This is a genomic window from Colwellia psychrerythraea (assembly GCF_000764185.1).
GTDB lineage: Bacteria > Pseudomonadota > Gammaproteobacteria > Enterobacterales > Alteromonadaceae > Colwellia > Colwellia psychrerythraea_B.
Genome location: NZ_JQEC01000011.1, coordinates 1 through 115,343 on the forward strand (window position 1 = coordinate 1; position 115,343 = coordinate 115,343).

Consider the following 115,343-nt stretch of genomic DNA (forward strand, 5'->3'; position numbering starts at 1 on the left):
GTTGTATACATTATATTAGCATCTTATATGATGCAATACTTATTTATCTAGCATACCTATTAGAAGGTTTTGCATTTAAATTTCAAAATCCAATATGGTTGAGTGATATTCATCACCAACCCTACTATTTTTTTAATATTTATATTAACTATTTTGTTTCATCTAAATTGAACAAGGCCTTAGTTATTTTTTCATTACATTAAAAACCGATGGTCTTTATTTTGTAATAAACGTGATATGCTTTTCAAGCACTACTTTCGATAATCTATAGCTAACTATACTTTATCAATTAAAGCTGGTGGTTGCTTCATGATTCAAAAAGCCCATTCCTAAGCTATTATCGTTATATTATTTGTAAGTTCATTACTGTATAAATGAATATTTAATTACCATAACCTTATGAATTTTAATTAGTAATTCGATATTTCATCGATTATCAGCAAGAAAATATAACTATATTCTCTATATTTAATAAAAATGATATTTTATCAAAAAAAGGATAACTTACTAGCTATCATTCATTGTAATAACTGTATTGCTTATCAATAGGCCTAGTAATAATAGGGACTCATAAACATGGTTTATTATTAAGCCATCAGGACAATAAATATTAATATTAATACATAACTTATGATTCCGATAAGTTTGAAAAATCAGATTTATTTTTAACTGAATGAAATAAAAATTCGATGCTCAGTCAGCATCGATTTTATTATGCCTTTAAATTACTATTTTTCACTCACTTTCTTATTTTTATCCAAAGCATTTTAATCCCTTATCAAAAATGTTATTACTCGAGTTAATCAATGGATATCATAAATAATCAGACATTGTCACCCTCTAAAAACACAGGTCACCATCAATATCAACAACTTACACTAAACTCACCCCTTTACATTATGATATACAACTACTCTGAAACAATAGAGTGGTGTGACGAACACCAGATACAAAAGAGAATAATTTATTTTTCATAATGACAAGCATGAAGCTGCTTACCCAAGACCCCCCATGGTATTCCAAATGGAATTGTGCATCAATTAACTGCCTCTTTGTTTGAGGGGATATCCTAGTCGATGCTACCTCAATGACAGACCCACTTTCCTATCATTTTATCAGCATTAAAGTGACTTAAATGGCGCATAATATTAATCCTGCATCGCCTTATATCAATCAAAAACTAACAGACTCCAGTTTATCTTGCCCAAACGAACATAAAGGGATTTTCAAGGGTGGTTAAGGCTATGACAAAACGAGATGTATAAAATATAATAACGCCAATTAGTTGTTAACTGATTGGCGTTATAGTTAATTATTAGTATTTTCTAAAAATTCAATAACAGAGGAAAATATCATTGAAACTGCAGCATGATCGTCCCAATCAATGTTATCCCAATCGATACCTGTCTCTAGCTCCATAATGTTTGCCATTAACAAGGCTTTTATTGTATTAGCCGATTTTATATTTTCAACTTTGTAGGTTTTAGGTATCGGCCTTAGTGGGATTTTATTTAATAATTTAGATTGAATTTCATTATCGATATTTTTTTTATCTGTTAAATTAAGCACCGATTTTTTATATTGTATTTTATACTCTGTTTCAACTGTTAAAACCATTTTTTTAACTTTAATAAAGGGAGTGCTTAATCCTGACTCATAAGCTGTTATTACACATTTATATCGGCTTAGAACATTATAATTATCAAATGTCCCCATAGAAATCCCTAAATTAGTAGCAATTTCTTTTACGGTCAACTTTTTTAACCCTAACTTGATCCGAGCGGTGTTGAGTGTCGTTATTTCACTCATTGCACTTTCGAAAGCCATCAATTTTCCATATTGTGGCAGCTCTTCTCTACTGGCATTTTCTTGAAATTGTTTAACTTTAACTAACAGAGGCTTAGTGTTATAAAGCTTAAACTGTGCTGTTGAGTCATAGCCATTAGCATAAATTAAAGCAAAGAAACGCCTGTGCCCTGTTAAAATCTGATACTTTCCATCCTCAACTGGGTAGAGTGTTGGAGCCTGAATGAGCTCAGAAACAGAAATATTATCCCCTAGCTCTAGAATAGACTCTATAGTCTGATTAGCTTTTTTCCAGTCAGAAGAACCGTATTTAAGACAATTGATCATGCAAGACTGACCTATTAGAACATGATCCTCTGCGTTATACATATGGACTAATTCTTTTTTTGTAATTTTTCTTTTTACAAATAGCTTTGCGTCATTATCTTTAATAAAAATAGCAGGTAAAAAACGAGCATTGGTACTATCTGGAATCACGGAACTTAAAAATATTGACTGATAATAAAAGGTGTCATCAGTCAGTCCTCCGATAGTATTAAGGCTACTCAAAAGTAACTGCTCGTGTGTTAGACCATTCATTATTATTTGGCACCTAAATTTAAAATGTATAAAATAGATTATACCATGAAAGCCTAGGTAGATATTGTCTAATGTGAATTCATAGATTAAATCTTAAGAAATAATACAACAGAAGCATGTTCTTAATTTTCATTTCCGCATTCTAGGCGTAACTATTCAATTTTTGAAAGGAATGCATGCTAATACTTTTCAATACCTTAACAAGATAGGGATTGATTTATTGCAAGTGGCAAGTGGCAAGTAATCCAAAATATTGTAAAAAACCTAACAACTCTACGCCGAGTTCATTCCAGAAATCCCCCCCCCCTTAAGAAGAACACCTAAAGTTCTCTAGGCATTTGGTATCGATGGCAACACAGGGCTACATGATATTTTTTTATTCAACTTGCCGTTCATTCGAATAATTTAACGCTTCAGTTAGTTTTTCTGGGTGTTAAATGGGCTCGTTGTTATTGCTCGAAAACCCAGTTACAAAATTTGTAAAATGGCTCACGGTCTTTTTCGCTAAGCTAACGCATCGCAAGCTCGGTGATGTATTCTTTGATGTACTCCTCAACTTTATAAAGCTGCGCTATTTCATCAATAGTCTCGATTACTGCTGTCGGCTCTAAGAGTGACGCTCTGTCGAAATAGCGCCTGGAGTGTACCAAAAACTAGCATGCTATAGTGTCCTTTTTTTCCTTAAGTTTTGCAGTAAACAGCCTAACCATCGGTCAATAATTTACATGTAAATCCTTCGAGCAAATTTGGGCATGCAAAAACCATCGGCTGTTAGACCAAGTGAAGGGTACTTCATCCATGGTAAGGGGTTGACTGTTGATAATGGATGTAGGTTAGCTTGGTAGTTCTCTAACCTTATTACGTCTACGATAGAGCTAGAAAAATCTCTCATTACAAGCTCAATTACATAGAACAAAAGCAACAAACTGATAATAATTAACCTGAGTTCTGTTTAAGAATACTATTTTTCTAGATCGACTTTAATCCAAATTGACTCGGTGATAGCTTAATACGTGGTTTTTGTTTTTTTAAGCAACAAGCCACTATGCCTGAAATGACATTCAACATAAAGCCGGCCTCACTACGATGTCGACTATGTTCTATTTGTGAGATGTTTTTGAGTTGACCATTTATCGTTTCAATAATGTATCTCTTTGATAACACTGTCCTATAAAATACAGACATTGCCTTAGCTTTCATATTTTTACGAACAATAGTGACTAAACCAACGTCATTCGCCGCTAGCTTATCATTAGCTTTTTACCGAGATATCCTTTGTCCGCATAATGCTTTCCGTAGAGGTTTTTACATAACTTTGGAATAGGCGTTCTATCGTTTGTATTATCTGGTGTTATCTTCAGAGAAATAATTTCCCCTACATGGTTAATCAATAAATGAAGCTTGAAACCGTAAAACCAGCCCACTGTTCCCTTCCCACGTTTGGCAACACCATCAAAGACCCTATTGCGTGGAATACGGATATTGTGGCAAACTTTTCGACAAACTCAATACCTTTGAGCTTTCCTTTTATCGTTTGAAAGTAAGCGTACGTACATAGGTACAATTAAAGAAGACATTTTGTGTAAAAAACGCATGTAATTTAGTAGGCTTGGGAAATCACGTTGCCAATACCCCGAACAAAACCAACAGGTAGGTATTGAAATACATACATTATCCTACCAATAAAAAGCAATATCGATAGTCATTCACTCAATATCATCTTTGACTAGCGTTTTCTTTTTTTGGTTCCGTTAGCGATTAATTCTGCCTCCTATGCAGGGATAAATTTATGTCAAAAATCATCGATATCGAAAAATATATATTTTAAGTTATTAATTTTACTACCTTTGTTGCATTAAAATCGTTTTTAGTCGAAAGATCTGATCGTAAGCTGGACAGTTAGTTCAATCCTTATCCAGTTTTCAGGTTAATTATCAATGCCAAGTACACTATGTTGAATATGCGGATATCAAACAACGATGAATAGTTTTTTATTCTAAATCTGCTGATCATCGAGCATAAAGTTATCGCGGCAAAGGTAGCTGAAAGTAAACCTTTATAGCGGCAAGCAATAGAATAAATTGAAGATAACAAAACAGAAATAACTCAAGTAATACCATTTTTAGTAAATTTTTGATCTAATTGATGATATTTTTTTATGTAAATATCACAGCTTATGGACTTATAACCATGAGCGACCTAACATGGGAATTGGTGGTATAACCCCAATTAAAAAACGTAGACTAACACAGAGAAAAACGTCTACTTCTGATCTCCATTAAAAATGGGGAGATTACCACAAAGCGGTCATGAGTCACTCAGTTGATATCGATACTTTGGATTAGATTTTGTATTAACTAACAGAATAAAACTAAAAATCATTTTTCACTTGATCAACAGTCAGCACTCTTAATCTTAAATGATTGGCGTCTTCCTCAGAGATACTATTTTATTTTTTATCAAATCAAAAAATTCGGATACACACGAATCGATACCGTGCGCGCACAAAGTGATCTTTACATCCCAACAAATAAATATCGATTAAATCATTTGTTCAAAAGGTCTCGTTCTACCACAAACACGACATTAAGCAGTAATGTAAAAACACTAATTCAGATTAGATTTTCTATTCATAACACCTTTAGAATAGGCAAGCGTCATGCAAAAAAACCAAGACAAACTATCTGCCAAAATGAATTGTATTGATGAACACCTCCCGCCTAGGCTCAAATTCGCTACTCGAAGAGGGGGAACCTTTTATTCGATTTTATCAAATTTAAATCTTTTTGCTACCCGTAAACCTCTGACTTTACCGGTATCATCCTTGCGAAAAACTAACGGTTTCATTCCAGATTCAACATTAATAAAGGTTATCTTTTTGGTTGGTACTAAGCGCGAAAACTGAGTTTCGTTTTGCGCCTTAATCTTCAGCTGTCCATCAAAAACTTTAAGTTTCACAATGAAACCACCACCAGTTTTCATTTTATACTGTCCGGTATAAGCCTTGAGTTCATCCAGAGATAAAGTTAACGCATCTATGGTTTGTCTTGAGTGATACCCGTATCATAATATTTTGAGATATACCTCATAATATCTTGATAAATTGAACGGCCATTATCACCATTACTCATCACTATCATGCCCTCACCTTTATTTACGAAGGCTTTAAACTTATTGGTAAAACCAAGATTTTTGCCACCATGCCCAAAGACAAGTTGATTATTAACTTCACTCATAGCGGGCCCTAGCCCCCAATTTTTTTGGTGCTTAGTGAACATAGATTCTACTGTGGTTTTCTTTATTATTCCGTCTTTCTTTCCGGCCATTATTGCTTGCATGTGCATGATGTAAATAGCTAGTTCTGAAGGAGTAGTCCATAAGCCGGCCGCGGCCTTCTCAGGGTAATCATTATAAATTGCGGAGTGCACTTTTCCATTACGGTCATACGCTGCACTGGCACGCTGTTTTAACGTTTTGGGTAAAGCATGTTGAAAGGTTCTATTGACCATCCCCATTGGCTTAAGAGTTTGATTGTCAGCATATTCAGAAAATGATACCCCAGTGACATCTTCTACTATTTTTTGCATGACTGTATAGCCACCTATCGCCATTTACTTCCTGGAATCTGATTAACTATAACTTCATGGGTATTTCCTTTGCCGCTTAGCACATCCGTTGTACTTGGTATTTCACTACCTGTTGCATACCCAGGAAATCCGTGACCACTAAGGCCGCCGGTATGCGTAAGAAGCTGACGTAAAGTAACTGGTTTTTCTTTAGTTAATAAGTCTCCCTCAACCTTCCAGTCTTTTAGGTATTGATCAACATCAAGCTGCAACTTACCTTGTTCAACCAATTTTAGTGCGGCAAGGGCGGCAACTGGCTTACTAATTGAGCCAGCTTGAAAAAGAGTATTTGTGTCTACCTTACTTGTACCATTAGCAATACCATAACCTTTTGCCCAATCAATTTTTCCGTTATGAATTAGTGCAATACTAAGGCCTGGCACATTTAATTGCTTCATACGATTTACTATTGAAGTACTTGAGTCGTTAACCCTTATGTTACTTTTTAAATTATTATCAATTACCTTAACGGCATCGGTGTTCGCATAAACTGCACTTGTGAATGTTAATAGAGATAGTGAAATAAGCGAAGAATAGAGAAAGCCGGTGATTTAAATTGAATATTTCAATGATAGTTCCTTTATTAAATAGTTTTGTGTATCGGAAAATAATTTCCTTTTAGTCATTCGTCATGAAATAGGTGACTTACATCCCTTAATTTTCCTGAGAGCACCATCCTGCTTACAGCACTCAAAGAAAGTTCAATTGTCGATACTATTATTATCAGATAATAAACACAGACTTTGTCATATCACCTATGTTCAACGCTGCATATAACAATTATTAGAAGGGTAAATTTCATGTTTTTTACATTGAATAAACAATACACTTAATTACTATCTAGATCAACGACTTAGAATAAACCACCTAAACTGGTCAATAAGTGAAAGATTAAGTTACCCCTTTTATTACGCAAATAATTAAATTCACATATGAACTGTATATAAAAACACTATCAGTTAGTTGTTACAATTTTATTGTTTTTTGCTGAATCCCCTGAGACTCAACAGGAATATGACTTTGAAAAGGATTATAAAATATATGGCAATAGAATAAATGCTAATGACTTCAATGCCCACAACAATGTCATTAACTTAAAGTTAATTTACGTACTTACAATAAGTTAGCTAGTTGATAACCTAACTATGAATTAAAAATAGAGAGAAATCACCAATGAGCTGTTCAGTATTTAATTCAAATAGTACAAAAGTCAACCAATAAGATTCACTCAACTGAATTTTTAGAAAGTCACCGTAAAAAACTTACTGATTTCACTCGAAGTCGCCCCCTTACCTCTCCTTGTTTAATGAGTTTTATGTTGAATGCTCTCAATGGGTCAATTCAGGCTGAACTCGTTCGGTTTTTCAATGTTATCTTTGATAGCCACTTGTCAACAACATCAGTTAGCACTGCTGCTTTTTGTAAAGCCAGAATGAAACTGTCCCATCAGGCTTTTATGAGTTAAACGATGAACTAGTTCAAGCGTTCTATGAAGCTGCAACCATTGATACATGGCAAGCCCATAGACTATTAGCTGTTGATGGGTCAGTCACACAATTACCTATCTCTGACGAACTACTTGAGCATTTTGGTAAAGATCGCCCACATGCTGCTATGCCTCATGTTCGTCTTTCACAACTTTATGATGTTAAGAATAATATTACCCTAGATTTACAGGTAGAAAGCCATTCAACAGGAGACCGTGAAATGGCGCTAAAACATTTAAATAAAACCCAAACAGGCGACTTAGTCGTTTATGACAGAGGTTATCCTGCCGTTTGGTTTTATAAATATCATAGGCTAAAAAATGTTGATTTCCCTTCTATTGAGAAGTCTCTCCGTCGATGTAGAAAAGACAAAATATCAACCGAATCTCTTTGTTTAAGATTAGTGCGAGTTGAGCTGCCATCAGGAGAGCCAGAGATTTTAGTTTCATCATTAACAGACTTGAAAGCTTATCCTACTTCTATTTTCGATAATTTATATCACCAACGCTGAGGAGTTGAAGAAGATTACAAAGTATTGAAAAGAGCCTCAATATTGAGAATTATTCTCGTATTTCTGTTGAAGGTATTTTACAAGACTTACACGCTAAGCTATTGACTAAAAACCTTGCTGCTTCTGCAATCCATGATGCAAAACGAAAAATAAAGTAGCCTAAAAACAAGAGACTCTATGAATATAAAATCAATTTCACCTTTGCGATAAACCAGCTTAAAGACAATATTGTTCGGTTCACAATGAGGCTAGCTGAACTTGAGCTTTATGAATTACTGATAAGTAAAATATCAAAGAATTAAAGTGTAATTCGACCTGATTGTAAGTTTGTTCGACAAGACCCTAGAAACAAGACAAATAAGTTCCCAATGAATTATAAACGTATGCGTTAAATCCTTAAGTTAATGACATTGATGCGCACAAAGTAATCATTTATAAAAATACAAACAGCTAACTTAGCCCTCCCCATCAAAACACTCTAAACAACAATTTTTAGATACTCCCCCGACCATTCATAACCAGAATATATTATTCAGATTAAGTGTATTGATTTGGTGGGTATTTGAAAGTCGACAATTGGGAGACATATCAGATTGAAGAAAAGATTTTATCGAGCTGCAATACAAACATAAGATCGATGTCAGGTAAATAACTACCGAGATAGCCAACCTGTCAGGAATAATTAGCAACCAAACGAAAAAGGCCGATTCATCACGAATCGGCCTTTAAATGTCTTTTTGTATAAGTTTAGTGGTGCGGATGGGGGGACTTGAACCCCCACGACCTAAGTCACCAGCCCCTCAAGCTGACGCGTCTACCAATTCCGCCACATCCGCGCAATACTAAACTATATTATCTGTTTTACTAAGTTAACTTGCTTATTATGAGGCAAAATAAGAGCACTTAACTTTTAGACCCGCAATCCACGCAAGACTAGATTTAAAAACTTTGTACTTTTAACTAAGTTGAAGTTTAGTTAATTTAATCAGAACAATTTAGTCTGGAACGTTGCTGTTTTCTTCTTTCTTAGCAGGTTCATCAGAAGCTGGTACATCGCTGTTTTGAGCAGCTGGTAATGTGGTAGCTTCAAGGCTTTCACCTGGAATGGCATCAACTGCTTGTTCAGCGGGAACTGCTAGGTTATTCCACTCATCAACAGCTTTAGTGCGGTTGGCAGTTAAGTTACCTAGAATTAAGCTAATAGCAAAAAAGGCTACGGCTAGGTAAGTTGTTGCAGAAGTTAAGAAGTTACCTGAACCACCTGAACCAAAAACAGTTGCAGAAGATCCAGCACCAAAAGATGCGCCCATATCTGCGCCTTTACCTTGTTGAATTAACACTAAACCGATTAGGGCTAAAGCAATAAGTACGTAAGCGATAATTAATATTTGATACAACATTTCTATTTTCCTTTTGCTGCTAAACAAATCACTTTGAATTGTTCAGCTTTTAAACTAGCACCACCAATAAGACCACCGTCTATATCAGTTTGTGCGAATAATTCTTCACAGTTAGCTGCGTTAACGCTGCCACCGTAGAGTAATGGTACTTTAGCCGCCACTTGCTCGTTTTGCTGAGCTAAGAATTGGCGAATAAACTGATGTGTTTCTTGTGCCATCGCACTTGATGCTGTTTTACCCGTTCCTATGGCCCAAACGGGTTCATAAGCGATAACAACATCGTTAAATTTCTCTATACCAACTTCATCGATAACTGGCTGAACCTGTGCCGACAACACAGTTTCGGTTTCTCCTGTTACTCGTTCTGCTTCGCTTTCTCCAATACATAATATTGGTGTTAAACCTGCGTTTAATACAGCATGAACTTTTTTTGCAACTTGGGTAGATGTTTCTTTATAGATACTTCTACGCTCAGAATGACCAACTATTACATAGTTAATCGCTAAGTTTTTCAACATAGCTGTAGATACTTCACCTGTATAAGCTCCACTTTCATGTTCACTCACATTTTGCGAGCCAACATGAATTGCTTCATTTAAGTTAGCTGTTTTTATTTTCTGATTAAGCTCAGATAAATAGGGGAAGCTAGGACATATAACAACATCAACATGTGATGATAGTTTAACATCTTTTAACCCTGAAACCATAGCATCAACTAGGGCTGAGTCACCGTTCATCTTCCAATTTGCGGCTACAATTGCTTGTCTAGTCATTTTTATCTCTTAGCCTAGGTTATTATTTTATGACTTCAGTTAAGTATTAAATGGAGTCATTGCTAAAATGAAGCCGCGAGATAGTAACTAACCTACGCAAAAGATACAAGTATTTAACACATATCTTTTACTAGTTGCAGTTTTTTTATACTTATCGCGGCATTTAGCACAATATAGCTATTACTAGCTGTTATTATTTAACGAGTTTCACTAAATCGGCAATTTTGTTCGCTAATAGTGTAACTTCATCCATCTCTGGGCCCTCAACCATAACGCGAATTAATGGCTCAGTACCTGATTTACGCAACAATACTCGGCCGCGACCTGTCAATACTTCATTAACTTCATCAACAGAAGCTAATACCGCAGCGTCGTTCAATGGATTATTTTCACCGGAAAAACGAACATTAACCAGCAGTTGTGGCAACATGGTAATATCTTGGCGTAACTCAAATAACGATTTCTCTTGTTTGGTTACTGCGGTAAGTACATTAAGTGCAGCAATGATACCATCACCGGTAGAGGTGTGATTGAGGTTAATAACATGACCTGAGTTTTCAGCGCCTAGTTGCCAGCCTTTTTCTTTTAATAATTCCATTACATGGCGGTCACCAACATTACTACGGGCAAATTCAATACCTAATTCTTTTAAGGCTAATTCTAAGCCCATATTACTCATTAGGGTACCAACTACCCCCCCCTCTTTTCGGCCGGTTTTTAAATCGTTACACGCGATAATATAGATAATTTCATCGCCATCAATAACATAACCTGTATGGTCTACCATCATAATACGGTCGCCATCACCATCAAGGGCAATACCTAAATCGGCTTTGTGCTCAACAACCGCTTTGCTGATTGCGTCCATTGATGTTGCGCCACAACCATCATTGATATTGGTACCATTTGGGGCAGTACCAATTTCAATAACAGTTGCGCCTAGTTCACGAAATACGTTAGGCGCAATGTGATAGGTAGCACCATGGGCACAATCAACCACTATGGTTAGATCTTTTAATGAAATTCGACTTGGGAAATTACTTTTACAAAATTCGATATAACGCCCTGCAGCATCATTGATACGAGTTGCTTTACCTAATTTTGCAGACTCAACACAGCCCATTTCTTTATCTAACTCGGCTTCAATGGCAAGCTCTACTGCATCAGGAAGTTTTTCTCCTGATTGTGAGAAAAACTTAATACCGTTGTCGTAAAATGGGTTGTGCGAGGCACTAATAACGATGCCAGCTTCGGCTCTGAATGTTTTAGTTAAATACGCAATACCTGGTGTTGGCATAGGACCAAGAAGACCTACGTCGATACCTGCCGCTGAAAAACCCGCTTCGAGTGCTGATTCAAGCATGTAACCTGAGATACGGGTATCCTTACCAATAAGTACTTTTTTAGTGCCTTGTCCGGCTAAAACTTTACCTGCGGCATAACCTAACTTCATTACAAAATTTGGTGTGATTGGGTGCTGCCCCACTAAACCGCGGATACCGTCAGTGCCGAAATATTTACGATCAGACATATATTTTCCTTATATATTTTGTTCTATAGCCGCTTTACTTAGCTGCTATGTTTATATTTTCAAGACCGCTTACTGGTACTTAGCGGTCATGGATAAGATTTTTAGGGCATCGACTGTTTCTTTAATGTCATGTACCCGAATTATGCTAGCGTTATGCTGTGTGGCTATTATAGCGGTAGTAATACTGCCTGCAAGGCGTTCATCGACATTACGTGCTAATAAATTGCCTATCATTGATTTTCTCGAGGTTCCTGACAATATGGGTAAACCTAAATCTTTAAATTGTGATAACTGCGCAAGTAATTGATAATTTTGTTCTAACGTTTTACCAAAACCAAAACCTGGATCTAAAATCAATCTTTCTCGCTTAATACCAGCCTGCTCACAAACCTTAATGCGCTCAATAAAAAACTGCTTAATATCATCAATAACATCGTCATACTGTGGGTTTTCTTGCATTGAACGTGGTAAACCCTGCATATGCATTAAACACACTGGTACATTACTATTAGCCAGTACAGCTAAACAACCGTCATTTTGTAACGCGCGAACATCATTAATAATGTCTGCGCCATGAATAATGGCTTGTGACATAACCTCGGCTTTGCTGGTATCGATAGATACCCGGATAGTAAATTTTTTTTTAATCGCTTTAAGTAAGGGAATAACCCGTGCTAACTCATCTTTTTCGCTAACATCAACAGCGCCAGGACGAGTCGATTCTCCGCCAATATCGATAATATCAGCACCATCACTGATCATTTGTGCAACTTGTGTCAATGCTTTATCAAAGGTGGCAAACTTACCACCATCAGAAAATGAGTCAGGAGTAACATTAAGAATCCCCATCACTTGTGGCTTCTTTAAGTTCTCTGATAAAAATTTATTATGTGTCATTCTATTTTAATCTTTATTAATATTTTTCGAACAAGGGAAAGTCTGCATATGAAAAAGCCTCGATATTTAATGTAAATATCGAGGCTTTACTATTTTCTGAAAGCGCGTATTAGCTTGAAGGCGTATCACCGCTTGGTTTACTAGTATCAGGCTCTACTGAACTAACTTGCTCAGTGTCCTTAGTTGGCTCAGCATCTTTACTCGCTGCATCTACTTTTGCAGTAGTATCACCGTTGCCATTGTTTTTTGTTGAGTTAGAACTATCTTTATCATCCCAGCCTGCAGGAGCACGAACAGGTGTTCTCGCCATCAAATCATCAATTTGTAGCGCATCAATAGTTTCATATTTCATCAAACAATCTTTCATGGCATGAAGAATATCGAGATTGTCTTTAATTAATGTTTCCGCACGTTGATAGTTACGATTAATCAACACTTTAATCTCTTCATCAATTAATTTAGCTGTTTCATCAGACATATGTAGCGATTTAGCTGAACTGCGACCTAAGAAAACTTCACCCTCTTCTTCAGCAAATAACATAGGACCCATTTTTTCAGACAAACCCCATTGTGTTACCATCTTACGAGCAATGTTAGTGGCACGCTCAATGTCGTTTGAAGCGCCGGTAGACACTTTATCACTACCGTAAATAACCTCTTCAGCAATACGACCACCGTACAAAGAAGAGATATTACTTTCTAAATGCTGCTTTGAGTGACTGAATCTGTCTTGCTCTGGTAAGTACATTGTTACACCAAGGGCGCGACCACGAGGAATAATACTCACTTTATAAACAGGATCATGATCCGGCACTAAACGACCAATTAGGGCATGACCCGCTTCATGGTAAGCAGTCATTTCTTTTTCTGACTCGCTCATTACCATAGACTTACGTTCTGAGCCCATCATGATTTTATCTTTAGCGGCATCAAATTCTTTCATACTTACTAAACGACGTTCAGTACGTGCTGCACATAAAGCAGCTTCGTTTACTAAGTTTGCTAAATCAGCGCCTGAGAATCCTGGTGTGCCACGTGCAATAACTTCAGCATTTACATCATCACCTAATGGTACTTTACGCATATGAACTTTAAGAATTTGTTCACGACCACGAATATCAGGTAAACCAACAGTCACTTGACGATCAAAACGACCTGGACGAAGTAACGCTGGATCTAGTACGTCAGGACGGTTAGTTGCGGCAATAACGATTACACCTTCATTACCCTCAAAACCATCCATTTCAACTAACATTTGGTTTAGCGTTTGTTCACGTTCATCGTGTCCACCACCCATGCCTGCGCCACGTTGGCGACCTACCGCATCGATTTCATCAATAAAGATAATACATGGTGCAGCTTTTTTAGCTTGTTCGAACATGTCACGTACACGTGACGCACCAACACCAACAAACATCTCTACAAAATCAGAGCCTGAAATAGTGAAAAATGGTACTTTCGCTTCACCGGCAATAGCTTTAGCAAGTAATGTTTTACCTGTACCTGGCTGACCGACAAGTAAAATACCTGATGGAATACGGCCACCTAATTTTTGAAAGCGTCCAGGCTCACGTAAATAGTCAACTAATTCAGCAACATCTTCTTTAGCTTCATCACAGCCTGCGACATCAGCGAAAGTAGTTTTGATTTGCTCTTCACTTAATTGACGCGCTTTAGATTTACCAAATGACATAGCGCCTTTACCGCCGCCACCTTGCATTTGACGCATGAAGAAAATCCATACACCAATAAGCAGAATCATTGGAAACCAAGAAACGAAAATAGTAGTTAAGAAACTTGTTTCTTCAGGTAACTTACCTTCAGCACGAACGCCCTGTTTAACTAAATCGTTTATTAAATCACGATCATAGCCACCTGGAATAACGGTTTTGTATGCTTCGCCACTACGCTTTTCACCAGTGATTACGCCATTACGGTCAACACTCGCATCGCGAATTTGTCCTTGACGTACATCCTTGATAAAGCGGGTGTAATCCATTTGTTGATTTTCTGTGGTATTCGGAGTAAAACTCTGAAATACACTCATCAAAACAACTGCAATAACTAACCATAAAATAAGATTTTTCGCCATATCGCTCAACTTAATGACCTCTTGTGATATTAGATACCAAATGGATTGATTAACTGGTTGACTTAGAACTACACTCGCGAACTTTTAACAATCAAAGTGGATTAAACATAATATTTTATATTTCATTCACTTTGTGCTGTTATCAGTTTGCTAACGAGTTCCCGAAGGGCGAGTTTAAAAGCCATATAATCAGCGTTATTGATTTTAAAAAGGGATAACCATTTCCTACAATCAATGCCTTGCCTATAAGGCTTTAAATTACTCGCTAAGTAATCATTTAATTAGTCCGTTTGGTATTCGATATTTATTAGTATAAATCTATACTAGTCTATTGTGCCTAATTTACTACAATTCAAGGCTTGTCGCTATTTAACTTTAGTAGCTCGTAACAACTAGTTACATTAAACAGATAAAAATTTAATTAACTATATAGTTTGCTCAAAGCTGCCTGAGACATATAAAGACAGAATTATGACTTAAAAACACTCAAGTAACTCTGAACCACATGTTTCACCATACGGTAATAATACACTTTGTCAGCTTTTTCCCGCTAATTAGCCTTTGTAACCTGTTGCAACAAGGTAAACTTCCCTTGAACGAGCTCTTGATGATTCTGGCTTACGGGTTTTAACCGTTTTAAAGACTGCGCGAGTCGCTTTCATGTAATCCTCAAAACCGGCACCTTGAAAAACTTTTACTACAAACGCACCATTAGGTTTTAATACCTGGCTACACATATCTAGCGCTAACTCCACTAAGTACATACTACGCGCTGAATCGGCACTTTCATTACCCGTCATGTTTGCTGCCATGTCAGACATAACTACATCGATGTTCTTACCATTTATGCGAGTTAATAACGTATCGAGTACTTCTTCTTCTCGAAAGTCTCCTTCGAGAAATTCAACACCTGCAAGGGGATCCATAGGTAAAATATCACAGGCGATCACTTGCCCCCTATCACCCACGGCTTTTACAGCATACTCTGACCAGCCACCTGGCGCGGCCCCTAAATCGACAACCTTCATGCCTGGTTTAATCAATTTGTCTTTTATATTGATTTCTTCAAGTTTAAATACTGCACGGGAACGTAAACCTAAACGTTGTGCTTTTTTTACGTATTCATCATCAAAGTGTTCATCTAACCAACGTTGGCTACTCGCTTTGTGCTTTTTATTTACCGGGTTTTTCTTACTCGAATTCATTCTTTTCTCATAAATAGCTTAACTATTAGTATTAGTCAGTAGATAAGGGTAAAATGTCGGCAATTCAAGGCAACAGATAACGAAATTTAGTAATGAACTTAAACAAAAAACAAATTCAACACCTTCGAGGTGTTGCACACTCTCTTAAACCAATAGTTTTATTAGGTAATAATGGCTTAACAGAAGCGGTTGTAGCAGAGATTGATTATGCATTAAATCATCATGAGCTGATCAAAGTAAAAATCCCGACAGATGATAAAGAAACCAAAGCGTTAATCGTTGAAGCTATTTGTCGTGAAACTAAATCAACTCAAGTACAAGTAATTGGTAAAACTTTAGTTATTTACCGTGAAAGTGAAGAAAAGAAAATTCGTATACCTAAAGCTTAGTTCGAACTCTTCCTTTTATAGTAGAAAACTCTAGAGACTCTACTATAAAAGGATTATTCATCTTTAGTATTCATAAAATGTAAATCAGTTCTACTCCAATTCAGTTCAGTTCAGTTCAGTTCAGTTCAGTTTCAAACCTTCCCGCTCAGCAATACCTCCCCCATCAATATAACCATATAACCAATTGATATATAACTAATTAAATTATTATTACTAATCATTTCTACTTAGAAAATGAATAACCATTCAAAATAGCCCCTTATTACGCTCCGTCTAACTATCGAATAAAGAACTCATTCTCATTGTTTAGTATTCCGTATTTTGTATTTATGTTGTTATACGATCAAAGTTAGGCGAACAGATTAGCAATAACTGAGCAAAGTTTACTCACCAATAAATTAATTGTTGTTTAACGCCATTTGAGCTTTCATAACTAAATCATCATATAAAACGAATAGTCACCCACTACCTAAGCCATTGAAATTGATCGCATTTTTCAAATATACTGCACCTACTTTAACAAAGTAACATTATAGAAATGGAAGTCTGTAATTTAAAAAATAGTCTTCAAACATTTCAACTTCAAGAGCATGTCATCTAAAAAACACCTAGTTTAATCAACTAGTTTTTAATAACGGAAATTAATAATTTTAGGTACCAAAATGTTTAAAAAAATCATGATAGCTACAGCGATAAGTACAGCATTAACACCTCAGGTCAATTCAGCAGAAATAAATGCTACGCTTATTCCTGAAAATAATGCAGCTATTTTTGAAAGAGGATTAAAAAAACACTTTATAGTTAAATTAAAAGTTAACAAACCATTAAGTGTTGACCAAGCTAGCCTTCAGAAAAACAACCCTATTTTAGTTCAAGGTAAAAGTAAGATTAATTTTAAAAGAACACTTGCCTCTGGGGATGTACTCATTGAAGCCAGTGATTATTCATCGATGCAGGCTTTATTAGACGATTTGGCTCTCAATGGTGAAGTTATCGCTATTGAAGAAGACGATATTGTTTATGCCCATGCATTACCAAATGATCATTATGCTGCAAGCATGTATAGCATTGAAAACAGCTTTAGAGGTATTAATGCTGTTGCTGCTTGGGATTTAGCTCGTGGCAAAGATATTAACGTCGCAATAATCGATACTGGCTTTGCTGATCACCCCGATTATGATGAACGTACTATTAATGGTTACGATATGATCAGTTACACTTCTCACTCTAATGACGGCGATGGACGAGACATGGATGCTCACGATCCAGGAACGGGCATAGACTGTGAAGCCAAAAATAGTATTTGGCATGGTACACATGTGGCAGGAATTATTGGCGCTAGTATGGATAATACTATTGGTGCTATGGGCATTGCACCTGAGTCAAACTTAATTCATGTAAGAGCATTAGGTAGATGTGGCTCAGGTTATCGCTCTGATATTATCGACAGTATTTATTGGGCCGCAGGTAAAGAAATAGCCAACTTTCCTATTAATAACCAACCAGCAAAAGTAATTAACCTCAGCTTAGGTGGGTCAAGCAGTTGCGGTGGCTATCAGGCCGCTATTGATTATGCTCGTTCACAAGGAGCAACTGTTGTTGTTTCTGCAGGAAATAGCAATGTTAATGCATCGCAACAATCGCCAGCAAATTGTGATGGTGTTATAACCGTTGCAGCTAGTGATAATTCTGGTGATAAAGCAAGTTACTCTAATTACTCAGATTTTGATGGTGCCGTAGACATTACAGCTCCTGGCAGTAGTATAATAGCGACTGTCAACTCTGGTCTTGATGGGCCGACCTCACCCGGCTATTCTTTTAAAAGCGGTACTAGTATGGCTGCACCACAAGTAGCCGGTGTTGTTGCATTAATGTTAGAAGTAAATCCTTTACTGACACCCGATGAAATTGAAGAAATAATTAAAGCGACAGCAGATCAATTTTCAAACTTCACCACATGTAATACCTTAGGCCCTATTTGTGGTTATGGGATGTTAAATGCACAAGCTGCAGTCAAGGAAGCGATTGCTTTAGCTGGTCCTAGCATACCGGCATTAGAGAAAAATACTCCGCTAATTATTAGCGGTGAAGAGAAAGAGCAACAATTATTTAGCTTTTTCGCCCCTGAAAATTCAACCGCTGTAACATTTTCAATGAGTGCTGGCGATGGCGATGCAGATCTATATGTAAAATTTGATGGCACCGCAACGCTTGATAATTATGATTGTCGACCATGGCTATCTGGTAATGTTGAATCCTGTACGCTTAATAGTCCTGGAAGCTATTCCATAATGGTCCGAGGCTACAATTCATTTCATGATGTTAACTTAACCGCTAACTACTTAGAGCGCCCACCTAGTGAAGGCATAGAAATAGGAAATGATGATGTTCAATGGGATTTAACTGGTGAACATCATGAAGAGTTATTGTTTTGGGTTGATGTTCCTAACAACATTTCAGGTTTATGGGTACAAACATGGAATGGTACCGGTGATGCAGATCTATGGGTAAAAGAAGGTAGTGCTCCTACAGCACAAGATAATGACTGTTTTGAATCTAACTCTGGTAATATCGAAAGTTGTAACATGGAACCTAAAGGCGGCCGTTACTTTATTAAAGTACGTGGTTATGATGTTTTTGATAAGGTTGCTATGCGTATTTTATGGCAAAACTAATGACTAATTCTTATAAAACAAAGCTAACTTCAGCTAAATAAATTCATAAAAGGTACAGCAACTTACACAACTTACGTAAGTTGCTTAACCATTCTTATTAGTCAGGTCATTATCTTCAACAACTGTTACTACTTTTTGGGTAAGTTTGACTCGACCTGAGTCAACTAAGGCTTTTCTTAGTACATATTCAATCTGAGCATTAACACTACGCAGTTCATCATCAGACCAACGCTGCATTGCCGCTAGAACCTCAGGATTAATCCTAAGTGGGAAGCTTTTTTTAGCTGCCACTGTTACCTCCAAAATTTAATAAAATCAAGAAAAATTGACTCCCAACAAAACACTTCAAGAGAAATGAGAGTTGAGAGTTGAAAGTTGATTAAGGCTCAGCTAATACAAGCTGCCAGTATTCACAACTGGCTGGGTGCTTTTATCACTACATAAAACCACCAGTAAATTACTTACCATAGCAGCTTTACGCTCTTCATCTAATTCCACAATATCTTTCTCTGATAGCTGTTTAAGTGCCATTTCAACCATACCCACTGCGCCATCAACAATAAGTCGACGTGCCGCAATAATGGCAGAAGCTTGTTGCCTTTGTAACATGGCATTGGCAATTTCTGGAGCGTAAGCTAGGTGACTAATACGAGCTTCATGAACCATAACGCCTGCTTTTCCTAATCGTTGCTGTATTTCTATTTTTAAAGCTTCCGATACTTCTTGAGGGTGACTACGCAGAGCAATATCATCACCTTCATGTTGATCATACGGATAACTAATCGCCATATTACGCAGTGCTGACTCACTTTGAATATTTACAAAACTGATGTAATCATCCACTTCAAAGACAGCTTCAGCGGTATCATCTACTGACCAAACAACCACAGTAGCAATCTCAATCGGGTTGCCATGGTTATCATTAACTTTCATTTGATTAGATTCGAAGTTTCTAATTCTTAATGAGATATTTTTACGTACAAATAATGGAATAGTCCAACGTAAACCTCCTGACTTAACTGTACCTACATATGTGCCGAAGAACGTCATCACTTTCGCTTGGTTTGGTTGCACCATAAAAAAGCCGGGGATTGCTAACAAACTAAGCACAACTACAAAAACAGTTAAGATCTCAATATTTCCTATAGCAGCCTGACTTACAATAAAAGCTGCTGCGATTAACAAGGCAAGAAACACACCATAGCCACTCACTGAAAAACCTATTTTCTCATTCATACGAACTTCTCCCACAACCAACAAGTGATATCATTTTGATATCAAAATAGTACGGTATATTTTTACTTTTGCAAGTTAATTTGCTAATCGGAAACTCAATGGCAAGTCATTCTTTACTTTTTGGGTTAAAAGACTGAATAAAAATCGATTAGGTACTTGTAAGTTAACAGATACAAAAAAGGCCACAAACACTAAGTTCACGGCCCTTTGTTAAACACTTATAATAAGGAACGCTGCAAATAAGCTCTGCAACAATTACTTACAATAGGTATTGTTAAATATGCTCAACTGCAATAATTTCATACTCTACTACGCCACCAGGAATAGTTATTTCAATTTCACTGTCAACTTCTTTGCCAATTAAACCACGAGCAATAGGAGAGTTAAGCGAAATTCTTCCCGTTTTAAAGTCTGCTTCATCATCACCAACAATTTGGTAAGTCACTTCAACTTCAGTATCAATATTCAATAATGTTACTGTAGTACCAAAAATAACTTTACCGCGGTTAGGAATTGAAGTTACATCAATAACTTGCGCATTACATAATCGGCCTTCAATGTCCTGTATACGACCTTCACAAAAGCCCTGCTCTTCTTTAGCAGCATGGTATTCAGCATTCTCTTTTAAATCGCCATGCTCACGCGCAGTAGCAATGTCTTTTACAATACGAGGGCGTTTTTCTTGTTTTAAATGCTTAAGCTCGTCTTGTAATTGCTCAGCACCACGAAGGGTCATTGGATATTTAGTCATAATTTTATCTTCTCATTCTAACAATAAAGGCGGTTAACCTAAAATAGGTATAACCACCTTTGATACTTTAGATAAGCTTATATTCGCTGAGGAATATAGCTTTATGTATTTTATTTACAACGTTTTGTGTAACTCTTGCACAGTACGAACAGTACTCATTTCGTCCGCAGCATGAGACATACACGTAGCAAATGCAGCATTTAATGTTGTGGTATAAGCTACTTTATAACGTAATGCGCCGCCACGTAATACTTTTGAATCTTCGATGGCTTTACGGCCTTCGGTAGTATTAATAATGTAGTTGTATTCACTGTTCTTAATTCTATCAAGAATATGTGGACGACCTTCATGTACTTTATTTACACGTCGCACCGGAACACCTGCTTCACGTAAAATCACTTCAGTGCCGTGAGTCGCATCAATATCATAACCTAAATCAATCATGATTTTAGCTAATTCTAATACACGTTTTTTATCACTATCACGAACAGAAATTAATGCACGGCCTGTTTTAGGAACAGATACGCCAGCACCAAGGCTAGCTTTAGCATAAGCTTCTTCAAAGGTATCACCTACGCCCATGACTTCACCCGTTGAACGCATTTCTGGGCCAACTAAAGGATCACTACCGTGGAATTTGTTAAACGGAATAACCACTTCTTTAACAGAGAAGTATGCAGGGATAACTTCTTTTACGATACCTTGTTCTTTTAATGACTTACCAGCCATTACTCTAGCACCAACTTTAGCAAGTGGTACTGAAGTCGCTTTAGAAACAAAAGGAATAGTACGTGCAGCACGTGGGTTAACTTCAATGATATACACTTCATTGTCTTTAACAGCCATTTGCGTATTCATTAAACCAATAACACCTAGCTCAAATGCTAAATCTGTTACTTGCTTGCGCATAACATCTTGAACTTCTTGGCTTAAGCTATATGCTGGTAGTGAACAAGCACTATCGCCTGAGTGAACACCAGCTTGTTCAATATGCTGCATGATGCCGCCAATAACAACGTCAGTGCCATCACAAACAACGTCAATATCAACTTCAATCGCATCATCAAGGAAGTGATCAAGTAATACCGGCGAGTCGTTAGAAACACTTACCGCTTCTGTCATATAGCGACGTAAATCATCTAGGTCATAAACGATTTCCATAGCGCGCCCACCAAGTACATACGATGGACGTACAACTAATGGGAAGCCAATGCCTTCAGCTTTTGCCATCGCTTCATCTAATGAAGTCACTGTAGCATTTTCTGGTTGTAATAAACCTAAGCGGTCTACTGCTTGTTGGAAACGTTCTCTATCTTCAGCTCTATCAATTGCATCTGGAGAAGTCCCGATAATTGGTACGCCCGCAACCTCTAAAGCACGTGCTAATTTAAGTGGTGTTTGACCACCGTATTGCACGATAACACCTTTAGGTTTTTCAATACGTACAATTTCAAGTACATCTTCAAAGGTAATTGATTCAAAGTATAAACGGTCTGAGGTATCGTAATCGGTAGAAACAGTTTCAGGGTTACAGTTAACCATGATAGTTTCATAACCATCTTCACGTAGTGCTAATGCCGCATGAACACAACAGTAATCAAATTCAATACCTTGACCAATACGGTTAGGGCCACCACCTAAAATCATAATTGATTCTTTGTCGGTAGGATTTGATTCACATTCTTCATCGTACGTTGAGTACATGTAAGCCGTATCAGAGCTAAACTCTGCGGCACAGGTATCAACACGTTTGTAAACGGGGAAAATATCTGCGTTATGACGTTTTTTACGTACTTCAGCTTCAGACACACCAATAAGATCAGCTAAGCGAGAATCGGCAAAACCTTTACGCTTAAGTTTACGTAAATATTCTGCTGTTAAAATAGTTAAGCCGCCATCAGCAACTTTAGCTTCTTCTAAAACAATATCTTCAATTTGCACTAAGAACCAACGGTCAATCATGGTAGTTCTATAAACGTCTTCAACCGTTAAACCTAAACGGAACGCATCGGCAACATACCAGATGCGATCTGCACCTGCTTCTTGAAGCTCATGCATTATTTTAGTTTTAGCACCGGGCTGAGTTACATCAACAATTGAATCAAAACCATTTACGCCAACTTCTAGGCCGCGTAATGCTTTTTGTAAAGACTCTTGTTGGTTACGGCCAATAGCCATCACTTCACCAACAGATTTCATTTGCGTGGTTAATCTGTCTTCTGAGCCAGCAAATTTCTCGAAGTTAAAACGAGGAATCTTAGTAACTACGTAATCAATGGTTGGTTCAAATGATGCAGGTGTTTTACCACCAGTAATATCATTTGATAATTCATCTAGGGTGTAACCTACCGCTAATTTAGCGGCGATTTTAGCAATTGGGAAACCCGTTGCTTTTGACGCTAATGCCGATGAACGAGATACACGTGGGTTCATCTCGATAATAACCATACGACCCGTTTTAGGACAGATACCAAACTGTACGTTTGAACCACCTGTTTCAACACCTATTTCACGTAATACCGCTAAAGAAGCGTTACGCATAATTTGGTATTCTTTATCAGTTAACGTTTGCGCTGGGGCAACCGTAATTGAATCACCAGTATGAATACCCATTGGGTCGATGTTTTCAATCGCACAAATAATGATACAGTTATCATTTTTGTCGCGAACAACTTCCATTTCATATTCTTTCCAACCGATTAATGATTCATCGATTAGTAATTCTGATGTTGGTGAAAGGTCTAAACCACGGGTACAAATTTCATCAAATTCTTCGATGTTATATGCGATACCACCGCCAGTTCCGCCCATAGTAAATGAAGGACGAATAATACAAGGAAAACCTAATATTTTACTTGCTGCGTGCGCTTCTTCAATAGTATGTACAATTTCAGCGTTTGGCGTATCAAGGCCAATCGCTTTCATTGCTTTATCAAAACGAGATCTGTCTTCTGCTTTATCAATTGCATCAGCAGTGGCGCCAATCATTTCAACATTAAATTCTTTTAGTACGCCTTTGGCTTCAAGTTCTAAAGCACAGTTTAGGGCGGTTTGACCACCCATTGTTGGTAGAACTGCACAAGGACGTTCTTTTTCGATAATATTACGCACAACTTCCCAGTGAATAGGTTCGATGTAGGTTGCATCGGCCATATCTGGGTCAGTCATTATCGTTGCAGGGTTAGAGTTAACTAATATAACTCGGTAACCTTCTTCACGAAGTGCTTTACACGCTTGCGCGCCTGAATAATCAAACTCACAGGCTTGGCCAATTACGATTGGACCTGCACCTAAGATCAAGATACTTTTTAAATCAGTACGTTTTCCCATTATTTTCTCTCTTCTCTTCTCTTGTCTGTCGGTTTAAGCGTTGTTTGATTTGTAGGTTTTGATCAAATCGATAAAATGATCAAATAACGGCGCGGCATCAGTTGGACCAGGGCTTGCTTCAGGATGACCTTGGAAGCTAAACGCTGGTTTGTCTGTGCGATGAATACCTTGTAAAGAATCATCAAATAATGATTTATGAGTAACGGTTAAGTTACTTGGTAAAGTATCTTCATCAACAGCAAAACCGTGATTTTGTGAAGTGATCATTACCGCGTCACGGCTGAAGTCTTTCACTGGGTGGTTAGCACCATGATGACCAAATTTCATTTTAACTGTTTTAGCGCCACTGGCTAAACCAAGTAATTGGTGGCCTAAACAAATACCAAATACAGGGATATCTGTTGTTAAGAATTCTTTAATGGCAGTGATTGCGTAATCACATGGCTCTGGATCACCAGGTCCATTAGATAAGAAAATACCATCTGGATTCATCGCTAGTACTTCACTTGCCGGAGTTTGAGCAGGTACCACAGTTAATTTACAACCACGGTCAACTAACATACGTAAAATATTTCTTTTCGCGCCAAAATCGTAAGCTACAACATGGAATTCAAATTTCTCTGGTTTCGTAAAACCTGTACCAGTGTTAGCACCATTACTTAAATCAAGCGACCAACTTCCGTCAGTCCACTCATATTGTTCTTTAGTCGAAACTACTTTCGCTAAATCCATGCCTTTAAGACCAGGGAATGCTTTTGCTTGGCTAAGAGCCGTTGCTTGTTGGCTATCATCGTTAACATCATCAAGTGTTAAGATACAGCCATTTTGAGCACCTTTCTCACGTAGAATACGTGTTAATTTACGGGTATCAATATCAGCAATACCTAAAATATTGTGATCAATTAAATAATCACTTAAATTTTGCTCATTTCGAAAGTTACTAGCAAGTAATGGCAAATCACGAATAACTAGGCCTTTAGCAACAATGCTATCTGACTCTTTATCTTCGCTATTAGTACCAGTGTTACCTATATGTGGGTAAGTCAGGGTAATAATTTGCTCTGCATATGATGGATCGGTAAGGATTTCCTGATAACCTGTCATCGAAGTGTTAAATACCACCTCACCAACAGCCGAGCCTTGTGCACCAATTGCGGTGCCTTTAAAAACAGTGCCGTCTTCAAGCACTAAAATAGCAGATGTAGCCAATGTAACCTCCAAAGAAGAAATAAACGTAAACGCGCATGTAACAGCAAAATGCTCCGTGCTGTTGCTTGATACTCCCTGTACAAAATGGTGTCAAAAACAACTTTTCAGCTAAATTTTTGACAAAATCCACTTATTTTACGCTTGTGCAGCGCTTTCGTCTAGTAATAAAATGTAAAAACGTAGTCTTTTCTAACCTTAATCGAAATTTCCTGACCAAATGGCCAAAAAGACTAGTTAACTATTGTTATTTTTTGCAAATACTCAGATATAATTTTAATCTTTTAAACCAAGAACATCTTGCATATCATAAAATCCTGCATCAGCATCGTTTAACCAAAATGCAGCACGCATAGCGCCAAGGGCGAAGGTCATACGAGAGCTAGCTTTATGTGTGATTTCAAGACGTTCACCAAGATCAGCAAATATAGCGGTATGTTCACCGACAATATCACCAGCTCTAACGGTAGCAAAACCAATGGTTTCTCTACTGCGTTCTTCTGTTATTCCTTCTCGGCCATAAACAGCGACTTTATTGAGGTCTCTGCCTAGGGTATCAGCAATCACTTGCCCAATTTTCATCGCAGTTCCAGACGGTGCATCTTTTTTAAATCTGTGATGTGCTTCAAAAATTTCTATATCAGTATAGTCGCCAATTGCTTTAGCGGTAATTTGCAGTAATTTAAACATTAAATTAACGCCAACACTGGTATTAGGCGCTAAGATAACGGGCATAGTTTTACCTGCTTGTTCAATAACTTGCACTTGTTCATCAGAAAAGCCTGTAGTACCTATAACCAAGGCTTTGTTATTTTCATTACACCAAGTTAGGTTATCTAAAGTTGTTTCGATTGACGTAAAATCAATAAAAACATCGGCAGCAGACAATTGAGCTAACTCTGTTGAAGTTTTAATACCGATTGCGCCAATGCCGGCTAACTCGCCTAAATCAAAATCGACAAAAGATGAACTGGTACGTACGCTACCACCAACTAATTCAATGCTGGCATGCTCGTGAGCTGCCTGAATTAAATTACGGCCCATACGACCACTACAACCTAAAATAGCTACTTTAACTTTCATATAATTCTCTATTGTTATTCTGATATTAATATTAGGATTACTGCGGAAAATCGTCGATTAATTTCTACTAAAATTTGTTTCTGATTAGGACCACTTAAGTCCCGATCGCTTAGCAATCATCACGCTTTGTTTATCGCAGTAGAGTTAAACTACACTTTTCTACCAACAAAGTGACTCTGTTAATGTCAACGAGCTAGCTAGTTCATGGGAAATAACATTAATTATGCTTAATCCCCCATCAACGTCTAACACATGGTAAATGGCAGTAAAGTCGGCAAAAACTTGCCCGTCGCCATCAATAAAGTCCCAATCTATGCACACTAAATATACCTGTTTACTTATTTGCTCAAATGATGCTTTCTTCGCGATAATATCACTGGTTTTGGCATCATTGAGCTGAGTAAAAATAGCGCCAAACTCTTGTTGGCAATCAGACTGACTGGTAAGTAGAACGACTTTGTCAGGTGTATTTAGTGTGCATGGTAAGTGATAACAACGGCTTACCCCATCAAGATCATATTGAAGGAAGGCATTTTGATAGTTTTTAAATAGCTCTTTCAACTTGATTCTATTCATTGCATTACTTCTATAAGTTTTAGCTTAAAAAAAAGCCCTCAATTGAGGGCTTTATTATAATACGCTATTTACTTGATGCTTAATAATTCAACATCAAATACTAACGTAGCATAAGGAGGAATAGCACCTTGTGAGCCACGTTCGCCGTAAGCTAGGTCATAAGGAATAGTTAATTTCCATTTTGAACCTTCAGTCATTAGTTGTAATGCTTCAGTCCAACCAGCGATAACGCCGTTTACTGGAAACTCAGCTGGTTGGCCGCGCTCTACAGAGCTATCGAATACATCGCCGTTAGCAAATGTGCCGTGGTAATGAACAGATACAGTGCTCTCAGCTGCAGGCTTTTCGCCTTCACCGGTAGTGATTACTTCATACTGTAAGCCAGACTCAGTTACAGTAACTTCGTCACGTTTAGCGTTATCAGCCAAGAATTTTTCGCCTTCAGCAGATGCTTCTTTAGCAGCTGCTTGCTCTTGCTCTTGTAGTTTTTTAGAAACTACAGAGAAAGCTTCGTTTAAATCTTCATCTGAAACTTGGCCAGTTACATCAGCAAGTGCATCAGCAATACCTGCTTGTACAGCAGTGATATCGAAATCTTTGAAAGGGTTGTTGCGAAGTTGGTCACCTAATTGACGACCTACGCCATAGCTAACACGTTGTTCAATAGTATCAAAACTCATCGGTATATAAACTCCAGACTATTTTTAGTCTTTTAAGTGATTAATATGTTGTAAACTTACTTTTATAGTAAACCAAATTAATCGAAGGTTTAAAATTAGCGCGATTCTAGCATAAAAGCTCTAATATGAACAACTCGAAATTAACCGTTAAGGTGGTATATTCATTAACCTTCATAATAAGGTTAGGACTTACTGGTGCTATTAAAAACAAAAAAGCTAGTAACTTGAAGTCACTAGCTTTTAAAACTAAATAGTATTGAAAATAAAAATTTAATTACTGATGATGAGTTAACATTTCATCAAACTTAGTACAGATGCTCTCTTCAACTGGAGGCGATAGTTTACTGACGAAATAAATCGCCAATGAACAGACAATAAAACCAGGTACTATTTCATACATAAGTGCACTTAGCGCTTGGCCGTTAATAGTAATAGGTGCATAAATCCAGATTAGTACGGTAATTGCACCACTAACGATACCCGCTAAGGCGCCATTACGTGTCATACCTTTCCAGTATAAACAGCCAATAACTACAGGGCCAAATGCCGCGCCGAACCCTGCCCAAGCATTACTTACTAAGCTTAATATACTGCTATTACGATCGTAAGCTAAATATATAGCAACCATCGCAACTATAAACACTGAAATTCGACCGACTAATACTAATTGCTTTTCACTGGCATCTTTATGCAAAAAGGCTTGATAAAAATCGCCAGTCAGTGAGCTAGAAGTAACCAGTAATTGAGAAGATATAGTACTCATAATTGCCGCTAAAATAGCTGCCAGCAAAAACCCTGCGATTAATGGGCTAAAGAGTAATTGCGATAAGACGATAAAGATAGTTTCAGCATCATCTAATTTCAGCCCTGTTTTAGCTACGTAAGCAATACCAGCAAAACCGGTTGCCATTGCGCCAATTATAGAAACTATCATCCAACTCATGCCGATACGACGCGCTGTTGGCATATCTTTAACATGTCGAATTGCCATAAAACGAACTATTATATGTGGCTGGCCAAAATAACCCAGACCCCACGCCATGGCTGAAATAATGCCTATAGCACTGACGCCACTAAAAATATTTAATAATTCAGGGTTTATTGTTTCGATAGTCGTTTGCATTTCTGCGATGCCACCTACCTCACTTATCGCAACAATTGGCACTAAGACTAAGGCAATAAACATAATACAGCCTTGTACAAAGTCAGTTAAGCTTACCGCTAAAAACCCGCCAAATAAGGTATAAGCAACCACCACACCGGCAGTAACATACAGACCAACCTCATAATTTAAACCAAAAGAGCTTTCAAATAATTTACCGCCGGCAACAATACCACTTGAAGTATATAGGGTGAAAAAGACTACAATAACTAACGATGAAACTATTCTTAACAAGCGCGATTTATCGTTAAATCTATTTTCAAAGAAATCAGGTAATGTTATAGAATCATTGGCGATTTCGGTATAGGTTCTAAGTCGTGGTGCTACCACTAAATAGTTAAGAAACGCACCGATGACCAAGCCAATGGCAATCCAAAGGCTACTGATGCCACTTATGTACATTGCGCCGGGTAAGCCCATCAACATCCAGCCACTCATATCTGAGGCACCAGCCGATAGTGCAGCAACACTAGGTGATAAACTACGACCACCAAGCATAAAACCCGCAACATCACTGGTTGATTTTTTATAGGCATATAGTCCAATTAAGAGCATGACTATAAAATAAAGAGTTAAAGAAATTAAAGTACCGATAGCCAAAGTAATTACCTGCAAATATTGAGCTAGTGAATGATTAAGCACGATAAACTAGCAAAATTTATCAAACAAAGAAACCTTAATAAGGTTAAGTGATTATCGCTATAAACCCAGCGACCAAGTTAACAAGAAGTAAATAATAGGTAAACATAAAGAAAACATCCCCATCGAAGCGCAAAGAAATTCAAAAAACTAATGCAAATAAAACCGCTATACCATATATTTAATAGTAATTAATCTATAGAGCCTGAGCTAGTTAACGATATATATGAACTTTTACGCGGCAAGACAACCCATTCTAGATAAAAGCAAAAAGTTATTCGCTTACGAACTACTTTTTCGTGACAGCATAGACAATGTATTCCCTGATATAGATGGGGATGAAGCCACGAGTAAAATGATTGAAGCCAGTCAATTTAATATGGGCATCAGTGAATTCACTGGAAATAAAGCAGCCTTTATTAACTTTACCCTTGAAACGATGAGTAAGGGTTATCCTGAAATGCTCACCCCTGATGAGGTAGTGGTTGAAATTCTTGAAACAGTTAAACCAGGGAAAAAGCTCCTTTCTCTATGTAAAGATTTACATACGAAAGGTTACACTCTCGCGTTAGATGATTATGAACATCAAAACGTTTGGGCACATTTTTACCCCTTTATTAAAATTATTAAAATTGATATTCAGCAAAGTAGTCTTGATGATATTAAAGAGGTGCTTGTTGCGATTAAAGATCATCCTCATATCAAAATGTTAGCTGAAAAAGTTGAAACCTACGAAGAATATGATCAAATGCTGCAATTGGGCTTTGACTATTTCCAAGGCTACTTCTTCGCAAAACCAGAAATGATAAAAACAAAAAGTTTATCTCCGTCGCAAGTCGCTATGGCTGAATTACTTTATGAAACATCAAAGACCGAGCTTGATTTAAATGGTATCACTAGTGTATTCGAACGCGATGTTTCGCTATCTTATAAATTATTACGTTATGCCAACTCAGCTATTTTTAAACGCCGCAACGAAATATCTACTATTAAACAAGCGTTAGTCATTTTAGGCTCTGGTGAATTAAAACGCTTTATCGGTTTAATGTTTGCCGTTACAGCAAACCCTGATAAGCCATCAGAATTAATTAAAATGGCTATGACTAGAGCAAAATTTTGTGAGTTGGTTGCTCAAGATATCCGTTCACAACTTGATATATCTATTGCCTTTCTAACCGGTTTATTATCAATGATAGATGCCATTTTAGATGAAGAAATGGCCACCGTATTAGAAAAATTACCATTGTCACAAGAAATTAAAGATCCCTTATTAACTAAAAAGGGCGTGATGGCAGCTTTGATTAAATTAGTTGAATTTATTGAGCAAGCTGAATGGGATAAAACCACTTTAGTCATGGAGAAGTTGAAACTTGATAAAGACAAAGTTGTTGAACATTACAATCTAGCGGTTGCTTGGGCTGAAGAGCAAACCCAAATAACTAGCTAACCTTGGTTAAGGATATGTAAGGTTGCTTTAACTCCCATTTGCGTTGGTTCTACTACCAATGATCAGCGCTTGGGATTGAGAGCCACACCGCCTTGAAGTATTTTTACCAGCACAAGTGACGATATTTTAATGAAAAGAGTACTAACAGATAGTTATTATGATTAACCTATAATACTTAACCAATATTATTCATTGAGCCAATTATGAAAATTACACTATTAATTCTGGTAATATGCTTATCAACTATCATTGCTAATGCAAGCAATGCGGATAATACCGATGAAATTAAAGCTGGTTCACTAAATAAAATGAAACAGGATGCGCTAGCTAAAATTGACGTCTTAGCTTGTTTAAATCATGGAGGAATGATTAAAGGTGTTTGCATGTCTAACCTGCCTAGCTGTGTTCAGCAGTATCTAGATGCAGGAACAAAATGTTCTGATAGCACAAAATGTGCCGGTGAATGCAGGATTGAACATGATTTTGTTAAAAAAGACTTACCTGCAGAAGGCTATTGCAGTGCTGATAATGATCCCTGTGGTTGCTTTCAACTGATAAAATCAGGAGTAGCACAAGCTGTTCTATGTGCTGATTAACCTTACAAAACCTGAACTATGGATAAGCAGCTCTTGCTTAATATTCCCCCTTCATCCGACTCTCTGCCTTAAAACGTCAATAAATAGCCCGTTATTCATAAACGTTTGGCCTTGATAATCAAATACATAAAACAGTGATAGAGTATATCGCTAGTTCATCTTGTAAATTTCATTCTTACCGGTCTAAATTATTGTTTTTACTTAAACATCAAATGTTGTTAATGAATTTCAAATAGACACTCTGCCCACCTTCGGCTCACCTTTAAGAAAAAGTTCCATTCTATAAAAAGTACATTTATCTAGCGTGCTTATCAAAATCATTAACATGGTATATAAGTCTTTAAGCTCTCGCTAAACGATCACTTTCATTATAGTGATTACAATATCTCAATACACAATAGAAGCAATTCAAATACATAATATCTCCATTCAAGTAACCTCCTATTGAAACTTAAAACAAACTCACTTAGCGTCAAATAGATTGTTGTAAATTTAGCCAATTGAAACTAACTACAAAAACATATGTTCTTGAGCATTAGTCTAAATGCAAAAAACACAGTGCTTATATTGTGCCTTTTGCAACGACATATCGAGTGTCATTACCTTTTTGTTATTACTTCAAATATAACTTTGATTAATGCCTAGGTTATCAATAAAAACAATAGGCTAAGTCACAATTAATTCAGTAATCAAAAAAATAACGGTGCTGAGAATTATTAGTCGTATAATTGTTAATAATTCACAAGTTATTGCTCTTTAAAAATAATAAAAGTAGGAAGGAATAATAAAATGAAAAAAAAATTAAACTGGTTTTATCTTTCAGCATGCATGTTAGTGAGTACAACACTTACAGCAGCTGAAAATCAAATAAATGAAAATAACTCAACCGCTTTAAAGCTTGGTACTCCCGCATCTTTTCTAAGTGATTTAGGCGTGAATACAGGCTCAAAAAAAAACTTTAGTCCCAACAGTTCACATGCCAGTGTGCTTGACAGTAATACATCCACTAAGTTTAGTCTCGTTAATAATGCTGGTGAAGAAATCACTGTTATCACTGATGATTTCTCTTTAGCTGGTGACGGCTCGCTGTCTATGACCGGTAAAGCGGTGAATCACCCTAATTCGAAGTTTATAATGCAAGGGGATGAAGAAAGTGTTTACGGTTGGGTTATTTTAGAAGACCAAGATGTTGCTTATGAATACACCACACAAGATGGTCAGTTATTTGTAAACGAAATTAAAGTGACCGATGTGCACCCTAATTGTGATTTCGAAGATCATAACCATTCTGTCTACGCTCCAGCAAAGGGACAGGCTTCACAAGCTACATCAAATTCTCACATAGGGCAATACGATGGCAGCCATGTAGGTCAACTAGAAAGTAACCCCGGATCTAGCTACGTTATCTTATTAGATACCAGAAGAATAATGAATAATGGTATCCCTTACGATGTTTCTAAAGAGTTTATTTGGACTACTTGGCAAATTGTCGCCGCTAGCTTTTCAATGCTTGACGTCAACGTTACCACAAACTGGGACGTTTATAATGCGGCTGCGGTTAGTAGGCGTGGTGGAGCAACAATGTACCGTGAAACTGGTCGTTCAACTTGTCATTATGCTTTTGGTACCACAACTTTTTGTACTCTACATAGAGAGAGTGACGCCTATGGTCAAGGACGCATTGCCGCACATGAGTTAGGTCATTTACTTCATCTTGCTCATGATGGTGGCTACCCTGGTGGTGAATATTATAATGGTATCGCTGATTTTCAATGGGTACCTATTATGGGAAATATTTGGATGGCAACTAGCTGGGGAGAAGCCGTTTACCAATGGAGTAAAGGCGAATATTCAGGTGCATCTAATAGAGAAAATGATTTCTCAATCATGAATGGCTTTATTCCATTTAAGTCTGATGATATTCCTAGTTCAAAGGCATTAATTATTGGTTCAAGCGGCAGTGTGAGTGGAACAAGCAATACTGGTCAAATAGAACATAATACTGATCGTGATACCTTTACTTTTACTATCGGTGGCTCTGGAGGTGTCGTGAATCTTAACATTGACAGAACTGAACACATCGGTGGTGGTATGCTTGATGTGCAAGCCTATATTAGAAACAGTGCTGGAGCTGTTGTTGCGCAATCTAATCATAATGTGAGTCGCTCAGCATCTTTCAACCAAAACTTGGCAGCTGGAAACTATACACTAGAGATTACTGGTGGCGCAGAAGGTACACCTAACTGGGGCTTTTCCAAATATTCCTCGTTAGGTTATTATGCTATTGAGGGCTCTATTGGTGGTGTTATTATTGACCCAATCGATACACCAAGTATCGATAATTTAGAAAATGGAGATACCTTAAGTGGCGCTTCGCAAACATTTACTTGGAATGAAAGCAGTGCAGAAGGCTTCTGGTTCTATGCCGGCTCTTCTGCTGGTGCACAAGATTATTACCGAAATGATAGCCAAATTAATGGTACTTCTCACACAGTGACAGGTTTACCTTCTGATGGCTCAACTGTCTATGTAACCTTTCACTATTTAGAAGGTGGAGTATGGTCTCAAGTAGAATATAACTTTATGGCCTTTAACAATGATAATAATGGTCAAGTAGGTATTACAAGTCCTACTGATGGTCAAGCTCTTACCAGTTCATCTCAAGTATTTACTTGGAATGAAGGTAATGCTGAAGGGTTTTGGTTCTATGCTGGCTCTTCTGCTGGCGCAAAAGATTATTACCGTAATGATAGCCAAATTAACGACACTGCTCACACCGTGACAGGTTTACCTACTGATGGCTCTACTGTTTATATCACTTTCCACTATCTTATGGATGGACAATGGTCACAAATTAATTACACCTACACTGCATTTAATGATGACAGCATTTGTAATGCTGAACCAGCAATACCCGCTGAATCAGTAAATACAGCTGATTCAGCTACGTCATTCACGGCAGATTGGGATTTGGTATCTGGTGCGACAAGTTATACCGTGCAACTTTGGCAAAACGACGCATGGCAAACAATCGATACAACTGCACAAAGTGAATTTAGCTTTACAGATTTACTCGCTAATAGTACTCAATATGTTCATGTAATGGCTTCGAATAGCTGTGGTGACAGTGTTTATAGTGCATGGACTGAGATCACTTTATTGGGTGATGATGAATGTACATCGGCTCCAGAAATTCCTACGGGCCTTACAGGTAACAATCAATTAATTAATTGGAACGCTGTAACTGGGGCAACTGGTTATGACTTACAGTATTGGACGGGGACTTGGACTGACCTTGGCAGTTCAAATAACACAAGCTATAGCTCAGGTTTGTCGGGTACACAATATGTACGCGCTAGCGCTACGAACAATTGTGGTAGTAGTAGCTATTCCAATTATGTAACGATTAACTAACTTTAACTTAGTTTAATACCAATCAATATAATAAAGTAATCGCTAAACTGGATTGCTATATAAATTGTGCTAACGCTTTGTTAGGTTGGTTTTGTTAAGATTGGAAAATTTATTAACACAATGTTAGAGTTAATATAATACAAAGCCAATGTTTTATAACATTGGCTTTGTTTATAACAAATATATTCAAAAAACATTATCAACAACAACGAAGTCATATTAAGTTCACGACATTCATATTTTATGTAAATTCGTAGACTAAATACCTGCCAATAGTTACAAAGTCACCACAAACTTATTACAACTTTAGTACCCATTTCTTGTTTTAAATTAAAAATATTACCTAGGGAATAGAGGAACAGAGAGGATCCAAACCCACAAACAGATACCCAAACATCTAAGCGTCTAAGCACTTAGATATCTATATTGACAAGGCTAATTTTACTTTTATAATGTTGTCATATTATTATTTTTAAGTAACTACTCTATGACAGATAAAGCGATCCATCAGGAAAATTTATTTGCCCTGCTTCCTTTTGCTGTATTCTTAAGTCTTTTCCTTGGTACTGGCATATTTTTAACACTTCAGGGTGTAGATTTTGCTTTTTATCAACTGCCAGCAAGTATTGCTATTATTCCGGCCATAATAGCCTCGATGGCGTTAGGAAAATTCTTATCTAAAAGCTCTATTGAAAAACAAATAACGCAATTTATTAGTGGTGCTGGCCACGCTAACATTGTCACCATGTGTGTAATATATTTACTTGCCGGTGCTTTTGCTGTGGTTGCTAAAGCAACTGGCAGTGTTGATGCCAGTGTCCAGCTTGGTTTAGCTATATTCCCTGATTATTTATTATTACCTGGACTATTTCTTGTCGCTGCTTTCTTATCCACCGCGATGGGAACATCAATGGGTACCATTGCTGCCATTTCGCCAGTCGCACTTGGCTTTGTTGAATCAGCAAACTTAGATGCCGCTTTAGTTGCAGGTTGTTTAGTTTCCGGGGCCATCTTTGGCGATAACTTGTCAATTATTTCAGATACCACCATTGCTTCCACGCGCAGCCAAGGCGCGCACATGAAAGACAAATTCCGCGTTAACTTCAAATTTGCTGTTCCTGCAGCGATTATCTGCTTAATATTATTTACCGTATTAGGCTCAGAGATAAGTCATGAAGTAAGCAGCGAATCGGCTGTTGTTGGCTTAATTCCCTATGTGGTCATTCTGGTATTAGCTTTGATGGGGGTGAATGTATTTGTGGTATTAACCTTGGGTATAGTGTTAGCTGCTGCTATCGGTATGCTAAGTAATGGCTATCAACTCTCAGCTTGGATAAAAGATATCACAACAGGCTTTTCTAGCATGCAAGACATCTTTATCTTATCGTTATTTATTGGTGGTTTAAGTGAGTTAGTTCGCCAGCAAGGTGGATTATCCGCCTTAACCCGAGTTATAGAAACCCTCGCCAGAAAACTTAGCCCCCAAAATAATAAACGTGCTGCTGGTCTAGGTATCGCAGGCCTTGCTTTTGTCTGTAATTTCTTCACTGCCAACAACACAGTATCAATTATAGTTACTGGTGATACAGCTAAAAATCTAGCAACTGATGGTGACTTATCCCCTGCTGAATCAGCCAGTTTACTCGATATTTTTGCTTGTATAAACCAAGGTATATTGCCTTATGGCGCTCAGGCACTATTGCTTGGCGCTACTTTACATATATCACCACTGTCGGTAGCTAGCCATGCATTTTATCCGATGATATTATTTTTTGTTGCTGGTTTTTCTTTTTGGCGATTAACAAAAAAAACTAAATAGTTAGCAGCATTTGTCAAAATAAAAAATTTAAAAGGCGTTAATGAATTATATCATTAACGCCTTTTTGTTTAGATTTCATTGGTAGGAATTACTCTTTCAGACATAGCAGCTAAATAGTAACACCATGTTCCGCAAATAAGGCCACTAAGCCATCTTCAGTAAGTACCGAGATACCCAAGTCTTGTGCTTTAGTCAGTTTAGAGCCAGCTTTATCTCCAGCAACGACAAAGTGAGTATTCTTCGATACACTGCCTGATACTTTTGCGCCTAAGGACTGCAACGCTGTTTTAGCTTCAGTTCGACCCATTTGCGTTAATGTACCTGTTAAGACGAATATTTGATCGATCAGTGGTAACTCTTCCGCTGACTTAACCTCAATAGTGGGCCAGTTCATTATTTCACTTAAGCCAGCAACAACCACTAAATTATGCTCTTCTTTAAAGAAGTTAATGATATTTTTGGCAACAACCTCGCCAACATCGGAGACCTTCTGTAGTGTCTCAAGTGATGCTGTTTCAATTGCCGCTAAAGTGTAGAAGTGATTAGCGAGGTTAGCCGCTGTTGCTTCGCCAACTTCACGTATACCTAGTCCGTAAATAAATTTTGCTAAGGTGGTACTTTTAGCCTTCTCAAGTCCATTGATTAAGTTAGTCGCAGACTTCTTGCCCATGCGATCTATTGTACTCACTTGAATCTCTGTAAGTTTGAATAAATCGGCAGGGGTATTAATCAGCTTTTCGTCTACCAATTGCTCAACAAGCTTATCTCCTAAACCGTCTACATCATGGGCTTTTCGTGAAGCAAAGTGCTTAATCGCTTCTTTTCTCTGTGCAGCACAAAAAAGCCCTGCGGTACACCTAAGAACAGCCTCACCTTCTGGCTTAGCAACCGCAGAATCACATACCGGACAAGTTGTTGGAAAGATGATATCTAGGGCATTATCAGGTCGCTTATCTACCACTACACTAACAATTTGCGGAATAACGTCACCGGCACGGCGAATTACGACAGTGTCATTTATTTTCAGCCCTAAGCGCGTTATTTCATCTTGGTTATGCAAGGTGGCATTCGATACTGTCACACCACCGACAAAGATAGGTTTTAATCTGGCCACTGGAGTAATGGCCCCCGTACGCCCTACTTGAAACTCAACATCTTCTACACAGGTTAATTCTTCTTCTGCTGGAAATTTATAAGCAATTGCCCAACGCGGCGCACGAGCAACAAAACCTAAGCGCTTTTGCAGACCAATATCATCAACTTTTAGTACGGTACCATCAATTTCGTAACTTAGCGCACTGCGCTTAGCTAAAATATCTTGGTAAAAAGCATCACATGATTGCTCAGTCTCTAATAAACGTACTTCTGGGCACATAGGTAAGCCCAATACTTTAAGTTGGCACAATCTTTCATGGTGAGATTCGGCAAAAAACTCATCGGTTAAGTCTGTGCTGCCAGCATTTTCATCAGTCAAATGACCAACAAATCCTAAACTATAGGCATAAAAAGCTAAATTGCGTTTAGCTGTAATTTTAGAGTCAAGTTGTCGCAGGCTTCCTGCAGCTGCGTTTCGTGGATTGGCAAAACCTTTTTCACCACGCTTTTTAGCCAATTCATTTAAGGCATTAAAACTTGCTTTAGGCATAAATACTTCACCGCGAACTTCGACGATGCTTGGGAAGTCTTTACCTGGAGTACCCATAAGTTTAAGTGGAATAGATTTAATAGTGCGAATATTGGTAGTAATGTTTTCACCGACACTACCATCACCACGAGTAGCCGCTTGTACTAACTGCCCTTGCTCATAGCGCAAACTTACCGCAAGCCCGTCTAATTTAGGCTCGGCGCAAAAGGCTAAAGCCTGATTACTGTTTAATCTGTCTTTTACACGTTTAACAAAGGCATGAAAGTCTTCTAAGGAAAAGACATTATCAAGAGAAAGCATAGGTAGCTGATGAGTAACTTGGCTAAATGATTTAAGTGCCTGTCCGCCTACTTTTTGGCTTGGCGAGTCAATTGTTTTCAGTGTCGGATTAACCGTTTCTAATTCAATCAACGCTTTCATTAATCGGTCATATTCTGAGTCAGGTACGCTAGGCTGGTCTAATACATAATATTCGTGATTATATTGATTAAGCTGTTGTTGTAGTTCGCTAATTTTCTCTTGTGCATTTGACATAAAAATAATTCACTAAAGTTAATAATTTACTTTATAGCAACGTTTTATTTTAAATAAGTAAGTTGCCATAAACAAATGAGTGGTTATGAGGAAAATAAAAACGGGCATAAGCCCGTTGTAACATATAAATAATGAGAAGATAAAAACAACCGTAGAGTTTATTCCACCAACGCGATACGACTTTGTCGATCGAACTCTCGTATTTTACTTAGGTAATGTTGCTCTGTTTGTTTGGTCATGACATTACGCTTATCATCAAGCAGTTGTGCATTAAACTCTTGCGCTAACTGTTTGGCTGCATTGAGCATTTGTTCGAAGACATAAAAAGGGTCTCCTGCATTAGGTAAAGTCATAAATAAACTGACGCCGCGCGTGGCAAAATTCTCCATACTGTCTAAATCAAATGAGCCTGGGTTCATTATATTGGCTAAACTGAAAGTTACTTTACCATTACCTGCATTGTCTTCATGACGATGAAAAATGTTCATTTCACCGTATTTTAAGCCAAGGGTCAGTACACTAGGTAATAATGCTGCACCAAACATTTGCTGATTAGCCGGCATTACTACGGATAATATAATGACCTGTGGATCTAGTTGAGTTTTAACTTTCTTTGGCTTAGTTACTTGCTCAGTTACTTTTTCTGTTGCTTGCTCATTAAATTGATTATCAAAGTCTATTTCTATTTGCTCACGCTTGAACGTTGCTGTTGAAGGGCTCTTGCCAACTTTTTTAATTGGCGCGCGTGCTGGTTTAGCTTGAGTAACAGGTTGCTCGTATAACGGTTCAATGTAAACAGGGGCTTTTGGCTCAACTGGCTGATGAGCATTATTGATGTTGTTAGACCTGCTAGTAGGTGTTAACTCATCACCTAATTCATCTTTAGTAAATTGGCTACTGCTATCTTCTCGGGAGTCTTCTAGAGAAGCTTCTTCAGGGCCTTCATGTAAAAGTTCTGAAGCATCGTCTTTAAACCAGTCATTAGCAAGGCTACTATCCAAGTTCTGATTGGATCTAGTATCAATTTTCTCTGGTTCTAATTGCTTTTCTTGCCCAGTAAGACCGCTTAAAACATCTTTTTTTATTAATATTTGGCTTTTAGATAAGTCATCTGGTAGCTGGACACCCGTGGTCAAAACATGTTCAGCAACAGCCTCATCTTCAAGGTTTAACTTGTCATTTTGTAGACTAGATTTAACCTTTATCTGTCCAACACCATCTTGATCAAAGCCTTTTCGATCAAAATCTCTCGATATGGGGTCAATTTTACTCTTCGATGTTTTTAACTTATAGGGATTTTTTTGTTTTCTTATTGTCCATAAGCCATGAATGAATATTGCAGTAATGACAATGGCACTAAGTATAATTAAGATGTTTCTGAAGTTATCTTCCATTTTCGAGCCTATTTACTCTCTTGATTGCTTGGGCTGCTAGACTTTGCGATCAAATATCGTTCGTTAAACATCAACAGCTCCAGTTTTCATGCGATTTTTATCGCTATATATTAACAGGAAACCTTAGCAGAAATTAGGGGGATTTGTAACAAGTTAATGTTGTAATATTATCTAAAAAGCTATTATAGCCATTACCAATCAAGCTGCATTTTCGATGATAAAGGGTATATACTCACGGGAAAAACATCATCCACTAGGAATAGTTACACTCTATGCCAAATACACCTAATCAAGAAAAAGATACAGCTATTGACCACAGCGGTGCTAGCTATTTTTTTAAAGGCTTTAGCCTGGTAAGACAAAAAGGTATCCGTCGTTTTGTTTTGATTCCTCTAACCATCAATGTTTTGCTGTTTAGTTTTGCCTTTTATTATGCCTATTTAGAGATCAATAGTTATATGGAAAGCATTATGGCGTGGTTACCAAGTTGGCTTGATTGGTTAAGCGTTATTTTATGGCCTTTAGCTGTGGTTACCATTTTAGTCATCTTTTCCTTTATCTTTAGTACGGTTGCGAATTGGCTTGCCGCCCCCTTCAATGGTTTATTATCCGAAAAAGTAGAAGCCATTTTAAACGGCCAGCAAGCACCAAAAGGTGAGATGTTCGATATTGTTAAAGATATCCCTCGAACGCTGAACAGAGAATGGCAAAAACTACGCTATTATTTACCTCGTGCGATTGGTTTCTTCATAATATTATGGCTACTTCCCATTTTTGGCCAAATCATTTGGTTTTTATTTATTGCCTGGATGATGGCAATACAATATAAAGACTATCCTTTTGATAATCACAAAATACCATTCACTCAAATGAAAGATGTACTAAAAAACAATCAAGGCGTTAGCTACAGCTTCGGCATTACTGTTGCCCTATTCTCTATGATACCTATTGTAAACTTAGTGGTTATGCCCGTCGCTATTTGTGGTGCAACGGCTTTATGGGTCGATTATTACCAAGACAAAGTATAAGCGCACTGGGAATTGAAGATAAACTACATTTAAAACGTATTTCACCTGCTATTTTTTATGCTGATATCGCGTTAGTGCTAAAAATCGTATATATTTAAATAATATAAAAATAAACATGAATGGAAGTGACTTAAATGAAAGCAAAACAAGCTGTTAAGCATTTTACCTTAGTCAGTATGATGGCAGTAGGTATTACTGCTTGTTCTTCAACACAAGATATTGAAGAACAACCAACCCAAGCGCCTGTTATCGTAGAGCCGGTCATTGAAGAGAAGATCAATGAAGAGCAGGAAGAAGTTATTAGTTCAGTGATTAATAACGGCGTAATTGATATCCCTGTTTTAGAAGATGCTCAGATTTTTGCAGAGTTCAGTGACTCCCTGCCTGCGGTGATCAATTACTTCACTAGCTCAAGCGAAGCACAAGTAATCGAGTTTTATCAACAAGCATTCGGTCTAGCACAATCACAAGAGCGCAAACGCGACAGATTAACGCTGAAATACCAACAAGGCGAAGAAAAAATGCGTGTTGTTATTTCTCAACAAAATAACAAACGTCAAGTTGATGTCATTATTGAAAGTGATATGTAATCACACCGATAGTTAGCCTGAACTCTGGAAAATGAATATTTGATGTTTAAGTAAAAACAACAACTTAGGTTGTTAGCAACAGAATTAAGTAGCGATAGACTCTATCAATGTTTCAGTTTATTCGATTATCAAGGCAAAACGTTTATGAATAACAGGTTCTTTATCTACGTTTTAACGCTGAGAATCGGACAAAGGGGAATATTGGGCAAGTGCTGCTTATCCAGACTTCAGGTTATTTAGTATAAATTGTTGCACTAGCGACTCACACCAATAACTAAAACAACAAAAGGGCTTAATGTTTTCACATTAAGCCCTTTTTATATCAGCTGATTATTATTTAGAAGTCATCTTATTCATTAATTCAATACTGCATCAACACTGCCTTGGGCCAAACCATGGTAGCCAGGACGAGCCTGTTGATAAACTTCAAGTGCCCAAGTTTTACTTTGTGGCTTTTTAGCTAGCTCTTTATACAAAGGAACGATTAACTTACGACGACCAATGCTTTTTAAGTAAACGGCCATTGTTGGGTAAACTTCATTATAACCAACACGAATTGATAACAAGTACCAAGCATGGCTAATCTCTGCATTTTTGCTATTGGTTAAATCAAACGCTTTATCTAAGCTCCCCATACGCTCTTGGTTTGTATCAAGAGGTAAATTATTAATAAAGTGTAACCACTCATGCAAAGTCCACTGAGCGGTAGGTAATTGAGCTAACGTTATTTCGTCAGTGGTTAATTGCTTAATTTGTCGATCAATAACTGTAAAAGCGTTCGAAGTAGGCTGAGGTGCATAACTTGGTAAACCAGCATTGAAGATCCATTCATTGATCTCGCTATCGCTAACAATATTTGGGTACTTGTCAGTTAAGTTAGCTTTTAAGTATTTAATAAAGTTGGCTGTACCTAAGCTTTCAAAAGCATGACTATCAAAATACTCTAATACGAATGCATCAAATCGCTCACGACCGAATTTTTCTTCGAGGAACATTAAGAATAACTGACCTTTTACGTAGGGTACACCAGAGAAAGCATCATCAGGATCACGCCCCTTCAAATCGATGTAAAGCTTAGAGTCATTAGCATCAAGTTCCAATAATTCTGCATTTAAATCTTGCGCACCAAGCGCTTGTTCCATAACTGCACGTTCAGTACCAAAAACGGCTTCCATAATGCGGTTTTCAACATAACTGGTAAAACCTTCGTTTAACCAAAGATCACGCCAACTTTCGTTAGTAACCAAGTTACCAGACCAAGAATGTGCTAATTCATGAGCAATTAAATTCACTAAGCTTTTATCACCAGCAACAACGGTTGGTGTAATAAATGAAAGGCGTGGGTTTTCCATACCGCCGAAAGGAAAGCTAGGTGGTAACATTAATAAATCATAACGTCCCCAACGATATTTACCATACATTTGTTCTGCTTTATCAATCATCGCTTGGGTATCATCAAACTCAGCAACAGCTGCATCTAAGATATAAGACTCGGCATATATGCCCGTTTGATGGCTCATTGCTTTAAACTGCAGATCACCCACAGCAATGGCAATTAAATAAGGCGGTATAGCTTGCGGCATTGTGAAAAAGTAGTCACCGTCACGCTCGGTACCTGGTTCATTATTAGCGCTCATTACGGCTAATAAGTCTTTATCAGTAGTGATACGTGCAGTGTAAGTAACACGAACACTCGGTGTATCTTGAATAGGAATCCAAGAACGTGCATGAATCGCTTGGTTTTGACTAAACAGAAATGGTTTTTCTTTACCCGCAGTTTGCTGCGCAGATAACCATTGTAAGCCTGAAGCTTTTTCTGTTGAATTATAATATACACGAACTTTTTTGGCGTTAAATGGCATATGAATAGTTAATTTACTACCTAAAACGTCATCACGCTTAGCAAGATCATACTTTACTTTTACCCACTGACCTTGGTTATTTTGTGCCATAGCAGAGTGAATCACAAGATCGCGAGTATCTAAAATTAATGGTGCTTTTTTATCGGTAGTCCAATCTAGTGATAGTTCAGCGAAGCCGGATAATGATTTTTTATCAAAATCGACATTAAGATCAAGATATACGTGAGTAGCTTTGACTTGATCATAATTAGCGTAAGTATATACATCAGTTAACTGAGAGGCCTTATTGTGTTGATGAACCGCCCCCTCATGTGCCCAGGTAACTGGCGCTATAGACACAGCAAGAGTGCTGAGTAACAAGCAAAGTTTTGAAAAATGTTTCATTACATTGAAGCCTTAAAAATAAATACTATGCTCAAAATGAGCACATAAAAAAACAGGCCTGTAGATTACTTTGAATCTACAGGCCTGTTCAACACTTTACTTCAGTTTTTTTAAACTTTCTACGGGGTTAGTAGTAAGTGTTATTTACTGTGTATTAGCAAAATAGTGGTAATAGGGTTAAGGTTTTTGCATTTGAATAACTACTCGGCGATTTTTCCCTCGACCTAATGTTGTATCATTAGAAGAGATATGGCGCTTTTCACCATAGCCTTTTGCTTCGATACGACTGACTTCGATACCATTTTGTACAAAATAATCTCTGATTTTAGCCGCTCGACGTTCCGATAATTTTAAGTTTGACCAACGGCCACCATAACTATCAGAATAAGCATCAATTAATACCAATTCTAACTCTGGATCTAGGCTCAAATACTGACGAATCATTTCGATACGCCTTTGTGATGCCTTAGTAAATTTATCACTACTTGATTGATAGTTAAGTACTGTATAGGCAATATCATCAAAACTATAATTGAGTAAGTTACCAACGCAACCGACAAAGTCTTTATAAGCTTTTTTAAAGCGTGCTGTAGAGAGACCTACCGATATTTTATCTTGTTCGCTATACCAGTCATTATAATAAAATGTCGGACTCATACCCTGCTCTAATTCACTTAACATAGTCCAAGCAACTTTTTTAGGTAAGCTTGGATTAAATTGTTTATGTAACTTCATATTCGCTATGGTTCTGGAGCCTAAACCTGGTTGCCAGTTAGGTGCAACACTACGAACTTCTGCTAAGGAATAATTATCAGGTAACAGCATCATGTCTAACTCAAATTCCATATTAAGCTTACGGCTAGCTTTAGCTGAAAATCGTGCTTCGCCATAACGAGGGATTTGATGTGATAATGTGCACTGAAGGCGGGAGTCATCAGATAATTGCCATTTAGAGTTATGGATATCTGCGCTATATTGACGTATTCCGGCTTTAACATCGCTTACAAAAAAACTAGCACTTAAGCTGGCAATGATAAGAAAACTAGTACTCAGAGATGCGACTATTTTTTTCATAATTTGGCACAGTATCGATAGCAAATAACAGGACTATTCATATTTTCCTGTCTGGGATATAAAGGGTATCGTCTTTAACTTAGATAACTTTAGCATTTTATCGTTGAAATATCGCTTTTCACCCTAAAAAAATAGACTTTATGAGTCAGATGCAATTTTCACTGTCGTTTTTAAATAAACTTTCTGCGATAATCACCGGCATTATTTTAAACCTCCTTTATTTAGTGACCCATGCCAGAATCAAGCACTGTAGTTAACCAGCAAAATGCCCAAAAAAAAACTGAAAATGTTAAATGCGAATTTGCTCAAAGGTTTCGTGGCTACTTCCCCGTTGTTATTGATGTTGAAACAGCCGGTTTTAATTGCCAAACCGATGCCTTACTTGAGCTGGCCGCTTCTATGTTACATTTGGATGAAGCCACAGGTGACTTCTCTATCGATGAAACCATACAATTTAACATTGAGCCTTTTGAAGGTGCTAACCTTGAGCCAAAAGCGCTGGAATTTACTGGCATAGACCCAACTAACCCCTTACGTGGTGCAGTTGAGGAAGATGAAGCGCTTAAAAGCCTTTTTAAATTAGTAAGAAAGAAAATGAAGGCAGCTGGTTGTCAACGCGCTATCATTGTCGCCCACAATGCAGCCTTTGATTTAGGTTTTTTAAATGCAGCTACCGAACGCTGTAAAATTAAACGCAGCCCTTTTCATAGCTTCGTCAGCTTTGATACCACAACCCTTGCTGGTCTTGCGTTAGGGCAAACTGTTTTAGCCAAGGCTTGTATAGCAGCCAAAATAGATTTTAATAATGATGAAGCGCATAGCGCACTTTATGATACTGAAAAAACTGCCGAGCTATTTTGTCACATAGTCAATAAATGGCGAGCTTTAGGTGGTTGGCCGCTAGTTTCTATAGAAAATGAAGCTGAGGCATAGTAGAAAATATCACTGCTAAAATGTAGACATAAAAAAACCGCTTGCGCGGTTTTTTTAATTTTTACGCTAAAGTAAATTAGCTGAAATAGCTAATTTACTCAGTTAGCAAAAATTATAACTTGTCTGCATTATCTGCAAGGTAAGCAGCAACACCTTCTGGTGAAGCTGTCATGCCTTTATCACCTTTGTTCCAACCAGCAGGACAAACTTCGCCATGGTCTTGGTGGAATTGTAGTGCGTCAACCATACGTAACATTTCATCTACATCACGACCTAGTGGTAAATCATTGATTACTTGGTGACGTACGTTACCTTCTTCATCAATTAAGAAAGAACCACGGAAAGCAACACCGGCTTCAGGATGTTCAACATCGTATGCTTTACATATTTCATGTTTAGTATCAGCAACTAAAGTGTATTGTACTGGGCCAATGCCCCCTTCATTTACTGGAGTGTTACGCCATGCGTTATGTGAAAATTGTGAATCAATTGAAACACCAATTACTTCTACGCCACGGTTTTTAAACTCTTCCATGCGGTGATCAAAAGCTAAAAGCTCAGATGGACAAACAAAAGTAAAATCTAATGGGTAGAAAAACACTACTGCTTTTTTACCTTTAATTGCTTCGCTTAATGTAAAGCTATCTACAATTTCACCGCTACCAAGTACTGCTGCTGCAGTGAAGTCAGGTGCCTGACGACCAACTAATACGCTCATTTTATGCTCCGTTTATTTTTATGTTAAAAATTTAATATTTCTGGTTAGATATATTGTGACAAATATTAATATATCAACCAGTTAAGTGATGATTATTCGCTTTCTGCTGAGGGATTTTTTGCCGCAGCTTCTTTCACTAAGGTTTGTAATTCACCTTGTTGAAACATTTCCATAATAATATCACAACCGCCAACTAACTCACCTTCAACCCATAATTGTGGGAAAGTTGGCCAGTCAGCGTATTTAGGTAATTCCGCACGAATATCAGGGTTTTGTAAAATATCAACATAAGCAAACTTCTCTTCACAAGAAATTAATGCTTGTGATGCTTGTGATGAAAAACCACAGCTTGGTAATTTAGGAGACCCTTTCATATATAGCAAGATTGTATTTTCGCTAATTTGTTCTTTAATGCGTTCAACTGTATCCATAACACCCTCTATTAATTAATGCTTATTCTATTCATTTGTATTGATATACCCTACATATGGAGATAAAAAATAAATTTTCAACTCCTTCCAGCTCCTTTCAATACAAGGTAATAGAATAAGTACTATCATCCAAAACAGCTTATCTATTGATTTTAAGAATATATAGCCTTGAAATTAGTCCTGACAATCCCTATATATGTTTATGACCTGAATAAATAATACTTGAGTATTTTACTCAAGTTTATATGAAAAAACACCTACTTTTGGTGGAAAATTAGAATTATAACTAGGAGAGTATAATGGCCATTGAACTACCGGCATTACCGTATGAACAAAATGCATTAGAGCCACACATTTCAGCAGAAACCTTATCATTTCATTATGGCAAACATCACAATACTTACGTAGTTAAGCTTAACGGCTTAATTGGTGGTACTGAGTTTGAAAATAAAAGCTTAGAAGAGATTGTTAAAAGCTCTTCTGCAGGTATTTTCAACAATGCAGCACAAATCTGGAACCATACTTTTTATTGGAACAGCTTAAGTCCAAACGGCGGTGGTGAGCCATCAGGTAATTTACTAGCAGCAATCAATAGCAGCTTTGGCTCTTTTAGTGAGTTTAAAGCTAAGTTTACCGATAGCGCTATTAATAACTTTGGGGCAAGCTGGACTTGGTTAGTGAAGAATTCTGACGGTAGCTTAGCTATTGTAAACACTTCAAATGCTGCTACGCCATTAACTGACGAAGTTGTTACACCGCTTATTACAGTAGATTTATGGGAACATGCTTATTACATTGATTACCGCAATGTAAGACCTGATTACCTTAACGGTTTTTGGGCATTAGCTAACTGGGATTTCGCTCAAGCTAACTTTAGCTAAGACGAGAAAACCACCCAAACGAAAACCTAACATTGCGCTTGGCCTTTGTTAGGTTTTTTTATAAATAAAAAAATCACACTATCACCTACCTAGTTTTAATACACCTGCGATTAAATACTCCCTCTCAACAATGCATAATAACAAACATCACAAAACAGAAACAAAATAGAAACAAAATAAAGTAATGATAAAACACAGTAACTATATCGTAAATTTATCAAAGACCAGACTAAAACATGCATACCTATTCGATTACTCCCCTTACATACCAGCACAAAGCACCGAAACATGAATATTTAATCACTAAATACCACTAGACTCATAAGACCGAATCATTCATTAGTTTTTCTAATGCGAAGACTGCAATTTCTTTAGCTTGTCGCAACAGAGTACGCCTCTTATAATGGTTTTGTTTTCTGAGTTAGCGCAATGATACTTCCTCTTTCTTCCAAAGAGAGTTCATTAACCGGATTACTTGAAATGATAGCTACTATCTTTTCTCTCTGACATGTTTCTTGGAATTTAACTTCCTTATATCAACTTGATATTAGAGTTGGCCCGCACTTTGTTTGCGGGCTTTTTTTTGCCTTTTTTTTAGTAGCGTTTTTAATAGAATTTAGTGAGGTAAGAAAATATTTACTGTTGCCCTAATATTTGCGCCGGCTCTATTTTAGTCGCTCGCCATGCTGGATATAAGGTTGCTAACAAGCTCATGAACATTGCAGTGAGAATAGTGCTATAAACATCACTAGTATGTAAGACACTGGGTAGGTAGTTTATAAAGTAGACATCACCAGACAAAAAGGTTATCCCCATCAATTGCTCTATAGCACTGATAATACTGGTAAGATTCAGTGCTAAATAAACACCACAAAGACCACCTAATAGACTACCAACCACGCCATTAACCAAACCCTGGGCAATAAAAGCCAACATAATGGTTTTTGAGCTTGCTCCCATGGTTTTTAAAATTGCAATATCACCTTGTCTTTCATTAACTGCCATAATTAAAGTCGAGACGATATTAAAGCTAGCAACCCCTATAACCAATACCAAGACGATAAACATCACCATTCGTACCAGCTGAATATCATTAAATAAATGCCCTTGGGTGCGAGTCCAATTATTGATATACACATAATGATCAAAGTTATAGGCAACTTGCCTAGCTATTTTAGGCGCAGAAAAAACATCATTAACTTTCAAACGTATACTTTGTGTTTCACCTACTTTATAGTCCATTACATCACTGGCTAGGGAAAGGGGAATATAAGCTAACGTTTCGTCTATAGTACCGCCAAACTTAAATATACCAACAACTTCTACATGGCGAGTAATTGGCGCAGAGAATACTTGCTTAACATCACCAGTCCCTTCAGGAGGCGGTAACAATAACTGTATTTTATCACCGAGCGCTACTGATAACTTCTTAGCTACGCCACTCCCCAATATAATTACACCATTATTTTTTTCAGTCCCGGCTAAAGCTTGCCATTTACCAGCAATAATATAATCAGTAATACTTGAGACTTGCATTTCCAGTTCAGCGTCGACACCACGAACTTCCACCGCTTTTAGCTTTAAACCATGTTGCAACATTCCCGTCATTTTAATAACCGGTGCTGCAGCCATAACAGCCAGCTCATTTTGTACTTTATTTATGCTTTCAGGCCAATCCTTTATCGGTTGGTTAACACTTACCAACTCAACATGCGGTACGATAGAAAGAAGCTTTTGTGATAATTCTCGTTCAAAGCCATTCATAGCGCTGAGTACAACAATAAGTACCGTTACCCCTAAGGCAATACCAATGGTCGATGAGGCAGAAATAAAAGCAGAAAAACCATTACCGTGCTGGCTACGAACATAACGCCAGCCTAAAAATATACTTAACGGTTTAAACATGGCGTTCGCTAACCTCATTATCACTCTCTTTGAGCTTATGGGGATCACTGATGATAACAGTCGAAGTCGATGACTCCTGTTCGTTTTTACCGGCAAGGGGTAATAATTGACCTTGTACAAGCTTTACTTGCCTATCCATACGATTAGCTAACACTAAATCATGGGTCACGATGACAAAGCTAGTGTCGGCGGTATTATTTAAGCTGCGAATCAATTGATAAATTTGCTCTGCGGTATCGCTATCTAAATTACCGGTAGGCTCATCAGCTAAAACCAAAGATGGCTTGGTAACCAAAGCTCTTGCAATTGCCACGCGTTGACGTTCTCCACCCGATAATTGTGAAGGCCGGTAATCAATTCTGTGGTTTAAGCCAACGTCGGCGAGCATCTGTTTTGCCGCTAACAAAGCTTGCTTGGGTTTGTCACCTCGGATCATTAATGGCATAGCTACATTTTCTAGCGCAGTAAACTCCATCATCAAATGATGAAATTGATAAATAAAGCCAATATGTTGATTTCTAAACTTTGCTCTTTCTTTATCAGATAACTGGTGAATATCAATCTCATTAATTAGTACTTTACCTGAGCTTGGCGAATCTAAAGCACCCGCGAGGTGCAAAAATGTGCTTTTTCCGCAGCCAGAACTACCCACAACAGCAAGTAACTCACCTTTCTCAACACTTAACTCTAAGCAGTTTAAGACCTTGGTTTCAATATCACCCTGTTTATATGACTTAGATAACTGACAACACTGTAATACTTTACTCATTAATTTATGGCCTTATTCATTGCGTAACACCTGTGCAGGCTGAGTGGTTGAGGCTTGATATGCTGGGTAAAGAGTGGCAAGAAAACTCATTGCTAGTGCGGATAAAATGATAGTGAGCACATCGAACCATTCCAGTTTAATTGGTAAATCTTGCATGCCAAAACCAAATAAATTAACCCCCACCATCAACATTATATCGTTTAAATTAAGTGCTAACACCACACCTAGTAATGTACCGAGACTAACTCCCCACAAGCCATTAACCATACCTTGGGTGATAAAAATTTTAATGACTTCACTGCGCGCTAAGCCTAATGTTTGTAATATGCCAATCTCAGCTTGTTTTTCAACAACAACCATCACTAGCGCCGAAACAATATTAAATGCAGCAACGGCAACAATTAAACTCAGCATTAGCCACATCATATTCTTTTCCATTTTAACTGCTGAAAATAGTGCCCCTTGGCTTTCATCCCAAGTACTAAAACTTACTCCTTGGAGTATTTGCCTTTGCTGAGTGTTTTTTGAGCTCTCTTGCATCTGTTCAAGCTTTGCCACAACTTGCTTAGCATTAAATGCATCATCTAAATAGAGCCGCAATTTATCAATCCCGTCTCCCTTTCGCCTTAGCAGCTTTGCGCCATAACGATTGTCGACATAAACCATAGCATCATCAACTTGTGAGCCAATATGAAATATTCCCGCGATGGTAAAAACACGTTGCACGGGGATGCGCCCCATCGGTGTAAAAATACTTTTATTAGGTAAGACTAATCGAACCTCATCACCAATATTGACCTGTAGGCTATTGGCTAACGATTGTCCCATGACTAATGAGTAGTTTTGTTTTGAGAGGCTATCTAAATTTCCGGCAACCATATGAGTACTGATAATATTCATTTTTTCAAATTCAGGCATAATGCCTTGCACTAAAACCCCTTGAAGAGCTTTAGATGACTGGATCAACGCTTCACTTTCAAGAAAGGGTGTGACTTGTAAAACATGAGGAAAAGTGAGTAGTTCTTGTCGCAAGACTTGCCAGTGTTGGATATGCGCAGTAGCGGTATTTTTATCGACCGTTTTGTCTGAAAAGTCACTAACAATGACATGGGGAATAATGCCTAAGATACGCTTTTTTAGCTCACCTTCAAAACCATTCATCACGGAGACAACCGTAATAAGAGAAGCTACCCCTAATAAAATGCCTACGGTAGAAAAGAATGTAATAAAGGAGACAAAGCCAGTATGACTTTTACTGCGACTATAACGGAGACCGATGAAGATACTAATAGGTTGAAACATTGAGGTATTATTATTTTATCTGGTACTGATTTAGAATGTTCTGTAGCATAACACAGCCGCTTAAATTGTCTGAGATAAATAGCCTCTTGGAAATTTATAGTTACAATTTCAGCGAAAAAATCTACAGTTACATTATCTTATAAGTTTTCTTTTTATCATTGAAATATTAACTTCTATCTGGAATAAACAACATGACCGCGCTTTCCCTTGAACAAAAATTAACACAGTATCATGAGTTTTTTGCCATTGAACATGAATTCTCCGTAAACATCATGACCATTGATAACACTGAAGCCACTAGTTTTGAGCAATTTAGCGCGAATACTCCTATACCATTTAAGTTAGCTACGGATATGAGCGTAATAGATCAATCCGCTTTGAGATCTCTACAGAATTTAGGTAATAGTGCATCGCAGCTAGTTAACTTTCTTAATCAGCAATCTCAAAAAATTGATTTACTGATAGGTTATATTTTGAGTCAACAAGATGAAGTACAACATAGATACCAAGGGGTTAAATTCGGTGGTGGCGGCATCAAATTTATTGCACCGATGGCATTTAGTATTGGCCAATTACTTGAACTGAAAATATTTCTACTTGAAAGTAACTGTGCAATATATTGCTACGGTGAAGTTATTGCGGTTGAAGCAATTAACGAGTTGTTTACTCATAAGGTTACCTTTCACTATATTCGAGAAGAAGATAGAGAAATATTAGTACGTAGCAGTTTACATGAGCAATCTAAACATTTACAAAAATTGGCTAAATTACGTAATCAAGACAATGAGCAGTAAATACCTGTGCCAGTAATAACATTTTAAAGCGCTGACAAAAATCAGTAGGTGTTACACACAAATCCTATTGAGGGTTCGCTCTACTTCTTTTGATGTTTGTTGCTGCTGCTCTGCATGTTTGGCAACAGAATTTAAGCCGTTGTTAATATCATGACTTAATGATACAACCGCCAACATACTGTCATTAATAGAAGAAGTGGCACTTTGTTGCGCTAAAGTACTACTAGCTATTTGTGATGTTAAGTTATCAACCTCTTGGAAAGATAATCCAATATGGTCTAACGCTTTAACAACTTCAGCAGAGTAATTTAATGAATCTTGAGTTAATTTATGACCTCGGCTGATACTCTGAACAGCATTGGTGGATTTCGCTTGTAAGCCTTCAACCATAGATTGTATTTCTACTGTAGCCTCTTGAGTTCGATGAGCTAGCGCTCTTACTTCATCAGCAACAACAGCAAATCCCCTACCTTGTTCCCCTGCCCGTGCGGCCTCTATTGCCGCATTTAAAGCCAGTAAATTAGTTTGATCGGCAATCCCTCTAATCACATCAAGTACATTACCAATGCGGGAGCTCTCTTCCTGCAGTAAAGCAAGCTCACTTGACATGTTCCCAACTTCGCTAGCAACAGCCTCAATAATTTCTTGACTGGTATTAGATGAATTAACGCCACTTGCTAAGATATCCATAACTAAACTAGTTGTTTCACTCACTTGCTGTGCGCTGTTAGATAAAGTCGATGATGTGTTAGCAACATCCTCAATAGATGCTGCTATTTGTGTAATTTGACTAGCAGAGTTATCTACCAGGCTTACTGAGTCAGTCATCTGTAATGATAATGAAGTAGAGCCTTGGCGTAATACTTCTGCTTCTTCGCGAATAACACTTACCACATCAGCTAAGCCAACAATAAAATGACTCAGTTCATTGCTTACTTGAGCAAGATCATCATTGTTAAGATCTTTTAAAGGCTCTGATGGCGCCTCTTCCGTACTAACAACCATATCAAGGTAAGATTTAAGCTGTAACAAGCGCTTGGTTAGCACTTGATTGAAAAAAAAGTAACTCACAAAGCCTTGTAATAAAACTAAAGCACAAAAAAGCAATAGTAGGGTAAAATGACTTATTGGGCCGCTAATAAAAAAAACACTAAAGATAAAAAATAGCCCAATCATTAAATTGGGTAAAAGAAGTTTTATCGATAAATTACTGAGCATAATATTTTCTCTGTTAATTTTTTATTGTAATGCGTACTAGCCATTTTATAGCGTGCATTCTTATGTATTAGGAATAAATTACCTGTATAGCGTTATTTTTGCTAGTATTTTCATCAAGATTATCAATAAAGACTATTCAAATACATGTCAGTTATAGCAATAATTATTATAGGCCTCGCTATTGGTATTATAGCGGGGGGTATCTTTTTATTAAAAAAGTCAGCTCGTAAGTTCAATTTAACACCTGAGCAACTAGCAAAAATCAAGAAACGTAATGAAGCGTTAGATAAACAAGATCAGGAACAACAATAGCAAGGTAAATACACAATTTACCAACTTAAGTGTTTATTTACTTCTATATTAAGGTGTTAATTAAATGACCGCCAAATTGTATTTTTATTGGTCCATTTACTTTATTACAAATAATTACTTTTTTTTACCTTTTTGATGACATAAAATGTCATCAAATTTAACTACTGGGCATATCTTAACCTATGACGAAGATACAACACCTATTTGATAACAATAAACAATGGGCTGAAAAGATTACTAAAGAAGACCCTGAGTTCTTCCAAGGCTTATCTGAACAACAGTCGCCAAAATACTTATGGATAGGTTGCTCAGACTCTCGTGTACCGGCAAACGACTTACTTGGTATGCAACCGGGTGAAGTTTTTGTTCATAGAAATATTGCTAATCAAGTCATTCATACAGACTTAAACTGTTTATCGGTTATTCAATACGCGGTTGATGTACTTAAAGTTCAACATATTATCGTCTGTGGTCATTACGGTTGTGGTGGCGTAAGCGCTGCACTTGATAATCAAAGCCATGGTTTAATAGATAACTGGTTACGGCACATAGAAGATGTTTATCGATTCCATAAAGAAGAAATGGACAAAATCACTGATGAGAAAGAACGCATTAATTTACTTTGTGAGCTTAATGTTATTGAGCAGGTTGCCAATATTTGTAAAACCACAACGTTAGTAAATGCCTGGCAAAATAATCAAGAAATTACAGTACATGGTGTAGTTTACAACTTACATGACGGTATTTTAAAAGACTTAAACGTCTCAGCAAACAATGAATAAACACTTAATATTTCCTTAAAGCTGAAATTTAAACCGTATTTAACCTGAACTCTGGATAATGAGTGCTTGATGTTTAAATACGATATAAGCTATCAATGTTTCAATTTATTCGATTATCAAGGCAAAACGTTTATGAATAACGGGTTATTTATCGACGTTTTAACGCTGAGAATTGGATAAAGGGAGTATTGAGCAAATGCTGCTTATCCAGAGTTCAGGTTATTTACACAAATCTATGTATCCAATAACAAAAAACCAGCAAGTTTAATTCAACTTGCTGGTTTTTAATTATAAAACAGAACTTTATATAATTATAAAACGCCACGTTCCATTTGATTTAGTTCGATAGATTTAAATAATGTTGAAAAATTACCTTCACCAAAACCTTGGTCATCAACACGTTGGATCATCTCAATAAAGATCGGGCCAAACAAGTTCTTAGTAAATATTTGTAATAAGTAAGAGTCCTCACTTTGGCTATCAACTAAGATTTGATGTGCTTTAATACGCTCTTTATCTTCTTTAACCCAAGGTACACGGTTAAATATTTCATCATAATACTCAGGTACAATGTTAAGGGTGTCAATAATAGAACTGTCTAACTTATCAAGAGAGCCAACTAGATCGTCAGTTAAAAATGCTAAATGTTGAACACCTGGACCGTTATATTCCTTCAAATATTCATCTATTTGATTGTCTTTACTGCCCTTACCTTCATTGATTGGAATACAGAACTTGCCACAAGGCGATTGCAGAGCATAAGAAATTAATGCGGTTTTAACGCCTTTAATATCAAAGTATCTAACTTCAGTAAAACCAAAAACATCTTTATAAAAATCAGCCCATTTATGCATTGTGCCTTGACGAACATTGTTAGTCATATGATCAACGGCTAAAAACCCTTTATCTTCAACTAATACAGGCTCAGCTATTGCTTCAAAATCTGTATCATAAATTAAACCTTTGTTACTACCCGTTACTGAGAAATTTTCAATAAAGTAGATCAGGCTGTCACCAATACCAAAAATAGCAGGGTAAGGTAGTTTATTCGCTTCGTTTTCAGCAGATTTTGCACCACGTTTCACCGCTTCATTAAAAGCAAAGTCAGCATCTTCTACACGCCAGCCCATTGAGCAAATTGCTGGCCCATGACTTTTAGCGAATTCTTTGGAGAAGCCCGATTTTTCTTTATTTAATAAAAAGTGAATATCATTTTGATTAAAGTACTCAATATCTCGACCTTTCATTTTTTTAGTTTTAGAAAAACCAAAACCATAGAATGCTTGTTCCATAAAGTCAGAGTCTGGTGTTGCATATTCAGTAAACTCGATTCCACATAGTTTTAATGGGTTTTTGCTATCAGTCATTATTATTTCTCTTGTATCAATTCCAATCTTGAATCTATTATCAGGGGCAAATGTTCCGAGCGAAAGCCCTAGGGCTACAAGGGCCAAAAGGTGGTTGTATCAAAAGTTGTACGAGTGCTTTGCTAAAAATATTGTCTGCTGCTAACAAGGCTATACTGGAGCTAGCGACCGAGTGTATAAAAATATGTACAGATAAAGGTGGAGCTGATCAAATCTTCATTATTCGGTTATCTTATGCCTGACTGTGATAAGTAAATTTTCAACAAATATGGAGAAAAAGTATCAAAACATCATTCCTCTGTTCGATAAAAGAAAAGTAACTACAGGGGCTTTTATTGATTTTACAAAAGAATAACAATTTAATTATATAAATTTCTTAGCAAAATCAGCCAGAACAACTAACATTAAAATATAGCAAGTGCTTTTTACTTTACCTTAACAAGCGGTTAGGTAATAACTTTTACAAACTTTTCTTTTTTATGGATGGCATTGTGCTCTTTTGGAGGTCGTTATGAGTATTTTTCAACATTATCAAACGCGTTATGAGCAAGCACAACAAGAAGAATTTAGCTTGCAAGAATTCTTAACTATTTGTAAAGAAGATAGCATGGCTTATGCGAGTGCTTCTGAGCGCTTACTTACAGCTATTGGTGAGGCCGAAATGGTAGATACTGCCACAGATCCTAGGCTTAGCCGAATATTTTCAAACAGGGTTATTAAACGCTACCCTGCTTTTATCGATTTTTACGGTATGGAAGAAGCAATTGAACAAATAGTTTCTTATCTAAAACACGCCTCACAAGGGTTAGAAGAACATAAACAAATATTATATTTATTAGGGCCCGTTGGTGGTGGTAAATCCTCATTAGCAGAAAAATTAAAATCCCTAATGCAACAAGAGCCAATCTACGTATTAAGCGCTAATGGCATACGTAGCCCTGTTAACGATCACCCATTTAGCTTATTTGACGCCAATTCAGACGGAAAAATTCTTAAAGAAGAATACAATATTCCGGGAAGGTATTTAAACAACATTATTTCTCCGTGGGCTGCAAAGCGATTACACGAGTTTAAAGGTGATATAGCACAATTTAAAGTAGTAAAAATTTACCCGTCTATTCTAGATCAAATTGCTATCGCTAAAACAGAACCAGGTGATGATAATAATCAAGATATATCAGCTCTGGTCGGTAAAGTTGATATAAGGCAGCTAGAACATTTTGCTCAAAATGATGCTGATGCATATAGTTACTCCGGCGCTTTGTGTCGTGCTAATCAAGGCATGATGGAGTTTGTTGAGATGTTTAAAGCCCCCATTAAAGTGCTACATCCATTATTAACAGCTACTCAGGAAGGTAACTACAATCCAACAGAGGGGCTTTCTGCACTACCTTTTAATGGTATTTTGCTCGCCCATTCAAACGAATCGGAATGGCAAACCTTTAGGAATAACAAAAATAACGAAGCATTTTTAGACCGTGTTTATATAGTTAAAGTGCCTTATTGTATGCGTGTTTCTGAAGAAGTTAATATTTATAAAAAACTACTTGAACACAGTGAATTAAAAACAGCACAGTGTGCACCTGATACTTTAGATATTCTGGCGCAATTCTCTGTACTATCTCGTTTGAAAGACCCAGTCAATTCAAGTATTTATTCAAAAATGCGTGTTTATGATGGTGAAACGCTTAAAGATACCGACCCTAAAGCTAAATCTTATCAAGAGTATCGTGATTATGCTGGTATAGATGAAGGTATGTCAGGGTTATCGACGCGCTTCGCGTTTAAAATTCTATCGCGAGTATTTAACTTCGACAGTGTTGAAGTTGCCGCAAACCCTGTGCACTTATTTTATGTACTAGAACAACAAGTCGAGCGGGAACAGTTACCGAAGGAACTTACCGAACGCTATTTAGAGTTCATTAAAGGTTATTTAACACCTCAATATATAGAGTTCATTGGTAAGGAAATTCAAACAGCCTATCTAGAGTCTTATTCTGAATATGGTCAAAATATTTTTGATCGCTATGTCACTTATGCTGATTTTTGGATTCAAGATCAAGAATATAGAGATGCTGAAACAGGTCAATTATTTGATAGACAATCACTCAATGAAGAGTTAGAGAAAATTGAAAAACCAGCTGGCATTAGTAACCCCAAAGATTTCCGTAATGAAATTGTTAACTTTGTCCTGCGAGCAAAAGCCAATAACAATGGAAAAAATCCTGCTTGGACCAGTTATGAGAAACTCAGGACAGTGATTGAGAAAAAAATGTTTTCCAATACCGAAGATTTACTTCCTGTCATTTCTTTTAATGCTAAAACGTCAACAGATGACCAACAAAAACATGATGACTTCGTAAAACGTATGATGACCAAAGGTTACACCCAAAAGCAAGTACGTTTGTTATCAGAGTGGTATTTAAGGGTAAGAAAATCATCCTAGTCATATCTCTTACGCAAAAGGATATAAATATAGCAAAAGAGATAAGGAGCGCAAATGGCCAATTTTATTGATAGACGTCTTAATAGTAAAAATAAAAGTACCGTTAACCGTCAACGTTTTTTAAGGCGTTATAAAAACCAAATTAAGAAATCTGTTTCTGAAGCTATAAATCAGCGTGGTGTGACAGATATTGATTCAGGTGAAAACATTATCATTCCAAAACGGGATCTTTCAGAGCCTACTTTTCATCAAGGAGGTGGCGGAATAAAAGATAAAGTTCACCCCGGCAATGATCAGTTTTCAACTGGTGATAAAATACCACGCCCACCAAAACAACAAGGTCAAGGCGCTGGCCAAGGAGATGCAAGCGATAGTGGCGAAGGCGAAGACGAGTTTACTTTTTCAATTTCTAAAGAAGAGTATCTAAACCTGCTTTTTGAAGACCTAGAGCTGCCCAACCTTGAAAAAAACCAACTTGATAAGTTAATTGAATATAAAACAGTACGAAGTGGCTTTTGTGCTGAAGGTGTTGCCTCAAATATCGATATTGTTAAATCACTACAAGGCTCTATTGCTCGGCGAATTGCAATGACGTCTTCAAAACGTAAGCAGTTAAAGAAACTTGAGCTAGCGCTTTTAACGCTAAATAATGATAAACATGACAATATCCAGAAAAAACGTGCCTTAGTTGCTGAAATAGAAACACTAAAACGAAAAATAGAAAAGGTTCCTTTTATTGATACTTTCGATTTACGTTTTAGAAATTATGCCAAACAAGCTGTGCCTACTTCCAAGGCTGTTATGTTTTGCTTAATGGATGTATCAGGCTCAATGGATCAAGCGACCAAGGAAATGGCTAAACGCTTTTATATTTTACTTTATTTATTTCTTAGCCGTAGTTATAAAAATATTGATGTTGTTTATATTAGACATCATACCCAGGCTAAAGAGGTAGATGAACATGAGTTCTTTTATTCACAAGAGACTGGCGGCACCATCGCCTCGAGTGCTTTAGAATTAATGAACGAAATAATCTGCGAACGCTATGATAATCAGTGGAACATTTATGGTGCACAAGCATCCGATGGCGATAATTGGGCTGATGACTCACCACGATGTCAAACACTGTTAGAGCAACAGATATTACCAAAAAGTCGCTACTTTAGTTATATAGAAATAACCCAAAGAGCTCACCAGACCTTGTGGAAGCACTATCAACAGGTCGAAGAGTCTCATACTAACTTTGCCATGCAACATATCAAAGAAGTTGCTGATATTTACCCGGTATTTAGGGAGCTTTTCAAGAAAAGTACACAAAGTGCCGCTTAGCAGAATAAATGGGGGATTGATGACAAATTATCAAAATGAAAAAACTCAAAAAATAAAAATTACGCCGCTAGATGATACTCCTGATTGGACATTTGAATTGTTAGGGCAATACCAATACGAAATAGCTAGAGTTGCCGACTTTTATCGTTTAGATACCTATACCAATCAAATAGAAGTCATTACTGCAGAACAAATGATGGATGCTTATGCAAGCGTCGGCATGCCAATTGGTTATAGTCATTGGACATTTGGTAAGAAATTTATTCAAACTGAACAAAATTATAAACGTGGTCAAATGGGCTTAGCTTATGAAATTGTAATAAATTCAAGCCCATGTATATCTTACCTAATGGAAGAGAACACCTTAACTATGCAAGCTTTAGTCATGGCACATGCTTGTTATGGTCATAACTCATTTTTTAAAGGAAACTACTTATTTAAGTCTTGGACGGATGCTAGCTCTATCATCGATTACTTATTATTTGCAAAAAACTATATTGCACAATGCGAGCAAAAACACGGTATTAGTGAGGTTGAGGCAACGTTAGATGCTTGTCATGCATTAATGAGTCATGGCGTTGATAGGTACAAAAGACCACAAAAGATATCATTAGATGAAGAGCTTAAAAGGCAATCTGAGCGTGCCGAATATTTACAGTCCCAAGTAAACGCACTTTGGCGTACGGTGCCTAGGAAAGAACAAAAAGAAAATGAAAAAAAGTATCAATTCCCTAAAGAGCCTCAAGAAAACATTTTATACTTCATTGAAAAAAATGCCCCCTTGCTGAAGCCATGGCAAAGAGAAATAGTTCGAATTGTCAGAAAGATATCACAATACTTTTACCCTCAAAAACAAACTCAAGTAATGAATGAAGGCTGGGCGTGCTTTTGGCACTATACAATTTTGAACCATTTGTACGATGAGGGCTTAGTGACTGATAAGTTTATGTTAGAGTTTTTGCATAGTCATACTAATGTTGTCGCACAACCCGAATATAATAGTAAATATTATTCAGGCATAAACCCTTATGCATTAGGTTTTAATATGTTCATTGATCTCAGACGCATCTGTGAACACCCAACAGCAGAAGATAAAGAGTACTTTCCAGAAATAGCAGGAAGTAATTGGGTTGATACTTTGCATTTTGCTATGGAGAACTTCAAAGATGAAAGTTTTATCAGTCAATATTTATCACCAAAACTAATACGGGACTTTAAACTGTTTCATATTCACGATGATAGTGACAATAACTATGTTGAAATTGGCGCAATTCATAACGAGCAAGGTTATAAGAAAGTTCGTCAAAACCTGGCAAATCAATATAACCTCAGTAATATTGAAGTTAATATTCAAATAATTGATGCAAATATTGATGGCGATAGGGCACTAACTCTGAGATATACACCACACAATGACGTAGAGCTTGGTGACTCAAAAGATGAAGTATTAAAACACTTACATTATTTATGGCACTTTGACGTTAAGATTGTTCAAGAAACTAAATCTGGAGAAGATAAAATCATTGCCAGCTGTCCACAAAAAAATAAAGACGACTAATGTCGTCTTTATTTTTCACTGAATATAATCTATTAGAGATTATATATTAATCTTCAGATAACTCTTTAAAGACATCGTCCTTAAGATCAGCCCACAATTTCCCTGATTCAATACCGTACTTACGTACAGCCAAAATAGCTTCATCGAATTGATTAGCTTTAGCAAGTTCTATTAACGATTGATAATAAGCTCTAGAGATCTCCCTGCCCTTAGGGTGAGCAAAATACAAACTACCAATGCGTGAATATAAACCTCTAAATCCATTAAGAATTAATAAATAAATAGAGTTATCTGAGGCGACTACTAATTCTTTATTTAATTCATAATCAAATTGTGCAAAGGCTTCACCCGTATCTTCTACATCTATATAAGCTTGCAGGCATTCAATGGCTTTTTCAGGGTTATTTTTTAATGCCCCTCGAATGTAAATAGCGCTAATATTAGTGCGCGCAGATAATAGGTTATCAACTAAGTCAGGAATTCCATCTTGATCCAATTGTGCCAATGTTTCCAAAATATTTAAACTAGAGGTTTCCCAAAAGTTATTTACCTTAGTCGGCTTACCATGTTTAATTGTTAACCAACCATCTCGAGCCAAACGTTGTAATACTTCTCTAAGCGTAGTTCGAGTTACCCCGATAAGTTCAGAGAGTTCTCGCTCAGCGGGTAATATAGAGCCTGGAGGAAAACCACCATTCCAAATAGATTCTACGATATATTGTTCCGCAAATCCTGCTGGGCTTTTAGCTTTTATGACCATTGACTATAGTTACCTAAATAAAGTGAATAAGGATAAATTTAACAACAGATTGTACCAGAAGTACATTTATGCACAAGCTCGATAAAGTTACAAGCAATTGAAATTTATAACTTGCCGTTAGCTTGTTATAAATCAAATTGATCACTGCTATCAATAAAATTAATACAATTCAATAGCATTCCTGTGTCATTCCGTAAAAAATTTGTTAGAATTAAAGTCGAATAATAATCGCTAAATTAGCATATAACTTTACATCCCATTTAGAGAATCACATGAAACCACTTGTATACGTTTTACTGGCGTTATCAGCAGTGCTTTTTCCAAGCATGGCTTTTGCTTCTGAGGCAGCACATCAAAGCATTGATTTGACCAGTCATTGGATTGGCTATACTGCCATAGCCATCTTTGTACTAGCTTATTCGCTCGTGATTTTAGAAGAGCAATTGCATTTAAGAAAATCTAAGCCAGTGCTACTCGCTGCTGGCCTGATTTGGATTTTAATCGCTGCGTATTACAGCGCGAATGGTATGCCACATGCTGCAGAAGTAGCAATTCGCCATAATTTCCTTGAATATGCCGAGCTATTCTTTTTCTTATTAGTTGCCATGACTTATATCAATGCCCTTTTAGAACGTGGTGTCTTTGATTCACTACGTGATTGGCTTGTACAAAAAGGCTTTAGTTATAAAGCATTGTTTTGGATCACTGGTATTTTAGCTTTCTTTATTTCTCCAATCGCTGATAACTTAACAACAGCATTAATTATGTGCGCTGTAGTCTTAGCTGTTGGCAAAGATGAACCTAAATTTATTGCCATGAGCTGTATTAATATTGTAGTAGGTGCTAATGCTGGTGGCGCCTTTAGCCCATTTGGTGATATTACGACCTTAATGGTTTGGCAAAAAGGTATTGTTCAGTTTACTGAATTCTTCGCGCTATTCTTACCATCTGTGGTTAACTTTCTTATCCCTGCATTTATTATGCAATTTTTCATACCTAAAGGTAACCCAAGTTCAGACTCAAACGAAATAACACCAATCAAAAAGGGTGGTTTAATCATCGTTGGTCTATTTATTTTAACCATTATTACTGCGGTATCTTTCCATAACTTCCTACACTTACCTCCTGTATTTGGCATGATGTTAGGTTTAGCTTATTTGAAATTCTTTGGTTACTACATTCGTATGTCTGGTCAAGGAGAGATCGATACCTCTGACTTACCTACCAGCCATAAAATTGAAGATAACTTTGATATCTTTGACAAAATAGCCAAAGCCGAGTGGGATACATTATTCTTCTTCTACGGTGTTATTTTAGCTGTTGGTGGTTTAGGTTTCCTTGGCTACCTTGGTATGGTTTCAGAGTTTATGTACGGTGAGTTAGGCGCTACTAATGCCAACATTTTAGTAGGTATTTTATCTGCTATTGTTGACAACATCCCGGTCATGTTTGCTGTATTAACTATGAACCCTGAGATGTCACACACCCAATGGCTGTTAGTTACATTGACCGCCGGTGTTGGTGGTAGTTTATTATCTGTTGGCTCAGCTGCTGGTGTTGCCCTAATGGGGCAAGCGAGAGGATATTATACTTTCTTTAGCCATTTAAAATGGATGCCAGTAATTGCTCTAGGTTATGCTGCTAGCATTTATGTGCATTTATTAATCAACTAAGTACAAGTATTAATTGTTTACATTAATAATGTAAACATACAAAAAGAAATGACCTATTAGCAATTTCTTTCTGGTACCCTTAAAAAGCTTCTATTCACGTAGAGGCTTTTTTTATAGAACTTTTTAAAGGAGCTTTTGTGAACTACTTAAGCAATCTAACGACAAAAAAACAAGCATGGTTACTGCTAGCATTTTCCGCATTAGGCTTGGAGCTATCCGCCTTATTTTTTCAATACATACTGGATTTAGCACCTTGTATCATGTGTGTATACCAGCGGCTTGCTATTTTAGCTATCTTCGCTGGTGGAGCTATTGGTACATTAGCTCCTCAGTATATGCTAGCTAGATTACTGGCTTATGTTTTGTGGGGTACTGGCGCAATTTGGGGGGGAATAATTGCCCTAGAGCATGTGGAAATGCAAGAGAATAGCGGCTCTCTCTTTTTTAGCTGTGAGTTCATTCCTAACTTCCCCGCTTGGGCGCCATTACATGAGTGGATTCCATTTTTGTTTGAAGCAACAGGAGATTGCGGCGAAATAAGCTGGCAGTTTTTAGGTTATAGCATGCCACAATGGATGATTATGGTTTATGCGCTATATACAATAGCCTTTGCTGTAATACTTATTAACCGTCTAGTTTGTGCGAAAAAACCCTAGCAGTGAACTAGCAATCGAAGTTATAAGAGAATATGCTAGCATTGATTGATAGTGTATTCTTTTCTTAGCTACGGGGCTTCAACGTTGCTGAAATTTTACCTACCTTTATTACCCTGTTTACTTGTAGCCCTCAATAGCTATTCAGTACTTGCCAGCGAACAGCCCAATAAATCCCCCAACTAAACACAATAAAACTAGGTATGTCTAATGCCTTGATCGGCCCAACTTCCGACTTAGGAATAGAACTGAGTAAGGGTGCAAATACCTACTTTAATCGCATGAATAAATTCGGCGGCATTCATAATAGGCTCATAACCATCATCAGCTTAGATGATGGTTATGAGCCCAAAAACACCGTGCGTAATACTAAAAACCTCATTGAGCAAGAAGTATTAGCACTCTTTAATTATGTTGGTACGCCAACCTCTCACGCGATATTACCTATATTAACTAAAAGCCAAGTCCCCTATCTCATGCCATTTACTGGCGCCGACTTTCTACGCAAACCTACTAGTAATAATATTTTTAATTTGCGTGCCAGTTATTACCAAGAGATGAAATCACAAATTGATTATTTAATAAACATACAAAATGTTAAAAAAAATTGCCTTAGTGATTCAAGCTGATGAATTTGGCTTAACGGCACAAAGAGCAGTTAATAAAATACTCACCAATAAGAAATTAACAGCGGCACTCACAACTCTTTACCGAAGGTAATACTAATGATTTGACGCATACATTAACGAAATTAGCTGCTCAACCGATTGATGCGATAATCTTTGTTGGTACCTATCAACCCTTCATACATTTGATAAATTTAGCTCACCATCAAGATTTAGACGTATTTTTCACCAGTTTTTCATTTATTGGTAGTCATAATTTACTATCGAAAATAACGGAATCGAGTAAAGTTATCCTAAGCGAAGTGATGTCTTCACCTAAAGACTGTGATTGGCAGCTATGCCAACAGTTTAGAATAGATATGAGAAATGAAGGTTATACAGAGTTAAATCGAATTCAACTTGAAGGTTACTTAAATGCCTTTGTTTTTGCTCAAGTAGCAACACAGTGTCAAAAAATCTTAAATCGACAATGTTTACTTATTCAGTTTTCAAAATTTAACTATCAAGATAACGCACTAAACATTAATTTCAACAACGAATATAACCAAGGCTTACAGCAAGTCTACTTTTCTTTTAGTAAAGCAATTAACAAAAAATATTAAAGTCTACCTTTACTCACTGACCATGTTTCAAAAACCGCAGCACTTATAACCAACAACCCGCCAATAATAGTTAATAAACCTGGGCGTTCATGCAATAGCAAGAATGCCAATACGCTGCCATATAATGGCTGCAAACAAGATATCAAGCCTGCAGTTGTCGCCGACAAATTTCGTAAACTCGAGGCAAATAGCGCATGAGGTGTTGCAGTAAAAACTACCCCCACCAACAACAGCAACATCCAATCACTTGTCGATACTTGTGTTGGTGGTATATCAACAAAAAGAAATAACATCAAACAAGCGACTAAGGTTTGATACAACATGGCATGCGGGCCAGAATAATGGGAGAAATAGTTTTTATGTAATACATTCCTTAAGGCAAAAAATACCGCCGAAAAAACACCGGTAATAATACCTAAGGTAATTTGATTGCCCAAACTTACTTCAGGTATTAATAACACTATGCCGACAATAACAACTAATGCCATCAGCATATCTTTTACTTTCGGCACACTTTTATTAAATAAAGGTTCAATAAAAACAGTAATGACAGGATAAGTAAAAAAGGCAATGATGCCAACAGTAACTCCTGCCATTTGCATAGCAGCAAAGTAGGTTACCCAGTGTATGCCAACCACAATCCCTAATAGGATGGCTATGCCGTAGTCCTGCCTAGTTGCTAAGGTTATTTGTTTCTTTTGCAACGTTAGTAATATAAAAAGTGCTAACGCCGCTATGCCAGTTCTATAGACTGTAATATCAAGAGCAGGTAGGCCAATGAGTTTAGAAAAAAGTGCTGTGCCACCGAAAAGAAAGACAGCAATATGTAAGAAGAGTAGGCTTTGCTGCTCACCTTTTATCATTGGGGAAGGTTGAAAGGTATTTTTCATTCAAACGGTCACATAATCAGTTTTAATCAAGGTCATTAAGCGGCCACATGACAATATGATCTTCAAAGTTTTCAATGCTGACTTCATTATCTTTGACTATTTTTCCTCTTACCGACATTCCCGCTTTATGCATTGCTGACTTTTTACCTTTATGTAACAAGGGGTGCCACGATGGCATACCTCGGCCCTCTTGTAAGCGGCGATAAGTACAGCTTGGCGGCATAAAAAATACTGCATCTATGTTTTCTTGTGTTAACCGCACACAATCAGGTACTAACGTAGTGCGCTGATCATATTTAGAACATTGACAAGACTTTTCATTGAGCAAGTGGCAAGCAATATTAGAATAAAATATATGCTCGCCCTCTTTTATATGATCGGTCGGCAAAAGTTCCGACTCGTCATCAGTATGCTCATCATCGATAAACTTATTAAGGCAGCACTTTGCACAACCATCGCATAATGACTCCCATTCGGGGCGAGTCATTTCAGCTAAGGTCTTAGTTTGCCAAAAAGGCTGTTCTTGCGTGTTGTTATCGATCATTTACTACTACTTTGTTTGTTAATTTACGTTAATTATTGATTTATTTTATAGGTGGAAATTTAATACGATCAGATAAATGGCCCACAGAGCTGACAAAATAATAGGATAAATTCCAGTGCATTAAACTCTTATAATTGTCATAGGCGAGATATACACGACCATTTTCATCATCAGGAAAAACGAGTGCTGCTTTAATATCAACATTAGGTAAGCTGGTGCCATCAGCGCGTCTTACACCAAGAGCTTGCCATTGGGCTAATGTTCTTTCAGTATCAGACCATGCTTTTAGCCAGTTTTTCCGACTACCCGTATTCTTTGGTATGGCTAAAGTGGTGTCAAAACCTTTAGGTAACTTAACCTGGCGACCCCAAGTTAACTCATCACTCCAACCTTCTTTTTGTAAATAATTTGCCATAGATGAAAAAACATCGGCTTGGTTTTGCCAGATATCCTTTTTACCGTCACCGTCACCATCAACTGCATAACCTAAAAAAGAGGTAGGCATAAACTGATTTTGTCCCATAGCTCCAGCCCAAGAGCCCTTCATATTTTCAATATTAATATGACCTTCATCTAGAATTGTCAATGCTGCCATTAATTGCTTTTTAAAAAAAATTTCCCGCCTACCTTCATAAGCTAATGTTGATAAAGCAGAAATTACATTGTAACCACCGGTAAATTTACCAAAGTTTGTCTCAAGTCCCCATAAGGCAACGATAAATCGCGGCTGAACTTGATACTTTTCACCAATCTGATTTAATAATACTTGGTGCTCTTTATACAAAGCTCTCGCTTTATCCACTTTCCACTTAGGTACCCGTTTTGGCAGATAAGTATCAAGTGTTTCGACATTTTCAGGTTGACTTCTATCAGCCTTAACCGCACGTTTATGAAATTTTACTTTAGCAAAACTTTCATCAATCAATACCTGACTGAAACCCTGTTTCAGTGCTTCAGCTTTAAGGGTTAGTACATACTCAGCAAAGCCTGCTTCGGTTAACTCTGTCTGAGCTGCCGTTGATTGCTTGGTTGAGCTAATAGCTAATAATGTCGATAGCACTGAGACTTTCAGAAATAATTTCATTAAAGCTCTCCTTGCTCATTTTTAGCATTCATAGCAGCTTTATGTTCTTTTAATAAATCTTCTTGTGGTGGTGGTAATTGTAAATAAAAACCTTGTTCATTAAGATTTTTTTTCACTTTATCTAAATCAGCCATCGCCAGTTTCTCTTTAGTCGCTAGATTAATTAAGGTAACCAATACGGGCGTACCAAAAGTTTTCATCAACCCGTCCGGGATTGAAGAAAAGTCATCACGCGTTTTAACAAAGAGGTAAGTTTGAGCTTTTCTGGGACTTTTATAAATAGCACATAGCATAATGGAGACCTATAGGTAATGAGTAAGAAGACTGAGTATTCAATATATCATGAGGCCAGAGTGAACCCCATAGTGACGCCATGAAATATTGTTAACGGAAATGTAAGTTTAGAAAGTGATTTACAACAAAAATAAAGATAATCGCCCTTTATTTATAGCCTTGTTTAGTAAACGCTAACAAGTCTTGACCAAACAGCTCATCACGCCAACTTGATAATAACTCGACCTTATTATCAATATTACGGGCACCATTAAGGTCAAATTGCCAGGTTAAGAATTGATTGATCTGCTTTTTTGAAGCTATATTTTCAATAGCTAAGCCATTCTGTTCACCTACGTTAACTAAGAAAGCTTTTACTTTTTTAAAAATTTGCTTGTAGCCTGGATATTCATCTAAGCGGTTAATTTTTTCAGGGTAGGTACTTATTCCTGCTTTATCTGCTTGGTTTAAAACCGCCAACATGGCTTTGCCTTTGTGGCGAATATCAAGTGCTTCGGCCCCTTCAAGGTTTAACATAGCACCAACACTTACAGGATTACTCTGCGCTAATGCCATCAAAGTATGATCTTTTGCAACAAAACCAATAGGTAAGTCGCGCTTTTGTGCTTGTTGAAAGCGCCAACTTGCTAAGTACTTTAAACTATTTAATTGCTTAGGATTTAAACGCCAACTCATCTTAATATTAAGATACATTTCACTTTCAACTACCGGGGTAAATTTTTTATCAATCATACTTTGCGTTTCCAACTTTGCGTAAGCTAAAAAGCCACTTTCAGTTAATTGCGCTAATAACTTAGGATAAAGAAAAAACAAATGCTCAACATCAGCACTGGCATAGGCTAATTGCTTGTCTGTTAATGGCCTTCTAATCCAGTCAGTTCGTGACTCAGACTTATCTAATTCGATATCAGTGAAATGTTTTACCATAGCCGCATAACCTAAAGATAAACCATGGCCCAAAAATGACATCATGATCTGACTATCAATTAAATTTATCGGTTGGCAGTTTCCTGCCGTCAAAAACACTTCTAAATCTTCTGAGCAGGCATGCAATACTTTGGTGATATTGGCATTAGTAAGTAATTGCCAAAAAGGGGATAAATCATCAATAGCAAGTGGATCAATAAGAGCTAACAGCTCACCATCACAAACCTGAAGCAGTCCTAACTTAGCATATAGAGTTCGAGTACGAACAAACTCGGTATCTATAGCTAATACTTTAGCTTTAGCTAGTTGTTCACATAAATTATTTAAACTTAACTGATCTTCAATTAATTGATAATGCATAATCTTTACTTCTACTACGGCTACTTATGACGACGACGAGTACTTTGCTGATGACGTTGTTGATGTTTTTTAACTGAACGACGAATTCGGCGACTTTTGGCATTATCCATGGCCTTTTCATCAACTTTAACTTTACTGTCTGATTCAGGTGTCAAATTCACTAATTTACGATAATAGTTAACTTCTTTTAAAGCCAACTCTCGCCACCCGCCCATAGGCAACTGACGCTGCATTTCCATATCACCGTAGCGCACACGAATAAGGCGGCTTACTTGTACTTCTTGGCTTTCCCATAAACGACGTACTTCACGATTACGCCCTTCAGATAAAACTACATGGAACCAATGATTTCGGCCTTCACCGCCGCGATATGTAATTTTTTGAAAGCGCGCTGGACCATCTTCCAACGTAACGCCTGCACGTAATCTTTGTAACATAGCCTCATTGATTTCACCAAAAACACGCACCGCATATTCACGTTCGACTTTTTGCGAAGGATGCATCAATCGGTTAGCTAATTCACCATCAGTGGTAAACAATAACATGCCTGAGGTATTAATATCTAAACGACCTACCGCAACCCAACGACCCGTTTCAAGTGGCGGAAGACGATCAAAAACCGTTGGTCTGCCTTCAGGGTCTTTACGGGTACACATTTCACCTTCAGGTTTGTTATATACAAGAACACGACAAATATCTTCATCTTGTGCGGTTAGCTTAACGTGATGGCCATCAAGCCTAATTTGCTCAGTACCAGTAATTCGATCACCCAAAAATGCGACTCTACCATCAATACTTACTCTACCTTCACTGATCATAGTTTCCATTTCACGACGGGAGCCTTTACCAGCGCGCGCTAATACTTTTTGAACTTTCTCTGAGTCAGTATGTGTCGCTTTTTGGAAGTTAACTTTCTCGACCTTTTCAGGTTCTTTTTTATGCTGACCTTTTTTACCTGCGCCTTTCTTAGCAATATTTTGCTTGCTTAAACCTTTTTTAGCGCTACCTTTTTTCTCTGTGCCTCGTGTACCATATTTTTTATCTATGGCTTCATCTTTTCGTTCTTGTTTTTTCTTGTCAACCGTCATTATCTTTTACTCTGTTACGTCAGTAGCAGCTCCCTAGTAGCTAACTTCTGGCTCATTTTCAGGTTCAACCACCTATGAAAGTGCAATTATTAACTTGCGCTTAACTCTAAGTTATTGAAATGGAGAAGGATCGCCCTCTCCTACGCGTAATATTTCAATATCGTCATTAGAAAAATCAATTACAGTGGTTGGGTGTTCCCCTAAATGCCCACCGTTGATAATAAGATCAACTTGATGCTCTAATAAATCTCGAATGTGTTCAGGATCATACTCAGCCATTTCTTGGCCAGGCATAATTAAACTGGTAGACATTATAGGCTCTGCCAGTTCAGTCAACAAGGCTTGTGCGATAGTATTATCAGGCACCCTAATGCCTATTGTTTTCTTTTTAGGGTTTAACAAGCGCTTAGGTACTTCTTTACTGCCTTTAAAAATAAAAGTATAAGCACCAGGAGTATTATTTTTGAGCAGGCGATAAGCACTGTTATCGACCCGCGTATATTCTGATAATTGTGATAAATCTTGACAAACTAAAGTAAAGTTATGATCTTTATTTATATCTCTAATACTACAAATACGTTCTAGTGCTTTTTTATCACCTAAGTGGCAACCTAAGGCATAACCTGAATCGGTAGGATAAACAATCACGCCACCTTTTTTGATGATTTCTGCCGCTTGTTTCATTAAACGACCCTGAGGGTTATCTGGGTGTACATAAAAAAACTGACTCATGAGACTTTCCTTACCTTTAAAACTTGTTTTTATTTATTGTTAAGTGCTTAGTATATTTATCAGCTGAAACAATTCGTTGTGACTTGCGTGTTTACTTTGATCAAAGATGTATTTGAGTATTTTGCTAATATTTATTGCCACTGCGCCCAAACAGGCTTAGCACCAACGGGCATAGTTAAGTTCCGTCCTAAATCGCTCCATTTATTAGGATAATGAAAATCAGATCCCATTGAAGAAAACAAATTGTACTCCTCACAATAAGCCAACATTTTTCGTCTTTGCTCTGGGTTCATCTGCGGTAAAACCACTTCTAAACCGTCACCAGCGACTTCGCTAAAGTGAACAATTAAGCGACGTAACCACTTAGCAGAGAGATCATACCTAATTGGGTGAGCCATAACTGCACTGCCGCCAGCTTGATGAATAGCTTGAACCGCTTCCTCAATACTGCACCAATTAGGTTTTACATATGCGCGCTGCCCTTTAGAGCCTTTTTTACCTATGTATTTATCAAAAGCTTGCTGCATGGTATTTACATGTCCTTGCTGATGAAGCACTTTAGCAAAATGAGCTCTGGTTATTGAGCCTTGACCGGCCATTTCTTTAGCATCAGCATAAACTGTTGAAAAACCACATTTTGCTAGTTTTTCTCCCATTGAAATAGCACGTTGCTCTCTTGCTTCTTGCTGCTTTACTATCAGTGCTTGTAAATCGCAATTCTCCTTGTCAATATTCAAACCAACAATATGAATTTCAAAACCTTGCCAAGCAGTTGATATTTCAATGCCAGTTATCAATTTAAGTGGAATTTTTTTCTCTTCAATATACTTTTGCGCTATATCAATACCAGCGACAGTATCGTGATCTGTAATGGCTAAAACATCAATTTGAAAGTTAGCAGCCCTATCTATCAAGCTTTGCGGAGACAAGCTACCATCAGAACAATTTGTATGGCTATGCAAGTCGATACGCTTATGGGCAAAACCTTCGGTTTTTACTATCTGATGAGGGAAATCAGTGGTTGACAGCAACGCCATAATAAGGTCTTCTATAGAGGTAAATCTTAGTATTAAGATAAGTTTACTGATAACGGGTAAGTAATGATACTCTTTCCTTTATTATTAATTGAAAATAAAAGAAGCTTAAAGTAAATACCGTACGGCTTCTCAAAGGCATATAGAAAGATGAATACAGCAATAAAAAACATAACATCAATTTGGTGGTGGCATAACTCGACATAATGGGTTGTGATAATTGCGTATATCTTTAAAAAGGTAAAACAAATTTCAAAAAACCCGCTCCTATTAGCGGGTTTTTCTCGTTAAAGCGTTAGAGAATTCATCGATTTGCAAGGGATTAAAATGAATAGAACAAAAACATGGTTTATTTGGTGGCTATTGCCCATTTATGCAGGCTGACCATTTTTATTTAAATAAACTCTATAGAAGTACTCAATATGACTAAAAACATACCAAATGAAATAAGCGGTTCATCTCTTATAGGGGTGAATACCATACGAGATAACACCTACTATCAAAGCGACCCGTTAAGTGTTTATCAATTATTATGTCATCAACAGCAGCATAATATTTTATTAGAATCTGCCGAGATTGATAAAAAACATTTATTAAAAAGCTTATTATTAACTGACGCTGCCTTAAAAATTGTGTGTGATGGCAATATCGTTACATTTTCCGCTTTATCTATTAATGGTGAAGCTGCGCTTAACTTCGCGACATCTCAGTTAGAAGATCATGCTCAAGTGATCGTCGCTGCTGATGGAAAATCATTTCAAGCCACATTCAATGAAGTTGCTAAAGACCTTGATGAAAAGGCTCGCTTAAGCGCAACAAATCAATTACACAGTTTACGATTATTTAATCAGCTCACTGATGATAACAGTCACCCTTTTTCAGTCTTTTTAGGTGGCGTATTTGCCTTTGATCTCATGGCAATAGCCGAAGAGTTACCCCCTGTAGATAATGGCGACAATAGCTGTCCTGATTTTGTTTATTATTTAGCTGAAACCTTAGTAATTATTGACCATGAATTACAAAGCACTGAAATTATTGGTAATGTTTTTTCATTCGATAACGCTGATAAAACTCACCAAAGCCAATTAGCTATAACGGCGCGAGTTGCTCAGATTAAAGAAGAACTATCCAGTTCTGTCAGTGCAGAACAAGTTTCACAATTCAGTCCGTCATTCGCTGATATTAATAATCAACAAAACTCAAATGATGAATTGCAAGTAGATATTAGTGACGAACGTTACTGTCAGATTGTAGAGCAATTAAAAGAAAACATTAAAGCGGGTGATATTTTTCAAGTTGTACCATCACGAACTTTTACTTTACCTTGTTTTGACTCCATCGGCGCTTATAAAGCTCTAAAAATTAGTAACCCAAGCCCGTACATGTTCTATTTAAAGGACAGTGACTTTTGTATTTTTGGCGCCTCTCCTGAATCCGCATTAAAATATCAAGCCAGCAATCGCCACGTAGAGATTTACCCTATAGCAGGAACGCGCCCTCGCGGTTTTGATAAGCAAGGTAATATTTCATTAGACCTAGATAGTCGTATTGAACTTGAGCTTAGGCAAGATAAAAAAGAATCTGCCGAACATATTATGCTGGTCGATTTAGCGCGAAATGATATTGCTAGGGTTTCACAACCGGGCACCCGTTATGTTGCTGATTTGCTCAAAGTAGATCGCTACTCTCATGTAATGCACTTAGTTTCTAGAGTTTGCGGTACTTTACAAACAGGTCTTGATGCGTTGCACGCTTATCAAGCTTGTATGAATATGGGCACGCTATCAGGCGCACCTAAAGTAAAAGCAACATCACTTATTCGAGAAGTTGAAGGTAAAAGACGCGGCAGTTATGGCGGCGCGGTAGGCTACTTAACTGGCACAGGTGAAATGGACACCTGTATAGTTATACGCTCAGCCTTTGTTAAAGACAATATTGCGCAAGTACAAGCTGGTGCGGGTGTTGTTTATGACTCAGACCCCATCAGTGAAGCCAATGAAACAAAGCAAAAAGCACAAGCAGTTATTAATGCTATTGCAGCTGCCAATGCTTCAGCAAAGGAGCAAGCCCATGACTAAATTATTTATGCTCGACAACTTAGATTCTTTTACCTATAACCTAGTCGATGAATTTCAATGTTTAGGCTTTGAGCCTAGTGTTTATCGAAATACTATCAATGCTGACTTTATTTTTGAAAAAATGCTCGAACACACGACAATGACTTCAGAGCCAGTATTATTGGTTCTTTCTCCTGGCCCAGGCGAACCGAAAAATGCGGGTTGCTTAATGGCACTTATTAAAAAATGTGCAGGGCGTATTCCGATGATGGGAATTTGTTTGGGTCATCAAGCCTTAATCGAGCATTATGGCGGTCGTGTCGACAGAGCTGAAGAAATTGTCCATGGTAAAGCCTCTAATATTACCCATACGGGTAGTGGTGCTTTTTTGAATATACAAAACCCGTTGCCTGTTGCGCGTTATCACTCTTTGGTAGGTAAAGATATCCCGAAAACATTGGAAGTCATCGCCGACTATAATGGCATGTGTATGGCCATTAGCCGTGAAAAGGATGCAGTTTTAGCTTTTCAATTTCACCCTGAGTCAATATTAACAACCTTCGGCGCCACCTTATTAGCGCAAAGCATTAAATATTTACTAGAGCTAGCGCCATCACTTAACCACAAAGTTACTGGAGTATAAAATGACTCATTCAAAAACAATTACCATGGCTGATACCAACACTATTTTACCTTTACTCGTTGATGGTCTTGATTTAAATCAAACACAAAGCCATGATTTTTTCCAGCAAGTTCTCCAAGGCAATATAACGCCAGCGTTAATGGCAAGTGTACTAACTGCACTGAAAATAAAAGGTGAAACACCACAAGAAATTGCTGGCGCTGCACTAGCTATTCGCTCTGCTGCGACATCATTTCCTCAGCGTACTAATAATGAGATAGTTGCTGATTGTGTTGGTACTGGCGGCGATGGTGCTAATACCATTAATATTTCAACCACCGCAGCAATTCTAGCGGCAGCTTGTGGTTTAAAAATGGCAAAACATGGGAATCGAAGTGTATCTAGTATGTCTGGCTCTGCTGATTTACTTGAAGCTTTTGGTGTTAATTTATCCATGTCTCCTACAACAGCAAATCACTGTTTAGAACAAACAAACTTATGTTTTTTATATGCCCCTGCTTACCACTCTGGTTTTAAACATGCGGCACCAGTACGTAAGGCAATGGGCATTCGTACCCTTTTTAATATTTTAGGGCCTCTGGTTAATCCAGCTAAACCCAATATAATGCTGCTTGGCGTATATACGCCAGAGTTACTAATGCCGATGGCACATGCGTTAACACTTACAGGTGTTAACCGCGCCTTTGTTGTTCATGGCAGCGGCTTAGATGAAATAGCCCTGCATGGCGAAACTCAAATTGTTGAAATTAATAACGGTGAACTAGTTGAGCGTACTATTTCGCCGCAAGATTTTGGCTTGAAAAATTACTCTCTTGATGATATTCAAGGCGGCACGCCAAAAGAAAATGCCAATATCATTAAAGCCATTTTATCAGGACAAGGCAAAGAGGCACACAATGCGGCGGTGATCATTAACTGCGCCGCATTACTGTATTTACACAATAAGGCTGACTCACTTACTCAAGCTGCACAATTAGCAAGTGAAGTACTTTCCTCCGGTAAAGCTTTAATAACGTTATCAACATTAGTAGAACTTTCTAATCAAGACTTCTCATCAAATTCAAGTGACAAAAAGGCTGAAAAATAGCATGAATACCTTTAATAATACTTCAGCAGAAAAAAATATTCTCGAACAAATAGTTGATGATAAGCGCATTGAAATTGATGCTTTAAAAATAAGCAAACCTTTAGCCAGTTTCATTGATGAACTGGTACCAACCACTAAAGATATGTACGCAGCATTAACTAGAACAGCAGATAAACCCCACGCTGGATTTATTCTCGAATGCAAGAAAGCCTCACCTTCTAAAGGGCTAATCCGTCCTGATTTTGATGTTAAGGCAATTTGCCAAATCTATGATAAATATGCTGCCGCTATTTCAGTGTTAACTGATGAAAAATATTTTCAAGGTAACTTTGATTACCTAAAAACGGTCACGCAATCAGTAAAGTGTCCTGTACTTAATAAAGACTTCTTTGTTGATAGCTATCAAGTTTACTTAGCAAGGTATTATGGCGCTGATGCTATTTTATTAATGCTTAGCGTATTATCAGATGATGAGTACCTCGAATTAGCCGCCGTTGCTGAGCAATATAACTTAGCCATATTAACTGAAATTTCTACCTATGATGAACGCGACCGAGCAATCAAGCTTAATGCGAAGATGATTGGTATCAACAATCGAAACTTACGTGACTTAAGTACCGATATAGCACGTACCTTTGATTTTGCTCCTAGCTTGCCGGACGATAGAATTATAATTTCGGAGTCAGGTATATACAATAATGCACAAGTTAGAGAGCTAGCCCCTGCTGTTGATGGTTTTTTAGTCGGCAGTTCACTGATGGATCCTAAAAACAATGTTTATCAAGATATTGATTTAGCATGTCGTAAGCTTATTTATGGCAACAATAAAGTTTGTGGATTAACTGAAGAAAAATACGCCAGTGCTGCAGCTGGTGCTGGCGCACGTTTTGGCGGCCTTATTTTTGCAGAGAAATCTCCTCGTTATGTGACAAAAGCACAAGCTAAAAATATTATTCAAGCATCGCCAAAATTAGAGTATGTCGGCGTTTTTGTGAATGAAGAACGTGCAGAAATTATAAGCTTAGTGAAGGATTTACGTTTAAGTGCGGTGCAACTGCACGGTAGTGAAGACAATCATTATATTGCAGCTTTAATTGCCGAGCTTACTGAAAACGACTGTAGTTTTTGTCAGGTGTGGCAAGCAAGTCCAGTAGCGCAAAACGTGCCTTTACTTAATAAGTATGTAAGTCATCACGTACTTGATGGCCAAAGCCCTGGCAGTGGTCAGTCGTTCGATTGGCAAGTATTAGCCTTAAGTGAGCAAAACTTATCAAATAGCTTTTTAGCTGGCGGACTAAATAATGACAATATTAGTCAAGCCATTGAGCAATTAACCCATGTAGATTTATTTGGCCTAGACCTGAATTCAGGTGTTGAAGATAGCCCAGGTATCAAATCAAGCGAAAAACTTATTCAAATATTTTCGCAAATTAGGAATTATTAAGATGTCAGATATAAAACAAGAGACTCCAGATAACACAGCGAAAAAAAATTACTTACCAGCCTACTTTGGCGAGTTTGGCGGCATGTATGTTGGCGAACTATTAGTTCCAGCGCTAGAGCAATTAGAACAAGCTTTTATCGAGTCTCAAACCGATGAGGCCTTTTTAACTGAGTTCAATAATTTATTAACCAAATATGCCGGACGGCCGACACCATTAACTTGTTGCCGAAATATTGTAAAAAACCCTCTCGCTAAAATTTATTTAAAACGTGAAGATTTATTACACGGTGGCGCTCATAAAACTAACCAAGTTTTAGGGCAGGCTCTGCTAGCCAAACGTATGGGTAAAACCGAAATAATTGCTGAGACAGGTGCAGGCCAGCACGGTGTTGCAACGGCTATTGCTTGTTCATTGCTTGGCTTAAAATGTAAAGTTTATATGGGTGCTGTTGATTGTCAACGTCAACAACCTAATGTCTTTCGTATGAAATTAATGGGGGCTGAAGTTATACCGGTAACTGCTGGCTCTGGAACATTAAAAGATGCTGTTAATGAAGCGCTCAGAGACTGGTCTGCAAATTATGAAAATGCCCACTACTTACTAGGCACTGCTGCTGGCCCACATCCCTTCCCTACAATCGTTCGTGAGTTTCAAAAAATGATTGGTGAAGAGGCAAAAGCACAGTTCCTTGAAGAAGAAGGTCGTTTACCTGATTATGTTATTGCTGCTGTGGGTGGTGGTTCAAATGCCATTGGTATGTTCCACGACTTTATTCATGAAGAAGGCGTTAAGCTTATTGGTGTTGAAGCAGGCGGTAAAGGCATTGAGACCAAGGAACATGGTGCTACGCTTGTTGCTGGATCAAAAGGTATGTTGCATGGAAATTACACTTACATCATGCAAGATGATTTCGGTCAAATTCAAGAATCTTACTCTGTATCTGCAGGCTTGGACTATCCTGCTGTAGGTCCTCAACATGCATTCTTGAAAGACACTGGCCGTGCTCAATATGTGGCAATCAATGATGATGAAGCGTTGGCCGCATTTCAAGCCTTAGCAATGAACGAAGGCATAATTCCTGCACTTGAATCATCCCATGCACTTGCCCAAGCATTGAAAATGGCAGAATCGGTCACGACTGAAACTATTTACCTTGTAAACCTTTCTGGTCGTGGTGATAAAGATTTAGCTCATGTACACGCTATTCTTTCACCTGATGAAGCTGCATCAGCACAAACAGTTAAACATAGAGGAGAGGCATAATGTCACACTCAAGAATTCAACAAGCTGGTGCCCGTTACCAAGCTTCGTTCGCGGCACTGAAAGAGAAAAACGAGCAGGCTTTCATTCCATTTGTCATGATTGGCGATCCTAATGCGGATCAATCTTTTGCTATTATAAAAAGCTTAATAGATGCTGGGGCAGATGCACTAGAATTAGGCATTCCATTTTCTGACCCAAGTGCTGACGGTATAACAATTCAAAAATCGGCATTGCGCGCTTTAGATGCCGGTATTAACACTAATATATGCATTGATATATTAAAACAAGTTAGAGAGTATGCTCCGCAAATTCCTATTGGCTTATTGTTATATGGCAACCTAGTTTTTGCACGTGGTATTGATACATTTTATCGTGATATGAGCGATGCAGGTGTAGACTCAGTGCTAATAGCTGACGTGCCTATTCGTGAGAGTGAACCGTTTAGAGAAGCAGCGTTAAAGCATGGCATAGCTCCTATATTTATTGCTCCGCCTAACGCAAGTGATGACACTCTACGTGCTGTATCTTCATATTCTAGAGGTTATACTTATGTTTTGAGTCGCGCTGGTGTGACTGGTGTAGATAATGCTGAAAGTCCAAAAAACACAGTGGTAACCACCGCAAATAAGTTAATCGATAATTTAATGAAATATCATGCAGCTCCACCCATTTTAGGTTTTGGTATTTCAACACCACAACAAGTTAAAGAAGCACTTAAAGCAGGTGCTCTTGGTGCTATTAGCGGCTCTGCAGTAGTTAAAATAATTGAAGATAATTTAACTGATAATAACAAAATGCTTAACGAACTGAGCCATTTTGTTAGTGATATGAAAGCCGCAACTAGGTAAGGCTTGGATAAATGAATTTTGTTTTCAAGCTATAACTCACTTGAGACAATAAAAAAGGAGCAAGGTTATTGCTCCTTTTTTATTACTTATTTATTAGTGTTGCTTTAAATTCTGAGCATGCGGAAAGATAAAAACACTATTATTAATGTTAAGGTGATAAACATTAACGCTAAAAGATGATAAAAAAATCGTTGTGTTTTTATTTTTACACGTGCTAAAAAACCCAAAGAGCAGTTGTCCTCACTTGGAATATTTTGAAAAATAGACAATAAAATATTAAAAAGTAATAGCCAAATGCAGCCAACAAAACTTAATATTTCGCAAGATACTGCTACTTGATTTTGGGATGGTACTTTTAACAATTGAGTAATGATAAATCCAACTAGAAGTGCAGCCAACAGGTAGCTTAATCTGCGAAATGGTTGCAGCTTTGTCGCAATGTCCCCTAGAAAATTCAACATTTTTGATCTCAGAATAAAATGACTAACTTTAGAATAAGCGATTATCATAACGGTATATACCGGTTAACCATAATTTAATTGATCATTGAGAACGCTGTAATTACTAAACTAAATAAACTGAGAAAAATATTTATCACTAAACATAAAAAATGCGACTGGTAAGTCGCATTTTTATTACTAGCTTATATGATGCATCCTGCATACATATTTAATGATCTCAGCTCTTCCTTGAGTAACTATCCTTAGTTTACCTAATTAGATAATCTCCTTATATAAACATCCATTTTAATAGCTATCCATAACTATCGTCTTCCTGACCTTGGTGATCCTTACCAAGCCACATCCATGTTCATATCATCCATAGTGGCATCCTACCACTAGACTTCATCCTTAAAGCCTCCCTGTTAAACCGTATTTTAAATAACACCAAGGCATCAATTAAAATTAAAGCATCCTGCTTCAGGTTTTCCCTCTATCTTTTACAAGCATCCTTACTAATATCTTCCTTGAAGTGCGTCCATTGCATCCTGTTTTCTCAACTTAATCCGTAAGTTATGTTTACTGTCCACAGTAATTCCTTAAGCTACTAGTTCCAATTTAGTAACTTGCATCATCCATAATCGCATTACAAGTAATGTTGAAGCTTCCTGCTCCTTGTCTTCCTGACAAGATTAATAATATGCCTAAATTTCACTTATCGAAGCTTATTAACAACATCGCTCTCAAGTGTAAAAGTAGCTTAATGATTAGTATCTATTATTAATCCTTATTAATCATTGAGATAAATCAATCCTCTTCTCTATTACAGCAGTAATTGCCAAGATATCTCACAGCAGTGTAAGACATGTCTTATAAAATAATAATCCTTTCACGGTTTGTGTTTTTAATAATGAATAGTGGATTGATTAAGTAACTTGAACTCTGGATAATGAGTACTTGATGTTTAAATAAAAACAACAACTTAAGGTTGTTAAGAACAAAATTTGCAAGATTAAGTAGAAATATGCTCTATCAATTTATTCAATTATCATGGCAAAACGTTTATGAATAACGGGTTATTTATCGACGTTTTAACGCTTAGAATCTGATAAAGGGAAATATTGGGCCAGTGCTGCTTATCCAGATCTCAGGTTAAGTAAGAAAAGATAAGAATGAATCGGAGGTGGGCGAGTAGGTATTTATAAAGCTATCATTTACAACTTACAAATAAAAAATGCGACTCGTTGAGTCGCATCTCTATAACTAGCTTATACGGTGCATCCTGCACACATATTTAATAATCTCTTTTCTTCCTTGAACAGCTATCCTTAGCATATCCTTAGCATATCCTTTATGAGTCCACTCATATCCATTTGGGTAACATTTAAGCACCACATTTAATCATCCATGATTAATGTCTTCCTGACACTTCACTCCTTAAATTATATCCTTCAACAAATCCGTGTAATTTATCCTTTAATTAACCTTCCTTAGTTAATTTTCCTTATTAATAGTCATCCATAACAACTGTCTTCCTGACCTTGGTAATCCTCACCAAGTCACATCCATGTTTGTATCATCCATAGCGGTATCCTACCACTAGACTTCATCCTAAAGCCTCCTTGTTAAACCCTACCCTAAGCGATACCAAAAGTACCAATTAGAATCAAAGCATCCTGCTTCAGGTTTTCCTTTTATCTTATTCAAGTATCCTTACTAATAACGTCCTTGAAACGCATCCATTGCATCCTACTTTCTCAACTCATCCTAAGTTATGTTTACTGTCCTCAGTAAGTCCATTTTTTGCCGTTCAGTCCATTAAACAACATTTATTTTCCTTAATTACATTACAAGTAATGCTGAAGCCCCCTGCTCCTTGTCTTCCTGACAGGATTAATAATACAGGTAAACCTTAGTTATCGAAGCTTGTTAACAGGTATGCTTTATTTGTAAAAATACTGTAACAGAGAAGGCGGATTAAAAAACCCTATAAATCAATAGTATACCAATTTACATTTCTATATTTCAGCTAGGATTGCCAACATATCTCACAACGTTGTAAGACATGTCTTACAAAAAAAATAGCACTTTTTCAGTGCTATTTTTAATTAGGGAAATAATCCGAGACAGGTGACAGGGAATTTCCCCCTCAATGTGAGTTAATCAAGCCCATCTATCGCACTTAATTTCGATAATGAACCATCACAGCACCACATACATTTCCAACAGTAACCTCTTTGACTGTTTGATAATCAACATGTTTAAAAAACTCTTTAAACTTCCCTGAGGTAGCATAAACAGCAACCCCTTCGCTATCAGGATGCTCATCAAGTACGGTATTCACTGCTGCCATTAGATAATGACCAAACCCATGTTGTTGATGCAGAGGATGAACAGCAATAAATGATAGGAAATGGAAAACCTTTAAAGGCACTGCGGTCAAAACAGTTTGCTCTTTTTGCATCATCTGCTTAGTACTAAAGTAACCCGCATTAAGTAACATTTTTAAACGCCAATGCCAAAATCGATCACTGGCTAATGTTTCATCTGGGCTATTTATACAGGCTACCCCCACCATAGCTTCGCCAAGGTACAAACCAATCATAGGCTGTTTAGCTTGCCAAAAAGCATTGAGTTCTTCCCTAATAGCACCACGAAGACGTTGCTCATAATCCTCTTTGTCACTATTAAATATTTCTAAAAAAACCGGATCATCATGATAAGCTTGATATAAAAGTGATGCCGCTAATTTCAATTCATGTGCACTCAAATAAGTCGCTCGAATATTAACGTCTTGATTCAAGTTACTATCAATTCCATTTTCAACAGTTTCTGTCTCACTCATTACTTTCTCCTACTCTGGCGGTGGGTAATTTTTATCTAACAGCTCACAATAACAGCATAATTTCGAATAGGTCAAATATAATTAGTTTAAAAATCAACCATAACTATACAATTTTAGGCAAAAAAATACCCCGCTATGCGAGGTATTTAAAGGTAAGGCTGTAACCTATAATTAGTTGGCACTAACCTGTTGGGCTTTTGAATAATCACCGCCATTACCCGTTTCAATTAACTTACCATCAATAAACTGTAAGAAAGTACATTCGTCTTTTGTTGTTAGGCCATCTTTATGTATACGTTGAGTACGATAATATAAAACGCGCACAGTACTGTCACCGTCAGTATAAGTCTCAGAGAAATCGGCCACCCCTAGTTTCTCTTGCATATCCATAAAAGAAGCACCTAACTGTACTTTTGCTATTTTTTTACGATTTTTATACGTTCTGTCTTCACTATCTCCAATAAAGCCATGATCCATTCCATCGTCATTTATTTTAATGACACAACCAGATAAAGTCATGGCCAGTGGTGCCGCGATAAGTAAAGCTATTATGGATTTTTTCATGTGTAATATTCCCTAAAAGTACAATGTTATAATTATGATAATTCTTCAGTTATCAAAAGCAATAAGCAAGCCAATGAGCTAATCAATTGAAAATATTGAATTTTTAAAATAAAACAAATGAATCTCAAGACTTTTTTAGTTATATTGGCTAAAATATAGTTAATTTAATTAATTCTTTTTGAAAAGTAAGTAAAATGACAATTATTGATGAAATATTAATCTGCGCAAATCAACTTGCCAACGATGGTAAAAAACCTACTGTTGCTTTAGTAAAGGCAAAGTTGAGTCAAAGAGCTCCATTAGCCACGTTAATAACCACGCTAAAAAACTGGCAGCACCAACCTGACTTTATTACGCCTAAAATTAAAGGCGATGGAAAAATAGAGCAGGATGAATTTACAAATAACTCCTCCGCATTACTCGACTCTCTTATTGATAGTGGCGCGATAAAAAAAGTAATTCAGCAATCATTAGATCAAGAGTTAGCAGAGATAAAAAATGAATTAATCACCATGCAATTACAAATTAAACATTTAACTGAGCAACTAAATACAAAAGACAGTACTTAATTTATCTCTCGATCACTAGACTATTTGGTGTTAATTGATTTATAAAATTGGCTAATGAATCACTAAGCTTTTTATGTGGCTTGCAACCTACACGCTCAACCCAAACTTCACCGTTGGTATTATCAACAGAGATAATCATATCTTCTTCATCTGTAACCGCGAAAAAAACCGTTTCGGCTTGTTTTAATCTTTGCTTCATTAATATATGACCGATGATATTCTCTTGTAGTCGGTCAAAGTCCTCTTTATTCCAAGCAAAAAGTAACGATAACTGTCCTTCGCTGCACGTTGCCTCAATTTCACCACTGAAAATAGTGGTAAAATAAGTTTTAATATCCTGATGTAACACGATATTTAATGCGGATTCAACATTATTAAAAGAAAGTAATATTGGATTGTTATCAGTCACTTTTGAGCTGTTCACAGCAACTGGTTGCCAACAATGGTGTTTTTCATCATGTGGGCTTAATTCACAAGGTGATAACCACTCTTCATCATGCTCGATTAGAGGTAAGTGCCCTAATAGCTCAATATGTTGTTGACCGTAGTCTTTACCGAATTTTAAAAGTACTTGCGCTAAAGTTTTATTTGTAGATGTCATATAAAGAAAAGATCCTTTAAAATAGCAAGATGTTAGCTCACTACTGAAAATTTATGGCCAATTATCAAAATGCAACGGAACTAAGCAAATTAACACTGGGTAAAAGTACACAATATTGCAGCGAATATACCCCAGATTTACTGCAAGGAGTACCTAGAAGTTTAAATAGGGATGACTTAGCACTAGAATCAAGCAATTTACCCTTTGTTGGCGAAGATGTATGGTATGGTTTTGAGCTCTCATGGCTTAATGAAAAGGGTAAACCTGTAGTGGCGGTTGCTGAATTTCGCTTTGCCTGTACCAGCACTAATATTGTTGAGTCAAAATCTTTTAAACTCTATTTAAATAGCTTTAATCAAACACGCTTCGCCAGTATCAAGCAGGTGGAAGAGATCTTAACTAAAGATCTTTCAAACATAGCTGGCTCACCAGCAAAAGTAAGTTTATATGGCGTCGATCATTGCCCCGCTTTAGATATAGCCAAAAAGCTAGACAATTGTTTTTGTATTGATGGTGAAGATATTAGTATTGATCATTATCAATATGATCCTGAGTTGCTGGTTAATGCACAAGATAAAGAAGAAAGCACTATAGTCGAAGAACATTTAGTCAGCCACTTATTAAAATCAAATTGTTTAATAACCAACCAGCCTGATTGGGCAAGTGTTTATATTCAATATAGTGGTAAAGCTATTAATCATGCCTTACTGTTGAAGTATTTAATTTCTTTTCGTCAGCATAATGAATTTCACGAGCAGTGTGTTGAAAGAATATACTGTGACTTACAAAAGTTCTGTCAGCTTGAGGAGTTAACCGTGTTTGCACGCTACACTCGACGTGGAGGATTAGACATTAATCCATTTAGAAGTAGCCATACTAATCAAGCTCCTTTTGCCAGAACATTACGCCAATAACCTATTTCATTTATACCTCAATAAGTAGCATTAAAGCGATAAAAAATACGCTTTAATGCTACATCAATGGTGCGTTATTTCTTTTCTGGAAAGTCTAGTCCTGTCCATGCTTTAAAGAAGGTTTTTTGCTCATTTTTTACTTTGTTCATCGGAATTATTTTCAGTTTGTTTTTAGCTATGCTACCTAGTTTAATCTTTGCAGTAACCAGCTTGTCTCGTCGAAAGTAAGTGATAGTGATAGTTTGCTCTGGCTTGAAATCTTTTAATCTATCTGCAAGCTCTTTTTCAACCATACGTAACTCATCAATAGCAACAATGACATCTTCTGTAGTGAGCCCAGCATGCCATGCTGGACTATCTTTCTCAACAGATGAAATAACTAAACCATGAGTGCCGAGTTTAGTTTTAAGACCTGTCCATACTTTTGATTGATTTTTCGATTTATCGCTAGTATTTTTAGCATAACTCATCTCTAAACCTGCTTTAGCAAGTAGAGCGTTAAAATCAATTGTTTTTGTACCTTGGATGTTTTCTTGCCACCAAGTTTGGTAATTAGCGCCTGTTAGTTGCTTTAAAATAGCTAAAACATCAGTTTCATTATAGCTTTTTGGCAGTCGATATTGCTGATATAACTGGTTATGTACATTGCGATAATTTTTACCTAAGTCTGTTTTATCGAGAATATCAAAATCTAGTAACCAAGAAGCTAAAAATCCTTCTGCATAGATATTAACACTATGATTATTACCATAATCTCCTCCCTCACTAATCCAAGCATCAAAACTTGCTTGTGCCACACTTTGACTTGCTTTGCCCGGTTTATGGATGTTTGCCGTGATACGTTTAGCAAGTGAAGTAAAAAACTCATCTGCTGTCATCAAATTACCGCGTAATAAAAGTTGATATTGCAAGTAACTAGTAGAGCCTTCCACTAGCCATAATAAATTAGAATAATTTTCTTGTTGGTAGTTATAAGGCACAATACCTTGTGGGCGGTACTGCTTTACATTCCATGTATGAACAAATTCATGCGCAGCAACAGCAATAAAGCTAAGGTAATCTTTACGGCTAGAAAATTTAAAACGTGATCGTTGAATAATGGTTGAATTAACATGCTCCGTTGCGCCGCGAGCGCCACTTGTTGCATGTACCATAAAGACATAACGCTTAAATGGGTAACCCTGCCAAATATGCTTACTTTGTTTTACCAAGACCTGCAGGTCAGATACCATCTTGGCGCTGTCGTAATTACCTTCCCCCCAAATAACCAGCTCATATTTTCGGTTATCGACATTAAATTCATGATGTTCATTTATACCTGTTTCAATGGGTGAATCAATCAATTGATCATAGTTTTTTGCTATAAATTGATGGTTACTTTCACCTGACGAAAGTCCAGAAAAACTATGCCAAAGTTTAGGTACAGAAAGTTGCACTTTATGCTCTTGCCCCCTAGTAGCCTTACTGTACATGACTACTGCAGAACTATCTAAAAATGCATGGCTATCATCAATATGGCGAGTTCTTTTTGATAACTCATTAGCATAAACTTGGTAACTTAAATGAATTTTTTTATTTGCTGTTCCTGTAACTTGCCAAGTATGTTTATCAATTTTGCGCCAACTAAGCTCATTACCTTTACTGTCTTTAGCATTAAACTGACGAATGCCATTCGCTAGATTTAACGTCTGATATTTACCTGTTCGCCAAGTAGGTAAATAAAATTTAACTTGTTTAACATTGGCTTGCTCGAATTTAAGTTCAACTATAGCTAGGTGATGCTCGGGATGCTCTATGTTAATGTTTATTTCTACGCTCGCGTGAGCAGATAGTAGTTGTGCAAAAAATAAAGATATTGCTATTATTAATTTGGTTTTATAGTTAAGCACTTGCTTCAATTCTCTCATTATAGGTTAACAAAGGGGGGGGATTGTAAGGTTAAACTATTTTAACAACGAAAAAATAGTTATTGCTAGGTAAAATTAACAAGGACCAATGAAAGTTATTTTCAACTCTACACTGATAAATAGAGCTTTTATGTTGTAAATTGTCTTATACTAAAGCAAAGTAAATGCCATTATCTGATCATTTAGTGAATGGCAATCAGTAACCATCCTATTTGCTACTGATTAAAGTACTAACTATCCCTCTATGTAAAGGATTTATTGGTTTTATGAATGACAGTTCTGTTGCCAAAAAGCAACTAGTGGCACTTAAAAGAAAACTTGATAGCGCAATCGAGTCTCGTAGTTCACTAGAAGATGATTTTAATCTGCAATCAAATCTGCTCATTCAATTTATTGGTAAGTTAACACTTATCTCTAAAGGTATTGATCTTGAGTTAGACAATCGTTTAGCACAATTAAGAAGTTTATTTACCAAGTCAGCCCCCATCAGTGATATTGAAAATAAAATTGCTGTAATTACTAAATTATTACAGCAGCACAGCATCACAAATGAAAAGAACATTACTCATATGCATGAGCAATTTAATCAGGCAGGGGGAAATTTACAAAAAATAAATGGTTTACCTGATAATTTACGCAGAGATTTGCGCGGATTATTAACGGAGACAAAAGAAAGTAAAGATGCGCTGATTCAATACATTCCTTTACTAAGTAAGTTACTAGTTTTTTATGATCTTGCGCTAAAAGCCAAAAATGGCTTGCCTAAACAAGGCATTTTGCAAGCTCCTTCAGTAATCTCTGCTAATAACGATTTACCAATTAGAGGCAACCTTGTTACATTTGACTCTACTATTCTTGAAAAAATATCTGTATCACTGAGCGCATTGCCACTATCTAAAGCACACACCAATGATTTGTTAGCCATTAAGAAACAGCTAATGAGTGATAAGTCTAGTGATGAAGTACTTAATCACCTCATCGACATATTTGATGTGATTGTTGCCGATTTTAAAGATGAACAAAGTAGTGCCAAGAATTTCTTAACCAGTTTAAGTGCGACGCTTACAACAGTACAAAGCGCAGTAAAAGAAACTATAGTAACCCAAGTAAAATCTCAAAAAACCAATGAAAAAATCAATCAGAAGCTACAAGGTCAACTGATTGATATGACTGGAACTGTGGAGAAAGCACTATCATTAAATCAAGTTAAGGAAGATATTAATGAAAAGTTGCAGTTTATTGCTCATACATTAGAGCAAAAATCAACTTTTGAGCTACAAAGTCATCAACGGTTAGCTGATAAACTCAATGATATGTCAGCAAAGGTACAGCGGCTTGAAGATCAAAGTAAAATATTTGAACAAAAACTTGCCGACCAACAGCGTAAAAGTATGCAAGATGCTCTGACAAAACTTGCTAACCGAGCAGCATTCGATGATTACTTCGCTAAGGCGATGGTACGCTTTCATCACAAGCCTTTTCAATTAGCTTTAATTGTTATTGATATTGATGACTTTAAGAAAATTAACGATACTTATGGGCATACTGCCGGTGACAAAACTCTGCAAGTTATTGCCAACACTGTCGTTAAAAGTGTCAGTAAAGGTGTTTTTGTAGGTCGTTATGGAGGCGAAGAGTTTGTATTAATTTATTCTAAAACTCAAGAGCAAGCCTTAATAGAAGAGCTCAATACTTTAAATAAATACGTTGCGCGCCTACCCTTTAAGTTTAAAAGTAATAAAGTTAGCATTACCCTTTCAATTGGCGCAACCCATATTAAAGCGGATGATAATATTCATATTGCTTTTGAACGTGCTGACCAAGCAATGTATACCGCTAAAAAACAAGGTAAGAATCAAGTTGTTTACGTTAAATAGTTGAGAATATATAAATCTTATTCGCTGTTTTAAAACCTCACCAGTAATAACAGTATTTCACCGTAAGTATTAATAATTATCATAAAAGGAGCGAGTTATGCATACTCAAATCAACCCCGTGGGAAATATGAATTTGCTATCACAAGCTGAAGTAGATCAACTTCAGCAATCGGTAAGCAGCCCCTTATATACTCTTTACCGAAATTGCTCCCTCGCAGTACTTAACGCAGGCTCTAATACCGACGATGCTGAAGAAATTTATAAAAATTATCGTTCTTTTGAAATTCAAGTGCTAAGGCGAGAACGTGGCGTAAAAATTGACCTAAAAAACCCGCCAACTGACGCCTTCGTTGATGACAAAATAATTAGAGGCATTAGAGAGCACTTATCCGCCGTATTACGAGATATTCTTTTTCTCAATAACCGTTACAAAAAAATGCCTTCCTCGTCAGAAGAAATAACTGATGCAACGTTTGATATTTTAAGAAATGCTAACGTCATCCTACCCGAAACTGAAGCTAACTTAGTTACCTGCTGGGGCGGTCATTCAATCAAACACAATGAGTATAAATATACTAAAGATGTCGGTTACCAACTTGGTTTACGTGGCTTTAATATATGCACTGGTTGTGGACCTGGCGCAATGAAGGGCCCAATGAAAGGCGCTACAATAGGTCATGCTAAGCAACGTATTAAAGAAGGACGTTATATTGGCCTAACTGAACCAAGTATTATTGCTGCTGAGCCACCAAACCCCATAGTTAATGAATTGGTCATCATGCCTGATATTGAAAAACGCTTAGAAGCATTTGTACGTATGTCACATGGTATTATTATTTTCCCTGGTGGTGCAGGAACAGCCGAAGAGTTATTGTATATTTTAGGCATTATGCTCAATGAACAAAACGCCGAGCAACAGCTGCCAATTATCCTGACTGGCCCACAAAGCGCTCTTGAATATTTTAACGAAATAGATGCTTTTATTGGTGCAACCTTAGGAGAAAAAGCACAAAGCTTATATCAAATAGTGGTCGATGATGCCGTCAAAGTTGCGCAAGTAATGAAAAGTGGCCTTGATAAAGTGCTGACTCATAGAAAAGCAACGGGTGATGCCTTTCACTTTAATTGGTCCTTAATGATAGCAGAAGATTTCCAACACCCTTTTGAACCAACCCATGAGAATATGGCTAACCTTAGTATTAGTCATAAACTATCAACAGCTGAGCTTGCGGCAAACTTACGTCGCGCTTTTTCTGGTATAGTCGCAGGTAACGTTAAATCAGGCGGTATTAAAGCGATTAGGGAGTTTGGACCCTTTGAGATATCAGGGGACAAAAAAATAATGGCATTAATGGATAAACTACTTGCTTCATTTGTAAATCAGCAGCGTATGAAGTTACCGGGTAGTAAATATATCCCTTGTTATAAAGTTGTTGAGGATTAACATTGTCCGCTCATTTAATATTGATTGATGCACTAAACTTAATTCGTCGTGTGTACGCCGTTCAAGAACGACCTTTTATACAAATAAAACAGCAACACGATGACGAATTATCTTCTAGCACGTTAAAACAAGTACTATTTAATACCCAGAAGACTTGTGTAAATGCTTTAATCAAGATTATCGACCAGCATCAACCAACTCATGCTCTAGCTGTTTTTGATAGCCAGCAACCCTGTTGGCGCTATCAACTTTTTGATGGTTATAAAAAAGGTCGCAAGAAAATGCCAGATCACCTTGCGAATAAGCTAACGGATATTCAAGATGCTTTTATGGAGCAAGGTTTTGATTCATTGACTTCGGATGAAGATGAAGCTGATGACCTTATTGCAACTTTAGCGGTAAAAATGGCACTGCACGGCCAGAAGGTTACTATTATTTCCACCGATAAAGGTTTTTTGCCTTTGTTAAGTCCAAACATTCACCTTTATGATTATTTTAATCGTCGTTATTTGGATGAAGAACATGTAAAAAATAAATTCAATGTAAAGTCTACTCAACTGATCGATTTTTGGACCTTAACTGGCGACAACACCAATAAGATTGAGGGAGTAAGCGGTATTGGGCAAGTTACTGCGGCTAAGCTACTTAATCAGTATGGCTCATTAAAAGCCGTCCTCAACGCGACAGATTTAAAAGATTCGCTTGCTGAAAAACTTGCATTAAGCGTAGAACAAATGGATTTAGCACGAAAACTGTTAACCTTAAAACAAGATATTCCCTTAGGTTTTAATCTAAAAGACATCCGCTTAACATCACCTTCACCTGCCCTAGAAATTAGTGGTAATATAATTGCCATCAATGGCGATAGAAACTAATTGTAAAAGAAGAAAAAACATGAATAAAAAGGTAATCAGTCGAATTCTGCTCGCGCTAACGGTTTATGGCATTTTTGTTGCTCTTGTTGTTACCTTTTATGACGACAGCCCGGATCAAATGAAATGGGACGACAGAGAAACTTATAACCGCCAATTTATTGCTAAAATAAAATTAGAAACATTTACCTTTGAACAAGCATTGAGCCAATTAGGTAGCCCTGATATCACCGAAGCAAGAACAGTTGACGAGGTTAAATATCAAGTGATGTTTTACCGCACTCAGCATGTGAAATCTGATGGTATTACCACCCAAGATGAATGTAGCTTTTTACTTTTCGTCAACGGCACTTTAAAGGAAATTGGCCTAGGAAATAATTACCCTGAGCAATGGGGTATCATCAAAAATCATCTCACCATTGGTAAAAAATTACCTATTATAGACTAAAGTCAATTTGCTAGTAATAAGTTAAGCGACTACTATCATTTGTTAAGTTATTACACCGCCAGAGAGTTTAAGTTTGGCGGTAACAGTAAAAGCTTTCAAGCTCGCTTACATAGCATTGCTATGATATAAATCACTCCAATAAAGCACTAAGCTGACCACTTAACCACTACGTTTTACTGAAGTGGTTAAGTGGTCAGCTATGCATTACACACTTAATTATATGTATGTCGTTGCTTAGTAAAAGATTAATAGACGATGTATACCGTAAAATACTCTTTCAAATTATGATGACAAGGTGAACTTAATGACTAAACAAACCATCACGGTAATTCCTGGCGACGGTATCGGTCCGAGCATTATCGATGCCACTATTAAAGTATTAGATAAAGCAGGCTGTGACTTTGATTATGAATTTGCAGATGCAGGTTTAACAGCTCTAGAAAAACATGGTGAATTAGTCCCTGAAGATACCATTAAACTTATTGAAAAAAATAAGGTGACTTTAAAAGGGCCATTAACAACTCCCGTTGGAGAAGGTTTTACTTCAATCAATGTGACCTTGCGTAAGCAATTTAAGCTATACGCAAACTTACGCCCTGTTTTGTCTTTTAAGGGTACTAAAGCACGCTACGAAAACATTGATATTCTAACTGTTCGTGAAAATACCCAAGGCATGTATTCAGGTGTTGGCCAAGTTACCTCAGAAGATGGCACAGAAGCCCAAGCAATGAGTATAATTACTCGTGACGGAGCTGAAAAAATATTAACCTTTGCTTATGAGACTGCACGCAAAGAAGGTCGTAAAAAAGTTACTGCTGTGCATAAAGCGAATATTTTAAAATCAACATCGGGTTTATTCCTAAAAGTTGCTCGTGAAGTTGCCCTGCGTTACCCAGAAATTGAATCAACAGAGATGATTGTTGATAATTGCTGTATGCAACTGGTGATGAACCCTGAGCAATTTGATGTCATAGTAACAACGAACCTGTTCGGTGATATTTTGTCAGATTTATGTGCAGGTTTAGTTGGCGGACTTGGTATGGCTCCAGGTGCTAATATAGGTGAAGATTGCGCCATTTTTGAAGCCGTACATGGTAGCGCACCAGATATTGCCGGTAAAAACTTAGCTAATCCAACCTCTGTAATTTTAGCCGCAATTCAAATGCTTGAATATTTAGAAATGAGTGATAAAGCAGAAAAAATTAGAGCCGCTATTACTGATGTTATTGCCTCTGGAGATAGAACAACAGGTGATTTAGGCGGTACTCATGGCACAACAGACTTTACTGATGCTGTGCTTGAAAGGCTGTAAATTTCGCATGTTTTTTTTACGCCATCTGTAAAACTAGCAATAAGATAAGCATCAAAGAAACGGTCAATATTTATGATTAAAATATTGATCGTTTTATCATTCTACCGCCTATAACCGTTACTACCTGATTTTAATTCTACTTTCTAAACAAGCTCCTGCCAGCTGAATAAAACTTCTATAGTGGTTATTTGTACTTCGTTAACCTGGGCTCTGGATAAGCAGCACTTGCCCAATACTCCCCGTCATCCGATCCTCAGCGTTAAAACGTCGATAAATAACCCGTTATTCATAAACGCTTTGCCTTGATAATTGAATAAATTGAAACATTAATAGAGTATATCGCTATTTAATCCGCTATATTTTATTTTAAATAACCGTAAACTGTTGTTTTTACTCAAACATTAAGCACTCATTATCCAGAGTTCAGGTTAGATACTTTGCAAAGTATTTAAAGTCATCTCAATAAACTTACTATGACTTAAGCCAAATGGCGGTTAACAAAAACAGCAAGCAGTATGATTTGTTACATTTTCACTACGAAAATATAGTTTTCAATTAAAAATCGAATGTAAAACAAACAGCTACTTCTATTTTTATCGACTATACTTACCAAGCACTCAAATGCGAACGGTAATCATTTAACAAGATTATACGGGGTTTTATTCCATGGAAAGTGAATCAAAAGGATTTATCATGAAAATCAAACAGAAACTATTACTACAAGCGGTATTACTTGCACTAATACCTGCAACAATCATTGCTATTGCCATCACGTGGCAAGCAAATCAGTCCTCTTTTTCGGCGCTAGAAGAAAAAGCTAAAGAGCAATTAATCTCTCTTAGGGAGCTAAAAAAATCACAAATAGATGACTATTTAAAGCAGGTTTCCGGACAAGTATCCACGCTAGCTAAAAACCCTACGGTAAAAGATGCAGCGACTAGCTACATAGATGCATTTAACCAGCAACTTATTTCGTCAATAGAATTAAACACTGCTGAAACAACACTGCAACAATATTATCAGAATGAGTTTACTCCTACTTTTGATAGTAAAAATTCTGAGCAAGCAAATACCAAGGAAAAATTTTCACAACTAAGTAATAAAGCAAAATATTATCAAGCAAGATATATTGCTGATAATCAGTTTGAGTTGGGAAATAAAGACAAACTATTAACCGCTGGTGATTCTGCTTATGACCAAAGCCATCAGCAATACCATCCAATGTTCAGTGAGTATTTACAACAATTTGGCTATTATGACATTTTTATTGTTGATGCTCAGTCTGGTCATATTGTCTACAGTGTTTTCAAAGAACTTGATTATGCTACTTCTTTGAAATCTGGCCCTTATGCAAATTCTGGTATTGCTAAAGCATTTAATAAGGCATTAACCCTTAGTGGAGATAACACTAGCTCTTTAGTTGATTTTGAAGGGTATTATCCGTCATATAATCAACCGGCATCATTTATTGCCTCTCCAATTAAAGATAATAATGGCGTAACCAGCGCAATATTAATTTTCCAAATGCCTATTGATGGCATTAACAAAATAATGACCAATAATAACCAATGGCAACAAGTTGGCTTAGGTTTGTCAGGAGAAACCTATTTAGTTGGCTCTGACAATAAATTACGCAGCGAAAGCCGCTTTCTAATAGAAGATAAAAAAAATTACTACAAAGCATTAGCCGCTGCTTCCCATCAACCTAATCTTGATAAAATAAAGGGCTACGCCTCTGCAATCGGCCTACAATTTGTAGAAACCTTAGGCACCCAACGAGCATTAAGTGGCAGTGCTGATTTTGCTCAATTTAGTGATTATCGTGGTGTCGAAGTACTATCGGCTTATACCCCGATAAAATATGGTGAACTTACTTGGGCATTGATGGCAGAAATAGATGTTTCCGAAGCTTTTACTGCGGCAACAAAGTTAAGTAGTAACTTACTATTCTATTGTTTAATTATATTAGCCATTACTGCTTTGTTCAGCATTATCATCGGCCTAATAAGTACTAATAAATTAGTCCAACCGATTAATTCACTCGTTGCTAGTATTACTAACATAGCTCAAGGTGATGGTGATCTTACCGCCAAACTTGATATAGCAAAACGTTCTGATGAAATTGGTGACATAGGTAAAGCTTTTAACCAGTTTGTCAGTAAAATTCGTCATATCATTATTGATATTGATCATCACGCAGTACAACTTGCTTCTTCTTCTGAAGAGTTATCTGCAGTGACCTTAGAAAGTAATAATATTGTAATTTTACAAAAAAGGAAAACTGAGCAAACTAGCCATGCTATGTCTGAGTTTAATGACAGTATTAATGAAATAGCCGATAACTCATTACACACGGCAGAGCTGACGAATGAGGCAAATGGTGAATCTTTAAAAGTAGCCGATCTTTCAGCAAATGCTCATTTAGCAATTAATGGGCTAGGAGACTCAGTAAGCAGCGCCGCTAAAGAATTAGAGCAGCTCAATAGCCAAGTTGAAGATATTAGCTCTGTGTTGAGTGTTATTGATAATATTGCCGAGCAGACCAACTTACTCGCCCTTAACGCCGCTATTGAGGCTGCGCGTGCCGGTGAGTCTGGCAGAGGGTTTTCAGTGGTTGCCGACGAAGTACGAACACTGGCCGGTAAAACTCAAGAGTCCACCATAGAAATTCAAGAAAAAATTAAGCGATTAAAAGCATCATCAAGTCAATCAGTTGCCGCAATGAAAAATGCGTCAGACGAAGCAAATAAAGGTATAAAATTGGTGATGGAAACAGCTAGAAGCTTAAAAAACATTTCAGCACTTGTATCAAATGTTAGCAGTAAAAACAGTGCTAATGCTACGGTAGCAAAACAACAAAGTGTCAGTGTTAATCAGGTTCATCAAAATATTATTGATATAGCCGAATTTACCGATAGTAGCTCAAGTGCCGCTCAACAAACTTCACAAGCATCTGAAGAGCTAGCAAAACTTGCCGTTAATATGTCTAATATAGTACAGCAATTTAAATACTAGTCGCGTTTAGCTAAAGGATTAAATTTTAATTAATGACGACAAGCAGTGAATAAATACCAACACTGCTTGTCTCTTTCTTATAATCTATAAAAACATATATTAGCTATCGTTATTGGCCAAAGGAGCTGGAGAAAGTAAACGGGCATGTACAGTAATTTCTTCACGATCATAATAGAGGTGTTTAGCATAAAGTTCATACTTGACATCATACTTGCTAAAAGCATCTTTTATCGATTGTAAATCATTGGTAACCTGCTGATAACGACCTTTCATTGGCAGCTTAAGATTGAACATAGCTTCTTTGCAATACCCCTTAAGTAACCATTCACTCATCAGCTTAGCCACTCGCTGCGGCTTCTCAATCATATCACACACCATCCAATGGACATTATGCTTCATTGGTATGTATTTAAAGCCATCCATCATTTTATGCTTTACTTGACCTGTTTCCATTAAAGACTCTGCCATAGGGCCATTGTCTATAGCGGTAACCATCATGCCACGGCGAACCAACTGATAAGTCCAACCACCAGGTGCTGAGCCTAAATCTACGGCATTCATACCAGAAGTTAACCGTTCATTCCACTCATCACGAGGAACAAAATATAAAAAGGCCTCATCAAGCTTCAAAGTAGAACGACTCGGTGATGCGCTAGGAAACTTTAATCTCGGAATACCCATTACATGTGGTGAACTATTACGGGCTAATGAAAAGCCTAGAATCACTTCCTGTCCACTAAGAAATAGCGCATGTAAAGTAGCGCCATCGGGATCATCTGCTGAATTATTACCTTTCTGGGTAAGTATTTTGTTTTTACGCAAGGCTTGACGCAAAGGTACCGACAGTTTCCGGCAAAACTTACTTAACGATTTGCCATCATTATCATCGGCCATTTCCATGCGTAAATCGCTATATTGCCATTCATTGCCTAAGGCTTCGGTAATGGCTTCAACACGATTGTAATCAGGTAATGTTATTTTCTCAGTGACGGTAACAAACCACTGACGAGCGAAAATAAGTCGCTTAAGCGGCAGCTTATTCATTAATTCTTCGCCATGTTTACTTTCTTGTAAGTGAAAAAAGACTAAACCTTGGTTTTTCTTTAGTTCTAAATAGCCATACATTTCATTCCAAGCTGCTTTTTCTTGAATTTCTGCGCCACACTCTTTTTCAAAGCCTGGTCGACAAAATAATACGATGGAGGTCATATGTGATTTTTACCTTATATATCTTACGGCCGAAATAGATAATGGGCCAAAAGAGTATTAACACTACAACGAGTGTCGTTAAAAATTATTTTTACTTTCAATTGCTAGTAATAGCCAAGCTAACGCAAACGCAATACCACCGAAGGGGGTTATTTTACCGATAGCTGCAAGTTCAAAAAATGATTTAATATATATTACGCCGCAAAAAAGCAAAATTCCGGTGACAAAAGCAATACAAGCACTAAGTAATACCTTAGAGGGTTCAGCTACTTTCAGCCAAACTAATGTTACTAATAACGCAAGCGTATGAAAAAATTGATATTGTAGTGCTGTTGCTAAGCTAGATTGTACATTTACTGGTAATGTTTGACCGCCGTGAGCCAGCCAAGCGCCGAATAGTACAGAAAAACAACCACTGATACCAACAAAAAACATCATACTTTTGAGTAAAGTAGTGCTAGCCGCTAATTTTAGCTGTGGCTTATTTATATTAGTGCTGCTCACGTTAGGGCTGTTCATAATTTTTCCTCATGTTCGACTTTGCTATCTAAAAGTACCTGATTAATAAAGTAGACAATTTCCTCAACAGCGCACTTCATATGAGCCTGCAAAGTAAAACCTGATTTAACTCTGGGTTTGAAACTGTGATCGCCATCAGCTAAAAACACACACTGGCAGTGCTCAGCCAGTTGATAGCTGAGGATCTCTTCTTTATTCCCCAAGGTATCGCGGTCACCCTGTACAATGAGGATTGGCTTACTAGCACCAAACAATGGTTCAAGTCGAAGTTTTTCTGGTTTTTTCGTCGGGTGAAACGGATAACCTAAACAAAAAACAGCAGATATTTTATTGAATAAATTGACATCTAATACTTCAGGGTCCGCCACTAAGTTTGCTGCTACTCTAGAACCCATTGATTTTCCACCAATGAACAAAGGCAGTTCCTTATTACTGCTGTGTTTAACTACATGCCCAACAACGGCTTGATAACAAGGCAACAACTTAGGCATTCTATCTGGGGGATATTTTTTCCCCGTTAGTGCCCTTTTATCCATAAATGGAAAATTAAATCGTATTACATTGATACTTGCCTTATTAAGTAATAAAGCAATTTTAGCCATAAACTCGTGAGTCATATTTGCACCAGCACCGTGTGCAAAAATCACCTGTGCGGTAGCATTGTCGACAGTATCCCAAATTATATTGATATCACAGCCATCAACTCCACTTATAACTTGTGATTTTACTTGAATATTTACTTGTCTCTTTTCTTGCATTGATGCCATTAACTTATTTGTCCATCGGTGATTTGCTCTTGCTCTGCTTCTACCATGTCTAACATCCACTGCCTAAAAGCATCAATTTTAGCATTATCTTTTTGATTCTCACGACATACTATGAAATACGCATTTTTACTCACTAGAACATCATTAAAGGGGCATACTAAACGGCCTGAATCAATATCGGGCTTGGCCAGTACACTATAAGCCAAAGCAACACCCTGCCCGTGCAACGCCGCTTGTAAAACCATGGCAGAATGACTAAAAATCGGCCCATGGTTAACGTTGGCGCCTTTTACGCCAACTTGTTTAAACCAGCGTTTCCAGTCTTTTCGCGATGTATCATGTAGTAAATTATGTTCTGACAAGTCGTCTAAAGACAACAGCGGCGGTTTACCATTAGCCGAGTTTTCTTGTATTAATAGTGGAGAACAAACGGGAATGAGGTATTCAGTATTCAGTTTATCGGCATGAATATTTGGCCAGCGCCCACGACCATAATAAATAGCAACATCGACATCTTCGGTCAATGAATTCTCTGGTTGGTCAACCGCCTTGATCCTAACATCAATATCTTCATGTAATGCATTAAAAGCGGTTAACCGAGGAACTAACCATTGAATGGCAAAACTCGCTTGTGAACTTACGGTTATCGCCCCTTTGGCACCACGAGCTAATAAGCGCTCCGTAGCTTCATGTATAGAGGTAAAAATATCTTTTATATCTAAGTAATAAGACTGCCCCTCCTCAGTGAGCAGCAAGGCTCGATTTTTTCGCATAAACAATTTAATGCCTAAATGCTCTTCTAAAGCTTTAATTTGATGGCTTATTGCTGCTTGCGTAACAAAAAGCTCTTCTGCTGCCCGCGTAAAGCTGAGCTGCCTTGCTGATGCTTCAAATGCTCGCAAAGCTTTTAGGGGTGGGAGTCTATTAGCCAAAGGTCACCTGGTAGTTATTTATATCATTAAAAATATGCGCGTAAAAACTGCATAAAAACCTAGAAAGGGAGCATAACAATTATTCATTAGTTTTTCTAATGAATAACATTATTTTAAGTCATTTTTATTTTGTAATAAACTTGCGTATTATTCAAACCGTAGATGAAGGACATCATCTCAACGTTTTATGAAACTCAGGTACAGCGTGTGCTCCCAACCCACACGCTTTATTTTGAAGAGTAAAACCAGCGCGAGAAAAAGTCCTAATAAATCTATCCGTTATTATAAATTTATTATTAGGTCATTAAAAGGACAAACAACATGAAACAAAGCATTAAAAAAACTAACTTACTTGTCGTATTATTCGCCACTACTTTATTTAGTACTGTAGCCACTGCTGCCGTACCCAAAACAGCACTTGTTAAAGCTGAGCCAGTTAATCAAACTCAACTAACAACTGCTGCTCATAGCAATCTTAAATTATCTTTCGCACCAGTAAAAATTAATTACACGCAACAGACCACAGGCTCAGGCCTTGCCATACAGAAGCAAGCGGCAAAGCAAAATCAGGCTGTTACGTTAACTAAAACAAGATTAATGGCTGAATAATTAAATTCAACTACACTGATTGAATCACACGGCGTTAAAGCAACGCTAATAAGGTGACTATCAATCTACATGTCGGTGCCTATTTGCCAGCATGTTACCACATTTCAAAATGCTCGCACATTACTGAAGTAAGATCTTAATAGTTAAGATCGAAAACAAAAAAAGGTGTCCTAACGATAAGTTATGACACCTTTTTTATTTGTTTAAATTATTTATTTAAACAAATGTTTTGAAAGTTAATTAACTTAAAAACCTATGAGTTACATCCAGCTTAAATCATCAAGTAGTAAACAGAAATAACATTACTACTAGCGACTAACACTAGTCGGTAATAAGTGGAGTGAAACCTTTGACTAAATCATCAACGGCTTTCATTTGAGCTAGATAAGGCGCTAATTTATCAAGTGGCAATGCACAAGGCCCATCGCATTTAGCCGAACTAGGATCAGGATGAGCTTCAAGAAACAAGCCAGCGATACCTATTGCCATACCACTACGAGATAACTGGGCAACTTGTGCACGACGACCATCGGCACTATCACTGCGACCGCCTGGCTTTTGCAACGCATGTGTGGCATCAAATATCACCGGGGCGTAATTTTTCATTTCATCCATGGCTAACATATCTACTACAAGGTTGTTATAACCATAACAACTGCCACGTTCACATAAAATAATATTCTCGTTACCAGCTTCACCAAACTTGGTGATGATGTGCTTCATTTCATGGGCGGCAAGAAATTGTGGTTTTTTAACATTTATGACCGCGCCTGTTTTAGCCATTGCCACTACCAAATCAGTTTGTCTGGCTAAAAATGCAGGTAATTGAATTACATCAACAACTTCACTTACGGGCTGTGCTTGGTAAGACTCATGTACATCTGTAATGATAGGTACATTAAAGGTTGATTTAATTTCTTCAAAAATTTTCAAACCTTCATCTAAGCCGGGTCCACGATAAGAGTTTACTGAAGAGCGGTTGGCTTTATCAAATGAGGCTTTAAATACGTAAGGTATACCTAGCTTTTGAGTTACTTCAACGTAGTGCTCGGCAATTTTCATCGCAAGATCACGTGACTCAAGCACATTCATACCACCAAATAGTACGAAAGGTTGCTCATTAGCAACCTCTATGCCTTTAATTGAAACTGATGTAATTGTCATATTCTCTTCCTAAAGGAGTATTTCTAACAAGATAGTGTAATTATATTACCTAAAATGCACTAAAAATAAGTTCAAAGTAATGCATCAGCTTTAAGCTGTATAAATCAAGTTAAAGGAAAAAGTACGGAGTTGATACTTATCAATTAGAAAAGTATCAATGAGTACTTTTGACGCCTAAATTTCTTCATACAGCAACAAGAAGAAGCTTTACTAGCAAATTAACTTCCGATTATACGAAGTAACTGTCCACAAATCCAAGCCATATAGGTACCTAATGCATAACCTAATACCGCAAGCAATACACCAACAGGCGCTAATGAAGGATGGAACGCCGAAGCTATAACAGGTGCAGATGCTGCTCCACCAATATTCGCTTTACTGCCCACGGCTAGGTAGAAGATAGGTGCTTTAATCATTTTACCAACAATAAACAATAAAATAATATGTATTGCCATCCAAATTAAACCAATAACCACATATTTAGGAGCTTCAGCAATTTGCGTGATATCCATATGCAAACCAATAGTGGCAACTAAAATATATAAAAAACTGCTACCCACTTTTGAAGCACCAGCATGTTCAAGCTGTCTTACTCTAGTGAAAGATAAACTTAAACCAATAGTGGTTACTACAACAATAATCCAGAATAATTTACTATGTAGACTGAATTTTTTCAATTCTGGGTAGTTTAGTTGGAAGAATGGTACCAATAAATCAGCTAAAAAGTGTGCAAACCCTGCAGCACCAAAAGCAACAGCAAGAATAAGCATAAAGTCTTTTAACTCTGGCGTTCTTTTATTTTCTCGTTCATTCGCTTCAACTTTAGCGATAAGTTTATCAATACCTGAAGTATCAGCACCACTTTTAGCATCAATAGCCTTATGGTTAGCAGCAATATATAAGAGACCCGCCATCCAGAGGTTTGCCACCACAATATCTACAGTTACCATGATAGTGAAAATTTTGCCATCAGCTTCAAAAATTTCTTTCATCGCCAACATATTCGCGCCACCGCCAATCCAGCTCCCTGCCAATGCAGCCATACCACGCCAAACAGCTTCTGGACCAGTAACACCAATTAACTCAGGCCAAATTGCAGAGACAATTAATAAAGAAATTGGTCCACCAATTACAACACCAATAGTACCGGTTATAAACATAATTAGCGCTTTGCTACCAAGGCCTGCAATAGCTTTAATATCTATACTTAATGTTAATAGTACTAGGCAAGCTGGTAGCAGGAAGTATTTTGCAACTTCATCAACTTGGCTAACTTCGGCGCTAACGATGCCAAAGGTGTTTAATAAGGAAGGTAACAAGTAGCACATTAACAATGCAGGTACGTATTTATAAAATTTTTGGCAAGCAGAGTTTTTACTGGTTGAAGTATAAAACACAAAGCCAAGAATCAGCGCTAAAAGTCCAAGTACTACTGCGTCATTTGTGATGAGTGGCGCAACCGCCACAATATTTTCTTGCATTATATTACCTTTTATCTTTATTTTTATTTTTGATGAACTAAAAATTAATGGAGTACGTTATTGACCACGTCAATTTTTTCAAGTTGGAGTTTCAATATTTTCGCTGCAGGATCTTTTGGGCATTGCTCTACGAAGTAGCGATAATCATCAACCGCTACCTTAAAGCAATCGAGCTGGTGAAGTAAAAAGCCACGTTCTCTACGTTGTAATGGATCATCTGGGTTTAATGAGACGATAATATCAACGCACGTTAGTGCCTTATCAAATACTTGTTCACGAATAAACATATTTTTCAGTGCTGACAAATGCTCTACCAATGCGACATTATCATCAATAGCTTTTAAGTCTTGCTCACCTGGGTCACCTGATAATTCATCTAAGCGTACATCAAGTTCATTCCAGTCTAGTGACTCGCCGGTTACCGCATCAAAAATTATAGCGTACTGTTCATCGCAACATAAACGCACCATAATTTTATTAGGAACAAAGACTAAATCAGTTTCAAAACCACAAGCTGATATAATTTCTTGAACTAAAGCCGCTTTAACAATAGGTGACATAGCACGCTGGTTCAGTGCTTTTGCCACCCTATAAGCAGAAATAGGCCAAGAAGTTTGATACCTGTCGATAAACAAGTGCTGAAAGTACAATTCGTTAAGTAAAGCTTCAGCTTTTTCTAATGGTGATTCAAGTTCACTAATGACAGCAAAACATTGGCTGATAATTGTTTCTAAACTATCAAGAGATGCATCTGCTTTCACATTCACCTCGGCACTATCAGCAAAAACATACTCTTCAAGTAAAACAAGTTTTTGCAGCAAATCTTTATCTACTGACTTTAATTCTGATAAAAACAATTCATTCATAACAGCTTATTAATATAACTCCATTGGTTACTCGAACTTTATATCCTAAAGTTTTTTAGCTTTTAGCTAAAAAACATCGCTTCTCGTGTCATCGCTAAACGCACAATTAACATAACCCAACCCATGGCACCTAAAAAACCAAGAATTTGCATTGGCTTATTACGTGCTAATTTCAAGGTATAATAACCAGTAAAAATATAAGCAAACAAGGCTAGTATTTTTTCAGCTAACCACATATGTTCCATTGGGTTTAAATGCAATTTCACCGCTAATGTAATACCAGCAATAAGTAAAAATGTATCAATAACGTGAGGGCTGATTTTTAACCATTTACGGCCAAGGCTTTTTGATTCAATTAGCGTTAAAATAAAGCGATAAGTAAATAATGCAATACTCAGTACTGCTAGGGTAATATGTAAATGTTTCAATGCTCTTCCTTTATTATAAATATTTCGCTCGTAGTTTAGCGAACTTACGTTATCAAATCGTTTTAAAGTGTAAACCTGAAATATAAATGGACTATTTTTCTAATTTATCCGTATTAATCTAGGCTTTATTGGCCCAAGTTATGCGGTCATGACCATTAAAATCTTTTACTGTTTTCGCGTTAGCATAACCTAAACTGGTTAATAAGTTGCGAACAGCGTCACCTTGTTGGTAGCCATGCTCAAAAAAAAGCGCACCTTGAGGTTTAAGAAAGTTTAGTGCTTGTTGCGCAATGTGTTTAATATCGCCAAGCCCTTGTTCATCAGCTATTAACGCAGATTCTGGCTCAAAACGAACATCACCTTGGCTTAAGTTTTCATCTAAGGCATCGATGTAAGGAGGGTTAGAAACTATCAGGTTAAACTTACGTTGTTCAACAGCGCTAAACCAGTCACTTTGAAAAATATTGACTTGGGTTAGTCGTAAATTTTCAGCATTTTTTTGTGCTAGTTTCACTGCATCAAGACTAAAGTCAATAGCATCAACTTGCCATTTAGGTTGCTCTGAAGCTAATGCGAGTGCTATTGCCCCCGTACCGGTACCGAGATCTAAGCAATGTAATGACTCCACCTCAGCAAACTGTTCTAGCACTAACTCAACCAAAACTTCTGTATCAGGTCGCGGAATAAGTGTTGCCGGCGAAACAAAAAAAGGCAATGACCAAAACTCTTTAATTCCGACTATATAAGCGATAGGCTCACCAAAAACCCGTCTTTTTAATAGGGCTAGGTAGTGCTGTTCATCTTGCTTAACAAGTTCTTTTTCAGGCCAGGTTAGTAAGTAACTACGCTCTTTATTGAGCACAAATGCTAATAGAATTTGTGCATCGAGCTTAGCGCTATCTGAACAGGAAGCTAATTGCTCCTGTCCATGTATTATCCAATTAACTATGGAGGTGTTTTTCTCTGACATCACAGACAAGGTCAAGCTTAGTTTTGTTCAGCTAATTCAGCTAATAAGTCGGCTTGGTTTTCTTGCATCATCGGTTCCATAATCAAGTGTAAACTACCTTCCATGATCTCGTTTAAACGATATAAAGTCAGATTAATGCGATGATCACTCATTCGCCCTTGTGGGAAGTTATAAGTACGAATACGCTCCGAACGATCACCACTGGCAACTAAATTACGACGTGATGATTCTTCTTCACTACGGCGTTTTTCATCTTCAGCTTGTTGAAGGCGAGCTTGCAATACTGACATAGCCTGAGCTCTGTTTTTATGCTGTGAACGCTGTTCTTGACACTCAACCACAACGCCCGAAGGAATATGGGTAATACGGATAGCTGAATCTGTTTTATTAACATGCTGACCACCCGCGCCTGAAGCACGGAAAGTATCAATTTTCAAATCAGCTTTATTAATTTCAATGGCATCTGCTTCAGGAATTTCAGGCATAACCACGACGGTACAAGCTGAGGTATGTACTCTGCCTTGAGATTCTGTTTCTGGTACACGCTGTACACGATGACCACCAGATTCAAATTTCATATGGCCGTAAACGCCTTCGCCATTGATTTTCATGATCAGCTCTTTATAACCACCCTGCTCACTTTCATTGCAATTCATGACTTCAATTTTCCAGCCTTTCTTTTCAGAGTAACGGCTGTACATTCTAAATAAATCTCCAGCAAAAATAGCTGCTTCATCACCACCGGCACCGGCACGAATTTCAACAAAACAGTTGTTATCGTCATTTGGATCGCGTGGTAGTAATAATATTTGTAATTCATCGGCAATGTCTGCAACGGCTTTTTTTGCTTCTTTATATTCTTCCTGTGCCATTTCTCGCATATCAGGATCTTCATCTTTAAGCATCATTTCTGCCGTGGAAAAATCATCTTCAGCATTTTTATAATTATTAAAAACAGAAGTTACTGCATCAAGTTGCTTAAACTCTTGAGATAAAGCACGAAACTTGTCTTGGTTACTAATGATTGCAGGATCGGATAATAAGGCTTGCACTTCTTCGAAACGCTCTACTAGCACTTCAAGTTTTTGATAAACTGATGATTTCATTAAAAATGTTCTTATATTTTAGATGAGAAAAACTAAATTGCCGCTATTCTACCACAGTAATAGCAATTAAATTAATTAAGGTGGCAGAATTCAATCAGAATAAATTTTCTAAAACAAGATGCTTGATTATATGGCAGTTGTCTATCACGATTAAAAAAAATGACATTACCCGGAACTTAAGTAATTATAAAACAATTACTTAGCTAGAGTAATGGGAATATTAACGTGAAGCAACAATATTAAAAATAAGAGTCTTAGGCAGGTAAAAGCAAACCGCTAATCTTGTGAATCAATATTAAAGATATCACGTAAATACAGAAGTTTATCAAGTTCACCGCCTTGGGCAGCAGACTGGAGTGCGCTGGTAGGTGCATGCATGAACTTATTGGTAAGTTTAGTGGCAAATTCAGCTAAGACTGCCTCTGATTTTTTACCATTTTTTAATTGGATTAGTGCTTTTTCAAGTAAAACGTCACGGTTGTCTAAACACTGTTTACGATAATTAATGACGGTATCTTGGGTGTTTAAACCGCGTAACCAGGCCATAAAATTATCAGACTGGCTATTAACAATACTTTCAGCTTGCACAGCAGCCTTACGGCGGTTTTCTATATTTTTAGCAATAATGCCTTGTAAGTCATCAACAGTATATAAAAATACATCTTCAAGTTCTGATACTTGTTCTTCTATATCTCGAGGTACAGCAAGGTCAACCATAAAGATGGGTTGGTGTTTACGTGACGCTAAAGCTTGCTCAACCATACCTTTGCCTATGATAGGTAACGTAGAGCCGGTAGAGCTGATAACAATATCAGCATTACACATATGTTCAGGTATTTGCGCTAAGGTGATGACATCAGCACCTATTTTTTTAGCCATGTTTTCAGCACGCGCTAAAGTTCTGTTAGCTACCGTAATTTTACCAACATTATTTTCATATAAATGTTTGGCAACTAACTCAATAGTTTCACCCGCACCAACAAGCAATACCTTAGTTTTTTCAAGACCGCCAAAAATATGTTTAGCTAAATTTACTGAAGCAAAAGCAACAGATACTGCGCTAGCACCTATTTCTGTTTCTGTACGAACTTGCTTGGCCACGCCAAAAGTGCGTTGAAATAACCTATCCATCACTAATGACATAGAGCCTGCAGCTTTCGCTTGGCTATAGGCTTGTTTCATTTGTCCAAGGATTTGTGGCTCGCCTAAAACAAGGGAGTCTAAACCACAAGCAACGCGCATCATGTGATTAACGGCTTGCTGATCTTTATGCCAATATAGGCTAGGTAAAATGGTTGAGGCTGGTACGTTGTGATAATTTTCTAACCATTGAATAAGGCGTTGCTGAGTCACTTCAAAGTCGCCATCTTGTACTAAATAGAGTTCGGTTCTATTACAGGTAGAAAGTATTGCAACTTCACGGCACTGAACTGCATTAAGCATCTCTTGTAGGGCGATGGAAAGCTTATCTGGATTAAAAGATATTTTTTCTCTTACCGCAACAGGTGCAGTTTTATGATTAATTCCAACAGCAACAATGGACAAAGTAATAAACCTATTTTGTAAACATTTTCGACAAGTGTTTTAAACTTGTATTAACTCGTAGGGCAAGTATAACTCAAGATCCGCTATTAAAATATGATCTGGGATAAAAGACCCTAAAAATAGTACAGCTATTTACAAGTACCAAATAGCTATGTTTCAATAACAATTATCATAGTGTTAACAGCTTACTCCAATGATCAAAATATTTAATACTGCCCTTTCTTCATATCACTTAGTTAGTTTTGCCTTTTTAACCCTGTTACTTTCAGGTTGCAGCACTATGTTAAATAAAACACCGTCGGAGCTAATTAAGCAGTCATCTCAACAAAGAATTGAGCAGTTACAACAATTAAACCGGTGGCAAGTGAAAGGAAAAATAGCTTTTTATGAAGGCAGTAACCGCAGTAGCGCAACATTATCTTGGCGAGTTAACGAAAATAAAGCTCAGCAACAACTTAATTTGACCACCTACTTAGGTATTAATGTTTTACAACTTCACTCGAACGCTAACAATCATAAAATTCAAGTGGATGGGAAAACCTATCATGGTAAAGATCTAGAAGCATTGATTCACTCAATTGCCGGTTTCCCTCTACCAACACAAGCATTATCGTTTTGGCTTAAAGGTATCCCCTATCAAAGTAGTGATGATATTATTTACCAAAAAAACACCGAGCTACCACACTCTTTATCGAGCCTTTATAATAATGAACTATGGCAAGTCAGCTATAGTAATTATCAACAATTTGATGGTTATAACTTAGCCACTAAGTTTTCGATTAAAAAAGAGGGTTTATTAATAAAAATTTCCATTAAAGATTGGATGATTTCTCAGGAAGAGACAACAAACAACCGCGCCACTAACATTATAAAATAAGTAGAATTTTTTAAATGACTTGCACCGTTCCCCCTAACTCTTTTATTAACAAATCGATTGAATTCCCTTCTCCCGCTAAAATTAATTTATTTTTACATATTGTTGGCCGGCGTGATGATGGCTATCACAATTTAGAAACCCTGTTTCAGTTTATTGATTATAGCGACACCTTGACATTAATGGTTACAGAGACCTCCTCAATAGAATTGTTAACGCCTATTGCAGGTGTTAATAATGCAGATAACCTCATTATAAAAGCGGCACAGTTATTAAAAAATAAAAGCAAAACGCCCTTGGGTGTTCGAATATCTATAAACAAAATATTACCCATGGGCGGAGGATTGGGTGGCGGCTCTTCGAATGCAGCGACCATATTAGTTGCCCTAAATACATTATGGCAATGCCAATTATCGTTAAGTGAGCTGGCAACATTAGGCTTGAGTCTCGGTGCTGACGTACCTATTTTTATTCACGGATTTTCAGCTTTTGCCCAAGGTGTAGGTGAGAAGCTCACCGCTATAGAGCCACATGAACCTTGGTATTTAATCACTAAACCTGACTGTAGCATTTCGACCCAGCAAGTTTTTACTGCAGAAGATCTTCCTAGAAATACCTCGAGACTCCCCCCTTCAGCCCTTGAAACTAATGACTTCATCAACGATAACTTCCAAAATGATTGTCAAATATTAGTAATAAAACAGTATCCTGAGGTTGCCAAGCTGCTGGCTTGGTTGGTAGAATACGCCCCCTCAAGAATGACAGGAACTGGTGCGTGTGTTTTTAGCCGTTTTTCTAGTCAACAAGAGGCGCGTTCATTACAAGAAAAACTTCCTCAAGGAATCAGCTCTTTTGTCGCGCAGGGACTTAATAAGTCACCGTTATGTTCTGTAATAGCAAAGCTATCATTGAGCGTATAAATAACAACCAAGATTTGCGAACTTGACTATCACTGCTACTTTTAACGCACTATTTTGTGCAATAAAATGGCTATAGTTAAGTAAGCGTTATACTGCTCGATGATTACTTATCAATCAAAGAGCCTACTATTAATGTCAAATATTTCTGAGGAATCGAAAGTGCCTGACATGAAGATTTTTGCGGGTAATGCCACCCCTGAACTGGCCAAGAAAATTTGTAATCGCCTATATATGCCATTAGGCGATGCTAAAGTCGGTAGTTTTAGTGATGGTGAAATTAGTGTTGAAGTAAATGAAAATGTCCGTGGTGCTGATGTTTTTATTATTCAATCAACCTGTGCTCCAACCAATAATAACTTAATGGAATTAATTGTAATGATAGACGCATTGCGTCGTGCCTCTGCTGGCCGTATCACTGCTGTAATTCCTTATTTTGGTTATGCTCGCCAAGACAGACGTGTACGTAGTGCTCGTGTACCAATTACTGCAAAAGTAGTTGCTGACTTCTTATCAAGTGTTGGTGTTGACCGTGTATTAACGGTTGATTTACACGCAGAGCAAATCCAAGGTTTCTTTGATGTACCTGTTGACAATGCTTTTGGTACACCAATCTTATTAGAAGACATGAAAAGCCGTAAGTTAGACAATCCGGTGATTGTTTCTCCTGATATCGGTGGTGTTGTGCGTGCTCGTGCAGTAGCTAAACTTCTTGATGACGCTGACTTAGCCATTATCGATAAACGTCGCCCGAAAGCGAACGTTGCACAAGTAATGCATATTATTGGTGATGTTGCTGGTCGTGATTGTATTATTGTTGATGATATGATTGATACTGGCGGTACATTAGCAAAAGCGGCTGAAGCATTAAAAGAACATGGCGCAAAACGTGTAATCGCTTATGCAACTCATCCGGTTTTATCTGGTAATGCAGCACAAAACCTTAGAGATTCTGTTATTGATGAAGTAGTAGTAACTGATTCAATTCCACTTTCTGACGAAATCAAAGGGCTTAAAATGGTTCGTCAATTGACCTTAAGCGGCATGCTCAGTGAAGCGATTCGTCGTGTGAGCAATGAAGAGTCTATCTCTGCAATGTTCGATTAATTCCTTAGTAATTATTACTCACCTTGCAAAAAAGCAGCCTTATAACGGCTGCTTTTTTATTGTCACCTCCCATTATACTCCTCCTCACAATTAATCACTTTATTTAATAGCTTTAGCTAGGTCTAAATGTTATTATGCGGCGCCTTTTTTATCTAATAGTCTAGTAGCTTTTTAACTGGCCTATAGTATTGAAATGGTATCTCCTTGTTTTTGGTCGCAAAAAACAAGACTTAATTTTTAAGTTTTTTAACTTATATAACTTTTATACGAGAAGAGTATTAAAATGACTGATTTATTAACATTAGAAGCTGAAGTACGTACTGATTTAGGGAAAGGTGCGAGCCGCCGCCTACGTCACGCGAACAAAGTTCCTGCTATCCTTTACGGTGAAAACCAAGAACCTGTATCTTTAACTTTAGAGCACAAAAACGTTTTCCGTGCTCAACAAGAAGAAGCGTTCTATTCGCAAGTATTAACATTAAACATCGCTGGTAAGTCAGTTGAATGTTTAATTAAAGACATGCAACGTCACCCGTTCAAGCAATTGGTAATGCACTTAGATTTCATGCGCATTGATGCAAACCACGTTGTTCATTCAAACGCAGCTATTCACTTCATCAATGAAGATGAAGCAGCTAAAACTGGTGCGAACATTTCTCACCACATGAACGAAATTGCTATTACTTGTTTACCAAAAGACTTACCTGAGTTTATTACAGTTGACTTAGCTGGTTTAGAACTTGGTCAAACTTTACATTTATCTGATGTTACCTTCCCTGCAGGCGTAACTTCTGACGAATTAGCTAAAGGTGAAGATCACGATTTAGCTGTTGTTTCTGCTAAAGCACCTAAAGCGGCTAAAACAACTGATGAAGACGAAGCTGCTCCAGCAGAAGAAGCTCCAGCTGCTGAATAATAGCTACATTCATTTATAATATTATAGATAATGACTATTAAATTAATTGCGGGGCTGGGTAATCCTGGTCCCGAATATAGCAAAACACGTCACAATGCAGGTGTTTGGTTCGTTGAAGAGCTAGCTCGTTGCCACAACATTTCCCTCCGTCCCGAAAAAAAATACTCTGGCCTTTATGGTAAAGGGATAATTGCGGGAAACCTTGTTCACTTGTTAATTCCAACCACCTTCATGAATTGTAGCGGTCAAGCAGTTGCACCACTGGCTAACTTTTTCAAAATCACTGTTGATGAAATTTTAGTTGCTCATGATGAACTAGATATGCAACCCGGTGTTTGTAAAATTAAAAAAGGTGGCGGACACGGCGGACATAATGGCTTGCGCGATATTATCGCTCGCATGGCTAACAATAAAGATTTCTACCGGTTACGTATTGGCATTGACCATCCAGGTCATCGCGATAAAGTAACGGGTCATGTTTTGGGTAAAGCACCCAAGGCAGAGCAAGAAAAAATTGAACAAGCAATTGACGAAGCCAGTCGATGTTTGGACATATGGCTCAAAGACGACTTAAAAAAAGCACAAAACCGCTTACACTCGTTTAAAGCCGAATAATATAGAAAGTAAATACACGCTAGTATCTAACCTAAGTTCTATTTAAGGGCACAGGTTAACTAATCAATAGGTAAAAAATTATGGGTTTTAAATGTGGTATCGTTGGCTTGCCTAACGTAGGTAAATCAACACTATTCAATGCACTTACTAAAGCAGGTATTGAAGCGGCAAACTTCCCGTTTTGTACTATTGAGCCTAATACTGGCGTAGTACCTGTACCCGATCCTCGCTTAGATAAATTAACAGCTATCGTAAAACCTGAGCGTGTATTAGCAACGACAATGGAATTTGTTGACATTGCAGGTCTTGTTGCGGGCGCATCAAAAGGTGAAGGTTTAGGTAATAAGTTCTTAGCTAATATTCGTGAAACTGATGCCATTGGTCACGTAGTTCGCTGCTTTGATAATGACAATATAATTCATGTTGCTAATAAGATCAGTCCTACTGATGATATCGATGTTATCAACACCGAGTTAGCTTTATCTGATATGGATACCGCAGAACGTGCAATATTCCGTTTAGCCAAAAAAGCTAAAGGTGGTGATAAAGATGCTAAATTTGAAATGCCGGTATTACAAAAAATATTAAAGCATGTTGAAGAGGGCGAAATGATACGCTCTTTAGAATTAACTAAAGAAGAAAAAGCGGCCGTCGACTACCTAAACTTCCTAACAATCAAACCAACCATGTACATTGCCAACGTTAACGATGATGGTTTTGAAAATAATCCTTACCTTGATGAAGTACAAAAAATAGCGGATTCCGAAGGCGCCATCGTTGTTGCTGTTTGTGCTGAAATTGAAAGTGAATTGTCTGAAATGGATGATGAAGACAGGGCTGAATTTATGGCTGATCTTGGCTTAGAAGAGCCAGGACTTAATCGTGTTATCAATGCCGGTTACTCATTACTTCACTTACAAACTTATTTCACCGCGGGTGTTAAAGAAGTACGTGCATGGACTGTTAAGCAAAATGCTACCGCACCACAAGCTGCAGGTGTAATTCATACTGACTTTGAGAAAGGCTTTATCCGCGCTGAAATCGTTGGTTATGATGATTTTATCGAATTCAATGGTGAGTCTGGTGCTAAAGAAGCCGGTAAATGGCGTTTAGAAGGTAAAGACTACCGAGTAAAAGACGGCGACGTAATCCACTTCCGTTTTAATGTATAAACTTATCTTTTAACGTTTTACATCAAAAAATAGGTTTATCGAATGATAAGCCTATTTTTTTGCCTGTTATTCCCTAATGATCCTCAATCTACACACGATAGGTTAGTTTACAGCCACTTAACCTAACAAATATAAGAAAGACTTGTTTTATGGTTTAATTTCAATAATATTCAAGTTGTGACCTCAGACATTTACAAATAATTGCAGATCATCTCGATTTAATTTATCCATTGGAAAATACAAAATTGAAATTGGTCTACACTTTCAGTGTTTGAATAAGGTTTTAATCCAACAATAATAAGGCACTAACATGAAAAAAGTAATACTTATATCAGCAATTATTGCAGCTAGTTTCATCACTGCAGCCCCTGCGCAAGCAGATAACCTGACTTTACGTATCTGCGAATATGTTCAAGCAAATGATAAAAGTCGCTTAAGATCATTTTTAAAGCAAAATAAATTAAAAATTAGAAAGATTTATGATGGCATACAGTGTAATAACGATAACCTACTTATTTTTGCTGCCAAATCTCAGGCACTAGAAGTCGGTGAGTTCATTATT

At 37.3% G+C, this 115,343-nt stretch carries 97 protein-coding genes, 1 tRNA gene and 1 pseudogene (1 of these 99 running past the window's edge); 43 read left to right on the forward strand and 56 right to left on the reverse strand.

Annotated elements, in window-relative coordinates:
* Positions 1-1,308 precede the first annotated feature (1,308 nt).
* From GAB14E_RS18060 to GAB14E_RS25470, 5 genes and pseudogenes are all read right to left on the reverse strand, one after another.
* The gene (locus GAB14E_RS18060; protein WP_033081063.1) at positions 1,309-2,385 is read right to left on the reverse strand and encodes a hypothetical protein; all 1,077 of its coding nucleotides are present in this window, start codon (positions 2,383-2,385) and stop codon (positions 1,309-1,311) included.
* Between the two features lie 969 nt (positions 2,386-3,354).
* Positions 3,355-4,168 (reverse strand): annotated as a pseudogene (locus tag GAB14E_RS24440) (IS982 family transposase).
* A 974-nt stretch (positions 4,169-5,142) separates the two neighbouring features.
* Positions 5,143-5,424, reverse strand: coding sequence for a DUF3471 domain-containing protein (locus GAB14E_RS18055; RefSeq protein WP_414734056.1), 282 nt, complete (start codon positions 5,422-5,424; stop codon positions 5,143-5,145).
* Positions 5,421-5,972, reverse strand: a complete 552-nt coding sequence (locus tag GAB14E_RS25465; protein WP_197061157.1) for a serine hydrolase domain-containing protein — start codon at positions 5,970-5,972, stop codon at positions 5,421-5,423. The genes GAB14E_RS18055 and GAB14E_RS25465 overlap by 4 nt, the downstream gene beginning before the upstream one ends.
* A 14-nt stretch (positions 5,973-5,986) precedes the next feature.
* On the reverse strand, positions 5,987-6,409 hold the full coding sequence (locus GAB14E_RS25470; protein ID WP_052093480.1) for a serine hydrolase domain-containing protein: 423 nt from the start codon (positions 6,407-6,409) through the stop codon (positions 5,987-5,989).
* A gap of 1,105 nt (positions 6,410-7,514) precedes the next feature.
* Here GAB14E_RS25470 and GAB14E_RS25245 point away from each other — a divergent pair.
* Positions 7,515-8,009, forward strand: a complete 495-nt coding sequence (locus GAB14E_RS25245) for a transposase (RefSeq protein WP_462477416.1) — start codon at positions 7,515-7,517, stop codon at positions 8,007-8,009.
* A 751-nt stretch (positions 8,010-8,760) separates the two neighbouring features.
* Here GAB14E_RS25245 and GAB14E_RS18050 read toward each other — a convergent pair.
* The 7 genes from GAB14E_RS18050 to rlmE all read right to left on the reverse strand — a co-directional run bounded on the left by GAB14E_RS18050 (position 8,761) and on the right by rlmE (position 15,907).
* Positions 8,761-8,845: transfer RNA gene (locus GAB14E_RS18050), tRNA-Leu, on the reverse strand.
* A 159-nt stretch (positions 8,846-9,004) separates the two neighbouring features.
* Complete coding sequence (secG, locus tag GAB14E_RS18045; protein ID WP_033081065.1) at positions 9,005-9,409, reverse strand: preprotein translocase subunit SecG; 405 nt, start codon at positions 9,407-9,409, stop codon at positions 9,005-9,007.
* 2 nt (positions 9,410-9,411) lie between these two features.
* Positions 9,412-10,182: a triose-phosphate isomerase gene (tpiA, locus tag GAB14E_RS18040; RefSeq protein WP_033081066.1), complete on the reverse strand. Its 771-nt coding sequence runs from the start codon at positions 10,180-10,182 to the stop codon at positions 9,412-9,414.
* A gap of 193 nt (positions 10,183-10,375) precedes the next feature.
* Positions 10,376-11,713 carry a phosphoglucosamine mutase gene (glmM, locus tag GAB14E_RS18035; RefSeq protein ID WP_033081067.1) on the reverse strand — a complete coding sequence of 446 codons (1,338 nt, stop codon included), beginning with the start codon at positions 11,711-11,713 and terminating at the stop codon, positions 10,376-10,378.
* A gap of 69 nt (positions 11,714-11,782) precedes the next feature.
* Positions 11,783-12,610: a dihydropteroate synthase gene (gene folP, locus GAB14E_RS18030; protein ID WP_033081068.1), complete on the reverse strand. Its 828-nt coding sequence runs from the start codon at positions 12,608-12,610 to the stop codon at positions 11,783-11,785.
* A gap of 109 nt (positions 12,611-12,719) precedes the next feature.
* A complete protein-coding gene (gene ftsH / locus GAB14E_RS18025; RefSeq protein WP_033081069.1) occupies positions 12,720-14,711 on the reverse strand; it encodes an ATP-dependent zinc metalloprotease FtsH in 1,992 nt (663 codons plus the stop codon).
* A 545-nt stretch (positions 14,712-15,256) separates the two neighbouring features.
* Positions 15,257-15,907, reverse strand: a complete 651-nt coding sequence (gene rlmE / locus GAB14E_RS18020) for a 23S rRNA (uridine(2552)-2'-O)-methyltransferase RlmE (RefSeq protein ID WP_033081070.1) — start codon at positions 15,905-15,907, stop codon at positions 15,257-15,259.
* Between the two features lie 92 nt (positions 15,908-15,999).
* Between rlmE and yhbY the strand changes: the two genes are divergently transcribed.
* The gene (gene yhbY, locus GAB14E_RS18015; RefSeq protein ID WP_033081071.1) at positions 16,000-16,296 is read left to right on the forward strand and encodes a ribosome assembly RNA-binding protein YhbY; all 297 of its coding nucleotides are present in this window, start codon (positions 16,000-16,002) and stop codon (positions 16,294-16,296) included.
* A gap of 662 nt (positions 16,297-16,958) precedes the next feature.
* A complete protein-coding gene (locus tag GAB14E_RS0122570; protein WP_052093481.1) occupies positions 16,959-18,971 on the forward strand; it encodes a S8 family peptidase in 2,013 nt (670 codons plus the stop codon).
* Between the two features lie 84 nt (positions 18,972-19,055).
* Here GAB14E_RS0122570 and GAB14E_RS18010 read toward each other — a convergent pair whose 3' ends face one another.
* The 9 genes from GAB14E_RS18010 to putP form a co-directional block, all read right to left on the reverse strand.
* A complete protein-coding gene (locus tag GAB14E_RS18010; protein ID WP_033081072.1) occupies positions 19,056-19,262 on the reverse strand; it encodes a type II toxin-antitoxin system antitoxin in 207 nt (68 codons plus the stop codon).
* A gap of 99 nt (positions 19,263-19,361) precedes the next feature.
* Entirely contained in the window at positions 19,362-20,207 is an 846-nt protein-coding gene (locus tag GAB14E_RS18005; protein WP_033081073.1) for an SPFH domain-containing protein, read from the reverse strand.
* Positions 20,208-20,481: 274 nt separating this feature from the next.
* Entirely contained in the window at positions 20,482-20,958 is a 477-nt protein-coding gene (gene greA, locus GAB14E_RS18000; RefSeq protein ID WP_033081074.1) for a transcription elongation factor GreA, read from the reverse strand.
* Between the two features lie 114 nt (positions 20,959-21,072).
* Positions 21,073-24,288: a carbamoyl-phosphate synthase large subunit gene (gene carB, locus GAB14E_RS17995; protein WP_033081075.1), complete on the reverse strand. Its 3,216-nt coding sequence runs from the start codon at positions 24,286-24,288 to the stop codon at positions 21,073-21,075.
* A 33-nt stretch (positions 24,289-24,321) separates the two neighbouring features.
* Positions 24,322-25,497 carry a glutamine-hydrolyzing carbamoyl-phosphate synthase small subunit gene (carA, locus tag GAB14E_RS17990; protein WP_033081076.1) on the reverse strand — a complete coding sequence of 392 codons (1,176 nt, stop codon included), beginning with the start codon at positions 25,495-25,497 and terminating at the stop codon, positions 24,322-24,324.
* A gap of 273 nt (positions 25,498-25,770) precedes the next feature.
* The gene (gene dapB, locus GAB14E_RS17985; RefSeq protein WP_033081077.1) at positions 25,771-26,577 is read right to left on the reverse strand and encodes a 4-hydroxy-tetrahydrodipicolinate reductase; all 807 of its coding nucleotides are present in this window, start codon (positions 26,575-26,577) and stop codon (positions 25,771-25,773) included.
* 159 nt (positions 26,578-26,736) lie between these two features.
* Entirely contained in the window at positions 26,737-27,153 is a 417-nt protein-coding gene (locus tag GAB14E_RS17980) for a hypothetical protein (RefSeq protein WP_033081078.1), read from the reverse strand.
* Positions 27,154-27,221: 68 nt separating this feature from the next.
* Positions 27,222-27,839 (reverse strand): FKBP-type peptidyl-prolyl cis-trans isomerase, encoded by a 618-nt coding sequence (locus tag GAB14E_RS17975; protein WP_269429104.1) that lies wholly within the window; start codon positions 27,837-27,839, stop codon positions 27,222-27,224.
* A 268-nt stretch (positions 27,840-28,107) separates the two neighbouring features.
* Entirely contained in the window at positions 28,108-29,595 is a 1,488-nt protein-coding gene (putP, locus tag GAB14E_RS17970; RefSeq protein WP_033081080.1) for a sodium/proline symporter PutP, read from the reverse strand.
* A gap of 265 nt (positions 29,596-29,860) precedes the next feature.
* Between putP and GAB14E_RS17965 the strand changes: the two genes are divergently transcribed.
* The 4 genes from GAB14E_RS17965 to GAB14E_RS17950 all read left to right on the forward strand — a co-directional run bounded on the left by GAB14E_RS17965 (position 29,861) and on the right by GAB14E_RS17950 (position 36,910).
* Positions 29,861-31,081 (forward strand): EAL and HDOD domain-containing protein, encoded by a 1,221-nt coding sequence (locus tag GAB14E_RS17965; RefSeq protein ID WP_033081081.1) that lies wholly within the window; start codon positions 29,861-29,863, stop codon positions 31,079-31,081.
* Positions 31,082-31,284: 203 nt separating this feature from the next.
* A complete protein-coding gene (locus GAB14E_RS17960; protein ID WP_033081082.1) occupies positions 31,285-31,677 on the forward strand; it encodes a hypothetical protein in 393 nt (130 codons plus the stop codon).
* 789 nt (positions 31,678-32,466) lie between these two features.
* A complete protein-coding gene (locus GAB14E_RS17955) occupies positions 32,467-35,091 on the forward strand; it encodes a fibronectin type III domain-containing protein (protein WP_033081083.1) in 2,625 nt (874 codons plus the stop codon).
* Between the two features lie 487 nt (positions 35,092-35,578).
* Positions 35,579-36,910 carry a Na+/H+ antiporter NhaC family protein gene (locus GAB14E_RS17950; protein WP_033081084.1) on the forward strand — a complete coding sequence of 444 codons (1,332 nt, stop codon included), beginning with the start codon at positions 35,579-35,581 and terminating at the stop codon, positions 36,908-36,910.
* A 109-nt stretch (positions 36,911-37,019) separates the two neighbouring features.
* On the opposite strand, the gene ligA is transcribed toward GAB14E_RS17950, so the two are convergent.
* Positions 37,020-39,089, reverse strand: a complete 2,070-nt coding sequence (gene ligA / locus GAB14E_RS17945) for an NAD-dependent DNA ligase LigA (protein WP_033081085.1) — start codon at positions 39,087-39,089, stop codon at positions 37,020-37,022.
* 158 nt (positions 39,090-39,247) lie between these two features.
* A complete protein-coding gene (gene zipA, locus GAB14E_RS17940; protein ID WP_033081086.1) occupies positions 39,248-40,483 on the reverse strand; it encodes a cell division protein ZipA in 1,236 nt (411 codons plus the stop codon).
* Positions 40,484-40,755: 272 nt separating this feature from the next.
* Between zipA and cysZ the strand changes: the two genes are divergently transcribed.
* Together cysZ and GAB14E_RS17930 are read left to right on the forward strand one after the other, a co-directional pair.
* Positions 40,756-41,511, forward strand: coding sequence for a sulfate transporter CysZ (gene cysZ, locus GAB14E_RS17935; protein ID WP_033081087.1), 756 nt, complete (start codon positions 40,756-40,758; stop codon positions 41,509-41,511).
* A 134-nt stretch (positions 41,512-41,645) separates the two neighbouring features.
* Positions 41,646-42,101, forward strand: a complete 456-nt coding sequence (locus GAB14E_RS17930) for a hypothetical protein (protein ID WP_052093482.1) — start codon at positions 41,646-41,648, stop codon at positions 42,099-42,101.
* A 356-nt stretch (positions 42,102-42,457) separates the two neighbouring features.
* On the opposite strand, the gene GAB14E_RS17925 is transcribed toward GAB14E_RS17930, so the two are convergent.
* Both GAB14E_RS17925 and GAB14E_RS17920 read right to left on the reverse strand, forming a co-directional pair.
* The gene (locus GAB14E_RS17925) at positions 42,458-44,347 is read right to left on the reverse strand and encodes a M1 family metallopeptidase (RefSeq protein WP_081967715.1); all 1,890 of its coding nucleotides are present in this window, start codon (positions 44,345-44,347) and stop codon (positions 42,458-42,460) included.
* 177 nt (positions 44,348-44,524) lie between these two features.
* The gene (locus tag GAB14E_RS17920; RefSeq protein ID WP_052093483.1) at positions 44,525-45,421 is read right to left on the reverse strand and encodes a flagellar protein MotY; all 897 of its coding nucleotides are present in this window, start codon (positions 45,419-45,421) and stop codon (positions 44,525-44,527) included.
* Between the two features lie 231 nt (positions 45,422-45,652).
* On the opposite strand from GAB14E_RS17920, the gene rnt reads away from it, so the two are divergent.
* Positions 45,653-46,354, forward strand: coding sequence for a ribonuclease T (rnt, locus tag GAB14E_RS17915; protein WP_033081088.1), 702 nt, complete (start codon positions 45,653-45,655; stop codon positions 46,352-46,354).
* Between the two features lie 112 nt (positions 46,355-46,466).
* Here rnt and GAB14E_RS17910 read toward each other — a convergent pair whose 3' ends face one another.
* On the reverse strand, positions 46,467-47,072 hold the full coding sequence (locus tag GAB14E_RS17910) for a peroxiredoxin (RefSeq protein WP_033081089.1): 606 nt from the start codon (positions 47,070-47,072) through the stop codon (positions 46,467-46,469).
* A gap of 92 nt (positions 47,073-47,164) precedes the next feature.
* Positions 47,165-47,503 (reverse strand): Grx4 family monothiol glutaredoxin, encoded by a 339-nt coding sequence (locus tag GAB14E_RS17905; RefSeq protein WP_033081090.1) that lies wholly within the window; start codon positions 47,501-47,503, stop codon positions 47,165-47,167.
* A gap of 299 nt (positions 47,504-47,802) precedes the next feature.
* On the opposite strand from GAB14E_RS17905, the gene GAB14E_RS17900 reads away from it, so the two are divergent.
* Positions 47,803-48,384, forward strand: coding sequence for a Fe-Mn family superoxide dismutase (locus tag GAB14E_RS17900; RefSeq protein ID WP_033081091.1), 582 nt, complete (start codon positions 47,803-47,805; stop codon positions 48,382-48,384).
* A 636-nt stretch (positions 48,385-49,020) separates the two neighbouring features.
* On the opposite strand, the gene lolE is transcribed toward GAB14E_RS17900, so the two are convergent.
* The 3 genes from lolE to GAB14E_RS17885 are packed head-to-tail and all read right to left on the reverse strand — an operon-like array spanning position 49,021 to position 52,360.
* Positions 49,021-50,307 (reverse strand): lipoprotein-releasing ABC transporter permease subunit LolE, encoded by a 1,287-nt coding sequence (gene lolE, locus GAB14E_RS17895; protein ID WP_231561984.1) that lies wholly within the window; start codon positions 50,305-50,307, stop codon positions 49,021-49,023.
* Complete coding sequence (gene lolD / locus GAB14E_RS17890; protein WP_033081093.1) at positions 50,282-51,058, reverse strand: lipoprotein-releasing ABC transporter ATP-binding protein LolD; 777 nt, start codon at positions 51,056-51,058, stop codon at positions 50,282-50,284. Before lolD ends, lolE begins: the two co-directional genes overlap by 26 nt.
* A gap of 12 nt (positions 51,059-51,070) precedes the next feature.
* The gene (locus GAB14E_RS17885; protein ID WP_033081094.1) at positions 51,071-52,360 is read right to left on the reverse strand and encodes a lipoprotein-releasing ABC transporter permease subunit; all 1,290 of its coding nucleotides are present in this window, start codon (positions 52,358-52,360) and stop codon (positions 51,071-51,073) included.
* A gap of 191 nt (positions 52,361-52,551) precedes the next feature.
* Here GAB14E_RS17885 and GAB14E_RS17880 point away from each other — a divergent pair, with 191 nt between their 5' ends.
* Positions 52,552-53,154 carry a PilZ domain-containing protein gene (locus GAB14E_RS17880; protein WP_033081095.1) on the forward strand — a complete coding sequence of 201 codons (603 nt, stop codon included), beginning with the start codon at positions 52,552-52,554 and terminating at the stop codon, positions 53,152-53,154.
* 51 nt (positions 53,155-53,205) lie between these two features.
* Here GAB14E_RS17880 and GAB14E_RS17875 read toward each other — a convergent pair whose 3' ends face one another.
* Positions 53,206-54,225, reverse strand: coding sequence for a methyl-accepting chemotaxis protein (locus tag GAB14E_RS17875; protein ID WP_231561985.1), 1,020 nt, complete (start codon positions 54,223-54,225; stop codon positions 53,206-53,208).
* Between the two features lie 291 nt (positions 54,226-54,516).
* Between GAB14E_RS17875 and GAB14E_RS24445 the strand changes: the two genes are divergently transcribed.
* Entirely contained in the window at positions 54,517-54,684 is a 168-nt protein-coding gene (locus tag GAB14E_RS24445; protein WP_081967716.1) for a DUF2897 family protein, read from the forward strand.
* Positions 54,685-54,866: 182 nt separating this feature from the next.
* Positions 54,867-55,466, forward strand: a complete 600-nt coding sequence (gene can, locus GAB14E_RS17870; protein WP_033081097.1) for a carbonate dehydratase — start codon at positions 54,867-54,869, stop codon at positions 55,464-55,466.
* 311 nt (positions 55,467-55,777) lie between these two features.
* Here can and hppD read toward each other — a convergent pair whose 3' ends face one another.
* The gene (gene hppD, locus GAB14E_RS17865; RefSeq protein ID WP_033081098.1) at positions 55,778-56,833 is read right to left on the reverse strand and encodes a 4-hydroxyphenylpyruvate dioxygenase; all 1,056 of its coding nucleotides are present in this window, start codon (positions 56,831-56,833) and stop codon (positions 55,778-55,780) included.
* A 511-nt stretch (positions 56,834-57,344) separates the two neighbouring features.
* Here hppD and GAB14E_RS17855 point away from each other — a divergent pair.
* Genes GAB14E_RS17855 through GAB14E_RS17845 form a run of 3 tightly spaced genes read left to right on the forward strand, consistent with a single transcriptional unit; the run spans position 57,345 to position 62,166 of the window.
* Positions 57,345-59,279, forward strand: coding sequence for a PrkA family serine protein kinase (locus tag GAB14E_RS17855; protein WP_033081100.1), 1,935 nt, complete (start codon positions 57,345-57,347; stop codon positions 59,277-59,279).
* 54 nt (positions 59,280-59,333) lie between these two features.
* A complete protein-coding gene (locus tag GAB14E_RS17850) occupies positions 59,334-60,608 on the forward strand; it encodes a YeaH/YhbH family protein (protein ID WP_033081101.1) in 1,275 nt (424 codons plus the stop codon).
* A 19-nt stretch (positions 60,609-60,627) separates the two neighbouring features.
* Entirely contained in the window at positions 60,628-62,166 is a 1,539-nt protein-coding gene (locus tag GAB14E_RS17845; protein ID WP_052093484.1) for a SpoVR family protein, read from the forward strand.
* Between the two features lie 46 nt (positions 62,167-62,212).
* Here the strand turns inward: GAB14E_RS17845 and fadR are convergent, their stop codons facing one another.
* Positions 62,213-62,926 (reverse strand): fatty acid metabolism transcriptional regulator FadR, encoded by a 714-nt coding sequence (gene fadR, locus GAB14E_RS17840; protein WP_033081102.1) that lies wholly within the window; start codon positions 62,924-62,926, stop codon positions 62,213-62,215.
* A 272-nt stretch (positions 62,927-63,198) separates the two neighbouring features.
* On the opposite strand from fadR, the gene nhaD reads away from it, so the two are divergent.
* From nhaD to GAB14E_RS25480, 4 genes are all read left to right on the forward strand, one after another.
* Entirely contained in the window at positions 63,199-64,599 is a 1,401-nt protein-coding gene (gene nhaD, locus GAB14E_RS17835) for a sodium:proton antiporter NhaD (protein WP_033081103.1), read from the forward strand.
* A gap of 137 nt (positions 64,600-64,736) precedes the next feature.
* Complete coding sequence (dsbB, locus tag GAB14E_RS17830) at positions 64,737-65,255, forward strand: disulfide bond formation protein DsbB (RefSeq protein ID WP_033081104.1); 519 nt, start codon at positions 64,737-64,739, stop codon at positions 65,253-65,255.
* Positions 65,256-65,443: 188 nt separating this feature from the next.
* Complete coding sequence (locus tag GAB14E_RS25475; RefSeq protein WP_269429105.1) at positions 65,444-65,881, forward strand: ABC transporter substrate-binding protein; 438 nt, start codon at positions 65,444-65,446, stop codon at positions 65,879-65,881.
* A 101-nt stretch (positions 65,882-65,982) separates the two neighbouring features.
* Positions 65,983-66,480, forward strand: a complete 498-nt coding sequence (locus GAB14E_RS25480; RefSeq protein WP_052093486.1) for a type 1 periplasmic-binding domain-containing protein — start codon at positions 65,983-65,985, stop codon at positions 66,478-66,480.
* On the opposite strand, the gene GAB14E_RS17825 is transcribed toward GAB14E_RS25480, so the two are convergent.
* The 8 genes from GAB14E_RS17825 to rnm form a co-directional block, all read right to left on the reverse strand.
* The gene (locus GAB14E_RS17825; protein WP_033081389.1) at positions 66,477-67,340 is read right to left on the reverse strand and encodes a DMT family transporter; all 864 of its coding nucleotides are present in this window, start codon (positions 67,338-67,340) and stop codon (positions 66,477-66,479) included. The two genes, GAB14E_RS25480 and GAB14E_RS17825, sit on opposite strands and share 4 nt — an antisense overlap.
* A 52-nt stretch (positions 67,341-67,392) precedes the next feature.
* On the reverse strand, positions 67,393-67,914 hold the full coding sequence (locus GAB14E_RS17820; protein WP_033081105.1) for a YcgN family cysteine cluster protein: 522 nt from the start codon (positions 67,912-67,914) through the stop codon (positions 67,393-67,395).
* 40 nt (positions 67,915-67,954) lie between these two features.
* Positions 67,955-68,998, reverse strand: coding sequence for a lytic murein transglycosylase (locus tag GAB14E_RS17815; protein ID WP_033081106.1), 1,044 nt, complete (start codon positions 68,996-68,998; stop codon positions 67,955-67,957).
* On the reverse strand, positions 68,998-69,291 hold the full coding sequence (locus tag GAB14E_RS17810) for a YcgL domain-containing protein (protein WP_033081107.1): 294 nt from the start codon (positions 69,289-69,291) through the stop codon (positions 68,998-69,000). Before GAB14E_RS17810 ends, GAB14E_RS17815 begins: the two co-directional genes overlap by 1 nt.
* Before the next feature lie 148 nt (positions 69,292-69,439).
* Positions 69,440-70,579 carry a ribonuclease D gene (gene rnd, locus GAB14E_RS17805; protein ID WP_033081108.1) on the reverse strand — a complete coding sequence of 380 codons (1,140 nt, stop codon included), beginning with the start codon at positions 70,577-70,579 and terminating at the stop codon, positions 69,440-69,442.
* A 20-nt stretch (positions 70,580-70,599) separates the two neighbouring features.
* Positions 70,600-71,667 carry a 23S rRNA pseudouridine(2605) synthase RluB gene (rluB, locus tag GAB14E_RS17800; protein ID WP_033081109.1) on the reverse strand — a complete coding sequence of 356 codons (1,068 nt, stop codon included), beginning with the start codon at positions 71,665-71,667 and terminating at the stop codon, positions 70,600-70,602.
* 111 nt (positions 71,668-71,778) lie between these two features.
* Complete coding sequence (locus GAB14E_RS17795) at positions 71,779-72,399, reverse strand: L-threonylcarbamoyladenylate synthase (RefSeq protein WP_033081110.1); 621 nt, start codon at positions 72,397-72,399, stop codon at positions 71,779-71,781.
* Positions 72,400-72,530: 131 nt separating this feature from the next.
* The gene (gene rnm, locus GAB14E_RS17790) at positions 72,531-73,436 is read right to left on the reverse strand and encodes an RNase RNM (RefSeq protein WP_033081111.1); all 906 of its coding nucleotides are present in this window, start codon (positions 73,434-73,436) and stop codon (positions 72,531-72,533) included.
* A 419-nt stretch (positions 73,437-73,855) separates the two neighbouring features.
* Between rnm and GAB14E_RS17785 the strand changes: the two genes are divergently transcribed.
* The 6 genes from GAB14E_RS17785 to trpA are packed head-to-tail and all read left to right on the forward strand — an operon-like array spanning position 73,856 to position 80,776.
* Complete coding sequence (locus GAB14E_RS17785) at positions 73,856-75,511, forward strand: anthranilate synthase component 1 (RefSeq protein ID WP_033081112.1); 1,656 nt, start codon at positions 73,856-73,858, stop codon at positions 75,509-75,511.
* Positions 75,504-76,133, forward strand: coding sequence for an aminodeoxychorismate/anthranilate synthase component II (locus GAB14E_RS17780; protein WP_033081113.1), 630 nt, complete (start codon positions 75,504-75,506; stop codon positions 76,131-76,133). The genes GAB14E_RS17785 and GAB14E_RS17780 overlap by 8 nt, the downstream gene beginning before the upstream one ends.
* A 1-nt stretch (position 76,134) precedes the next feature.
* A complete protein-coding gene (gene trpD / locus GAB14E_RS17775; protein ID WP_052093487.1) occupies positions 76,135-77,220 on the forward strand; it encodes an anthranilate phosphoribosyltransferase in 1,086 nt (361 codons plus the stop codon).
* 1 nt (position 77,221) lies between these two features.
* Entirely contained in the window at positions 77,222-78,664 is a 1,443-nt protein-coding gene (gene trpCF, locus GAB14E_RS17770; RefSeq protein WP_033081114.1) for a bifunctional indole-3-glycerol-phosphate synthase TrpC/phosphoribosylanthranilate isomerase TrpF, read from the forward strand.
* Between the two features lies 1 nt (position 78,665).
* On the forward strand, positions 78,666-79,928 hold the full coding sequence (trpB, locus tag GAB14E_RS17765) for a tryptophan synthase subunit beta (RefSeq protein WP_033081115.1): 1,263 nt from the start codon (positions 78,666-78,668) through the stop codon (positions 79,926-79,928).
* Positions 79,928-80,776: a tryptophan synthase subunit alpha gene (trpA, locus tag GAB14E_RS17760; RefSeq protein WP_033081116.1), complete on the forward strand. Its 849-nt coding sequence runs from the start codon at positions 79,928-79,930 to the stop codon at positions 80,774-80,776. The genes trpB and trpA overlap by 1 nt, the downstream gene beginning before the upstream one ends.
* Before the next feature lie 2,622 nt (positions 80,777-83,398).
* Here trpA and GAB14E_RS17755 read toward each other — a convergent pair.
* Together GAB14E_RS17755 and GAB14E_RS17750 are read right to left on the reverse strand one after the other, a co-directional pair.
* Positions 83,399-84,061: a GNAT family N-acetyltransferase gene (locus tag GAB14E_RS17755; RefSeq protein ID WP_052093488.1), complete on the reverse strand. Its 663-nt coding sequence runs from the start codon at positions 84,059-84,061 to the stop codon at positions 83,399-83,401.
* A gap of 171 nt (positions 84,062-84,232) precedes the next feature.
* Positions 84,233-84,625 (reverse strand): DUF3192 domain-containing protein, encoded by a 393-nt coding sequence (locus GAB14E_RS17750; protein WP_033081117.1) that lies wholly within the window; start codon positions 84,623-84,625, stop codon positions 84,233-84,235.
* Positions 84,626-84,819: 194 nt separating this feature from the next.
* Here GAB14E_RS17750 and GAB14E_RS17745 point away from each other — a divergent pair, with 194 nt between their 5' ends.
* A complete protein-coding gene (locus tag GAB14E_RS17745) occupies positions 84,820-85,194 on the forward strand; it encodes a hypothetical protein (RefSeq protein ID WP_033081118.1) in 375 nt (124 codons plus the stop codon).
* A gap of 1 nt (position 85,195) precedes the next feature.
* Here GAB14E_RS17745 and syd read toward each other — a convergent pair whose 3' ends face one another.
* Entirely contained in the window at positions 85,196-85,795 is a 600-nt protein-coding gene (gene syd, locus GAB14E_RS17740; RefSeq protein ID WP_033081119.1) for a SecY-interacting protein, read from the reverse strand.
* Positions 85,796-85,848: 53 nt separating this feature from the next.
* Between syd and queF the strand changes: the two genes are divergently transcribed.
* Positions 85,849-86,709 carry an NADPH-dependent 7-cyano-7-deazaguanine reductase QueF gene (gene queF / locus GAB14E_RS17735; protein ID WP_033081120.1) on the forward strand — a complete coding sequence of 287 codons (861 nt, stop codon included), beginning with the start codon at positions 85,849-85,851 and terminating at the stop codon, positions 86,707-86,709.
* 74 nt (positions 86,710-86,783) lie between these two features.
* On the opposite strand, the gene GAB14E_RS17730 is transcribed toward queF, so the two are convergent.
* Positions 86,784-88,616 carry a M61 family metallopeptidase gene (locus tag GAB14E_RS17730; RefSeq protein ID WP_052093489.1) on the reverse strand — a complete coding sequence of 611 codons (1,833 nt, stop codon included), beginning with the start codon at positions 88,614-88,616 and terminating at the stop codon, positions 86,784-86,786.
* Positions 88,617-88,882: 266 nt separating this feature from the next.
* Here GAB14E_RS17730 and GAB14E_RS17725 point away from each other — a divergent pair, with 266 nt between their 5' ends.
* The 6 genes from GAB14E_RS17725 (at position 88,883) to GAB14E_RS17700 (ending at position 97,584) form a co-directional block, all read left to right on the forward strand.
* Positions 88,883-90,493: a GGDEF domain-containing protein gene (locus GAB14E_RS17725; protein ID WP_033081121.1), complete on the forward strand. Its 1,611-nt coding sequence runs from the start codon at positions 88,883-88,885 to the stop codon at positions 90,491-90,493.
* A gap of 97 nt (positions 90,494-90,590) precedes the next feature.
* On the forward strand, positions 90,591-91,937 hold the full coding sequence (gene ppnN, locus GAB14E_RS17720) for a nucleotide 5'-monophosphate nucleosidase PpnN (protein ID WP_033081122.1): 1,347 nt from the start codon (positions 90,591-90,593) through the stop codon (positions 91,935-91,937).
* A gap of 2 nt (positions 91,938-91,939) precedes the next feature.
* Entirely contained in the window at positions 91,940-92,812 is an 873-nt protein-coding gene (gene xni, locus GAB14E_RS17715) for a flap endonuclease Xni (protein ID WP_033081123.1), read from the forward strand.
* Positions 92,813-92,831: 19 nt separating this feature from the next.
* On the forward strand, positions 92,832-93,257 hold the full coding sequence (locus GAB14E_RS17710; protein ID WP_033081124.1) for a DUF3192 domain-containing protein: 426 nt from the start codon (positions 92,832-92,834) through the stop codon (positions 93,255-93,257).
* A 304-nt stretch (positions 93,258-93,561) separates the two neighbouring features.
* A complete protein-coding gene (locus tag GAB14E_RS17705; RefSeq protein ID WP_033081125.1) occupies positions 93,562-94,569 on the forward strand; it encodes an isocitrate dehydrogenase in 1,008 nt (335 codons plus the stop codon).
* A 693-nt stretch (positions 94,570-95,262) separates the two neighbouring features.
* Complete coding sequence (locus GAB14E_RS17700) at positions 95,263-97,584, forward strand: methyl-accepting chemotaxis protein (protein WP_033081126.1); 2,322 nt, start codon at positions 95,263-95,265, stop codon at positions 97,582-97,584.
* A gap of 99 nt (positions 97,585-97,683) precedes the next feature.
* Here the strand turns inward: GAB14E_RS17700 and rlmM are convergent, their stop codons facing one another.
* The 4 genes from rlmM to GAB14E_RS17680 form a co-directional block, all read right to left on the reverse strand.
* Positions 97,684-98,793, reverse strand: coding sequence for a 23S rRNA (cytidine(2498)-2'-O)-methyltransferase RlmM (gene rlmM, locus GAB14E_RS17695; protein WP_033081127.1), 1,110 nt, complete (start codon positions 98,791-98,793; stop codon positions 97,684-97,686).
* 78 nt (positions 98,794-98,871) lie between these two features.
* Positions 98,872-99,312, reverse strand: coding sequence for a DUF423 domain-containing protein (locus GAB14E_RS17690; protein ID WP_081967719.1), 441 nt, complete (start codon positions 99,310-99,312; stop codon positions 98,872-98,874).
* On the reverse strand, positions 99,309-100,079 hold the full coding sequence (locus tag GAB14E_RS17685) for an alpha/beta family hydrolase (RefSeq protein WP_231561986.1): 771 nt from the start codon (positions 100,077-100,079) through the stop codon (positions 99,309-99,311). Before GAB14E_RS17685 ends, GAB14E_RS17690 begins: the two co-directional genes overlap by 4 nt.
* On the reverse strand, positions 100,079-101,011 hold the full coding sequence (locus GAB14E_RS17680) for a transcriptional regulator GcvA (RefSeq protein WP_033081128.1): 933 nt from the start codon (positions 101,009-101,011) through the stop codon (positions 100,079-100,081). The genes GAB14E_RS17685 and GAB14E_RS17680 overlap by 1 nt, the downstream gene beginning before the upstream one ends.
* Before the next feature lie 321 nt (positions 101,012-101,332).
* Here GAB14E_RS17680 and GAB14E_RS17675 point away from each other — a divergent pair, with 321 nt between their 5' ends.
* On the forward strand, positions 101,333-101,620 hold the full coding sequence (locus GAB14E_RS17675; protein ID WP_033081129.1) for a hypothetical protein: 288 nt from the start codon (positions 101,333-101,335) through the stop codon (positions 101,618-101,620).
* 321 nt (positions 101,621-101,941) lie between these two features.
* On the opposite strand, the gene kdsA is transcribed toward GAB14E_RS17675, so the two are convergent.
* The 7 genes from kdsA to hemA form a co-directional block, all read right to left on the reverse strand.
* The gene (kdsA, locus tag GAB14E_RS17670) at positions 101,942-102,784 is read right to left on the reverse strand and encodes a 3-deoxy-8-phosphooctulonate synthase (RefSeq protein ID WP_033081130.1); all 843 of its coding nucleotides are present in this window, start codon (positions 102,782-102,784) and stop codon (positions 101,942-101,944) included.
* Positions 102,785-103,002: 218 nt separating this feature from the next.
* Positions 103,003-104,265, reverse strand: a complete 1,263-nt coding sequence (locus tag GAB14E_RS17665; RefSeq protein WP_033081131.1) for a DUF819 family protein — start codon at positions 104,263-104,265, stop codon at positions 103,003-103,005.
* A 44-nt stretch (positions 104,266-104,309) separates the two neighbouring features.
* Positions 104,310-105,131: a SirB1 family protein gene (locus tag GAB14E_RS17660; protein WP_033081132.1), complete on the reverse strand. Its 822-nt coding sequence runs from the start codon at positions 105,129-105,131 to the stop codon at positions 104,310-104,312.
* Between the two features lie 62 nt (positions 105,132-105,193).
* The gene (locus GAB14E_RS17655; protein WP_052093490.1) at positions 105,194-105,559 is read right to left on the reverse strand and encodes a SirB2 family protein; all 366 of its coding nucleotides are present in this window, start codon (positions 105,557-105,559) and stop codon (positions 105,194-105,196) included.
* Between the two features lie 118 nt (positions 105,560-105,677).
* A complete protein-coding gene (gene prmC, locus GAB14E_RS17650; protein WP_033081134.1) occupies positions 105,678-106,529 on the reverse strand; it encodes a peptide chain release factor N(5)-glutamine methyltransferase in 852 nt (283 codons plus the stop codon).
* A 17-nt stretch (positions 106,530-106,546) separates the two neighbouring features.
* Positions 106,547-107,635 carry a peptide chain release factor 1 gene (gene prfA / locus GAB14E_RS17645; RefSeq protein WP_033081135.1) on the reverse strand — a complete coding sequence of 363 codons (1,089 nt, stop codon included), beginning with the start codon at positions 107,633-107,635 and terminating at the stop codon, positions 106,547-106,549.
* Between the two features lie 276 nt (positions 107,636-107,911).
* The gene (hemA, locus tag GAB14E_RS17640) at positions 107,912-109,180 is read right to left on the reverse strand and encodes a glutamyl-tRNA reductase (protein ID WP_033081136.1); all 1,269 of its coding nucleotides are present in this window, start codon (positions 109,178-109,180) and stop codon (positions 107,912-107,914) included.
* 193 nt (positions 109,181-109,373) lie between these two features.
* On the opposite strand from hemA, the gene lolB reads away from it, so the two are divergent.
* The 7 genes from lolB to GAB14E_RS17605 all read left to right on the forward strand — a co-directional run.
* Positions 109,374-110,057 carry a lipoprotein insertase outer membrane protein LolB gene (gene lolB, locus GAB14E_RS17635; protein WP_033081137.1) on the forward strand — a complete coding sequence of 228 codons (684 nt, stop codon included), beginning with the start codon at positions 109,374-109,376 and terminating at the stop codon, positions 110,055-110,057.
* A gap of 14 nt (positions 110,058-110,071) precedes the next feature.
* Positions 110,072-110,974: a 4-(cytidine 5'-diphospho)-2-C-methyl-D-erythritol kinase gene (gene ispE, locus GAB14E_RS17630; RefSeq protein ID WP_033081138.1), complete on the forward strand. Its 903-nt coding sequence runs from the start codon at positions 110,072-110,074 to the stop codon at positions 110,972-110,974.
* A gap of 159 nt (positions 110,975-111,133) precedes the next feature.
* Entirely contained in the window at positions 111,134-112,078 is a 945-nt protein-coding gene (locus GAB14E_RS17625; RefSeq protein WP_033081395.1) for a ribose-phosphate pyrophosphokinase, read from the forward strand.
* Between the two features lie 283 nt (positions 112,079-112,361).
* Positions 112,362-112,994 carry a 50S ribosomal protein L25/general stress protein Ctc gene (locus GAB14E_RS17620; RefSeq protein ID WP_033081139.1) on the forward strand — a complete coding sequence of 211 codons (633 nt, stop codon included), beginning with the start codon at positions 112,362-112,364 and terminating at the stop codon, positions 112,992-112,994.
* Between the two features lie 30 nt (positions 112,995-113,024).
* A complete protein-coding gene (gene pth / locus GAB14E_RS17615; protein WP_033081140.1) occupies positions 113,025-113,609 on the forward strand; it encodes an aminoacyl-tRNA hydrolase in 585 nt (194 codons plus the stop codon).
* Positions 113,610-113,689: 80 nt separating this feature from the next.
* Positions 113,690-114,781 carry a redox-regulated ATPase YchF gene (gene ychF / locus GAB14E_RS17610; RefSeq protein ID WP_033081141.1) on the forward strand — a complete coding sequence of 364 codons (1,092 nt, stop codon included), beginning with the start codon at positions 113,690-113,692 and terminating at the stop codon, positions 114,779-114,781.
* Between the two features lie 310 nt (positions 114,782-115,091).
* Positions 115,092-115,343 carry the 5' portion of a DUF3718 domain-containing protein gene (locus GAB14E_RS17605; protein ID WP_033081142.1) on the forward strand. Its footprint extends 90 nt past the window's final position, so only the first 252 of its 342 coding nucleotides appear in the window; the start codon lies at positions 115,092-115,094; its stop codon lies off the right edge, out of view.

What these genes read in the sequence shown, in the direction of transcription:
- GAB14E_RS17795 (WP_033081110.1), bottom strand. Translation starts at nt 72,399, where the DNA reads ATGAGTCAGTTTTTTTATGTACACCCAGATAACCCTCAGGGTCGTTTA.
- secG (WP_033081065.1), bottom strand. Translation starts at nt 9,409, where the DNA reads ATGTTGTATCAAATATTAATTATCGCTTACGTACTTATTGCTTTAGCC.
- GAB14E_RS17620 (WP_033081139.1), top strand. Translation starts at nt 112,362, where the DNA reads ATGACTGATTTATTAACATTAGAAGCTGAAGTACGTACTGATTTAGGG.
- lolE (WP_231561984.1), bottom strand. Translation starts at nt 50,307, where the DNA reads ATGAGGTTAGCGAACGCCATGTTTAAACCGTTAAGTATATTTTTAGGC.
- dapB (WP_033081077.1), bottom strand. Translation starts at nt 26,577, where the DNA reads ATGAAAGTTAAAGTAGCTATTTTAGGTTGTAGTGGTCGTATGGGCCGT.
- GAB14E_RS17880 (WP_033081095.1), top strand. Translation starts at nt 52,552, where the DNA reads ATGACCGCGCTTTCCCTTGAACAAAAATTAACACAGTATCATGAGTTT.
- GAB14E_RS24445 (WP_081967716.1), top strand. Translation starts at nt 54,517, where the DNA reads ATGTCAGTTATAGCAATAATTATTATAGGCCTCGCTATTGGTATTATA.
- GAB14E_RS17815 (WP_033081106.1), bottom strand. Translation starts at nt 68,998, where the DNA reads ATGAAATTATTTCTGAAAGTCTCAGTGCTATCGACATTATTAGCTATT.
- queF (WP_033081120.1), top strand. Translation starts at nt 85,849, where the DNA reads ATGGCCAATTATCAAAATGCAACGGAACTAAGCAAATTAACACTGGGT.
- hppD (WP_033081098.1), bottom strand. Translation starts at nt 56,833, where the DNA reads ATGACTGATAGCAAAAACCCATTAAAACTATGTGGAATCGAGTTTACT.
- rluB (WP_033081109.1), bottom strand. Translation starts at nt 71,667, where the DNA reads ATGACGGTTGACAAGAAAAAACAAGAACGAAAAGATGAAGCCATAGAT.
- GAB14E_RS25470 (WP_052093480.1), bottom strand. Translation starts at nt 6,409, where the DNA reads ATGAAGCAATTAAATGTGCCAGGCCTTAGTATTGCACTAATTCATAAC.
- trpCF (WP_033081114.1), top strand. Translation starts at nt 77,222, where the DNA reads ATGAATACCTTTAATAATACTTCAGCAGAAAAAAATATTCTCGAACAA.
- GAB14E_RS17710 (WP_033081124.1), top strand. Translation starts at nt 92,832, where the DNA reads ATGAATAAAAAGGTAATCAGTCGAATTCTGCTCGCGCTAACGGTTTAT.
- GAB14E_RS17675 (WP_033081129.1), top strand. Translation starts at nt 101,333, where the DNA reads ATGAAACAAAGCATTAAAAAAACTAACTTACTTGTCGTATTATTCGCC.
- GAB14E_RS17925 (WP_081967715.1), bottom strand. Translation starts at nt 44,347, where the DNA reads ATGAAACATTTTTCAAAACTTTGCTTGTTACTCAGCACTCTTGCTGTG.
- GAB14E_RS17750 (WP_033081117.1), bottom strand. Translation starts at nt 84,625, where the DNA reads ATGAAAAAATCCATAATAGCTTTACTTATCGCGGCACCACTGGCCATG.
- GAB14E_RS17855 (WP_033081100.1), top strand. Translation starts at nt 57,345, where the DNA reads ATGAGTATTTTTCAACATTATCAAACGCGTTATGAGCAAGCACAACAA.
- kdsA (WP_033081130.1), bottom strand. Translation starts at nt 102,784, where the DNA reads ATGACAATTACATCAGTTTCAATTAAAGGCATAGAGGTTGCTAATGAG.
- ychF (WP_033081141.1), top strand. Translation starts at nt 113,690, where the DNA reads ATGGGTTTTAAATGTGGTATCGTTGGCTTGCCTAACGTAGGTAAATCA.
- folP (WP_033081068.1), bottom strand. Translation starts at nt 12,610, where the DNA reads ATGACACATAATAAATTTTTATCAGAGAACTTAAAGAAGCCACAAGTG.
- GAB14E_RS17950 (WP_033081084.1), top strand. Translation starts at nt 35,579, where the DNA reads ATGACAGATAAAGCGATCCATCAGGAAAATTTATTTGCCCTGCTTCCT.
- GAB14E_RS17960 (WP_033081082.1), top strand. Translation starts at nt 31,285, where the DNA reads ATGAAAATTACACTATTAATTCTGGTAATATGCTTATCAACTATCATT.
- GAB14E_RS17885 (WP_033081094.1), bottom strand. Translation starts at nt 52,360, where the DNA reads ATGTTTCAACCTATTAGTATCTTCATCGGTCTCCGTTATAGTCGCAGT.
- ppnN (WP_033081122.1), top strand. Translation starts at nt 90,591, where the DNA reads ATGCATACTCAAATCAACCCCGTGGGAAATATGAATTTGCTATCACAA.
- rlmE (WP_033081070.1), bottom strand. Translation starts at nt 15,907, where the DNA reads ATGAATTCGAGTAAGAAAAACCCGGTAAATAAAAAGCACAAAGCGAGT.
- GAB14E_RS0122570 (WP_052093481.1), top strand. Translation starts at nt 16,959, where the DNA reads ATGTTTAAAAAAATCATGATAGCTACAGCGATAAGTACAGCATTAACA.
- rlmM (WP_033081127.1), bottom strand. Translation starts at nt 98,793, where the DNA reads ATGACCTCCATCGTATTATTTTGTCGACCAGGCTTTGAAAAAGAGTGT.
- GAB14E_RS17785 (WP_033081112.1), top strand. Translation starts at nt 73,856, where the DNA reads ATGACTAAAAACATACCAAATGAAATAAGCGGTTCATCTCTTATAGGG.
- GAB14E_RS25465 (WP_197061157.1), bottom strand. Translation starts at nt 5,972, where the DNA reads ATGCAAAAAATAGTAGAAGATGTCACTGGGGTATCATTTTCTGAATAT.
- yhbY (WP_033081071.1), top strand. Translation starts at nt 16,000, where the DNA reads ATGAACTTAAACAAAAAACAAATTCAACACCTTCGAGGTGTTGCACAC.
- GAB14E_RS17965 (WP_033081081.1), top strand. Translation starts at nt 29,861, where the DNA reads ATGAACTTTTACGCGGCAAGACAACCCATTCTAGATAAAAGCAAAAAG.
- glmM (WP_033081067.1), bottom strand. Translation starts at nt 11,713, where the DNA reads ATGTCTGATCGTAAATATTTCGGCACTGACGGTATCCGCGGTTTAGTG.
- GAB14E_RS17980 (WP_033081078.1), bottom strand. Translation starts at nt 27,153, where the DNA reads ATGAATAGAATCAAGTTGAAAGAGCTATTTAAAAACTATCAAAATGCC.
- GAB14E_RS17850 (WP_033081101.1), top strand. Translation starts at nt 59,334, where the DNA reads ATGGCCAATTTTATTGATAGACGTCTTAATAGTAAAAATAAAAGTACC.
- lolD (WP_033081093.1), bottom strand. Translation starts at nt 51,058, where the DNA reads ATGAGTAAAGTATTACAGTGTTGTCAGTTATCTAAGTCATATAAACAG.
- fadR (WP_033081102.1), bottom strand. Translation starts at nt 62,926, where the DNA reads ATGGTCATAAAAGCTAAAAGCCCAGCAGGATTTGCGGAACAATATATC.
- tpiA (WP_033081066.1), bottom strand. Translation starts at nt 10,182, where the DNA reads ATGACTAGACAAGCAATTGTAGCCGCAAATTGGAAGATGAACGGTGAC.
- GAB14E_RS17685 (WP_231561986.1), bottom strand. Translation starts at nt 100,079, where the DNA reads ATGGCATCAATGCAAGAAAAGAGACAAGTAAATATTCAAGTAAAATCA.
- lolB (WP_033081137.1), top strand. Translation starts at nt 109,374, where the DNA reads ATGATCAAAATATTTAATACTGCCCTTTCTTCATATCACTTAGTTAGT.
- GAB14E_RS17745 (WP_033081118.1), top strand. Translation starts at nt 84,820, where the DNA reads ATGACAATTATTGATGAAATATTAATCTGCGCAAATCAACTTGCCAAC.
- GAB14E_RS17730 (WP_052093489.1), bottom strand. Translation starts at nt 88,616, where the DNA reads ATGAGAGAATTGAAGCAAGTGCTTAACTATAAAACCAAATTAATAATA.
- carB (WP_033081075.1), bottom strand. Translation starts at nt 24,288, where the DNA reads ATGGGAAAACGTACTGATTTAAAAAGTATCTTGATCTTAGGTGCAGGT.
- GAB14E_RS17820 (WP_033081105.1), bottom strand. Translation starts at nt 67,914, where the DNA reads ATGATCGATAACAACACGCAAGAACAGCCTTTTTGGCAAACTAAGACC.
- greA (WP_033081074.1), bottom strand. Translation starts at nt 20,958, where the DNA reads ATGACTAAATATCCAATGACCCTTCGTGGTGCTGAGCAATTACAAGAC.
- prfA (WP_033081135.1), bottom strand. Translation starts at nt 107,635, where the DNA reads ATGAAATCATCAGTTTATCAAAAACTTGAAGTGCTAGTAGAGCGTTTC.
- GAB14E_RS17780 (WP_033081113.1), top strand. Translation starts at nt 75,504, where the DNA reads ATGACTAAATTATTTATGCTCGACAACTTAGATTCTTTTACCTATAAC.
- cysZ (WP_033081087.1), top strand. Translation starts at nt 40,756, where the DNA reads ATGCCAAATACACCTAATCAAGAAAAAGATACAGCTATTGACCACAGC.
- GAB14E_RS17905 (WP_033081090.1), bottom strand. Translation starts at nt 47,503, where the DNA reads ATGGATACAGTTGAACGCATTAAAGAACAAATTAGCGAAAATACAATC.
- nhaD (WP_033081103.1), top strand. Translation starts at nt 63,199, where the DNA reads ATGAAACCACTTGTATACGTTTTACTGGCGTTATCAGCAGTGCTTTTT.
- GAB14E_RS17665 (WP_033081131.1), bottom strand. Translation starts at nt 104,265, where the DNA reads ATGCAAGAAAATATTGTGGCGGTTGCGCCACTCATCACAAATGACGCA.
- GAB14E_RS18005 (WP_033081073.1), bottom strand. Translation starts at nt 20,207, where the DNA reads ATGAATGAGAAAATAGGTTTTTCAGTGAGTGGCTATGGTGTGTTTCTT.
- GAB14E_RS17700 (WP_033081126.1), top strand. Translation starts at nt 95,263, where the DNA reads ATGAAAATCAAACAGAAACTATTACTACAAGCGGTATTACTTGCACTA.
- GAB14E_RS17910 (WP_033081089.1), bottom strand. Translation starts at nt 47,072, where the DNA reads ATGAGCGTATTAGTTGGTCGTCAGGCACCTGACTTCACTGCAGCAGCA.
- GAB14E_RS17900 (WP_033081091.1), top strand. Translation starts at nt 47,803, where the DNA reads ATGGCCATTGAACTACCGGCATTACCGTATGAACAAAATGCATTAGAG.
- zipA (WP_033081086.1), bottom strand. Translation starts at nt 40,483, where the DNA reads ATGGAAGATAACTTCAGAAACATCTTAATTATACTTAGTGCCATTGTC.
- GAB14E_RS17920 (WP_052093483.1), bottom strand. Translation starts at nt 45,421, where the DNA reads ATGAAAAAAATAGTCGCATCTCTGAGTACTAGTTTTCTTATCATTGCC.
- GAB14E_RS17955 (WP_033081083.1), top strand. Translation starts at nt 32,467, where the DNA reads ATGAAAAAAAAATTAAACTGGTTTTATCTTTCAGCATGCATGTTAGTG.
- GAB14E_RS17690 (WP_081967719.1), bottom strand. Translation starts at nt 99,312, where the DNA reads ATGAACAGCCCTAACGTGAGCAGCACTAATATAAATAAGCCACAGCTA.
- rnm (WP_033081111.1), bottom strand. Translation starts at nt 73,436, where the DNA reads ATGGCGTTGCTGTCAACCACTGATTTCCCTCATCAGATAGTAAAAACC.
- GAB14E_RS17930 (WP_052093482.1), top strand. Translation starts at nt 41,646, where the DNA reads ATGAAAGCAAAACAAGCTGTTAAGCATTTTACCTTAGTCAGTATGATG.
- syd (WP_033081119.1), bottom strand. Translation starts at nt 85,795, where the DNA reads ATGACATCTACAAATAAAACTTTAGCGCAAGTACTTTTAAAATTCGGT.
- rnd (WP_033081108.1), bottom strand. Translation starts at nt 70,579, where the DNA reads ATGCATTATCAATTAATTGAAGATCAGTTAAGTTTAAATAATTTATGT.
- prmC (WP_033081134.1), bottom strand. Translation starts at nt 106,529, where the DNA reads ATGTCAGAGAAAAACACCTCCATAGTTAATTGGATAATACATGGACAG.
- GAB14E_RS17810 (WP_033081107.1), bottom strand. Translation starts at nt 69,291, where the DNA reads ATGCTATGTGCTATTTATAAAAGTCCCAGAAAAGCTCAAACTTACCTC.
- trpB (WP_033081115.1), top strand. Translation starts at nt 78,666, where the DNA reads ATGTCAGATATAAAACAAGAGACTCCAGATAACACAGCGAAAAAAAAT.
- GAB14E_RS17755 (WP_052093488.1), bottom strand. Translation starts at nt 84,061, where the DNA reads ATGAGTGAGACAGAAACTGTTGAAAATGGAATTGATAGTAACTTGAAT.
- rnt (WP_033081088.1), top strand. Translation starts at nt 45,653, where the DNA reads ATGCCAGAATCAAGCACTGTAGTTAACCAGCAAAATGCCCAAAAAAAA.
- ispE (WP_033081138.1), top strand. Translation starts at nt 110,072, where the DNA reads ATGACTTGCACCGTTCCCCCTAACTCTTTTATTAACAAATCGATTGAA.
- ligA (WP_033081085.1), bottom strand. Translation starts at nt 39,089, where the DNA reads ATGTCAAATGCACAAGAGAAAATTAGCGAACTACAACAACAGCTTAAT.
- GAB14E_RS18060 (WP_033081063.1), bottom strand. Translation starts at nt 2,385, where the DNA reads ATGAATGGTCTAACACACGAGCAGTTACTTTTGAGTAGCCTTAATACT.
- pth (WP_033081140.1), top strand. Translation starts at nt 113,025, where the DNA reads ATGACTATTAAATTAATTGCGGGGCTGGGTAATCCTGGTCCCGAATAT.
- trpD (WP_052093487.1), top strand. Translation starts at nt 76,135, where the DNA reads ATGACTCATTCAAAAACAATTACCATGGCTGATACCAACACTATTTTA.
- GAB14E_RS17705 (WP_033081125.1), top strand. Translation starts at nt 93,562, where the DNA reads ATGACTAAACAAACCATCACGGTAATTCCTGGCGACGGTATCGGTCCG.
- GAB14E_RS17845 (WP_052093484.1), top strand. Translation starts at nt 60,628, where the DNA reads ATGACAAATTATCAAAATGAAAAAACTCAAAAAATAAAAATTACGCCG.
- GAB14E_RS17660 (WP_033081132.1), bottom strand. Translation starts at nt 105,131, where the DNA reads ATGAATGAATTGTTTTTATCAGAATTAAAGTCAGTAGATAAAGATTTG.
- can (WP_033081097.1), top strand. Translation starts at nt 54,867, where the DNA reads ATGACGAAGATACAACACCTATTTGATAACAATAAACAATGGGCTGAA.
- trpA (WP_033081116.1), top strand. Translation starts at nt 79,928, where the DNA reads ATGTCACACTCAAGAATTCAACAAGCTGGTGCCCGTTACCAAGCTTCG.
- GAB14E_RS17725 (WP_033081121.1), top strand. Translation starts at nt 88,883, where the DNA reads ATGAATGACAGTTCTGTTGCCAAAAAGCAACTAGTGGCACTTAAAAGA.